Genomic DNA, 84,494 nt, shown 5'->3' with positions numbered 1-84,494 from the left:
GGTGATCGACCTGAAGAAAAAGTCGATCACCATGGGTAAAGGATGTTAAAAAGTGTTCACCATGTCCCCGAACACCTGTCAACCATGTCCCCGGACTGTACACCCCATGGGGAGATGGGATCGTACGGAGCTGTCTTTACCCTCTCCTCCGTGGGAAGAGGGCAGGGTGAGGGGGAATTATCCACTCAGAACGCAACTACCACCTTCCCGCGCATATGCCCGTCCAGCACTTTGCGGTGCGCCTCGGTAATGCTTTCCACGCTCAGCCCGTGCAGCGTTTCGCTGAGCGAGCTCTCCACCACGCCGTTATCTACCAGCTTCGCCACCTCGTTTAAGATCTCACCCTGACGCGCCATATCGGCAGTCTGGTACATGCTGCGGGTATACATGAATTCCCAGTGCAGGGCGGCGGATTTGGATTTCAGCTTGTCCTGGTTCAGCGGGTGCGCATTTTCGACGATGGAGCAGATGTGTCCCTGCGGCGCAATCAGTTCGCTGACCGCATCCCAGTGGCCATCGGTATCATTGAGGATGAAAATATAATCCACAAAGGTGATGCCCTGTTTGGCCAGTTCACCTTGCAGATCGCGATAATTCACCACCAGATCCGCGCCGCGATCGCGACACCATTGGGCTGAGTCTTCCCGCGACGCGGTGGCGATGACCCTGACCTTGCTGTTGTGCTTCGCAAACGGGATCGCAAGGGAGCCTACGCCGCCGGCACCGCCGATGATCAGCAGCGTTTTGTCCGACCCGGCATCCTGAATATTCAGGCGTTCAAACAGCCCTTCACTGGCGGTGAGCGCGGTCAGCGGCAATGCGGCAGCGGCATCCCAGCCAAGGCTTGTCGGTTTGTGTCCGACAATGCGCGCATCAATCAGCTGGTGCGAGGCATTACTGCCCGGACGGGTAATGTCGCCCGCATACCATACTTCGTCGCCCGGTTTGAAGCCGGTGACGCTTGTTCCCACCGCTTTGACGACACCGCTGGCATCCCAGCCGAGAATACGTGGCGCCTGCAGGCCGTTTTTAACAAGACTCGCATGCACTTTGGTATCGACCGGGTTGATGGAACAGGCTTTTACTTCCACCAGCAGATCGTGTTCACCGGGCTGTGGCATCGGTTGGGTGATCTCAATAAAAGCTGCGGGATTTTCAGGATTAACGGCAATGGCTTTAACAGACATGATTAACTCCTCAATGGAATGCGTTTTGTTGAGGCTAGTCTATTAAGTGGTCATGCGCATGATAAGATGGACAATCAAGAACGGAGTGTTCGTATGGGGTGAACAATCATGTTTAAACAGCTTCAGGATATGGCGCTGTTTGCGCTGGTGGCGGAGATGGGGAGTTTTACCGCCGCAGCGCAGAAAGCAGACCTGCCGAAATCCAGCGTTAGCCAGCGGATTAGCCAGCTTGAGCAGCAGGTGGGGATCCGCCTGCTAAACCGCACCACGCGCAGGCTGAATCTGACCTTTGCGGGGGAGCACTATCTGGTGCATTGTCGCGAGATGCTGGCGGCCAGCGAAAGGGCGGAGTATGCCATTCAGCGGCTGCGTGAAAACCCCAGCGGGCGGCTTCGTATCACCTGCCCGGCGGGCATTGGCGCGACGTTACTGGCACACCTGAATGCCGAGTTTCAGCTCCGCTATCCTGACGTTTCACTGGATGTCTCTATTTCTGACGATGTGCTCGATCTGGTGGAGTCTGGTTTTGACGTGGCGCTGCGTACCGGTAAACCGCAGGACTCCTCGCTGATTGGCCGCATGATTGGTCACTGCCCGCGCTATATGCTGGCCTCACCGGAATATCTGGCACGCCGGGAGCCGCTGCACCATCCCCGCCAGCTGGTGGATCACCGCTGTATTACCCACAAGGCCTGGTCTGAATGGCTCCTGCAAAGCGAGAGTGAGGATTACCGCTATCTGCCGGACAATGCGCATATGACGGATAATCTTGTTTATGCTCGTGAGTGCGCGGTAGCTGGTGCGGGGATCACACTCTTACCCGCTTTTTTGCTGGAAGATAAAATTGAAAAAGGGGCGCTGGTGCAGGTGCTACCGGAGTGGAACGTTGAAGGAAACGATCTCTGGCTCGCCTATCCGAGCCGTAAGCTCAATTCGCCTGCGCTGATGAGCTATATCGACTTTGCGATGCAGTGTGATGAGGTGAAGCGGTTTTATGTGGGTGGGTGATTATGTGTGGCCTGATGCCCTCACCCTGACCCTCTCCCACGGGGAGAGGGCACAAACATAAAAAACGGCAACCGAAGTTGCCGTTGTGCTTTTATTTCGCGATACGCTTGTACTTAATACGCTTCGGCTCCAGCGCGTCTGCGCCCAGCGTGCGTTTCTTGTACTCTTCGTATTCGGTGAAGTTACCTTCGAAGAACTCCACTTTCCCTTCATCCTGGTAGTCCAGAATGTGGGTGGCGATACGGTCAAGGAACCAACGGTCGTGCGAGATAACCATGGCACAGCCCGGGAACTCCAGAAGGGCGTTTTCCAGCGCGCGCAGGGTTTCGATGTCGAGGTCGTTGGTTGGTTCATCGAGCAGCAGTACGTTACCGCCAACCTGCAGCAGCTTCGCCAGATGCAGACGACCACGCTCACCACCGGACAACTCGCCGACGCGTTTACCCTGATCGGTACCTTTGAAGTTAAAGCGGCCAACGTAGGCACGGCTTGGCATCTCGGTGTTGCCGATACGCATGATATCCAGCCCGCCGGACACTTCTTCCCACACGGTTTTGCTGTTATCCATTGCGTCACGGAACTGGTCAACGGACGCCAGTTTCACCGTTTCACCCAGGGTGATAGAACCGCTGTCTGGCTGCTCCTGACCGGACATCATACGGAACAGGGTGGATTTACCCGCGCCGTTCGGACCGATGATACCGACGATGGCACCCTTCGGTACGGAGAAGGAGAGATCGTCGATCAGCACGCGGTCACCGTAAGATTTACGCAGGTTGCTGACTTCGACCACTTTATCCCCCAGACGCGCGCCAGGTGGAATAAACAGTTCGTTGGTTTCGTTACGTTTCTGGTATTCGGTGTTGTTCAGCTCTTCGAAGCGTGCCAGACGGGCTTTGCCCTTAGACTGACGGCCCTTCGTGCCCTGACGTACCCACTCCAGCTCTTTCTCAATAGACTTACGGCGTGCTGCTTCAGCAGACGCTTCCTGCGCCAGACGCTGATCTTTCTGCTCCAGCCATGAAGAGTAGTTGCCTTCCCATGGGATACCCTCGCCGCGGTCCAGCTCCAGGATCCAGCCCGCCACGTTGTCGAGGAAGTAACGGTCGTGGGTGATCGCCACCACGGTGCCTTCGAAGTCGTGCAGGAAGCGTTCCAGCCACGCCACGGATTCCGCATCCAGGTGGTTAGTGGGTTCGTCGAGCAGCAGCATGTCTGGTTTTTCCAGCAGCAGACGGCACAGCGCCACGCGGCGACGCTCACCACCGGAGAGGTTGGCGATTTTCGCATCCCAGTCCGGCAGACGCAGGGCGTCAGCGGCGCGCTCCAGCTGCACGTTCAGGTTGTGACCGTCGTGCGCCTGGATAATCTCTTCAAATTTGCCTTGCTGAGCGGCCAGTTTATCGAAGTCCGCATCTGGCTCGGCGTATTTGGCATACACTTCATCCAGACCTTTCAGCGCGTTAACCACTTCGGATACCGCTTCTTCAACCGATTCACGAACGGTGTGTTCAGGGTTCAGCTGAGGTTCCTGCGGCAGGTAGCCAATTTTGATGCCTGGCTGCGGACGGGCTTCACCTTCGATGTCTGTATCGATGCCGGCCATGATGCGCAGCAGGGTGGACTTACCGGCACCGTTGAGGCCCAGAACACCGATTTTTGCGCCCGGGAAGAAGCTCAGCGAGATATTTTTAAGAATATGACGTTTCGGCGGTACCACTTTGCCGACACGATGCATGGTATAAACGAATTGAGCCACGTTGGACTTCGCCTCTTTTATCGTGATGAAAAGGAATTTCAGCCTCGAAGTGTAGCCTTTTTCCCGCCCTAATCCCAGCCAGGAACGTCGGGAGTGTTAAAACGCGCAGGAAAGGTAAAAAAGTGTCCGTAACGTGGCGCGTTCCGGGATGCCTGGTTAGCATAAGTTAATTAGACTTTGACGTGGCAAGACGCTGCAATTGACGAAAAAACAATGAGGAAGAGCTTGTGGAAAAAGCCAAACGGGTGGTCTGGCGTCTGCTGGCGGCCAGCGTATGCGTAATGGCGGTAAGCCAGGCGGTGCATGCCGATTCACTGGATGAACAACGTAACCGCTACGCCCAGATTAAACAGGCGTGGGACAACAAACAGATGGATACTGTGCAGGCGTTGATGCCGACGCTGAAAGACTATCCTCTCTATCCCTATCTGGAGTATCGCCAGATTACTGACGATCTCATGAATCAACCCACGGTCACCGTGAATAACTTCATTCAGGCGAACCCGACCCTGCCGCCCGCCCGGAACCTGCAGTCTCGTTTTGTAAACGAGCTGGCGCGTCGTGAAGACTGGCGCGGACTGCTGGCGTTCAGCCCGGAAAAACCGAACACCACGGAAGCCCAGTGTAACTATTACTATGCAAAATGGGCCACCGGTCAGCAGGAGGAAGCCTGGGCCGGGGCAAAAGAGCTGTGGCTGACCGGGAAAAGCCAGCCGAACGCCTGTGATTCGCTCTTTGGTGCCTGGCGTGCTTCCGGTAAACAGGATCCGCTGGCTTACCTTGAACGTATCCGTCTGGCGATGAAAGCCGGAAACACGCGTCTGGTGATGGCTCTGGCGGGTCAAATGCCGTCGGATTACCAGACCATTTCCACGGCCGTGATGTCGCTGGCAAACGACCCCAACAGCGTTCTGACCTTTGCCCGCAGCACGGGAGCGACCGATTTTACCCGACAGATGGCGGCGGTGGCCTTTGCCAGCGTGGCGCGTGACGATGTCGAAAACGCGCGGCTGATGATCCCGCAGCTGGTGCAGGCACAGCAGCTCAATGAAGAGCAAACCCAGGAACTGCGCGATATCGTGGCGTGGAGACTGATGGGCTCGGACGTAACCGACGAACAGGCCCGCTGGCGGGACGATGCCATTATGCGCTCCAACTCCACGTCGCTGGTGGAACGTCGCGTGCGCATGGCGCTGGGGACGGGCGATCGTAAAGGCCTCAATACCTGGCTTGCGCGTCTGCCGATGGAAGCCAAAGAGAAAGACGAATGGCGCTACTGGCAGGCGGATCTGCTGATGGAGCGGGGACGCGATGACGAAGCTAAAGAGATCCTCCACGCGCTGATGCAGCAGAGGGGCTTCTACCCGATGGTGGCCGCGCAGCGTCTGGGTGAGGAGTACACCTTCCGCATTGATAAAGCGCCGGGTAACGCCAGCCCGGCGTTGACCCAGGGGCCGGAAATGGCGCGCGTGCGCGAGCTGATGTACTGGAATATGGACAACACCGCCCGTAGCGAGTGGGCGAATCTGGTCACCAGCCGCACTACGGATGAGAAAGCCCAGCTTGCCCGTTACGCCTTTGATAACCACTGGTGGGATCTGAGCGTTCAGGCGACGATCGCCGGTAAGCTGTGGGATCATCTTGAAGAACGTTTCCCGCTGGCCTACAAAGATCTGTTCGATCGCTACACCAGCGGTAAAGATATTCCGCAAAGCTACGCCATGGCGATTGCCCGTCAGGAGAGCGCCTGGAACCCGAAAGTCCGTTCCCCGGTAGGGGCCAGCGGCCTGATGCAGATTATGCCGGGCACGGCGACGCATACGGTGAAGATGTTTAATATCCCGGGATACAGCAGTCCATCACAGCTGCTGGATCCGGATACCAACATCAACATTGGTACCAGCTATCTGCAGTACGTCTATCAGCAGTTTGGTAACAACCGCATTTTCGCCTCTGCGGCGTATAACGCGGGCCCAGGGCGTGTGCGTACCTGGCTGGGTAACAGCGCCGGACGCATCGACGCCGTGGCGTTTGTCGAGAGCATTCCGTTCTCAGAAACGCGCGGCTACGTGAAGAACGTGCTGGCGTATGATGCCTATTACCGTTACTTCATGGGGCAAAAAGATACCCTGATGAGCGATGCGGAGTGGCAGAGACGTTACTGATTGGGATGGGTTGTGTTATGCTGTACTCGTTAATGAGTACAACAGGCGGCATAACATGACCCAGCATTCCCCGTATTCCTCGGCACTGGCCGAACAACGTCATCAGGAGTGGCTTCGTTTTGTGGAGTTGCTCCGCCAGTCTTACGACCAGGATCTGCATTTACCCCTGCTGCAACTGATGCTGACGCCGGACGAGCGTGAGGCGTTGGGCACGCGCGTGCGGATCATCGAAGAGTTACTGCGCGGTGAGATGAGCCAGCGTGAGCTCAAAAACGAGCTGGGCGCGGGGATCGCGACGATCACCCGCGGTTCAAACAGCCTGAAGTCTGCGCCGGTTGAGCTGCGTCAGTGGCTGGAAGCGGTATTGCTGAAAAACGCCGGATGACGGCTGCGCCTTATCCGGCCTACACGTTCAACGATAAATGGCGTTATGGAACGGGCTTAACGCCAGGATCACTGCCTGATGGTAAACGCTTGAGCGCGTAAGCGCGCCAGCAGTAAAGACGCCAATCGCCCCTTCTTTACGGCCTATTTCATCAATGCCGGTGTATTGCGACATCACTGGCCCGAGCGCTTCGCCTGCGCGCACTTTTTCCAGAATAATGTCCGGCAGCGGCAGGGTGGCCGAGCGTGCTTCACCGCGCTGTTCACGGCTTTCGATAACCACCCAGCTAAACGTCGCGCCCTCGTCAATTCCCGCTTCAATGGCGACCCAGAAGTCGGCATCGGGTGCGGCCGCTTTCGCATTTAACACGCGATTTCGTGCGCCAGCGCGCGTTTCTTCGCTGCCAAACGGCTGTTCAGGAACGCCACTCTCGACGCCGACGGCATCAATATGGCAGGATCCTTCGCCGAAAATCTCTTCAAATGCCCTTAGAATTGCCTGAATTTTGGCAGGATTGGTGGTAGCAGAGACAACATGGTGCATAATTAAGCTCGATTCAAAAAAACTCATCGCAGTATAACGGAAAAAAAGCATGTTACAGGTATACCTTGTTCGCCACGGTGAAACGCAGTGGAACGCCGAGCGACGTATTCAAGGCCAGTCCGACAGTCCTCTCACTGAAAAGGGTGTGCAGCAAGCGTGGCAGGTGGCAGAACGTGCCAGAACGCTGGGCATTACCCATGTCATCACCAGCGATTTAGGTCGCACGCAGCAGACGGCGCGCATTATTGCTGATGCCTGTGGTTGTGATGTGCTGCTTGAACCGCGCCTGCGCGAGCTGGATATGGGGGTGCTCGAAAAACGCCATATCGATACGCTGACGGAAACGGAAGAGGGCTGGCGCCGCACGCTGGTTAACGGTACCGAAGATGGCCGTATCCCTGAGGGCGAATCCATGCAGGAGCTGAGCGTGCGTATGCATGCTGCGCTGGCGGAATGCCTGAAGCTGCCAGCCGGAAGCCGTCCACTGCTGGTGAGTCACGGGATTGCGCTGGGATGTCTGGTCAGCACCATTCTGGGGTTACCGGCCTATGCGGAGCGCCGTTTGCGTCTGCGCAACTGCTCTATTTCCCGTATTGATTATCAGGAAAGCGCGTGGCTGGCGTCGGGATGGGTCGTTGAGATGGCAGGGGACATTTCGCATCTTGATGCCCCTGCACTGGATGAACTGCAGCGTTAACGACGGATCGGGATTAAGAATTCCATCCGCAGATTAATGGGGCCTTCTTCCGGTTTCGCATCGCTTGCCGGGTAGTAGCGCTCAATATCCTGACCTTTACGGCGATTCAGGTTCAGCATAGGCATGCATGTTCCGTAAACGGTCAGGATGAATTCCTGTACGCCCGTTCCCAGCCCTTCGTAGGAGAACATCACATACTCTCCGCCTTCCAGCACGACCGGTTTAGAACCCTGAATATAGCCATTGGCCATCTCCGGCGTTAACGCGGTGGTGTAGAACACCTCCTGCTCGTCGTCTTTTTCCTGGCTTGGATGCGTTTCGTTGAGACCATACAGGATAGGCGGGATCGCCGGGGCATGGCTCAGGAAGTCGCGCCAGAACTGAACGCGCATTTGATGGCGGAACTCAGAAATCTGCTCCAGAGAACAGGTGTAGCTCTGTGTCGTACCGATCAAATGGGTTTCCGGCAGGGTAATGATTTCGTACTTCGGCATGGCGAACTCGCCCAGACGCAGCGGCGGGCGCATACCGTATGAGCTCCAGTCAGGTGAACGGCGATAGAGTGCCGGCGTCAACGAGAACTGTTTTTTAAAGGCTCGGGTGAACGTTTGTTGCGAGTCGAAACGATACTGCAGGGCAATATCAAGAATGGGCCGCGCGGTCAGGCGTAAGGCCACCGCAGATTTAGATAAACGACGTGCGCGAATATAGGCACCGATAGCATGACCGGTGACATCCTTGAACATCCTTTGCAGATGCCACTTGGAATAGCCTGCTTTAGCCGCCACATTATCCAGTGACAAAGGCTGGTCAAGATGACCTTCCAGCCAGGTTAGCAGGTCGCGAATAATTCCAGCCTGATCCATATACTATCCTCATCCTTAAAACAGCAGGTGCCTGATAACAGGTTAGCGGATAATAGCATTTTTTGATGTTTTAGCATTCAGTGTTTTTTTTGCTCATTAATGCTTTTTGTCCTGCGTTTTGGGTGAATATATTCTAATCCTGTGATCTTGCTACATTTTTGTCTAACGTGTTGAATAATCGCTCAACGTAATATTAAGAAATGGTAACAATATGAAATATAAGACATTGCTCTTAACAGCCTTACTGCTGATAGCGGGCCGCGCGGCGCAGGCGGAACAGATTGGTTCTGTCGATACCGTGTTTAAAATGTTTGGGCCGGACCACAAAATTGTGGTGGAGGCGTTTGACGATCCGGATGTGAAAAACGTCACCTGCTACGTTAGCCGGGCAAAAACTGGGGGGATTAAAGGCGGTCTGGGGCTGGCCGAGGATACATCCGATGCGGCCATCTCCTGCCAGCAGGTCGGGCCGGTTGAACTGAGCGAGAAAATCAAAAACGGCAAAGCGCAGGGGGATGTGGTGTTCCAGAAACGGACGTCGCTGGTCTTCAAAAAGCTGCAGGTGGTGCGTTTTTACGATGCTAAACGTAACACCCTGGCCTACCTTGCTTACTCCGACAAAGTAGTGGAAGGCTCACCGAAAAACGCGATTAGCGCGGTGCCGATTATGCCGTGGCGGGAATAAAAAAAAACGGCGCTTTCGCGCCGTTTTTTATGGTGCTGACTGCGGGATCACTCCTGCAGGTCACCGCAGAAACGATAGCCTTCGCCGTGAATTGTGGCGATGATTTCCGGCGTATCTGGCGTAGATTCGAAATGTTTACGAATACGACGGATGGTCACGTCTACAGTACGGTCGTGTGGCTTCAGCTCACGGCCGGTCATTTTCTTCAGCAGTTCTGCACGGGACTGAATTTTGCCCGGGTTTTCACAGAAGTGCAGCATCGCGCGGAATTCACTGCGCGGCAGTTTATACTGCTCACCGTTCGGGCTGATCAGTGAACGGCTATTGATATCGAGTTCCCAGCCGTTGAATTTGTAGCTGTCTACGCTACGACGCTCTTCGCTGACGGTGCCCAGGTTCATGGTGCGGGACAGCAGGTTGCGTGCACGAATGGTTAACTCGCGTGGGTTAAACGGTTTGGTGATGTAGTCATCCGCACCGATTTCCAGGCCAAGGATCTTATCAACTTCGTTATCACGGCCTGTCAGGAACATTAATGCGACGTTCGCCTGTTCACGCAGTTCGCGCGCCAGCAGAAGGCCGTTTTTACCTGGCAGATTGATATCCATAATGACCAGGTTGATATCATTTTCAGAAAGGATCTGATGCATCTCTGCGCCATCGGTCGCTTCAAAGACATCGTAGCCTTCTGCTTCGAAAATGCTCTTCAACGTGTTGCGTGTTACCAACTCGTCTTCAACGATAAGAATGTGCGGGGTCTGCATGTTTGCTACCTAAATTGCCAACTAAATCGAAACAGGAAGTACAAAAGTCCCTGACCTGCCTGATGCATGTCGCAAATTAACATGACCGGGCTAACGTGACTAAAGTACGTAATTGCGTTCTTGATGCACTTTCCATCAACGTCAACAACATCATTAGCTTGGTCGTGGGTACTTTCCCTTTGGACCCGACAGTGTCAAAAACGGCTGTCATCCTAACCATTTTAACAGCAACATAACAGGCTAAGTGACACCTGACACCCAATAAAACTACGCTTCGTTGACATATATCAAGTTCAATTGTAGCACGTTAACAGTTTGATGAAATCATCATAGCTAAATGCTAGCCTTTGTCACAATTTTTCAATAAACCAACTAGTTGCGGATCTTGATTGATAAACGTTACGAATCCAACTTAAATCGCGTATTCACCCTGTCATTATCATTATAAAACATAAGGATAATCAGGTTCTGTTAACATTCTAAATGATTGTTCAGCTACAAAATAGTTTAGCGCTTTTAATTTGTTATGAAACGCTATTTCGGTGATTTGTGTTGCAAAATTGTAAATTCGCGACGCGTAATATGTTGACGCGCATCACATTAATCCCCGCTAACTGATTAAAAAGAGAGTATAAATGCATCTGTCGATTGTACTGGTCGCGCCAGCCAGAGCTGAAAATATAGGCGCTGCGGCGCGTGCCATGAAGACCATGGGGTTCACCGATTTGCGTATTGTGGACAGCGCTGCTCACCTGGAGCCCGCGGCGCGTTGGGTGGCGCACGGGTCGGGCGATATTCTCGATAATATAACCACTTACGACACGCTCGCCGACGCGCTGCACGATATTTCGTTTACCGTTGCGACCACGGCGCGCAGTCGGGCGAAGTTCCACTATTACGCCACGCCAGCGGAACTGGTACCGATGCTGAGCGAGAAAAGCCAGTGGCTGGAAAAAGCGGCGCTGGTGTTTGGGCGGGAAGATTCAGGATTAACAAACGACGAACTGGCGCTCGCGGATGTGCTGACGGGGGCTCCAATGGTCGCGGATTATCCGTCCCTGAATTTAGGCCAGGCGGTGATGGTCTATTGCTATCAATTAGCGTCCTTAATACAAATTCCCCAACCGCCAGCGGTGGGTACCGACGAAAACCAACTGGCCGCGCTGCGTACGCGCGTTGACAACCTGCTGATGCAACTTGGTGTGGCGGATGACCAAAAAATGGCTGACTGGCTGCAGCAGCGTCTTGGGCGCCTCGAGCAGCGCGATACGGCAATGCTGCACCGTTTGCTGCACGATATCGAAAAAAAATTAGCCGTGTAAAATGCTGCCATAAGTTTTTACTATGGCGTAAGCGTCTGACGTTAAGGGTTGCCTCTGGCGGAATCGGATGAAAATAAATCTGCACGCAGCGGGACGTAAGAATCCGCTGAATTGTGATCAAATTAAAAATTCATTGACTTAAGGTGCCCGATCCTTTAACCCTAAAAGAATACAGCACAGACAGATAATAATGACAGAGTACACAACATCCATGAAACGCATCAGCATCACCACCATTACCACAACCATCATCATTACCACAGGTAACGATGCGGGCTGACGCGTACAGGAAAAACAGAAAAAAGCCCGCACCTGAACAGTGCGGGCTTTTTTTTCGGCTAAAGGAAACGAGGTAGAACCATGCGAGTGTTGAAGTTCGGCGGTACATCAGTGGCAAATGCAGAACGCTTTCTGCGTGTTGCCGATATCCTGGAGAGCAACGCCAGGCAGGGACAGGTCGCGACCGTTCTCTCTGCGCCGGCAAAAATCACTAACCACCTGGTGGCGATGATTGAAAAGACCATTGGCGGTCAGGATGCACTTCCGAACATTTGCGATGCCGAGCGTATCTTCGCCGAGCTGCTTCAGGGGCTGGCGGAGGCACAGCCAGGTTTCCCGCTCGTACAGCTGAAAGCCTTCGTAGAACAAGAATTTGCCCAGATTAAACATGTGCTGCACGGTATCAGCCTGCTGGGTCAGTGCCCGGACAGCATCAACGCGGCGTTAATTTGCCGCGGTGAGAAACTCTCTATCGCCATCATGGCGGGCCTGCTGGAGGCGCGCGGGCATCACGTCACGGTGATTGATCCGGTTGAAAAACTGCTGGCGGTGGGCCACTACCTCGAATCCACCGTTGATATTGCTGAATCAACCCGCCGCATCGCTGCGAGCAAAATTCCTTCTGACCATATGATCCTGATGGCGGGCTTCACCGCCGGCAATGAAAAGGGTGAACTGGTGGTGCTGGGCCGTAACGGCTCTGATTACTCTGCTGCTGTGCTGGCCGCCTGTTTACGCGCGGACTGTTGCGAGATCTGGACTGACGTTGACGGCGTATACACCTGCGACCCGCGCCAGGTACCGGACGCCAGGCTGCTGAAGTCGATGTCTTACCAGGAGGCGATGGAGCTTTCCTACTTCGGCGCGAAAGTGCTTCACCCTCGTACCATCTCCCCCATTGCCCAGTTCCAGATCCCTTGCCTGATTAAAAATACCGGTAACCCGCAAGCGCCTGGCACGCTGATTGGCGCCAGCACAGACGAAGATGGCCTGCCGGTGAAAGGCATCTCCAACCTCAACAACATGGCAATGTTCAGCGTCTCCGGGCCTGGTATGAAAGGGATGGTTGGCATGGCGGCGCGCGTGTTTGCCGCAATGTCACGCAATGGGATCTCTGTGGTGCTGATCACCCAGTCCTCATCGGAATACAGCATTAGCTTCTGCGTGCCGCAGGGTGACTGTCTGCGCGCCCGTCGTGCGCTGGAAGAAGAGTTCTATCTGGAGCTGAAAGAAGAGCTGCTGGAGCCATTATCCATTCAGGAACGTCTTGCGGTTATCTCCGTGGTTGGCGACGGTATGCGCACGCTGCGCGGTATCTCCGCCAAGTTCTTTGCCGCGCTGGCGCGCGCCAATATTAATATCGTGGCCATTGCCCAGGGCTCATCCGAGCGTTCTATTTCGGTGGTGGTTGATAACGATGACGCGACTACCGGCGTACGCGTGGTTCATCAGATGCTGTTCAACACCGATCAGGTGATTGAGCTGTTCCTGATTGGCGTGGGCGGCGTTGGCGGTGCGCTGCTGGAGCAGGTGAAGCGTCAGCAGGAGTGGTTGAAGAAGAAGCATATCGATCTGCGCGTCTGCGGGATCGCCAACTCAAAAGCGCTGCTGACCAACGTTCACGGGCTGAACCTGGAAAACTGGCAGGCCGAGTTGAACGAGGCAAAAGAGCCGTTCAACCTTGGGCGTCTGATCCGTCTGGTGAAAGAGTATCACCTGCTGAACCCGGTGATTGTCGATTGTACGTCGAACCAGGCGGTTGCCGATCAGTACGCGGACTTCCTGCGTGAAGGCTTCCATGTGGTCACGCCGAACAAAAAGGCCAACACCTCGTCGATGGATTACTATCACCAGCTGCGTCTGGCGGCGAGCAAATCGCGTCGCAAGTTCCTGTACGACACTAACGTGGGGGCGGGCCTGCCGGTTATCGAAAACCTGCAGAACCTGCTGAACGCGGGCGATGAACTGCAACGTTTCTCCGGCATTCTCTCCGGCTCGCTGTCCTTTATTTTCGGTAAGCTGGATGAAGGGATGAGCCTCTCAGAAGCAACCCGCGCCGCGCGTGAACTGGGCTACACCGAGCCGGATCCGCGTGACGATCTCTCCGGTATGGACGTGGCGCGCAAACTGCTTATTCTGGCGCGCGAAACGGGCCGTGAACTGGAGCTTTCCGATATCGTGATAGAACCCGTGCTGCCGGCTGAATTTGACAGCAGCGGTGACGTCAGCGCCTTTATGGATAATTTACCGCAGCTGGATGACGCTTTTGCCGCACGCGTGGCGAAAGCCCGTGATGAAGGTAAGGTATTGCGCTATGTTGGCAACATTGAAGAAGATGGCGTGTGCCGGGTGAAGATTGCCGAAGTCGATGGCAACGATCCGCTGTACAAAGTCAAAAACGGCGAAAACGCCCTGGCGTTTTACAGCCACTATTATCAGCCATTGCCGCTGGTGCTTCGCGGCTATGGCGCAGGGAACGATGTTACGGCGGCGGGTGTGTTTGCCGATCTGCTGCGTACCCTGTCATGGAAGTTAGGAGTTTAACATGGTCAAAGTTTATGCCCCGGCTTCCAGCGCCAATATGAGCGTCGGGTTTGATGTGCTGGGTGCGGCGGTGACGCCGGTGGACGGTTCACTATTGGGCGATACGGTCACGGTGGAAGCGGCAGAAAGTTTCAGCCTGAATAACGTGGGACGTTTTGCCAGCAAGCTGCCGTCCGAACCGCGCGAGAATATCGTCTATCAGTGCTGGGAGCGTTTCTGTCAGGAGATCGGGAAAAACGTGCCGGTCGCCATGACGCTGGAAAAAAGTATGCCGATTGGCTCTGGCCTGGGATCAAGTGCCTGCTCTGTTGTGGCCGCGCTGGTGGCGATGAATGAGCACTGCGGCAAACCCCTGAACAATAGCCGTCTGTTGGGGTTAATGGGTGAGCTGGAAGGCCGCATCTCTGGCAGTATCCACTACGATAACGTCGCGCCGTGTTTCCTCGGCGGTATGCAGTTGATGATCGAAGAAAATGGCATCATCAGCCAGCAGGTGCCAGGGTTTGATGAGTGGCTGTGGGTGCTGGCCTACCCGGGTATCAAAGTGTCTACCGCGGAAGCGCGGGCGATCCTGCCTGCGCAGTATCGCCGTCAGGACTGCATCGCCCACGGGCGTCATCTGGCAGGCTTTATTCACGCCTGTTATACCCGTCAGCCACAGCTGGCGGCGAAATTGATGAAAGATGTGATTGCCGAACCGTATCGTACGAAGTTGCTGCCTGGCTTTAATGAGGCGCGACAGGCATCGCTTGATATTGGCGCGCAGGCGTGCGGCATCTCCGGCTCCGGCCCGACGCTGTTCGCCCTGTGCGATAAGCCAGACACCGCGCAGCGCGTGGCGGACTGGCTCTCTAAACACTACCTGCAAAATCAGGAAGGCTTTGTTCATATTTGCCGTCTGGACACGGCTGGCGCACGAGTACTGGGATAACGAATGAAACTCTACAATCTGAAAGATCATAACGAGCAGGTCAGCTTCGCGCAGGCGGTGACTCAGGGACTGGGCAAAAATCAGGGGCTGTTCTTCCCTCACGATCTCCCTGAATTCCAGCTGACCGACATTGATGAGCTGCTGAAGCAGGACTTTGTCACTCGCAGCACAAAAATTTTGTCTGCGTTTATCGGCGACGAAATCCCGCAGGAGTTGCTGGAAGAGCGCGTACGTGCGGCGTTCGCCTTCCCGGCACCGGTTCAGCAGGTTGAGCCGGATGTGGGCTGTCTGGAGCTGTTCCACGGCCCAACGCTGGCGTTTAAAGACTTCGGCGGCCGCTTTATGGCGCAGATGCTTACCCACATCAGCGGCGACAAGCCGGTCACCATTCTGACCGCCACCTCCGGGGATACCGGTGCCGCCGTGGCGCATGCTTTTTACGGTCTGAAGAACGTCCGCGTGGTGATCCTCTATCCGAAAGGCAAGATCAGCCCGCTCCAGGAAAAACTGTTCTGCACCCTCGGCGGTAACATTGAAACCGTGGCGGTAGATGGCGACTTCGATGCCTGTCAGGCACTGGTGAAACAGGCCTTCGATGATGAAGAGCTGAAAGCCGCGCTGGGGCTCAACTCTGCTAACTCCATTAACATCAGCCGCCTGCTGGCGCAGATTTGCTACTACTTCGAAGCGGTTGCCCAACTGCCGCAAGAGGCGCGTAATCAGCTGGTGGTTTCGGTACCGAGCGGAAACTTTGGCGACCTGACCGCAGGCCTGCTGGCGAAATCCCTCGGGCTGCCGGTGAAACGCTTTATCGCGGCGACCAACGCCAACGACACCGTGCCACGCTTCCTGAAAGACGGTAAATGGGCGCCGAACGCGACCCAGGCGACGCTCTCTAACGCGATGGATGTGTCACAGCCAAACAACTGGCCGCGCGTGGAAGAGCTGTTCCGCCGTAAAGTGTGGCGTCTGGGCGATCTGGGCTATGCGGCGGTCACCGATGAAACCACCAAAAGCACTATGCGTGAGCTGAAAGCGGTGGGGTATACCTCTGAACCGCATGCGGCGATTGCTTACCGTGCGCTGCGCGACCAGCTGAATCATGGCGAGTATGGCCTGTTCCTGGGGACGGCGCATCCGGCAAAATTCAAAGAGAGCGTGGAAGAGATTCTGGGTGAAACGCTGCCGCTGCCGAAAGAGCTGGCGGATCGCGCTGACCTGCCGCTGCTCTCTCATGAGCTGCCAGCGGATTTTGCCGCGCTGCGTAAGCTGATGATGACCCGAGCGTGATTTTTTGCCCGGTGGCGCTGCGCTTACCGGGCCTGCAACAATCTCAATCGTAGGCCGGGTAAGCGAAGCATCACCCGGCTTTTTTGTGAAGAAAATAAGGAGAAAAATAGCAGGGAAAAAGCAGAAATTCCCAATAAATGCGGTCACTTAGCGTTTAGGATTGCAGAGAATAACATCTCCGGTTCCCCTCACGTAATCTCCTTACATCGGCCCACGTCGGGCAAGAATCATAAGGAGTCACCGATGTCTAAACTGAAACCTGCGCTGATTGCACTTTCACTGATGCTGGTCGCTCCCATGGCGGTACAGGCATCCGAAATCACCCTGGTTCCGGCGGTCAAACTGCAGATTGGCGATCGGGATAATAACGGCCATTACTGGGACGGCGGCCGCTGGCGCGACCATGACTGGTGGAAGGCGCATTATGAATGGCGCGATAACCACTGGCGTCCACATGATGAGCATCGCGATCGTGACGATCGTCATGACCACCGCCACGACGATCACCGACCAGGCCCGGACTGGAAGCATCACTAATACAAACCCCGCCAGCAGGCGGGGTTGTTTTTTTTTACTGTTCGTGGCGCTTAAACACCAGTTCCCCTTTCCCTGACGCTTCCTCGTCAAAGAAATACCCCTCGCTGTTGAATCCGGTGAGCTGCTCTGGCTTCGTCAGGCGGTTTTGTATGATGTAGCGGCTCATCAGGCCACGCGCTTTTTTGGCATAGAAGCTGATGACTTTAAACTTGCCGTTTTTCTCATCAAGGAAGACCGGTTTAATAATTTCCGCATTGAGCTTCTTCGGCTTCACCGATTTGAAGTATTCATCGGAGGCGAGGTTAATCACCACGTTATCCCCCTGCGCGTGCAGGGCTGCGTTCAGCTTATCGGTGATAATGTCGCCCCAGAAATGGTACAGATCTTTGCCTTTGGTGTTTTCCAGGCGGATGCCCATTTCCAGACGATAGGGCTGCATCAGATCCAGCGGGCGCAGCACGCCGTACAGGCCTGAAAGCATACGCAGATGCTGCTGGGCAAAATCGACATCGGCTTCGCTGAACTCTTCTGCCTGCAGGCCGGTATAGACATCGCCCTTGAAGGCCAGAAGCGCCTGGCGCGCATTCGCAGGAGTAAAGTCAGGATGCCACTCATGGAAGCGGGTCGCGTTGAGATCGGCGAGCTTATCACTGATGCTCATCAGCGAGGCGATTTGCGGCGCGGAGAGCTTACGCGCCTCATGAATCAGCTGTTGCGAGTAGTCCAGCAGTTCGGGCTGGGTATAACGCTTGGTCGCGAGCGGGCTCTGGTAGTCGAGCGTTTTTGCAGGTGAAATCAGAATCAGCATATCCAGTCCTTGCAGGAAATTTAAGGCGACTTTAGCAAAAAATCGCCCTGAATTGATCGATAGCTGTTATTGCCGCGGCAAATCATCCCACGTGCCGGGCGCAATCTGCGATTTGATTTCGGGATAGCGCGAGGCGTCAAACACCGGCGGAACCCCCAGCTTGCGCTGGCGAAGGTAGTCCCGGGCGATGAGGGTGACTACGGGCGAGAGCAGCAAAATCGCCGTCAGGTTGGTGATCGCCATCAGCGCCATAATCACGTCCGCCAGTTGCCAGACCACCGGCATGCTGAGCAGAGAACCCACGATGACCATCAGCAACATGCCCAGGCGCAACAGGTTGAGCATGGGGCGAGAGTTGAGCTTCAGGAAAATGAGGTTGTTCTCGGCGTAAAGGTAATTGACGACCATTGAGCTGAAGGCGAACAACAGCAGAATGAGCGAAACAAATCCCGCTCCCCAGCCACCGGTAAGGTTCACCAGCGCCTGCTGAAGAAGCTGTATCCCGGCGGCTTCCGTTGAGTGAGAGATTGGGCCTGCCAGCAGTAAGATCATGGCGCTGGAGGAGCAGATAATAATCGTGTCCGTGAAGACCCCAATCATCTGCACAATGCCTTGCGCGGCCGGGTGAGGGGGCCAGGAAGCGGCCGCCGCCGCGGCATTGGGGGTAGACCCCATTCCGGCTTCGTTAGAGAACATACCGCGTTGAAAACCCGCCATCAGCGCCTGGCTAAAGGTATAGCCCAGCGCACCCGAAGCCGCTTCACGCCAGCCAAAGGCGCTGCTGAAAATGGTCGCAATCACATCCGGCACCTGGTCGATATGCAACGCAGCGACAAGCAGACTGGCCGCAACCCAGAGCAAGGCCATAATGGGAACCAGCCACTGCATCAGGCGGGCTGTACCCTTAAGACCGGTAGAGATGGTCAGTAGTATGCAGAGGGCTAACCCCGCGCCGGTGAGCCATTCCGGACAGGCGAAGGCATAGCGCAGGGCATGGGCGACAGAATTTGCCTGGACGGTGTTGAAAATCAGGCCATAGGCGACGAGTAAGAAAAGCGAGAACAGCACGCCCATCCAGCGCATCCCTAAGCCGCGCGCCATGTACCAGGCAGGGCCACCGCGAAACTGGCCATGATGATCTTTTTCTTTGTAGAGCTGGGCGAGAGAGCATTCGGCAAAGGACGTTGCCATGCCGATAATTGCCGTCACCCACATCCAGAAAACCGCCCCCGGCCCACCGGCGCTGATAGCCAGCGCGACCCCCGCCAGGTTACCGCTGCCAAGCCGTGCCGCAAGGCTGGTGCACAGCGCCTGGAACGAGGTTAATCCACCGGGTTGTGGCGTGACGCTGTTTTTCAGACTTCTGCCAAATTTGCGGATATAACGAAACTGGATAAAACCGCTGCGTAACGTAAACCATATACCTGCTGCCAGAAGCAGGTATATCATTATCGAACCCCAGAGCACTTCGTTAATAAAGAAAAAGAAATCAGGCATTAACGTCCCTCATGTTGATGCCAGGATAAGGATGTAAGCGCTACCACATATTGGGCGTACTGTTATGTAGCTGCCTCTTAATATTCCGAGTTTATCATACATTGCCTAAGCGCACTGTCTGCGGTTGCGCTACCCCTCTGTCGTGTTATCATCAGGGCAGACCGGTTACATCCCCCTAACAAGTAAACCTGTCATTTTTCCGCTGCAGGCATGCTGTCGGTAGCGTGAATTATCCAGGGCACGTTAAAAGAGAAACACTATCATGACGGATAAATTGACCTCCCTTCGTCAGTTCACCACTGTCGTAGCTGACACCGGAGATATCGCGGCAATGAAGCTGTACCAGCCGCAGGATGCCACAACTAACCCTTCTCTGATCCTTAACGCCGCGCAGATCCCTGAGTATCGCAAACTGATTGACGACGCTGTGACCTGGGCGAAAGCACAGAGCAACGACCGCGCGCAGCAGGTTGTGGATGCCACTGATAAACTGGCAGTGAACATCGGTCTGGAGATCCTTAAACTGGTTCCTGGCCGCATCTCTACCGAAGTGGATGCGCGTCTCTCCTACGACACCGAAGCGTCTATCGCGAAAGCCAAACGTCTGATCAAAATGTATAACGATGCGGGTATCAGCAATGACCGTATCCTGATCAAACTGGCTTCTACCTGGCAGGGTATCCGCGCTGCTGAACAGCTGGAAAAAGACGGTATCAACTGTAACCTGACGCTGCTGTTCTCCTTCGCGCAGGCGCGTGCATGTGCGGAAGCGGGCGTATACCTGATTTCTCCGTTCGTGGGTCGTATTCTGGACTGGTACAAAGCCAATACCGACAAGAAAGAGTACGCCGCGTCTGAAGATCCAGGCGTGATTTCAGTGACTGAAATCTACGAATACTACAAACAGCACGGTTATGAGACCGTTGTTATGGGCGCAAGCTTCCGTAACGTCGGCGAAATCATCGAACTGGCTGGCTGTGACCGCCTGACCATCGCACCAGCGCTGCTGAAAGAGCTGGCTGAAAGCGAAGGTACCATCGAGCGTAAACTGTCTTACACCGGTGAAGTGAAAGCGCGTCCAGAGCGTATCACTGAATCCGAGTTCCTGTGGCAGCACAACCAGGATCCAATGGCGGTAGACAAACTGGCTGACGGTATCCGTAAGTTTGCTATTGACCAGGAAAAACTGGAAAAAATGATCGGCGATCTGCTGTAATCATTCTGCGTGACCGGGCTCCCGGTCACGCGACTTCTTTCGTACTCTGTCTGAAATTCCCCTCTGCGTGTATCATTCCCTTTAATCAGTACTTTTTGAATGGAATGGATATGAATACCTTACGCATCGGCTTAGTGTCGATTTCTGACCGCGCCTCAAGCGGTGTTTATCAGGATAAAGGCATCCCTGCTCTTGAAGAGTGGCTGGGTAGCGCGCTGACCACCCCGTTTGAAATCCAGACCCGCCTGATCCCGGACGAACAGCCGATCATCGAGCAGACGTTGTGTGAGCTGGTGGATGAGATGAGCTGCCACCTGGTGCTGACCACCGGCGGAACCGGTCCTGCACGTCGTGATGTGACACCAGATGCTACGCTTGCTATAGCTGACCGTGAAATGCCGGGCTTCGGTGAACAGATGCGCCAGATTAGCCTGCACTTTGTTCCAACGGCGATCCTCTCCCGTCAGGTGGGGGTGATTCGCAAGCAGGCGCTGATCCTGAATCTGCCGGGCCAGCCTAAGTCGATCAAAGAGACGCTGGAAGGGTTAAAAGCGGATGACGGCAGCGTGATCGTCCATGGGATCTTTGCAAGTGTACCGTATTGTATACAGCTGCTGGACGGGCCGTATGTCGAAACCGACGACAAAGTAGTAGCAGCATTTCGTCCTAAAAGCGCACGCCGCGAAACAATCTCCTGAAAATAATCATTATGTGACATTAGCTGAAGCTGCTGTGGTGTGCTAAAAGTTTTACGGTATAGTAATTTTTTCTTTACGATAGCTGTAATAATAATTCCACAACACACGCTAAATGGTTCGCTATGTCACATAACACCCGACCTCTGAATCGACAGGACTACAAAACTCTTACGCTCGCGGCCCTGGGCGGCGCGCTGGAGTTTTACGATTTCATCATCTTTGTTTTCTTTGCCGCTGTGGTGGGGGAGTTGTTCTTCCCGGCAGATATCCCGGAATGGCTGCGTCAGGTGCAAACCTTCGGTATTTTTGCTGCCGGGTATCTGGCGCGTCCTCTTGGTGGGATTGTGATGGCGCACTTTGGCGATCTTGTCGGGCGCAAAAAGATGTTTACCCTCAGTATCCTGCTGATGGCCGTGCCGACGTTGGCCATTGGTCTGCTGCCAACCTACGCCTCGATGGGCATTCTCGCCCCGTTATTGTTGCTGCTGATGCGTATTCTTCAGGGGGCGGCCATCGGCGGTGAAGTGCCGGGGGCGTGGGTGTTTGTCGCGGAGCATGTTCCGGCGCGCCGCATTGGTATCGCCTGCGGAACCTTAACCGCGGGGCTAACGGTGGGGATTTTGCTCGGTTCCGTGGTCGCGACAATTGTGAATACCAGCATGACGCAACAGGCCGTACACGACTGGGGCTGGCGTCTGCCGTTCCTGCTGGGCGGGGCGTTTGGCCTGGTGGCGATGTACCTGCGCCGTTGGCTCCAGGAGACACCGATTTTCCTCGAAATGCAGCAGCGCAAAGCGCTGGCACAAGAGTTGCCCGTTAAAGCCGTCGTGGTGCGTCATAAAAAAGCGGTGGTGGTGTCGATGCTGCTTACCTGGTTGCTCTCGGCAGGCATTGTGGTGGTGATTTTGATGTCGCCGGTCTGGCTGCAAAAGCAGTACGGCTTTGCCCCGGCGGTGACCTTACAGGCGAACAGTATCGCCACGGTTATGCTCTGCTTCGGCTGCCTGGTCGCCGGGCAGGCTGCGGATCGTTTCGGTGCCAGCGTAACCTTTATCGTTGGCAGCCTGTTACTGGCGGGCTCAAGCTGGGCGTTTTACCATCTGGCCGGGAGTCATCCTGAACAGCTGTTCCTTTTATACGGCGTGGTAGGGCTGTGCGTTGGCGTGGTGGGGGCGGTGCCTTATGTGATGGTTCGGGCCTTCCCGCCAGAAGTCCGCTTCACCGGGATCTCATTCTCATACAATGTTTCATATGCCATCTTCGGTGGACTGACGCCGATTGCGGTTACGGTATTGATGGGCGTGTCACCGCTGGCACCTGCCTGGTATGTGCTGGCGTTGTCGCTGATGGGGCTGGTGTTGGGGATTTGGCTTCGCCAGATGGGAGAATGTCGTGCCCGCGAGGCGGACACGACAGAGGGATCAGTGTTTTTCACCAATCGGTAAAATGGTGCGGTCAAACTGCTCGTTCAGCACTTCACCCATTGCCAGGTAGATAGCGCTTGTGCCGCAAACCAGACCAATCCAGCCTGCAACGTGAACGATGCCTTCGTTGTCCACCAGATGACCAATCGCCAGCAGGGCGAACAGCACGGTCAGGCTCAGGAAGACAAACTGCAGTGCGCGGTTACCCTTGAGGGTGCCAAAGAACATGAACAGGGTGAAGACACCCCACAGGCCCAGGTAAACGCCCAGGAAATGGGCGTTTGCCGCCTCTGCCAGGCCCATTTTAGGCATCAGCAGAATGGCGACCAGGGTCAGCCAGAAGGAACCGTAAGAGGTAAAGGCGGTTAAGCCGAAGGTATTGCCTTTCTTATATTCCAGCAGGCCCGCGAAGATTTGCGCGATACCGCCGTAAAAAATGCCCATCGCCAGGATAATGCCGTCCATCGGGAACATCCCGATGTTGTGCAGGTTCAGCAGAATAGTGGTCATGCCAAAACCCATCAGGCCCAGCGGAGCCGGATTAGCCAACTTAGTGTTGCCCATAAGTCCTCAAAAAAATCATCATTAATATGGTGAAATGGTTAAACCCGCGACAGTACTCCCTGAAGGGGCGCGGCATCATAATGGGCGCAAACGATGCCGTCTATGATCTCGTCAGGGTGAAATTAAAATTTTTTTTATCCTTCCCCCCTTGATGGATGACGTTGCGACCCCATCTTGTAAGCAACCGCAGTGTGTGGACCTGAAAAAAATCAAATCTGGGCAGTTGAAAAAGCACGTTCTGCCCTTATTACAGGTACACAACCACATGTTGACTGAATTTTTAGTGGAGACGTTTAGATGGGTAAAATTATTGGTATCGACCTGGGTACTACCAACTCTTGTGTAGCGATTATGGATGGCACTACTGCACGTGTGCTGGAGAACGCCGAGGGCGATCGCACCACGCCTTCTATCATTGCCTATACCCAGGATGGTGAAACTCTGGTTGGTCAGCCGGCTAAACGTCAGGCAGTGACGAACCCGCAAAACACCCTGTTTGCGATTAAACGCCTGATCGGCCGCCGCTTCCAGGACGAAGAAGTTCAGCGTGACGTTTCTATCATGCCTTACAAAATCATCGCAGCAGATAACGGCGATGCATGGCTTGATGTGAAAGGCACCAAAACAGCACCACCTCAGATCTCTGCTGAAGTGCTGAAAAAAATGAAGAAAACCGCAGAAGATTACCTGGGTGAGCCGGTAACTGAAGCAGTTATCACCGTTCCTGCGTACTTCAACGATGCTCAGCGTCAGGCAACCAAAGATGCTGGCCGTATCGCAGGTCTGGAAGTAAAACGTATCATCAACGAACCAACCGCTGCTGCTCTGGCTTACGGTCTGGATAAAGAAGTTGGCAACCGTACTATCGCGGTTTACGACCTGGGTGGTGGTACCTTCGATATCTCTATTATCGAAATTGACGAAGTAGACGGCGAAAAAACCTTCGAAGTTCTGGCAACCAACGGTGATACGCACCTGGGTGGTGAAGACTTCGATACCCGTCTGATCAACTATCTCGTTGACGAATTTAAGAAAGATCAGGGTATTGACCTGCGTAACGACCCGCTGGCTATGCAGCGCCTGAAAGAAGCCGCTGAGAAAGCGAAGATCGAACTCTCTTCCGCTCAGCAGACCGACGTGAACCTGCCGTACATTACTGCAGACGCGACTGGTCCTAAGCACATGAACATCAAAGTGACCCGTGCGAAACTGGAAAGCCTGGTAGAAGACCTGGTGAACCGTTCTATCGAGCCACTGAAAGTTGCACTGCAGGATGCTGGCCTGTCCGTGTCTGATATCAACGACGTTATCCTCGTTGGTGGCCAGACCCGTATGCCAATGGTTCAGAAGAAAGTGGCTGAATTCTTTGGTAAAGAACCACGTAAAGACGTTAACCCGGATGAAGCAGTGGCAATTGGTGCTGCGGTTCAGGGCGGCGTGTTGACCGGTGATGTTAAAGACGTTCTGCTGCTGGACGTTACCCCACTGTCTCTGGGTATCGAGACCATGGGTGGCGTAATGACGGCGCTGATCAGCAAAAACACCACCATCCCAACCAAGCACAGCCAGGTGTTCTCTACCGCTGAAGATAACCAGTCTGCGGTAACCATCCATGTGCTGCAGGGTGAGCGTAAGCGTGCGTCTGATAACAAATCTCTGGGTCAGTTCAACCTGGATGGTATTAACCCGGCACCACGCGGCATGCCGCAGATCGAAGTGACTTTCGATATCGATGCTGACGGTATTCTGCACGTTTCCGCGAAAGACAAAAACAGCGGTAAAGAGCAGAAGATCACCATTAAGGCCTCTTCCGGTCTGAACGAGGAAGAGATCCAGAAAATGGTTCGTGAAGCGGAAGCCAACGCGGAATCTGACCGTAAGTTCGAAGAACTGGTTCAGACCCGTAACCAGGGTGACCATCTGCTGCACAGCACCCGTAAGCAGGTTGAAGAAGCAGGCGATAAACTGCCAGCGGAAGACAAAACTGCTATCGAAGCTGCACTGAGCGCGCTGGAAACGTCTCTGAAAGGCGAAGACAAAGCGGATATCGAAGCGAAGATGCAGGAGCTGGCACAGGCTTCTCAGAAGCTGATGGAAATCGCTCAGCAGCAGCATGCCCAGCAGCAGGCAGGCGCTGACGCTTCAGCGAACAACGCGAAAGACGACGACGTTGTCGACGCTGAGTTCGAAGAAGTTAAAGACAAAAAATAATCGCCCTGATGCAGGGTAATTAATCGGCACGGGCGTAGGAGAACTCTCCACGCCCGTGCTCGCATGTTAAGGGGCTTAAAAAAACCAATGGCAAAGCAAGACTATTACGAGATTTTAGGCGTTCCGAAAACTGCGGAAGAGCGTGAAATCAAAAAGGCGTATAAGCGCCTGGCCATGAAATTCCACCCGGATCGCAACCAGGGTGACAAAGAGGCTGAAGCTAAATTTAAAGAGATCAAAGAAGCCTACGAAGTCCTGACCGATGCACAAAAACGTGCGGCCTATGACCAGTACGGTCACGCAGCCTTTGAACAGGGCGGCATGGGTGGCGGTGGATTCGGTGGCGGCGGCTTTGGCGGCGGCGCTGATTTCAGCGATATCTTTGGCGACGTTTTCGGCGATATCTTCGGTGGTGGCCGCGGTCGTCAACGCGCAGCGCGTGGTGCGGATCTGCGCTACAACATGGAGCTGACGCTGGAAGAGGTCGTTCGCGGTGTCACCAAAGAGATCCGTATCCCGACGCTGGAAGAGTGTGACGTTTGCCATGGCAGCGGTGCGAAAGCGGGTACGCAGCCACAAACCTGTCCAACCTGTCACGGTTCCGGTCAGGTGCAGATGCGTCAGGGCTTCTTCGCCGTCCAGCAGGCGTGTCCGCACTGTCATGGTCGTGGGACGCTGATTAAAGATCCATGCACCAAATGCCACGGCCACGGTCGCGTTGAGAAAACCAAAACCCTGTCCGTTAAAATCCCGGCTGGCGTAGATACGGGTGACCGCATCCGTCTGGCAGGTGAAGGCGAAGCAGGTGAGCACGGCGCACCAGCAGGCGATCTGTACGTTCAGGTGCAGGTGAAACAGCACGCTATCTTTGAGCGTGAAGGCAACAACCTCTACTGTGAAGTCCCGATCAACTTTGCTATGGCAGCGCTCGGTGGCGAAATTGAAGTGCCTACACTGGATGGGCGCGTGAACCTGAAAATCCCAGGCGAAACGCAGACCGGTAAGCTGTTCCGCATGCGCGGTAAAGGCGTGAAATCCGTTCGCGGTGGTGCGCAGGGCGACCTGCTGTGCCGCGTGGTGGTTGAAACCCCGGTTGGCCTGAACGACAAGCAGAAACAGCTGTTAAAAGAGCTGCAGGAAAGCTTTGGCGGCCCGACGGGTGAGAAAAACAGCCCACGCTCCAAAAGCTTCTTCGATGGCGTCAAAAAATTCTTCGATGATTTGACCCGCTAAATCGTTAGCTGGTAACTATCCTTTAAAAACCCGGAAGCGATTCCGGGTTTTTTATTTCTTGTTCGAAAGCTCGGTTAAACTGAGTATATATTCAATATTAATCTGTTTTTACCGATTTGTTTGCGCTGATATTATGGTTTTATCGAGGTATTGTTGTAAAAGAGAGAATTAACGTGAAATTACTACACCGTTTTTTTAGCAGTGAAGCATCCGGCGGCGTGATCCTGATTATTGCTGCTGCGGCCGCGATGCTGCTCGCCAACATGGGCATGACGCGCGATCTCTATCATGCATTTCTGGAAACGCCCGTCGAGCTTAAGGTCGGCGCGCTGGAAATTAACAAGAACATGCTGCTGTGGATCAACGATGCGCTGATGGCGGTGTTCTTCCTGCTGGTGGGGCTTGAGGTGAAACGTGAACTGGTGATGGGCTCGTTGGCCAGCCGCCAGCGCGCAGCGTTTCCGGTGATCGCCGCCATTGGCGGGATGGTTGTTCCGGCGCTGCTCTTCCTCGCGTTTGCCTGGCAGGATCCTGTCGCGCGTGACGGGTGGGCGATCCCGGCGGCAACGGATATCGCGTTTGCGCTTGGCGTTTTAGCGTTGCTCGGGAGCCGGGTTCCGGTTGCACTGAAAATCTTCCTGATGGCGCTGGCGATCATTGATGACCTGGGGGCTATCGTCATTATCGCGCTGTTCTACACCAGCGATCTGTCGATTCTGTCGCTGAGCGTGGCAGCAGGGGCGATTGCAGTCCTGGCGCTGTTGAACATTTTCAATGTCCGTCGCATTGGAATTTACATCCTTGTGGGGATGGTGTTGTGGACGGCGGTGCTGAAATCGGGTGTCCATGCCACGCTGGCCGGGGTGATCGTCGGCTTCTTTGTACCGCTTAAGCCGCAGGAGGGTAAATCACCGGCCAAACAACTGGAGCATGTGCTGCACCCGTGGGTCGCCTTTATGATCCTGCCACTGTTTGCGTTTGCCAACGCGGGCGTTTCTCTGGGAGGGGTTACGCTGGAGGGGCTCACTTCCGTGCTGCCGCTGGGTATTATTACCGGGCTGTTTATTGGTAAACCGCTGGGGATCAGCCTGTTCTGCTGGCTGGCGCTGAAGCTTAAGCTGGCATCGTTGCCGAACGGCACAACATTTGGTCAGATTATGGCGGTCGGCGTGCTGTGCGGTATCGGATTTACCATGTCGATCTTTATCTCGACGCTGGCGTTTGGTGCAAACGCGCCTGAGCTGATTATCTGGGCAAAACTCGCCATTCTAATCGGTTCATTACTGGCCGCAGTTATTGGTTATACCTTATTGAAGGTGAAGTTGTCCGGGCAGGTCGTCCAGGCATAACGGAAAACCGGGAGGAGGTCATTCTTCTCCCGATACACTCAGGGAGAGAAGACGCGATGTCTCATTTGAATTACAACCATCTTTATTATTTCTGGCATGTTTACAAACAAGGCTCGGTGGTAGGGGCGGCAGAAGCTCTTTTTCTGACGCCACAAACTATCACCGGGCAAATCAAGGCGCTGGAAGAACGCCTGCAAGGCAAGCTGTTCAAGCGTAAAGGACGTGGCATAGAGCCAAGCGAGTTGGGTGAACTGGTTTTTCGCTATGCGGACAAGATGTTTACCCTGAGCCAGGAGATGCTGGATATCGTCAACTACCGCAAAGAGTCTAATTTGCTGTTTGACGTGGGCGTGGCGGATGCCCTCTCGAAACGGCTGGTGAGCGGCGTGCTGGATGCGGCGGTGGTTGAAGACGAGCAGATCCATTTGCGCTGTTTTGAATCCACACACGAAATGCTGCTGGAGCAGTTGAGCCAGCATAAGCTGGATATGATTATCTCGGATTGCCCCATCGACTCCACGCAGCAGGAGGGGCTGTTCTCGGTCAAGATTGGTGAATGCGGGGTAAGCTTCTGGTGCATCAACCCGCCTCCGGAAAAACCGTTCCCTGCCTGTCTGGAAGAACGCCGCTTACTGGTGCCGGGAAGGCGCTCCATGCTGGGGCGTAAACTGCAGAACTGGTTTAACTCTCAGGGGCTGAACGTGGAGATCCTGGGTGAGTTCGATGATGCAGCACTGATGAAAGCGTTTGGTGAGACGCACAACGCAATCTTTGTTGCGCCGACGCTGTACATGCACGATCTCTATTCAGATAACAAGATTACCGAGATTGGCAGAGTCGATAACGTCATGGAGGAGTACCACGCCATCTTCGCCGAAAGGATGATTCAACACCCGGCGGTGCAGCGTATCTGTAACCGCGACTACTCGGCGCTGTTTACCCCGCCAGCAAACTGAAGGTATAAAAAAACCCGCGTTAAGCGGGTTCTTTAAACAAGCAACAACAAGCGGCGATTAAGCCAGTTTGTTGATCTGCGCGGTCAGGTTTGCTTTATGACGCGCTGCTTTGTTTTTGTGGATCAGACCTTTAGCAGCCTGACGATCCACGATTGGTTGCATTTCGTTAAATGCGTTCTGCGCTGCAGCTTTGTCGCCAGCTTCGATTGCTGCGTATACTTTCTTGATGAAAGTACGCATCATAGAGCGACGGCTTGCGTTGTGCTTACGAGCCTTTTCAGACTGAACGGCACGTTTCTTAGCTGATTTGATATTAGCCAAGTCCAACTCCCAAATATGATCTATGTGGACAATTCAAAGGCCGAGGAATATGCCCTCTTTGCCTTCTTTTGTCAATGGATTTGTGCAAATAAGCGCCGTTAATTAGCGACGCTACGTTACGTAGTGATGGCGCAGGATTCTACCAGCTTGTCTTTCGTGAATACAGCTTTTCGGCATAAAAATCGCAGTTCCGGGACAGATTTTTTTGCTGTGAAAGGTCAGCATGATGAAATCATTACGGCTTTCTGTTTTGTGCAGACAATCGTCGGTTAACCTTAATCGCTGTACAAGGTATACTTTGGCGATTTTCACTGTTTTGAGCCAGACATGAAGCTGATACGCGGCATACATAATCTCAGCAAAGCCCCCCACGGGTGCGTGCTGACCATTGGTAATTTCGACGGCGTGCATCGTGGGCATCAGGCGCTGTTGCAGGGATTGCGTAAAGAAGGGGAGGCACGTGGCCTGCCCGTGGTAGTGATGATTTTCGAGCCGCAGCCGCTGGAACTGTTCGCGGGCGATAAATCGCCTGCCCGACTTACTCGCCTGCGCGAGAAGTTGCGCTATCTGGCACAGTCCGGTGTGGACTACGTATTGTGTGTCCGTTTTGATCGTCGTTTTGCCGCGCTGACAGCACAAAATTTCGTCAGCGACCTGTTGGTCAAGCGCCTTGGCGTGCAGTTTCTCGCCGTGGGTGATGATTTCCGCTTTGGCGCTGGTCGTCAGGGCGATTTCTTGCTATTACAGAAGGCTGGCCTGGAATATGGTTTTGACGTCACCAGCGCGATGACCTTTTGCGAAGGTGGCGTGCGCGTCAGCAGTACGGCGGTTCGTCAGGCGCTGGCCAATGATGAACTGGAGACCGCAGAGAATTTGCTGGGGCATCCGTTTACCATTTCTGGTCGTGTGGTTCATGGCGATGCGCTGGGCCGTACGATAGGTTTCCCGACGGCGAATATACCGCTGCGTCGTCAGGTCTCCCCGGTTAAAGGGGTATATGCGGTGGAAGTGGCTGGACTGGGCGAGAAACCTTTTTACGGTGTCGCCAATATTGGCACACGTCCTACGGTCGCCGGTGTGCGACAGCAGCTGGAAGTGCATCTGCTGGACGTTGTAATGGACCTCTACGGTCGCCATATAGATGTCATACTGCGTAAAAAAATACGCAATGAGCAGCGATTTGCCTCGCTGGATGAACTAAAAGCGCAAATCGCGCGAGATGAATTAACGGCCCGCGAGTTTTTTGGGCTTTGAACCCGGCTTAAATGCCTACGTGATAAATACGGAACCGAGAATCTGATGAGTGACTATAAATCAACCCTGAATTTGCCGGAAACAGGGTTCCCGATGCGCGGCGATCTCGCCAAGCGCGAACCGGGAATGCTGGCGCGTTGGACCGATGATGACCTGTACGGCATCATCCGTGCAGCCAAGAAAGGCAAAAAAACCTTCATTCTGCATGATGGCCCTCCATATGCGAATGGCAGCATTCATATTGGTCACTCTGTAAACAAGATTCTGAAAGACATTATCGTGAAGTCCAAAGGACTCGCGGGATATGACTCGCCTTACGTTCCGGGTTGGGACTGCCACGGTCTGCCGATTGAACTGAAAGTTGAGCAGGAGTTTGGTAAGCCGGGTGAGAAATTCACCGCGGCGGAATTCCGTGCGAAATGCCGTGAATACGCGGCCACTCAGGTTGACGGCCAGCGTGCAGACTTTATTCGTCTGGGCGTGCTGGGCGACTGGTCGCATCCGTACCTGACCATGGACTTCAAAACCGAAGCCAACATCATCCGTGCGCTGGGTAAAATCATCGGCAATGGCCACCTGCACAAAGGCGCGAAGCCGGTGCACTGGTGCGTGGACTGCCGTTCTGCGCTGGCAGAAGCAGAAGTTGAGTATTACGACAAAACCTCGCCTTCAATCGACGTGGCCTTCGAAGCGGTCGATCAGGATGCGATCAAAGGTAAATTCGGCCTGCCGGGCGTAAGCGGCCCGATCTCGCTGGTTATCTGGACCACCACCCCATGGACGCTGCCAGCTAACCGTGCGATCTCCCTCTCCGGTGAGTTCGAATATGCACTGGTTCAGATTGACGGTCAGGCGCTGATCCTAGCGAAAGATCTGGTGGAAAGCGTGCTGAAACGCGCGAACATCACCGACTACACCGTGCTGGGCACCGTGAAGGGCGACGCGCTGGAACTGATGCGCTTCAAACACCCGTTCCTGGACTTCGACGTTCCGGCGATCCTGGGCGACCACGTGACGCTGGAAGCCGGTACCGGTGCAGTACATACCGCCGGTGGTCACGGTCCTGACGACTACAACATCAGCCTGAAATATGGTCTGGAAATCGCGAACCCGGTTGGTCCGGACGGATCATACCTGCCTGGTACGTATCCATCGCTGGACGGTATCAACGTCTTCAAAGCGAACGACATCATTGTGGAGATGCTGCGTGAGCGCGGCGCGCTGTTGCACGTTGAGAAAATGCAGCACAGCTACCCGTGCTGCTGGCGTCACAAGACGCCGATCATCTTCCGTGCGACCCCACAGTGGTTCGTCAGCATGGATCAGAAAGGCCTGCGCGAGCAGTCTCTGAAAGAGATCAAAGGCGTGCAGTGGATCCCGGACTGGGGCCAGGCGCGTATTGAATCCATGGTTGCTAACCGTCCTGACTGGTGTATCTCCCGTCAGCGCACCTGGGGCGTGCCGATGTCGCTGTTCGTGCATAAAGAGACGCACGAACTGCACCCGAACACGCTGGAACTGATGGAAGAAGTGGCGAAGCGTGTTGAAGTTGATGGCATTCAGGCGTGGTGGGATCTCGATGCCCGCGATATCCTGGGCGCTGACGCGGACAACTACGAAAAAGTGCCAGATACCCTGGACGTGTGGTTCGACTCCGGGTCTACTCACGCCTCCGTGGTTGACGTGCGTCCTGAGTTTGCCGGTCATGCGGCTGATATGTATCTGGAAGGTTCTGACCAACACCGTGGCTGGTTCATGTCATCTCTGATGATCTCCACCGCCATGAAAGGTAAAGCACCTTACCGTCAGGTACTGACCCACGGTTTCACCGTCGATGGTCAGGGCCGCAAGATGTCCAAATCTATCGGTAATACCGTTTCTCCGCAGGACGTGATGAACAAACTGGGCGCAGACATTCTGCGTCTGTGGGTGGCATCTACTGACTATACCGGCGAAATGGCGGTATCAGATGAGATCCTGAAACGTGCTGCCGACAGCTATCGTCGTATCCGTAACACCGCGCGCTTCCTGCTGGCGAACCTGAATGGTTTCGATCCGGCAAAAGACATGGTGAAACCGGAAGAGATGGTGGTGCTGGATCGCTGGGCGGTAGGCTGTGCGAAAGCGGCGCAGGAAGATATCGTTAAGGCATACGAGTCTTACGATTTCCATGAAGTGGTGCAGCGCCTGATGCGCTTCTGCTCCATCGAGATGGGCTCGTTCTATCTCGACATCATTAAAGACCGCCAGTACACCGCGAAAGCGGACAGCGTGGCGCGTCGTAGCTGCCAGACTGCGCTGTATCACATCGCAGAAGCACTGGTGCGCTGGATGGCGCCAATTATGTCCTTCACCGCGGATGAAATCTGGGGCTACCTGCCAGGTGAGCGTGAGAAGTATGTCTTCACCGGCGAGTGGTATGAAGGTCTGTTCGATCTCTCCAGTACCGAAGCGATGAACGATGCCTTCTGGGACGAGCTGCTGAAAGTGCGTGGCGAAGTGAACAAGGTCATCGAACAGGCGCGTGCTGACAAGAAAGTCGGTGGTTCTCTGGAAGCGGCAGTGACCCTGTACGCAGAACCTGAGCTGGCGGCCAAACTGACGGCGCTGGGCGATGAATTACGATTTGTCCTGTTGACCTCCGGTGCGAAAGTTGCGGATTATGCCGACGCTTCTGCTGATGCTCAGCAGAGCGAACTGCTTAAAGGACTGAAAGTCGCACTGAGCAAAGCCGAAGGTGAGAAGTGCCCGCGCTGCTGGCACTACACCACCGATGTCGGCCAGGTGGCGGAACACGCAGACATCTGCGGACGCTGTGTAAGCAACGTCGCCGGTGACGGCGAAAAACGTAAGTTTGCCTGATGAGTAAAACTCTCTGTTCAACAGGACTGCGCTGGCTGTGGCTGGTTGTGGTGGTGCTGATTATTGATCTGGGCAGCAAGTTCCTGATCCTCCAGAACTTTGCTCTGGGGGATACGGTTCCGCTGTTCCCGTCGCTTAACCTGCACTATGCGCGTAACTATGGCGCAGCGTTTAGCTTCCTTGCTGACAGCGGTGGCTGGCAGCGCTGGTTCTTTGCGGGTATTGCTATCGGTATCTGTGTGGTGCTGGCGGTGCTGATGTACCGTTCGAAAGCGACGCAAAAGCTGAATAACATCGCCTATGCGCTGATCATTGGCGGCGCGTTAGGTAACCTGTTTGATCGTCTGTGGCATGGCTTTGTGGTCGATATGATCGACTTCTACGTCGGCGACTGGCACTTTGCGACCTTTAACCTCGCCGATAGCGCAATTTGTATCGGTGCGGCGTTAATCGTGCTGGAAGGTTTCTTGCCGAAACCCGCCGCGAAAGAGCAGGCTTAATTGTAAATGCCGGGTGGCGCTGCGCTTACCCGGCCTACAGAATTTGTGGCCTCCCGTAGGCCCGGTAAGCGCAGCGCCACCGGGCAACAGGTGACCCAAAACAAGCGAGCAATTTGCATGTCTAAATCCGTACAAAGCAATAGCGCGGTTCTCGTTCACTTCACGCTGAAACTGGATGACGGCTCAACGGCCGAATCCACCCGCAATAACGGCAAACCAGCCCTGTTTCGTCTTGGCGATACGTCGTTATCTGAAGGTCTGGAGCAGCAGCTTCTGGGTCTGAAAGAGGGGGAGAAGAAGGCGTTTTCGCTGGAGCCGGATGCGGCGTTTGGCGTGCCAAGCCCGGATCTTATCCAGTACTTCTCTCGTCGTGAGTTTATGGATGCGGGCGAACCGGAAATCGGGGCGATTATGCTCTTTACCGCTATGGATGGCAGCGAAATGCCTGGCGTGATCCGCGAAATCAACGGCGACTCCATCACCGTAGATTTCAACCATCCGCTTGCCGGGCGCACCGTCCATTTTGATATTGAAGTGCTGGAGATCGATCCGGTACTGGAGGCCTGAAATGCAGATCCTGTTGGCTAACCCGCGCGGCTTCTGCGCCGGTGTAGACCGCGCTATCAGCATTGTTGAAAACGCGCTGGAGATTTACGGCGCGCCGATTTACGTGCGTCACGAAGTTGTACATAACCGTTACGTGGTCGACAGCCTGCGTGAACGCGGTGCAATCTTCATTGAGCAGATCAGCGAAGTGCCGGACGGCGCGATCCTGATTTTCTCCGCACACGGTGTCTCCCAGGCGGTACGTAACGAAGCGAAAAGCCGTGATTTGACGGTGTTCGACGCCACCTGTCCGTTGGTAACCAAAGTGCATATGGAAGTGGCGCGCGCCAGCCGTCGCGGTGAAGAGTCGATCCTGATTGGTCATGCGGGTCATCCGGAAGTCGAAGGCACTATGGGCCAGTACAGCAACCCGGAAGGGGGGATGTATCTGGTGGAGTCGCCGGAAGATGTTCTGACGCTGAACGTGAAAAACGAAGCCCGTCTGTCGTTCATGACGCAGACCACGCTTTCAGTTGATGATACGTCGGATGTGATTGACGCATTGCGCCAGCGTTTCCCGAAAATCGTCGGGCCGCGTAAAGATGATATCTGCTACGCAACCACTAACCGCCAGGAAGCGGTGCGAGCGCTGGCTGAACAGGCGGACGTGGTGCTGGTGGTCGGCTCGAAAAACTCCTCTAACTCCAACCGTCTGGCCGAACTGGCGCAGCGCATGGGCAAGGCGGCGTTTCTGATTGACGACGCGACGGACATTCAGGAAGCGTGGGTGAAAAACGCGGCCTGTGTCGGTGTCACCGCAGGGGCTTCCGCGCCGGATATCCTGGTGCAGAACGTGATCGCCCGTCTGCAGGAGCTGGGTGGTGGTGAAGCCGTTCCGCTGGAAGGCCGCGAAGAAAACATCGTCTTTGAAGTCCCGAAAGAGCTGCGTATTGATGCACGCGAAGTGGAATAATCCTTCTTCTGATGAAAGGCCAGCACCTCCTGTGCTGGCCTTTTTTTTATCTGCTACTTTATCGTGACGACAAAATCATGTCTTTTACTGATATTTGAGTCCGTTTCACGTTAAATTCTAATTATCGGTGTTTTCAGTTGGCAGGCCTGACAAAGGCTGGTTAATCTGAAAACGGTTTACATCATTTTAACGTAAGAGAATAACTATGCATGATGCACAGATCCGTGTCGCCATTGCGGGCGCGGGTGGACGTATGGGTCGCCAGCTCATTCAGGCGGCACTTCAGATGGATGGCGTAGCGCTGGGCGCAGCACTGGAGCGTGAAGGTTCATCGCTTGTTGGGGCCGATGCCGGTGAACTGGCAGGCGCGGGCAAGACGGGCGTTACCGTTCAGAGTAGCCTTGATGCGGTGAAAGATGATTTTGATGTGTTTATCGATTTTACCCGGCCAGAAGGCACGCTGACCCATCTGGCATTTTGCCGTCAGCACGGCAAAGGCATGGTGATTGGTACCACCGGGTTTGATGAAGCCGGTAAACAAGCCATTCAGGATGCGTCACATGAGATTGCTATTGTCTTCGCTGCTAACTTTAGCGTGGGCGTCAACGTTATGCTTAAGCTGCTGGAGAAGGCCGCAAAAGTGATGGGCGATTATACCGACATTGAGATTGTCGAAGCTCACCACCGTTACAAAGTCGATGCTCCCTCCGGCACGGCGCTGGCAATGGGCGAAGCGATTGCTCATGCACTGGATAAAGATTTAAAAGACTGCGCGGTATATAGCCGCGAAGGCCATACGGGCGAACGCGTCCCGGGAACGATTGGTTTCGCAACCGTGCGTGCGGGTGACATCGTTGGGGAACATACTGCGATGTTCGCCGATATTGGAGAACGTGTAGAGATCACGCATAAAGCATCCAGCCGCATGACATTTGCGAATGGTGCCGTTCGCTCCGCTTTGTGGCTGAAAGACAAAGAAAATGGTCTTTTTGATATGCGTGATGTGCTCGATCTCAACAATTTGTAAGAGATATTACCCATCGTGATGTGGTTATTGCAGTCGTAACTTTTTGATTGCATAGGGCAATAATTTATTGCCCTTTTATTTTATCCATTCCATGTTTATTTTTTTCTTTTTTGGCTAAAAGTAGATGTTATCCCGCCATTTTGTGTTGCTGTTATGTAAATTTTGACCGTTTGGTCCACTTTTTATTATCTGCGTACCAGAAATTCCAATAAACTTGCCACGCAAGCGTTTTCTGTCGTGATTTACCTGATCTTTTTGCTGCTTAACATCTTTTCAGGCCGCCAGGCTTGCAAAAGGATAATTAAAATATCCGTTTTGAGTTGACTTTTACCTGGCAAATCTCCAGAATGCCGCCGTTTGCCAAAAATCCGCTGGCAACACATTTGCATTGATTTATGACATGGTTGTGAATTAATATGCAAATAAAGTGAGTGAATATTCTCTGGAGGGTGTTTTGATTAAGTCAGCGCTATTGGTTCTGGAAGACGGAACCCAGTTTATCGGTCGGGCCATAGGGGCAACGGGTTCGGCGGTTGGGGAAGTCGTTTTCAATACTTCAATGACCGGTTATCAAGAAATCCTCACTGATCCTTCCTATTCTCGCCAAATCGTTACTCTTACTTATCCTCATATCGGCAATGTCGGCACCAATGCTGCTGACGAAGAATCTTCTCAGGTACATGCGCAAGGCCTGGTCATTCGCGACCTGCCGCTGATTGCCAGCAACTTCCGCAATACCGAAGACCTCTCTTCCTATCTGAAGCGCCATAACATTGTGGCGATTGCCGATATCGATACCCGTAAGTTAACGCGTCTGCTGCGCGAGAAGGGTGCACAGAACGGCTGCATCATCGCAGGGGACAACCTCGATGCGGCGCTGGCGCTGGAAAAAGCGAAAGCCTTCCCGGGCCTGAATGGCATGGACCTGGCGAAAGAAGTGACGACCACTGAAGCATACAGCTGGACGCAAGGTAGCTGGACGCTGTCAGATGACCTGCCGGAAGCGAAAAAAGAGAGCGAGCTGCCGTTCCACGTGGTCGCCTACGATTTCGGCGCCAAGCGCAATATCCTGCGCATGCTGGTTGATCGCGGCTGCCGTCTGACGGTGGTGCCGGCGAAAACCTCTGCCGAAGACGTACTGAAGATGAACCCGGATGGCATCTTCCTCTCTAACGGACCTGGCGACCCGGCACCGTGCGATTACGCTATCGATGCCATCAAGTCCTTCCTCGAAACCGATATTCCGGTATTCGGCATCTGCCTCGGCCATCAGCTGCTGGCGCTGGCGAGCGGGGCGAACACCATTAAGATGAAGTTCGGTCACCACGGTGGTAACCACCCGGTGAAAGACATCGACAACAACACGGTGATGATTACGGCACAGAACCACGGCTTCGCAGTAGATGAAGCGTCAATGCCGGCTAATCTGCGCGTGACGCACAAATCCCTGTTCGATGGCACCCTGCAGGGGATCCATCGTACCGATAAGCCAGCGTTCAGCTTCCAGGGACACCCGGAAGCCAGCCCGGGGCCGCACGATGCCGCACCGCTGTTCGATCACTTCATCGAACTTATCGAGCAATACCGTAAGACCGCTAAATAATCAGGAGCCGAGAAGACCATGCCAAAACGTACAGACATAAAAAGCATCCTGATCCTTGGCGCTGGCCCGATTGTTATCGGTCAGGCCTGTGAATTTGACTACTCCGGTGCACAGGCGTGTAAAGCCCTGCGCGAAGAGGGTTACCGCGTTATCCTGGTGAACTCTAACCCGGCGACCATCATGACCGACCCGGAAATGGCGGATGCAACCTACATCGAGCCGATTCACTGGGAAGTGGTACGTAAAATCATCGAGAAAGAGCGTCCGGATGCAGTTCTGCCGACCATGGGTGGCCAGACTGCACTGAACTGCGCGCTGGAGCTGGAGCGTCAGGGCGTGCTGGAAGAGTTCGGCGTGACCATGATTGGTGCGACCGCCGACGCGATTGATAAAGCAGAAGACCGTCGTCGCTTCGACGTGGCGATGAAAAAAATCGGCCTCGACACCGCACGTTCCGGTATCGCTCACAACATGGAAGAGGCGCTGGCCGTTGCGGCTGAAGTGGGTTATCCGTGCATCATCCGTCCTTCCTTCACCATGGGCGGCACCGGCGGCGGTATCGCCTACAACCGCGAAGAGTTTGAAGAGATTTGCGAGCGCGGCCTGGATCTCTCCCCAACCAAAGAGCTGCTGATTGATGAATCGCTGATTGGCTGGAAAGAGTACGAGATGGAAGTGGTGCGTGATAAAAACGACAACTGCATCATCGTCTGCTCCATCGAAAACTTCGATGCGATGGGTATCCACACCGGCGACTCCATTACCGTTGCGCCAGCGCAAACGCTGACCGACAAAGAGTACCAAATCATGCGTAACGCCTCGATGGCAGTACTGCGTGAAATCGGCGTCGAAACCGGTGGTTCTAACGTGCAGTTCTCGGTGAACCCGAAAACCGGCCGTCTGATTGTTATCGAAATGAACCCGCGCGTGTCCCGCTCCTCCGCGCTGGCCTCTAAAGCGACCGGCTTCCCGATTGCGAAGGTGGCGGCGAAACTGGCGGTCGGTTACACCCTTGACGAGCTGATGAACGACATCACCGGGGGCCGCACGCCTGCGTCCTTCGAACCGTCTATCGACTACGTTGTAACCAAAATTCCACGCTTCAACTTCGAGAAATTCGCTGGCGCGAACGACCGTCTGACCACCCAGATGAAATCTGTGGGTGAAGTGATGGCGATTGGCCGCACGCAGCAGGAATCCCTGCAGAAAGCGCTGCGCGGCCTCGAAGTGGGCGCGACCGGCTTCGATCCGAAAGTGAGCCTGGACGACCCGGAAGCACTGACCAAAATCCGCCGCGAGCTGAAAGACGCGGGCGCAGAGCGTATCTGGTATATCGCCGACGCCTTCCGCGCAGGCTTGTCCGTGGACGGCGTGTTCAACCTGACCAACATCGACCGCTGGTTCCTGGTGCAAATTGAAGAGCTGGTGCGTCTGGAAGAGAAAGTGGCGGAGCTGGGCATCAATGGCCTGGACGCTGACTTCCTGCGCATGCTGAAACGCAAAGGCTTTGCCGACGCGCGTCTGGCAAAACTGGCCGGCGTGCGTGAAGCGGAAATCCGCAAGCTGCGCGACCAGTATGACCTGCACCCGGTCTACAAGCGTGTTGATACCTGTGCGGCAGAGTTCGCGACCGATACGGCTTACATGTACTCCACGTATGAAGACGAGTGTGAAGCGAATCCGTCCGTTGACCGCGACAAAATCATGGTACTGGGCGGTGGCCCAAACCGTATCGGCCAGGGCATCGAGTTTGACTACTGCTGCGTACACGCCTCTCTGGCGCTGCGCGAAGACGGTTACGAGACCATCATGGTCAACTGTAACCCGGAAACGGTCTCTACCGACTATGACACCTCTGACCGTCTCTACTTCGAACCGGTAACTCTGGAAGACGTGCTGGAAATCGTGCGCATTGAGAAGCCAAAAGGCGTGATCGTGCAGTACGGCGGCCAGACGCCGCTGAAACTGGCGCGCGCGCTGGAAGCCGCAGGTGTGCCGGTTATCGGTACCAGCCCGGATGCCATTGACCGTGCAGAAGACCGCGAGCGTTTCCAGCAGGCGGTTGACCGTCTGAAGCTGAAACAGCCGGCAAACGCCACCGTGACTGCGATTGAACAAGCGGTTGAGAAGGCGAAAGAGATTGGCTACCCGCTGGTGGTGCGTCCTTCTTACGTGCTGGGCGGCCGCGCGATGGAAATCGTCTACGACGAAGCTGACCTGCGTCGTTACTTCCAGACGGCAGTCAGCGTTTCCAACGATGCGCCGGTGCTGCTGGATCGCTTCCTCGACGATGCGGTTGAAGTGGATGTGGATGCTATCTGCGACGGTGAAATGGTGCTGATTGGCGGCATCATGGAGCACATCGAGCAGGCGGGCGTGCACTCAGGCGACTCCGCCTGTTCTCTGCCAGCGTACACCCTGAGCCAGGAAATTCAGGACGTGATGCGTCAGCAGGTGCAGAAACTGGCCTTCGAACTGCAGGTTCGCGGCCTGATGAACGTCCAGTTCGCCGTGAAAGACAACGAAGTCTACCTGATTGAAGTGAACCCGCGTGCGGCACGAACCGTACCGTTCGTCTCTAAAGCGACCGGTATTCCGCTGGCAAAAGTGGCGGCGCGCGTGATGGCCGGCCAGACGCTGGCTCAGCAGGGCGTCACAAAAGAGATTATCCCGCCGTACTACTCTGTAAAAGAGGTGGTGCTGCCGTTCAACAAATTCCCGGGCGTTGACCCGCTCTTAGGGCCAGAGATGCGCTCTACCGGGGAAGTGATGGGCGTGGGCCGCACCTTTGCAGAAGCGTTTGCTAAAGCGCAACTGGGCAGCAACTCCACCATGAAGAAATCTGGCCGTGCGCTGCTCTCTGTTCGCGAAGGTGATAAAGAGCGCGTGGTTGACCTTGCTGCCAAGCTACTGAAACAGGGCTTCGAGCTGGATGCAACCCACGGTACGGCGATTGTGCTGGGTGAAGCGGGAATCAACCCGCGCCTAGTGAACAAGGTGCATGAAGGTCGTCCGCACATTCAGGATCGCATTAAGAATGGCGAATACACCTATATCATCAACACCACTGCGGGCCGCCAGGCGATTGAAGACTCCAAGCTGATTCGCCGCAGCGCGCTGCAGTACAAAGTGCATTACGACACCACCCTGAACGGCGGTTTCGCAACAGCCATGGCGCTGAACGCGGATGCCACCGAGAAGGTGATTTCGGTCCAGGAAATGCACGCCCAGATTAACAAGTAAGACAAATTGCCCGGTACCGTTCGGTTACCGGGCATTCTTCCCCTCTTCAGAACCTTCTGGTTTTCCATCCGCATTCAGTCAGTTAGCCTAAAATGGTTAGGTCGATAATGAAATTCAACTGAGAGCAGGGGAAAACACCATGCAAAATAAACTACTGATCGCTTCCGTTCTGGCTGCCACTGCAATGTTCACCGTAGCGGGATGTTCATCTAATCAGGCGGTGAAAACCACCGATGGCCGCACCATCATTACGGACGGCAAACCGCAGGTGGATGACGATACCGGTCTGGTGTCGTATAAAAACGCGGAAACGGGTCAAACCGAGCAGATTAACCGTGACCAGGTTAAATCCATGGGTGAACTGGATAATTAAAAAAAGCAGTGGCATCCGCCACTGCTTTTTTGCTTGATGCGGATGGATTACCAGCGGTGGTTTAACAAAATATGACCGCCGTAAGCGGCATAGTTGTTTTCACCCCATTCGCCGCTGGCGCGAAGTGAAATCGTCGTGGTCTCGTTAAGATTGCCGGTAATACCCAGCTCTACCTGACCACGATCCTCCGGCGTATCATTACTTACGGTTTCGTCGTTGAAGGCCAGATCGTTTTGACCTGCACCCTTCAGCCAGTTCACCGCAACGTATGGCTGCCAGGCCGTGACGTCCTTTTGCTGGAAATAGCTGGATTTCACACCCAGACGACCGAAGACGCTGTCGTTATCCAGAGTCGTCACCCGGACGCCATCGCGGTCCGTATGATTTTCCTGATCAAGATAGCTGTAGATCACCTGCGCCTGAGGCTCGATCTTCCAGGTACGCTCGTTTTCAGATGGGATAACCCACGCATGCCCGACTTCAACAGACGCGGCAAAACCTTCGCTGTTGTAATCTTCATCGTTGCGGTTGCTGGTCACTTTGTTGTTGTACCAGCTGTAAGCGGCCCAGGTATCAATGTAGCTGCCCAGGCGTAATTTCTGATCTTCCTGCCAGGTGGCGTAGAGTCCAACGTTGAAGCCATCGACTTTACCCTGTGCGTCACGCACGTTGTGTTTCGCATCTGAGTGGGTCTTCGCCTGGCCTGCACCGAACATGCCACCGGCACGCAGGATACCGCTGTCCATTGGCTTGCTGAGGAAATCGCTGCCGACTTGCAGAACGGTGGTCGTGGTGTCGTAGCTGACTTTATCGCCGCCTGCATCATTTTCATGGTAACGACCTTTAACATACATCCAGGTATTCAGATCGTCTTCGTTACGGAAAGTGAGCTGATCGCGATCGTCACGTTTGTGCAGGAACATACTCTGAGCAGCCAGATAGTTGCCTAAATACGCGCCCACTTCAGGTGCCATCACTTCTGGTGCTGGGGTATTGCCGCCGCCGTTATCGGTATTATTACCACCGTCGCCGTTATCATTGCCGCCGCTGTTGCCGCCATCGTCGGTATTGCTGCCATTGTCACTGTTACCGCCATTATCAGTGTTACCGCCATCGTCGGTATTGCCACCGTTGTCGGTATTATCTCCGTCATCGGTATCATCTGTTGGATCGACAGGTGGCGTGGCCTTCGATTCCAGGTACCAGTTCCCGTCACTATGCTGGTAAAGAGAGTATTCGTATGCGCCTGCCACAACCGGTTTGGCCAGCGTCAGCTGTGCTTCAGAGCTGCCGGCGACGCTGACAATCTCCATGCCGTTCACGGTCTGTGCGCCAAGTCCACCCATGTTGCTGACGGTCACACCGGACTGGCCAAAACTGCTGCCGGTTATTGTGAGATGATCGGTAGGTGCCGTGTCAGTACCCAGCTCGCTGTTTAACACAATCTGGCTACCTTCTGCGCCGGTATAGTCACCAGTGATGGTAAAGTCATTACCAACGCTGTGGTCGGCTGCACTGAGCAAAAGCGTGCCGCTGTTGGTCACGTTGCCGTTAATGGTATCAATGCCGGCGTCTCTGAGGGTTGCATTACCCTCAATTGCATTCCACGCTGCCAGCGTACCGCCGCTGAGAATAGTGATGTTGTTGTAGACGGTTCCTGCGGTGGCAAACTTTGCCCCGTTCTGCACGGTGAGAGTGGCATTGCTGTTTTCAACACCTAACGTTGCGCCTGCCGCTACCAGCGTTGTGCCGTTTCGCAGGGTCGTATCGCCGGTATAGCTGTTGTTGCCGGTAAGCGTCAGCGTATTCGCATCAACTTTCTCTACGTTTCCGCTGCCGATCATGTCGGTAGAAAACGTAAAATTGCCTCCCTGGTTAAAAATAACCGTACCATTGTTGGTTAGGCCACCGCTGAGACTTGCCATACCTTCGCCATTGCCCAGCTGGAGCGTGGCTTCATTCGCCACCAGCGTATTGCCAGCATTGGAAACGGTACCCGCCAGGGTCAGGTTGCCGCTATTCACCTGCAGTGAATCACCTGCACCAATAATGTCGACGTTACCCGTCAGCGTCCAGTCTTCACCGTTCATTTTGACGGAGGCGAAACCATCGCCTTCGTTCAGTCCGATAAAATTGCTGTCTTCTGTACCGGTGCCTACCAGGGTCAGGGTGTTACCTTTCGAGACTGTCGAAATAACGTCACCTGATAATGATGAGCCAGTATTAAGCACCAGGGTGTTATTTTTATCGCTGGCAAAAAATACTGCCGCATTTCCACCCCCGAGCGAACCGCTATTCGTAATATCAACTTTAGCGTTACCTGAGACATAAATACCGTTCTGCGTGCCTTCAATAACACCACTATTTAAGACTTTTGTATTGCCACTACTTAAAGCAATACCATCACCGTCAATACCCGTGATTTTGCCATCATTGTTGATGCCTAACCCTGTCTCGGCGCTCAAACCCGTTTTGCCTTTAATCAATCCTGATTCGGTATTAGTGATATTGATAGCAGATGATGACTCACTAATGAAAATACCTTTTTCAGCACCCGTTATATTTCCACTATTATTGAAGTCACCCAGTAAAGACTCCACATTTACTGCGTTTGCGCTGGTAGAAGAAATTGTTGCACCGACTTCATTTTCAACAACAACACGCTGGGCGCCGGTGTTAATATCAAGACCGTTGGCCGCTCCAGATATATTACCTTTATTTGTTACTGATGTGACATCAATACCTGATACGGATACGGCTGCTTTATTGCTTGAGGAAGAAATCGTTACATCTTTATTGATAACATATTCGGTATCAGCGGAAAAATCTTGTGGGACGGAAGTAGACTGTTCAATAATTCCTGCTGAGGTTATTGCTGGTGTGAATGCCAATATGGCGGGGAACAGTCTTCCGAGCATTCTGGTTGTTCTGTTAAGTTCAATGCGTATATTACTCATGCACACATCCATTTGAATGAAAAGTTCGTGAAATGTTCAGGTTAATAATTGCGTATACATTTCTGAAGAGCGGTTATCGCAAAACCATCTAAAATTATTATTTTTTCAATAGGTTATGTATACTTTGTTTTATTAAAAAGTCGTTTTAAGAATGCTTAATATTTCAGTGTGGTAAATGTAAAATTGGTTAGATATTTCTGGCGACTATGGATTCCTGTTTGTTCAAAGACGCACATATATGAACAACATTGATGGTTAAAGAAGCAGTTACGCTACTTGCGATTTGCCGACACCAGGCAATGGGAGACTTTCAGTGAGCGAGTTAAATGTCTACACTCACTGCTACCAGAGAGAACGGAACCGTAAAGACAGGCTAACTGATGATTCTGATAATTTATGCGCATCCCTATCCGCATCACTCCCATGCGAATAAGCGCATGCTTGAACAGGTAAGGACACTCGACAACGTAGAGATACGTTCCCTCTATCAACTTTATCCTGATTTTAACATCGACATCGCCGCCGAACAGGAGGCGCTCACTCGCGCCGATCTGATTATCTGGCAACACCCGATGCAGTGGTACAGCACACCTCCGCTCCTCAAATTGTGGATCGACAAAGTCTTTTCCCACGGCTGGGCGTATGGTCACAACGGGCATGCGCTGAAGGGAAAAAGCCTGATGTGGGCTGTGACCACCGGTGGAGGAGAAAGCCACTTCGATATTGGCTCTTTCCCGGGTTTTGAGGTGCTGGCACAACCGCTTCAGGCGACAGCACTCTACTGTGGTCTTACCTGGCTTCCTCCTTTTGCTATGCACTGCACATTTGTTTGTGACGATGAGACGTTGCAGGCGCAGGCTCGTCATTATAAACAACGCTTACTTGAGTGGCAGGAGACGCACAATGGATAGCCATACGCTGATACAGGCGCTGATTTACCTTGGCGCGGCGGCGCTGATTGTGCCCGTGGCGGTTCGCCTGGGGTTGGGCTCTGTGCTGGGCTACCTGATCGCCGGGTGTGTTATCGGACCCTGGGGATTCCGCCTGGTCACCGACGCGGAGGCGATCCTGCATTTCGCCGAAATTGGTGTCGTGCTGATGCTGTTTGTCATTGGTCTGGAACTTGACCCGCAGCGGTTGTGGAAGCTGCGCGTTTCAGTATTTGGCGGCGGGGCGCTACAAATGGCAGCCTGTGGTCTGCTGTTGGGCGGCTTCTGTATTCTGCTGGGAATGGACTGGAAAGTGGCAGAGCTTATTGGCATGACGCTGGCACTCTCTTCGACGGCGATTGCCATGCAGGCAATGAACGAGCGAAACCTGACCGTTTCACAGATGGGACGCAGTGCGTTTTCGGTGCTGCTGTTTCAGGATATCGCGGCGATTCCTCTGGTGGCGATGATCCCGCTGCTGGCCGCAAGTGGGGCCTCCACCACGCTCGGCGCTTTTGCCCTCTCTGCGTTGAAAGTGGTCGGTGCGCTGGCACTGGTTGTCCTGCTTGGCCGGTATGTAACACGTCCGCTGCTTCGATTCGTCGCCCGCTCCGGGCTGCGGGAAGTGTTCAGTGCCGTGGCGCTGTTCCTGGTGTTTGGTTTTGGTCTGCTGCTGGAGGAAGCCGGGCTGTCGATGGCGATGGGAGCCTTCCTCGCGGGCGTTCTGCTGGCCAGCTCAGAGTACCGACACGCGCTTGAAAGTGATATCGAGCCATTTAAAGGACTGCTGCTGGGGCTGTTTTTCATCGGGGTCGGGATGTCTATCGACTTTGGCACGCTGGTCACGCATCCACTGCGGATCCTCATCCTGCTGGTCGGTTTCCTGGTCATCAAAATGGTGATGCTGTGGCTGATCGCCCGTCCGCTGAACGTGCCTGGCAGACAGCGTCTTTGGTTCGCCGTGCTGCTCGGACAGGGAAGCGAATTCGCGTTTGTGGTTTTCGGCGCGGCGCAAATGGCCAATGTGCTCGATCCCGAGTGGGCGAAAGCGCTGACGCTGGCGGTTGCGCTGTCGATGGCTGCAACGCCGATCCTGCTGGTGCTGCTGACGCGTCTGGAAAAAACCGGCAGCGAACAGGAACGTGAGGCCGATGAGATCGATGAGGAACAGCCGCGGGTCATCATCGCCGGATTCGGTCGCTTTGGGCAGATCACCGGTCGTTTACTGCTCTCAAGCGGGGTAAAAATGGTCATCCTCGATCACGATCCGGACCATGTGGATACCCTGCGTAAGTTCGATATGAAAGTCTTCTACGGCGATGCAACGCGTGTCGATCTGCTGGAATCAGCCGGGGCAGCGAAAGCGGAAGTCCTCATCAACGCGATTGACGATCCCCAGACCAGTATGCAGCTGGTTGAACTGGTGAAGGAGCATTTCCCGAACCTGACCATTATCTCCCGCGCGCGCGATGTGGATCACTATATCCAGCTGCGACAGGCGGGGGTGGACGCACCCGAGCGTGAAACCTTCGAAGGGGCGCTTAAGTCTGGCCGCATGGCGCTGGAAAGTCTGGGCCTGGGCGCGTATGAAGCGCGCGAGCGTGCGGACCTGTTCCGCCGCTTCAATACCGATATGGTGGAAGAGATGGTGGCGATGGCGGGCAGTACGGCCACAGAGCGTGCGGCGGTGTTTAAACGCACCAGTGCGATGCTGACAGAGATCATTAACGAGGATCGTAATCATCTGTCGCTGGTGCAGCGTCATGGCTGGCAGGGAACGGAGGAGGGCAAGCATACCGGCGATCCGGCGGACGAACCGAAGAGTAAACCTTCCGCGTGAAGTGGAGTTGCCAGCAATATTAAAAAATTTCTCTCTCTTTACCATGCCGCCAGTCGACGAAAGATTAAGCTTTCCGTATAGTGGCGGCAATTTTTTGCATCCGGGAAATTTTCAATGATCAGTCTGATTGCAGCGCTGGCGGTGGACCGTGTTATCGGTATGGAAAATGCCATGCCGTGGAACCTGCCTGCCGATCTCGCATGGTTTAAACGTACGACGTTAAACAAGCCGGTAGTGATGGGCCGCCTGACCTGGGAGTCGATTGGTCGCCCATTGCCGGGCCGTAAGAATATCGTGATCAGTAGCCAGCCAGGCACTGACGATCGCGTCGAATGGGTGAAATCCGTGGACGAGGCGATTGCCGCGTGCGGTAACGCCGAAGAGATCATGGTGATTGGTGGTGGGCGTGTATATGAGCAGTTCCTGCCAAAAGCGCAAAAGCTCTATCTGACGCATATTGATGCGGAAGTGGAAGGCGATACCCATTTCCCGGACTACGATCCGGACGAGTGGGAATCGGTATTCAGCGAATTTCACGACGCGGATGCGCAGAACTCACACAGCTACTGCTTCGAGATTCTGGAACGTCGCTAGTTGATAGACCCTCTCCCGGCCGGGAGAGGGAATTCACTCTCAGGAGGCGACCGCCTCGCCTTCCCCCAGGTCCAGCTGTCGGTTGGACGGCTGCACGAAGTATGTTTTATCTTCCCAGCGTAAGCAGGTTAAATCCCCGCCCCAGCAACAACCGGTATCAAGACCGTAGATCCCTTCCGGCGTGCCTTTCCCTTCTAGCGCGGCCCAATGACCAAACACCACGCTGTACTCACTGGTGACCGGCCCGGGAATCGCAAACCACGGTTTAAGCGGTGCAGGTGCGCTCTCCGGCGTCTCTTTTGAGTACATATCCAGTTGCCCGTTCGGGAAGCAGAAACGCATCCGTGTGAACGCGTTCGTGATAAAACGCAGGCGCGCCAGACCGCTCAGATCTTCACTCCAGTGATTTGGCATGTCGCCGTACATGGCATCAAGGAAGAAGGGATAGGAATCGCTCGCCAGCACGGCTTCTACGTCACGCGCGCAGGTTTTTGCCGTCTCAAGATCCCACTGTGGGGTGATCCCGGCGTGTGCCATGACCAGTTTTTTCTCTTCATCGATCTGCAACAGGGGCTGACGACGCAGCCAGTTGATCAGTTCGTCGGCGTCTGGCGCCTCCAGCAGCGGGGTGAGGCGATCTTTCGGCTTATTGCGGCTGATGCCGGCAAAGACGGCGAGCAGATGCAAATCATGGTTGCCCAGCACCATGCGAACGCTGTCGCCCAGCGATTTTACGAAGCGTAAAACCTCCAGGGAGCCTGGCCCACGCGCCACTAAATCGCCCGTCAGCCAGAGAATATCCCGTCCTGGCGTAAAGTCGACCTGTTTTAATAATGCGATCAGTTCATCGTAGCAACCGTGAACGTCGCCAATCAGATATGTAGACATTAGATTAATGAATGAGTGTTGTAACGGCGAGACGGAACACAGGAATAGCAACGCGGAACACATTGCCATCGACGTCGACCATTTCATAATGGCCTTGCATGGTACCCAGCGGTGTTTCAATTACTGCACCGCTGGTGTACTGATACTCTTCGCCAGGGGCGATGTGGGGCTGTTCACCAACCACACCTTCACCCTGAACTTCGATTTCACGGCCATTGCCGTTAGTGATAAGCCAGTAACGCCCGAGCAGTTGCACAGGCATCCGCCCCAGGTTGCGAATGGTCACGGTGTAGGCGAAAACAAAACGTTCTTCATCGGGTGAGGACTGCGACTCAACGTAAACGCTTTGTACCTGGACACAGACGCGGGGCGAATCAATCATGGCTTAACTCTCCTTCGGCGGCGCATTTTCGCTAATGTAATTAGCCAGTTTACAGTACTGCTCAACAGAGATGTTTTCTGCTCGCATTGCCGGGTCAATGCCCAGCTCGGCCAGCACGTCAACGGTGAACAGATTGCCGAGGCTATTACGGATCGTTTTACGGCGCTGGTTAAAGGCTTCTGTGGTGATGCGGCTCAGTACGCGCAGGTCTTTGACCGGGTATGGCATCGTTTTATGCGGCACAAGGCGCACAACCGCAGAGTCGACTTTTGGCGGCGGCGTGAAGGCAGACGGCGGCACTTCGAGTACCGGGATCACATTGCAGAAATATTGTGCCATCACGCTTAAACGACCATACGCTTTACTGTTCGGCCCTGCAACCAGACGGTTTACCACCTCTTTTTGCAACATGAAGTGCATGTCGGCAATGGCATCAGTATAGCTAAAGAGGTGGAACATCAGCGGCGTGGAGATGTTATAGGGCAGGTTACCGAATACGCGCAGCGGCTGACCCATTTTTTCCGACAGCTCGCCAAAATTCATGGTCATGGCATCTTGCTGATAAATCGTCAGCTTCGGCCCAAGGAACGGGTGCGTTTGCAGACGAGCAGCGAGATCGCGGTCGAGTTCGATAACGGTCAGTTCGTCCAGACGTTCGCCGACGGGTTCAGTCAGTGCTGCCAGACCGGGGCCGATTTCAACCATCGCCTGGCCTTTTTGCGGATTAATGGCCGAGACAATACTGTCGATCACGAACTGATCGTTGAGGAAGTTTTGCCCGAAGCGTTTACGGGCTAAGTGGCCCTGATGGACTCGATTAGTCATTGAGTATTAACAATCATTTTGATGGCGAGATTAAGCGCCGTAATAAAACTGCCGACATCCGCTTTTCCCTGGCCTGCCAGATCGAGCGCAGTACCGTGGTCAACGGACGTTCGAATAAAAGGTAAACCGAGGGTGATATTCACACCGCGGCCAAAGCCCTGGTATTTTAGCACGGGCAGGCCCTGATCGTGGTACATCGCGAGCACGGCATCGGCATTATCCAGGTATTTGGGCTGGAAAAGGGTATCGGCAGGCAATGGACCGCTCAGGTTCATCCCTTTCGCCCGCATTTCATTCAGCACCGGAATGATGGTGTCGATCTCTTCAGTCCCCATATGCCCGCCTTCACCGGCGTGTGGGTTCAGGCCACAGACCAGAACGTGCGGCTGTTTAATACCGAATTTGGTCTGCAGATCGTGATGCAGTATCCCGATGATCTCCCGCAGCAGTTCAGGGGTGATGGCGTCAGGAATGGCCTTAATCGGCAGATGGGTTGTTACCAGAGCCACCCGCATCGCTTCCGTCGCCAGCATCATCACCACTTTCGGGGTGTGCGATCGCTCTTCAAAAAACTCGGTATGTCCGGTGAACGGAATACCGGCTTCGTTAATCACCCCTTTGTGCACGGGGCCCGTAATCAGGGCAGCAAATTCACTCTTTATGCAACCATCGCAGGCGCGCGCCAGGGTTTCGACAACATAGTGGCCGTTTTCAGTGCTGAGCTGACCCGGAATAACAGGAGTACGAAGAGGGACGGGAAGAAGCGTGAGCGTTCCGGCTTGCTGCGGTGCAGGCTGCTGGCCTTCAACGTAGGGGATAAGCGTTAAAGGCAGACCGAGCAGTGAAGCCCGGTCTTGTAACAGTGTTGCATCAGCACAGACGACCAGTTCCACCGGCCAGCTACGTTGGGCAAGCTGGACCACGAGGTCAGGCCCAATCCCGGCGGGTTCGCCGGGGGTGATCACAACACGATGCTGTTTCATTAGTTGCTCAGAACTTTCACGTAAGCGCTGGCGCGTTGTTCCTGCATCCAGGTTGCCGCTTCTTCAGAGAACTTACGGTTGAACAGCATACGATAGGCTCTGTCTTTCTGCGCTGCGTCGGTTTTATCAACGTTGCGGGTATCCAGCAGTTCGATCAGATGCCAGCCAAAGGAGGAGTGTACCGGCGCACTCATCTGGCCCTTGTTCAGCTTCATCAGCGCATCGCGGAATGCCGGATCGTAGATATCCGCCGCCGCCCAGCCCAGGTCGCCGCCCTGGTTAGCAGAGCCAGGATCCTGAGAGAACTCTTTTGCGGCATTCGCAAACGACGTTTTTCCGCTCTTAATGTCCGCAGCAATCTGTTGCAGCTTCGCACGCGCCTGATCGTCTGTCATGATCGGTGACGGTTTCAGCAGAATGTGGCGAGCATGAACTTCGGTGACGGAGATGTTCTGGCTCTGACCACGCAGGTCGTTGACTTTCAGGATGTGGAAGCCAACACCTGAACGGATTGGACCCACGATGTCGCCTTTTTTCGCCGTGCTCAGCGCCTGGGCAAAGATGGATGGCAGTTCCTGAATACGTCCCCAGCCCATCTGGCCGCCTTTCAGCGCCTGTTGGTCTGCAGAGTAGGTAATGGCCAGCTTGCCAAAGTCACTGCCGTTACGTGCCTGCTCAACGATAGCGCGCGCCTGGCTTTCCGCTTCTGCGGCCTGGTCAGACGTTGGGTTCTCTGGCAGCGGGATCAGAATGTGGCTCAGGTTCAGCTCGGTGCTGGCATCGTTCTGGTTGCCCACCTGTTTTGCCAGCGCGTCGACTTCCTGCGGCAGGATGGTGACGCGGCGACGAACTTCATTGTTACGCACTTCTGAGATCAGCATCTCTTTACGGATCTGATTACGGTAGGTTGAATAGCTGATGCCATCATAGGCCAGACGACTACGCATCTGATCCAGGGTCATATTGTTCTGCTTAGCGATGTTAGCGATCGCCTGATCAAGCTGCTCGTCAGTGATCTTCACGCCCATTTTCTGACCCATTTGCAGGACAATCTGATCCATGATCAGACGTTCCAGGATCTGATGGCGCAGCGTTGCGTCATCCGGAAGTTGCTGACCCGCCTGGCCCGAATTGAGCTTCACAGATTTCATCAAACCGTCAACGTCACTTTCGAGCACGACACCGTTGTTAACCACAGCGGCGACCTTATCAACAACCTGGGGGGCCGCGAAGCTGGTATTCGCAACCATAGCGACACCGAGCAGCAGCGTTTTCCAGTTCTTCATACTTTTTCCATTTCAATTAACCGCAAAGCGGATTACGTTGCAAAACAAGCACATTACAAGGAACTGCGGTACGGCAGAATGTTCGAGCGCAGCATCTGCTGCGTGCCCAGGCCGTAGTTGGAGCTCAGGCCGCGCAATTCGACATTAAAGCCAATCACGTTATCGTATTTGCTCTGATTGTTTTGAGTATCCCAGCCGTTAAGTTTGCGTTCGTAGCCGACACGCAGCGCGTAACAGCAGGAGTTATATTGCAGACCAACCATCTGGTCAGCAGGCTTGTTGGCGTTAGTGTCAAAGTAGTATGCGCCCACAATTGACCAGCGGTCAGCGATTGGCCAACTGGCTGCACCACCCACCTGCGAAATCCCGTCTTTATACTGTTCACTGGTGGCATAGTTCGGCAATGTTGCCTGAATATATTCCGGGCTGGCGTAACGATAGGTCAATTGCACCATACGATCTTCATCGCGACGGTACTCGACGGCTGCACTGCTGGTCGCAATATTGTCGAGACGCGTGTCGTACTGCAGACCCCCGCGTAAGCCCCAGCGATCGGTCATGCGCCAGTAGGTATCGCCCGCCCACACCAGCGAACCTGTTTTGTTGTCTTTCTCCCAGTTGATATTGTCATCACCGGTACGAGACTCGGTGAAATAGTAGATTTGACCAACAGAAACGTTAAAACGTTCAACGGCAGATTCATCATAAACGCGTGTTGTGACGCCGGTCGTTAACTGGTTCGCGGAAGCAATACGGTCGAGACCGCCGTAGGTACGGTCACGGAACAGGCCACTGTAGTCAGACTGCAGGAAAGCGGAGTCATAGTTCTGGATTTTGCTCTGATCGCGATAAGGCACGTACAAATACTGCATACGTGGCTCAAGCGTCTGCGTATACCCATCCGCCAGCAGACCCATATCGCGCTCGAAGATCAGCTTACCGTCCATTTTGAATTGTGGAAGTACGCGGTTCACGGATTCGTCAAGGTCGGTGCCATAACGGTTGTTATACCAGTCCACATTTTTCTGCTGGTAATGGGTCGCCATCAGCTTGGCTTCGGTATTCAGACTCGACCAGTTGTTCGACAGCGGTAAATTGATCGTTGGTTCTAAATGAACACGCGTGGCTTCCGGCATGTCCGAGTTGGTATTGACGAAATGCACTGCCTGAGCGTAGACGCGGGTATCGAATGGACCAACATCGTTCTGATACCAGTTCACATCCAGCTGCGGTTCTGCACCGTAAGTGCTGGTATTTTGACTGTCGAAGACCTGGAACTGCTTCGTTGACACCGTGGCGTCGAAGTTCTGAACGGCGTAACCAGCACTGAAAATCTGTGTAGCATAGCCATCGGTACTCGAACCGTATTTGGAATCGAAGTCGTTAAAATAGTAAGGATCGCTGACTTTGGTGTAGTCGACATTAAAACGCCAGACCTGGTCCATCACTCCGGCATGTTGCCAGTAATACATCCAACGGTGTTTATCACCTTCTGTTGGGTGCTCATCCTGGAAGACCTTATCTGATGGCAGATAATCCAGTTCCATCAAACCGGTACCCGCCTGGGTCAGATAGCGGAACTCGTTTTCCCACATGACGTTGCCGCGCTTATGGATATAGTGCGGCGTGATCGTGGCGTCCATGTTGGGCGCGATGTTCCAGTAATACGGCAGATAGAACTCAAAATAGTTCGAGGTGCTGTATTTGGCATTTGGGATCAGGAAGCCTGAACGACGTTTGTCGCCCACGGGAAGTTGCAGGTACGGGCTATAGAAAACCGGCACCGGGCCGAGTTTAAACCGGGCGTTCCAGATTTCTGCGACCTGTTCTTCACGGTCGTGAATTACCTCACTTCCGACCACGCTCCAGGTATTCGAACCCGGCAGACAGGAGGTGAAGGAACCGTTTTCCAGAATCGTATAGCGGTTTTCACCGCGCTGTTTCATCAGATCTGCTTTACCACGCCCCTGACGACCCACCATCTGGTAATCACCTTCCCAGACGTTAGTATCTTTGGTGTTCAGGTTTGACCATGCTTTCGGACCTTTCAGGATGACTTGATTGTCGTCATAGTGCACATTACCCAGCGCATCCACCGTTCGTACCGGTTCGGCCGCACCTTCCGGCTGCTTCTGGTGCAACTGCACTTCATCTGCCTGCAGGCGGCTATTGCCCTGATTAATATCCACACTGCCCGTAAACGTGGCATTGTCAGGATAGGTTCCTTTAGAACTGTCGGCAGTAATGGTTACCGGCAAGCTATTTGTATCGCCACTCACCAGTGGGCGATTATAACTTGGGACGCCAAGCATACATTGCGAGGCAAGATCGGCCGCCAGCCCCTGTTGACTGTACAGGGCGGTGCCAATCATTGTGGCCAGGAGGGTGGGGATACGTTTTTTCATACGTTATATTTTAGTGTTCCGTCATCAGTGGCTACGGCTTACAAACGCTCAGAGACTATCTTACTCATCAGCGCAGTACCAGCGTTAATCCTGCCCGTTTGCGTGCCAGAGTGTTAGGCTCGCTATCGAATGACGAGTATGATAATGCAAATTATAGGCGATGTCCCTCAATTGACCGTGGCTCGACCACTGTAATGATGGCGTTGCGTCGACAAGGGACATGACTATCCGGGGAGTATATGCAGTATTGGGGTAAAATCATCGGCGTTGCGTTCGCCATCATCATGGGTGCCGGGTTTTGGGGCATCGTGCTTGGCCTGATTATTGGCCATATGTTCGATAAGGCACGCAGCCGCAAAATGGCGTGGTTCGCCAACCAGCGCGAGCGTCAGTCCCTCTTTTTCTCTACCACCTTTGAGGTGATGGGGCACTTAACCAAATCAAAAGGGCGGGTAACGGAAGCCGATATCCAGATTGCCAGCGTATTTATGGACCGCATGAATCTGCACGGGGAATCTCGTGTGGCGGCGCAAAATGCGTTTCGCATCGGTAAATCGGATAACTATCCGCTGCGCGAAAAAATGCGTCAGTTCCGCAGTATCTGTTTCGGCCGTTTTGATTTAATTCGGATGTTTCTGGAGATCCAGATTCAGGCGGCGTTTGCCGACGGGTCTCTTCATCCTAATGAACGCGATGTGTTATACGTGATTGCCGAAGAGCTGGGGATCTCCCGCATGCAGTTCGACCAGTTCCTGCGCATGATGCAGGGCGGCGCACACTTTGGTGGCGGCTATCAACAGCATCAATCCTCTGGCGGCGGCTGGCAGCAGGCGCAGCGAGGCCCGACGCTGGAAGACGCCTGTAACGTGCTTGGCGTGAAACCTTCGGATGATGCGACAACCATCAAGCGCGCCTATCGTAAGCTGATGAGTGAACATCACCCGGATAAACTGGTCGCGAAGGGCTTACCGCCAGAGATGATGGAGATGGCGAAGCAAAAAGCGCAGGAAATCCAGAAAGCGTACGAGCTAATAAAAGAGCAGAAAAATTTCAAATAAAAAATGGCCCGACACAGTCGGGCCATTTTTTTAGAAGTCCACCGGGGCTTTAAACGTCATTGCGTTGCCAAACGCCGGGTGGGTGATGGTGAGCGTCTGGGCATGAAGCTGCAAACGCGGCGCTGAAGCCAGCGCCTCCGGGGGGGCGTAAAAACGGTCTCCCAGAATCGGGTGCCCCAGCGCGAGCATATGCACACGCAACTGATGTGAACGCCCGGTAATGGGCTTAAGCAGCACGCGCGCGGTGTTATCCGGCGCGTACTCCAGCACTTCATACTCGGTTTGCGCGGCCTTGCCCGTCTCATAGCACACCTTCTGCTTTGGCCGGTTTGGCCAGTCGCAAATCAGCGGCAGATCCACCAGCCCTTCCGCCTGCGCGGGATGGCCCCAGACGCGTGCGACATATTGCTTTTTCGGCTCACGCTCGCGGAACTGGCGTTTGAGTTCACGTTCAGCCGCTTTGTTCAGCGCCACCACAATCACGCCGCTGGTTGCCATGTCCAGGCGATGAACGGACTCCGCCTGGGGATAATCACGCTGAATACGTGTCATCACGCTGTCTTTGTGCTCATCCAGACGCCCCGGCACGGACAACAGGCCGCTTGGCTTGTTGACCACCATAATGTGCTCATCCTGATAAAGGATAACCAGCCACGGGTCTTGCGGCGGATTGTAAGGCTCCATCACCATCTTGTGCTCCGGTTACTGATGCGTCACAACGATAAGACGCAGGGCATCCAGACGCCAGCTTGCCTGATTCAGGCTTTCCAGCACCTGCTGACGGTTGCTCTCAATCGCGGTCAGTTCGTCATCACGGATGTTTGGGTTCACCGCTTTTAACGCTTCCAGACGAGACAGCTCTGCTGACAGTTTCTCATCGGCTTCCTCGCGTGCGGCATCAATCAGCGTCCTGGCCGCTTTTTCGATCTGCGTTTCACCCAACTGCAGAATGGCGTGCACGTCCTGTTGTACGGCGTTGACCAGTTTGCTGCCCGTGTGGCGGTTTACTGCGCTCAGCTGGCGGTTGAAACTCTCGAATTCAACCTGTGCAGCCAGGTTGGTGCCGTTTTTATCCAGCAGCAGACGCACTGGCGTTGGCGGCAGGAAGCGGGTGAGCTGCAGCTGTTTCGGCGCTTGCGCTTCCACAACATAGATCAGCTCCACTAGCAGCGTACCAACGGGTAATGCTTTGTTTTTCAACAGGGAAATCGTGCTGCTACCCGTGTCGCCGGAAAGGATCAGGTCGAGGCCGTTGCGGATCAACGGGTGTTCCCAGGTGATGAACTGCGCGTCTTCGCGAGACAGCGCCACGTCACGCTCAAAGGTGATGGTGCAACCATCCTCCGGCAGGCCCGGGAAATCCGGAACCAGCATATGATCGGATGGGGTCAGCACGATCATGTTCTCGCCGCGATCGTCCTGGTTAATCCCGACGATGTCGAACAGGTTCATGGCGAAGCTGATCAGGCTGGTGTCGTCATCCTGCTCTTCAATGCTTTCGGCAAGCGCCTGCGCTTTCTCGCCACCGTTGGAGTGGATTTCCAGCAGGCGGTCACGTCCCTGCTCCAGCTGCGCTTTCAGGGCCTCATGCTTTTCGCGACAGGATTTGATCAGCTCATCAAAACCGTCCGTATTTTCCGGCGCTGCCAGGTAACCGATCAGATCCGTATGCACCTGATCGTAAATGGTGCGTCCCGTCGGACAGGTATGTTCGAACGCGTCCAGACCTTCGTGGAACCAGCGTACCAGCACCGACTGAGCGGTTTTTTCCAGGTAAGGGACGTGGATCTGAATATCATGCGCCTGACCGATACGGTCCAGACGGCCGATACGCTGTTCCAGCAGGTCGGGGTTGAACGGCAGATCGAACATCACCAGGTTGCTGGCGAACTGGAAGTTACGCCCTTCAGAACCGATTTCAGAGCACAACAGAACCTGTGCGCCGCTGTCTTCTTCACTGAACCAGGCCGCGGCGCGGTCACGCTCGACAATGGACATGCCCTCATGGAACACGGCGGCTCGAATACCTTCGCGCTCGCGCAGAACCTGCTCCAGCTGCAGCGCGGTGGCCGCCTTGGCGCAGATCACCAGCACTTTCTGTGAACGATGAGCCGTTAAGTAACCCATCAGCCATTCAACACGCGGGTCGAAGTTCCACCAGGTTCCGGTATCGCCTTCAAATTCCTGATAAATCTGCTCCGGGTAGAGCATGTCGCGCGCACGTTCTTCCTGGCTTTTGCGCGCCCCCATAATGCCGGAGACTTTTATTGCCGTCTGATACTGCGTCGGCAGCGGCAGCTTGATGGTGTGCAGTTCGCGTTTCGGGAAGCCCTTCACGCCGTTACGGGTGTTACGGAACAGCACGCGGCTGGTGCCGTGGCGGTCCATCAGCATATCGATCAGCTCTTTACGCGCGGAACCCGCGTTGTCGCTGTCACTGTTGGCTGCCTGCAGCAGCGGCTCAATATCCTGTTCGCCAATCAGATCGCTCAGGGTGTTGAGTTCGTCATTCGAGAGGCGTTTGCCCGCCAGCAGCATGGCGACAGCATCGGCAACCGGGCGGTAATTATTCTGTTCTTCGACAAACTGCTCAAAGTCATGGAAGCGGTTTGGATCGAGCAGGCGCAGACGGGCGAAGTGGCTCTCCAGCCCCAGCTGTTCCGGCGTTGCGGTCAGCAGCAGGACGCCCGGCACGCGCTCGGCAAGCTGTTCAATCGCCATGTATTCACGGCTCGGTGCCTCTTCGCTCCAGACCAGGTGGTGCGCTTCGTCGACCACCAGCAGATCCCACTCTGCGTCGCACAGATGCTCAAGACGCTGCTTGCTGCGGCGCACGAAGTCCAGGGAGCAGATGACCAGCTGTTCGGTTTCAAACGGGTTGTCTGCGTCATGCTGGGCTTCGGCGTAGCGCTCGTCGTCAAACAGCGAGAAACGAAGGTTAAAGCGGCGCAGCATCTCAACCAGCCACTGATGTTGCAGCGTTTCCGGTACCACGATCAGCACGCGCTCGGCGGCGCCAGAAAGTAGCTGTTGATGCAGGATCATACCGGCTTCAATGGTTTTACCGAGGCCCACTTCGTCTGCCAGCAGTACGCGAGGCGCATGACGACGACCAACGTCATGGGCGATATTCAGCTGATGAGGGATCAGGCTGGTGCGTTGACCACGCAGGCCGCTCCACGGCATGCGGTACTGTTCACTCTGGAATTTACGTGCGCGATAGCGCAGGGAGAAGCGATCCATACGGTCGATTTGCCCGGCAAACAGGCGATCCTGCGGCTTGCTGAAAACCAGTTTGCTGTCGAGCAGCACTTCACGCAGGATGACATTGCTCTCGTCAGTGTCGAGGCGAGTCCCAATGTAGGCGAGCAGACCATTCTCTTCTTTTACGTCTTCAACCTTTAGCTGCCAGCCGTCGTGGCTGGTCACGGTGTCACCTGGATTGAACATCACGCGGGTAACAGGGGAGTCATTGCGAGCGTACAGGCGGTTTTCACCGGTAGCAGGGAAAAGGAGGGTGACCATGCGTGCATCGACTGCAACCACGGTTCCCAATCCAAGTTCGCTTTCTGTATCGCTGATCCAGCGTTGACCAAGTGTAAAAGGCATATATGTTCGGCTCTAATCTTTAATTGCAGGCAATAGTTCAACCACCGTCAAAAAAGACGGTCATCGAAAAATGGGTCCGGGAGTGGAAAGGGCGCTATGGTACTGGATGGCAGCGATTTCGTCACGTGTCAAAATAGGCCAAGTTGCCCTGTCACTAGTGTAGCAAAATCGTCGTCAATGAACGGCAAAATTCCATCCGCGACGGGCTGAAGCTGGCGCGTCAGGTAGTGGTCGTAGTCCAGCGCAGAGTGTTGATAATCCACGGGCTCTGGCCCGTTTGTCGTCCAGACATACTTAATGGTGCCCCGGTTCTGATACTGCGGGGCGCGCCCCCGACGGACGTTCTCTTCATCCGCCAGACGCGCGGCGCGGACGTGCGGCGGAACGTTACGCTGATACTCGGCCAGCGGGCGGCGCAGGCGTTTGCGATACACCAGCTGGTTGTCGAGCTCGCCGGCCATCAGGCTGGCTATCGTCTCGCGGACGTAGTCCTGATAAGGCTCATTACGAAAGATCCGCAAATAGAGCGTTTGCTGGAACTGCTGAGCCAGCGGAGTCCAGTCTGTGCGCACCGTCTCCAGCCCTTTAAACACCATGCGTTGCTTTTCACCTTCCTGAATCAGTCCGGCGTAGCGTTTCTTGCTGCCCTGATCGGTTCCGCGGATAGTGGGCATTAAAAAGCGGCTGAAATGCGTTTCATACTCCAGCTCTAACGCACTGGTTAACCGCTCTTTTTGCAAATGCGCTTGCCACCAGTCGTTCACGAAGGCGACCAGCTGTTTGCCAATTCGCGCGGCTTCCTCTTCGGCGTGCGCGCCCTTCAACCAGACGAAGGTGGAGTCGGTATCGCCATAGATCACTTCATAGCCCTGGGATTCGATCAGCGCCTTTGTCTGGCGCATGATCTCATGCCCGCGCATGGTGATAGACGAGGCGAGACGCGGGTCGAAGAAGCGACAGGCGCTGGTGCCCAGCACACCGTAAAAGGCATTCATGATAATTTTCAGCGCCTGAGAAAGCGGCTTGTTGCCGTGGCGCTTGGCCTCGTCGCGCCCGTGCCAGATCTGTCCCACGATCTCCGGCAGGCAGTGTTTCTCCCGTGAGAAACGCGCCCCCAGAAACCCGTCGGTGCTGTGCATATCGTCCGGCTGCGCCATCCCCTCTACCAGCCCCACCGGATCAATCAGAAAGGTGCGGATAATCGAGGGGTAGAGGCTTTTGTAGTCCAGTACCAGCACGGAGTCATACAGTCCCGGCCGGGAATCCATCACGTAGCCGCCAGGGCTTGCCTGCGGCGGCACGTCCCCCAGGTTCGGTGCGACGTAGCCTGCCCGGTGCATGCGGGGAAAGTACAGATGGCTGAATGCCGCCAAGGAACCGCCGTGCCGATCAGCGGCAAGACCGTTCACTGTGGCGCGTTCCAGCAGAAAAGGCATGATCTCGGTTTTGTGGAAAATCTGCGTAACCAGCTCACAATCTTTCAGGTTATAGGTGGCAAGTGCCGGTTTGTCTTCGTTGAAGCGGCGGTCGATCTCATCCATTCGGTCCCACGGGTTATCAATGGATTTCCCTTCCCCCAGCAGCTCCTGCGCCACTGCCTCCAGCGAGAAGGAAGAGAAATTCCAGAATGCGGATTTCAGCGCCTCGATGCCGTCGATAATCAGGCGACCGTTGGCCTGTGCGAAGAAGACGCCGTTTTTGAAACCGTGCTCGCGCCATTCCAGTTCGCTATGACCCCGCCCAAGCATGAGCGGGATGCGGTAACGCTCGGCGTGTTTTTGCAGTACCCGCAGGTCGAACTGCACCACGTTCCAGCCGATCAGGACATCGGGATCGCGATCGGCAAACCACTGGTTCAGTTTTTCCAGCAGCTGTGGCCGACTGTTGACGTACTCCAGCCGGAAGTCCAGCTCGGAGGCATCGCCATTCGGTGGCCCGAGCATATAGACAACCCGGTCGCCGCAGCCTTCAAGACCAATACAGTACAGTTCACCGTGACGGGTGGTTTCGATGTCCAGTGAGACCCATTTCAGCGGCGGACGGTAGTGCGGGTTGGGTTTCAGGCGGGCGTTAATCAGCCCGCCGTTGTGCGCTGTGCCATCAACCCAGACAGGGGCGGTAATAAACCGCTCCATCAGAAAACGTTCCGGGGGACGAATATCGGCCTCGTACAGGGTGACGCCCGCCTCGCGCAGCAGTTTTTCATAGCGCATCAGCTGGCGATGGGCGCGACAATAGAGACCGTAAACCGGCTGGCGATGGAAATCTTTCAGCTCAAGTGGCGTGATGCGCCAGTTGTTTTCACCGCGCAGTAGCTGCTTTACTTTGTCGACGTGGGCTTCAGGAATAAATGCCACGGATTCCTGTGGAGGCAGGGTAACGCGCAGCGGGCCGTTGTCCGTCGCCAGCCAGAACTCCACCTCTGTTCCCTGAGGCGTATCCCGCCAGTGTCGGGTCAGTAAAAAACCTTCTTGCGCCTGCGTCACGCCGTTATCCCATAAAACAAAACCAGGCCTGATTATAGCCTGGTTAGCGGTTTTATGCTGGGTTTATATACAGTTTATTGCCCGTAATAGGCTTTTGCACCGTGCTTGCGCAGGTAGTGTTTGTCCAGCAGCGTCTGTTGCATATCCGGCAACTGTGGTGCCAGTTGACGACAGAAGATGCCCATATAGGCCACCTCTTCCAGCACAATCGCGTTATGCACTGCATCTTCCGCATTTTTGCCCCACGCAAACGGGCCGTGAGAATGCACCAGCACCCCGGGCATCTGTGCTGCGTCGATTCCCTGTTTTTCAAAGGTTTCGACAATCACATTGCCGGTTTCCCACTCGTACTCGCCGTTGATTTCCGCATCGGTCATCAGGCGGGTGCAGGGGATGGTGCCGTAAAAGTAGTCTGCGTGCGTGGTACCGGTAGCCGGGATGGACTGGCCTGCCTGCGCCCAGATAGTCGCATGACGCGAGTGGGTATGCACAATGCCGCCGATGGTCGGAAATGCCTGATACAGCAGGCGATGGGTGGGGGTATCGGAGGAGGGTTTTTTCTTCCCTTCCACCACTTCACCGGTTGCAATGCTGACCACAACCATATCATCAGCGGTCATCACCGTATAATCCACGCCGGAAGGCTTGATGACGAACACCCCTTTTTCGCGGTCAACGGCGCTGACGTTGCCCCAGGTCAGGGTCACCAGATTATGTTTAGGCAGCGCCAGGTTGGCTTCGAGTACCTGGCGTTTGAGATCTTCTAGCATTGTTGTCTCCCGCCGGATGGCGCTTCGCTTATCCGGCCTACACAATCGTAGGCCCGGTAAACGCAGTGCCACCGGGCACGTCGTACTTAACGTTTCGAACCGTAATAGACTTCATTCCAGCGCAGCGCGTCTTTAAACGCGGGCAGGCGGGTATCGTTATCGATCACGGTCAGTTCGATGTCGTGCAGTTCAGCGAACTGACGCATATCGTTGAGATCCAGCGCGTGACTGAAGACGGTATGGTGCGCGCCACCGGCGACGATCCAGGCTTCGGAGGCGGTTGGCAGATCGGGCTGCGCTTTCCACAGGGCGTTGGCGACCGGCAGTTTTGGCAGCGCGTGTGGCGTTTCAACCGCATCCACACAGTTCACCAGCAGGCGGAAACGATCGCCCAGGTCAATCAGGCTGGCGTTGATGGCCGGGCCGGTACGGGTGTTGAAGATCAAACGTGCCGGATCCGCTTTGCCGCCAATGCCGAGGTGCTGCACGTCGAGGATCGGTTTCTCTTCGACGGCAATGGATGGGCACACTTCCAGCATGTGTGAACCGAGTACCAGGTCGTTGCCATTTTCGAAGTGGTAGGTGTAGTCCTCCATAAAGGAGGTGCCGCCCTGCAGACCGGTTGACATCACTTTCATGATGCGAAGCAGAGCGGCAGTTTTCCAGTCGCCTTCGCCCGCGAAGCCGTAGCCCTGCTGCATCAGACGTTGTACTGCCAGACCCGGCAGTTGTTTCAGACCATGGAGATCTTCAAATGTCGTGGTAAAGGCGTGGAAGCCACCCTGTTCCAGGAAGCGTTTCATCCCCAGTTCAATGCGCGCCGCGTCCAGCACGTTCTGGCGTTTGTCACCCTTCACCTGCGCCGCTGCGGTGAGGCGGTAGCTGCTTTCGTATTCGTCAACCAGCGCGCTCACGTCGCCATCGCCGATCTCATTGACGACCTGCACCAGGTCACCCACGGCCCAGGTGTTCACGGAAAAACCGAACTTGATCTGCGCGGCAACTTTATCACCGTCGGTGACTGCCACTTCACGCATGTTGTCGCCAAATCGCACCACTTTCAGATGGCGGGTATCTTGTTTGGAAACGGCCTGACGCATCCAGGAGCCGATGCGTTTCTGCGCATGTTGATCCTGCCAGTGTCCGGTCACTACGGCGTGCTGCTGACGCATACGGGCGCCGATGAAGCCGAACTCACGGCCGCCGTGCGCGGTCTGGTTCAGGTTCATAAAGTCCATATCAATGCTGTCCCATGGCAGGGAGGCGTTGAACTGGGTATGGAATTGCAGCAGCGGTTTGTTGAGGATTGACAGACCGTTGATCCACATTTTGGCGGGTGAGAAGGTGTGCAGCCACACTACCAGACCCGCGCATTTATCGTCGTAGTTTGCGTCACGGCAGATATGGGTGATCTCATCCGGCGTCGTGCCCAGCGGCTTCAGCACCAGTTTACATGGCAGTTTGGCTTCCGCGTTCAGCGCGTTCACGACGTGTTCCGCATGTTTCGTCACCTGTTGCAACGCTTGCGGTCCGTACAAATGCTGGCTGCCAATCACAAACCACACTTCATAATTATCAAAAATGGTCATCGTCGTGTCCTTAATGGGTCAGGGTTGCCGTCGTATCCGCGGTGTGTTTTGACGGGGCGGCGACAGGGAGATAGTGAAGTTCGGCGCTTTTTGCCCATTGCTGGTAGCGCTGATAAAGCTGTTCAAAGCGTTGCGCCTGTTGAGCACGCGGCTGAAGGGTATTTTCGACCGCGCTTGCCATATGCTGCTGTGCAGTCGGGATATCGGCGTGTACGCCCGCGGCAACGGCGGCGAAAATAGCCGCACCCAGCGCGCAGCATTGATCGGACGCGACAATCTGCAGCGGACGGTTCAGCACGTCGCAGCAGGCCTGCATGATCACCGGGTTTTTACGGGCGATACCGCCCAGCGCCATGACGTTATTGACGTCGATGCCCTGTTCGGTGAAGCACTCCATAATCGCGCGGGCACCAAAGGCGGTGGCTGCAATCAGGCCGCCAAACAGGGCCGGGGCATCGGTCGCCAGATTGAGATCGGTGATAACGCCTTTAAGACGCTGGTTGGCAAATGGCGTACGGCGGCCGTTGAACCAGTCGAGCACCACCGGCAGGTGTTCAAGAGACGGATTATTCGCCCACGCGGCGGTGAGCTGGGGCAGCAGCTGTTTCTTACTCTCGGCAATCTGGGTTTTCAGTTCCGGGTGCGCGGTCGCCAGCTGGTCCAGCGGCCAGCCCAGTACCCGACCAAACCAGGCGTAAATATCGCCAAACGCAGACTGCCCGGCTTCCAGACCGATAAAGTCCGGCACCACGCTGCCGTCGACTTGTCCGCAGATACCTTTCACTGCGCGGTCACCGACGCTGGCCTTATCCGCCGTCAGGATGTCGCAGGTGGAGGTGCCGATCACTTTCACCAGCGTATTGGGTTGGGCGCCAGCGCCCACCGCGCCCATATGGCAGTCAAACGCACCGCCGGAGATTGCCACGTTTTGCGGCAGGCCCAGGCGTGTTGCCCACTCTTCGCAGAGCGTGCCCACCGGAATATCCGCGGTAAAGGTGTCGGTAAAGAGCGGGTACTTCAGGCTCTTGTTGATAATCGGATCGAGTTCATCGAAGAAGGCTGCCGGTGGCAGACCGCCCCAGCTTTCATGCCATAGGGATTTATGCCCGGCGCTGCAGCGGCCGCGGCGAATATCCTGCGGGCGGGTGGTACCTGCGAGCAGGGCAGGAACCCAGTCACACAGTTCAATCCACGATGTGGCTGCCTGTGCAACCGCTGCGTCAGCGCGGGTGACATGCAGGATCTTGGCCCAGAACCATTCACTGGAATAAATTCCGCCGATGTAGCGCGAATAGTCGGTTTTGCCCGGCTGGTGGCACAACCGGGTGATGGCTTCGGCCTCTTCGACGGCGGTATGGTCTTTCCACAGCACAAACATGGCGTTCGGGTTGTCGGCGAACTCAGGACGCAGCGCCAGCACCCGGCCTTCCGCATCCACTGGCGCGGGGGTAGAACCGGTGCTGTCTACGCCAATCCCAACCACCTCTGCACGCTGGGCGTCAGTCAGTTCTGCCAGCACGGTTTTGATTGCCGCTTCCATCGACTCGATGTAGTCGCGTGGATGGTGACGGAACTGGTTGTTTGGCGCATCGCAGTAGCGCCCCTCTTGCCAGCGTGGGTACCACTCAACGCTGGTTGCTATCTCCTGGCCGGACGTACAGTCCACTGCCAGGGCGCGAACCGAGTCGCTGCCAAAATCGAGGCCAATCGCAATTGCCATGGTGTTGCTCCATCAGAAAACAGGTATGAGAGAACATTAGAGACTGGGGGCGAAAATCGTCAGGCAGGATCCGCTAATCTTATGGACTAAATTGCTGTTGAGATGGAAAGTGTGACGCCGTGCAAATATTCAATGTGGACATTTCTGCCGCACTTATAGACACTTTTGTTACTGCTTATCTGCCCACTCTGGCGGAGAAATCAGGGGGAAAGGCTGAAACATGGCGGACGTAAAAGAGACGTGATGCTTTTTGGATCTCGTCGCAGGCCATTTTTATACGGCTTTTAACGATATGGACAATTGGTTTCCTTCAGTACCGTTGGGAGAACTGAATCTATGGCCGAAACGCAAAACGATCCCTTACTGCCGGGTTATTCGTTTAACGCCCACCTGGTGGCGGGGCTGACCCCTATCGAGGCTGAGGGATATCTCGATTTTTACGTTGACCGTCCGCTCGGGATGAAAGGGTACATTCTGAACCTGACCGTACGTGGGGAAGGGATAATCAAAAACAACGATCAGCAGTTCGTCTGTCGTCCCGGCGATATGCTGCTGTTTCCACCTGGTGAGATCCACCATTACGGGCGTCATCCGGATGCCAAAGAGTGGTATCACCAGTGGGTCTACTTCCGCCCCCGCGCCTACTGGCAGGAGTGGCTTTCGTGGCCAGCCATTTTCGCGCACACCGGTTTTTACCGCCCGGACGACGCTCATCTGGCCCAGTTCCGCGAACTGTTTGCCCAGATCATAGAGGCAGGGCAGGCGGGTGGGCGCTACGCTGAGTTGCTGGCGATTAATTTGCTTGAACAGGTGTTACTGCGCCGGATGGAGGCGATTAACGCGTCGCTTAATCCGCCGCTGGATAACCGTGTGCGTGATGCCTGCCAGTACATCAGCGACCACCTGGCCGACAGCCAGTTTGATATCGCCAGCGTGGCCCAGCATGTCTGCCTGTCGCCGTCGCGGCTATCGCATCTGTTCCGGCAGCAGTTGGGTGTCAGCGTGCTGAGCTGGCGCGAAGATCAGCGCATCAGCCAGGCGAAACTGCTGCTCAGCACCACCCGGATGCCCATTGCCACCGTAGGGCGCAATGTGGGCTTTGAAGATCAGCTCTATTTTTCCCGCGTATTTAAAAAATGCACTGGCGCCAGCCCCAGTGAATTCCGGGCGGGATGTGAATAAACGGTAAAAAAAGATAAACAAGCAGGTGAACAACGGAAGCAACCTGTAAACTATTCAGACAATTGTTGTCTTGACGCGGTGCAGGGCGCTAAGCAGAATCCCTGATTCGTTTTCTGACCGGAATAGTTATGCAGGCATTGCTGGAACATTTTATTACCCAGTCCGTTATGTATTCGCTTATCGCCGTTGCGCTGGTGGCGTTTCTGGAATCGCTGGCGCTGGTTGGGCTGATCCTGCCTGGTACGGTGATGATGGCGGCGTTGGGCGCGTTGATTGGCAGCGGTGAGGTCAATTTCTGGCAGGCATGGCTGGCCGGTATGATCGGCTGCTTACTGGGCGACTGGATCTCCTTCTGGCTGGGCTGGCGTTTCAATAAGCCGCTGCACCGCTGGTCTTTTATGAAGAAGAACAAAGCGTTGCTGGATAAAACCGAGCATGCGTTGCATCAGCACAGCATGTTTACGATCCTCGTCGGACGCTTTGTCGGGCCAACGCGTCCGCTGGTGCCGATGGTCGCCGGGATGCTGGATCTGCCCGTCGCAAAATTCGTTTTGCCGAACATTATCGGCTGCGTCTTCTGGCCGCCGTTCTACTTCCTGCCGGGGATCCTGGCGGGGGCGGCAATTGATATTCCTGACGATGTGCAGAGCGGTGGCTTTAAATGGTTATTGCTGGCAACAGCGCTGCTGCTATGGCTCGCTGCATGGTTGTGCTGGCGGCTATGGCGCAGCGCGAAAGCAAATGTCGATCGTCTGACGCGCTATCTGCCTCGTTCGCGCTTGCTGTGGCTGGCGCCGCTGACGCTGGGCGTTGCCGTCGTGGCGCTGATCGCGCTGATTCGCCATCCGCTGATGCCGGTGTACGGTGAGATCCTGTTGAAGGTGGTCAGCCGTTAAGGATCCCCAGCAGGTGCGACGCGCTTGCTTTGCCACTCATCAACTCTTCGGTTTCACCCTCCCACACGATCCGACCCTCCGCGATCACCACCGATCGCGGGGCGATGCGTGCGGCATCTTCAATACTGTGTGACACCATCAGCATCGTCAGTTGCTGACGCTGGCAGACCTCCTGTACCAGGGCGAGCATCTCCTGACGCAGCGCGGGATCGAGTGCTGAGAAGGGCTCATCCAGCAGCAGTATCGGCTGCTCGCGAACCAGACAGCGGGCCAGCGCCACGCGCTGACGTTGTCCGCCAGAGAGCTCTCCGGGGAGTCGGTCAATAAACGTGGTGATGCCCATCTGCCCGGCAATCTTTTCCAGCTTCTGGCGCTGTGTGTCGTTCAGTTTCAGCCCCGGATCCATACCCAGCGCGATGTTTTGCCGCACCGTCAGATGGGTGAACAGGTTATTTTCCTGGAACAGCATCGAGACCGGACGCCTGGCGGGCGGGGTGTGGGTATGGTCGTTGTTTTCAATCATTATCGACCCGCTTGCCGGTTGCAGAAAACCGGCAATCAGATTGAGTAAGGTACTTTTCCCTGCCCCGCTTGGGCCAAGCACGGCAATCATCTCACCCGGGCTTACCGACAGGCTGAAACGCATAGGCAAGTGTTGGTAGAGCCAGGTGACATCAGTCAGTTTTAACATTGCGCCCCGGAAGTTTTTCGATAACGGTAAATAAGGCAAAGCACAGCAACAGCAGCAACAGCGCCGTGACGGCCCCCTCCTGGCTGCGATAGGAGCCGATCTGCTGATACAACCAGTATGGCAGCGTGCGGAAATCTTCATTGCCGAAGAGCGCCACCACACCAAAATCTCCAATGGAGAGCACACAAGCGAAGGCCAGCGCCTGAGCAAGCGGACGTTTCAGCGCACGCAGTTCAACCACCTTTAACCGGCGCCAGCCCTGTATACCAAGCGACTGACACAGCAAAGCGTAACGGCTGTTGACGTCGCGCATGGGGTTTTCCAGCACCTTCAGCGCATAGGGAATGGCCATCAGGGCGTTGGTAAAAATCACGATTCCGTCGGCGCTTTCCGGCAGACCAACCGTACTGTTGAACAATAAAAAGAAGCCGGTTGCCAGGACGATGCCCGGCATTGCGAGGATTAACATCCCCGTCAGCTCCAGCGCTTGTCCGGCTTTGCGCGCCTGGCGCGCATAAAGTTCGCGACTGCTCCACAGCAGCATCATGGTCAGCATGACGCACAATAGCCCGGCAGCCAGTGCGATGCGCAAGGATGTCCAGGTCGCCTGCCAGAGGACGGGCTGTTGCAACACGGAGACGAGGTTAAGGTTAACGCCATCGACGATGACGGCCATCAGCGGTGGCAGAAGCAGCAGCAGGGCCAGTACGATCAACATCACATCCGCGATTCGGCTGTGCAGGCTGTCCTGTGGATCGCGCCAGCCTGTAATCTGATGACTGCCCGGTGGAATGGCTTTGCTCAGACGTTGACTCAGCAGGACCAGCATAAGACAGCACAGCATCTGTACCAGGGCCAGAAGCGCAGCGCGGCCGGGGTCGTAGTCGTAACTCAGCGCCTGGTAAATCGCCAGTTCGATGGTGGTCGCCTGTGGTCCACCACCAAGAGAAAGCACGGTGGCGAAACTGGCAAAACAGAGCATGAAGATCAGCGCCGCAACCGGAGGGATTTGACGGCGCAGCCACGGCCATTCGACAAAGCGGAAGAATGACCAGCCGCGCATATCCAGCTGTGCCGCAAGCTGACGCTGCTCGCCGGGGATAGCCTCCAGCGCCTGTAAAAAAAGCCGCGTCGCCATGGGCATGTTGAAAAAGATGTGCGCCAGCAGAATACCTTTGAGTCCGTAAGGGGAGAAGGTCCACTCCAGACCAAGCAGGTTAAAGAGGGCGGCCAGCCAGCCCTGACGACCATACACGCTCAGGATCCCAAATACCGCCACCAGGACGGGCAGGATCAGCGTCATGGCGCACAGTCTCAACAGCGCCTCCCTGCCGGGGAAGCGTCTGCGGTAGAGCGCCCGCGCGAGAAAAATGGCCGGGATTACCGACAGCAGGGCAGAGAGAAACGCCTGCCAGAAAGAGAACCGGATGACGTGCCAGAGATAGCTGTCGTGCCAGAGAGAGAGCAGATCACTCTCCGGCGCGTTAAACCACAATGCCAGAAAAGCACCCAGACTGACCGCCACCATCACTACGGCGGCGAGCAGTCCGGGAAATAACCAGCCGGGAATTAGCGGCTGACGGCGCGTTGCCATTCACTTACCCATGCTGCTCGCTGCGCGGCGACCTGCTGCGGCGTAAACTCCAGCGAGGTTTGCGGTTTGGTCAGTTGCTCAAAGCCCGCAGGTAGCGTCACGTTGGTCACCGGATACATCCAGTTACCCGTTGGGATCGCATTCTGGAACGCCGGGGAGACCATGAATTTCAGGAACTTCTCGGCCAGTTCCGGCTGCTTGCTGGCGGCAGTGCGGGCAGCCACTTCCACCTGCAGATAATGACCTTCAGCGAAATCAGCGGCGGCGTAGTTGTCTTTCTTCTCGGCGATAATGTGATAAGCCGGGGAGGTGGTGTAGCTCAGCACCAGGTCGCTCTCCCCTTTCAGGAACAGGCCATAGGCTTCGCTCCAGCCTTTGGTGACGGTCACGGTTTTGGCGGCCAGCTTCTGCCACGCCTCCGGCGTTTTATCACCGTATACCTTCTGCATCCACAGCAGCAGGCCCAGACCTGGCGTGCTGGTGCGCGGATCTTCATAAATCACGCGCCATTTCTGGTCGCTTTCCACCAGCTCCTTCAGGCTTTTCGGCGGGTTCTTCAGCTTGTTTTTGTCATAAACAAACGCAAAATATCCGTAATCGAACGGCACAAAGGTGTCGTTTTTCCAGCCGCCCGGCATGTTAACCGCATCTGCCGCTACGCCGCTTTTGGCGAACAGTTTCGTTTGCGAGGCCGCATCCAGCAGGTTGTTATCCAGGCCGAGTACCACGTCGGCCTTGCTGTTTTTACCTTCCATACGCAGACGGTTAAGCAGCGAGACGCCATCTTCCAGCGCCACGAATTTCAGTTCGCAGTTGCAGTCGGCTTCAAAGGCTTTTTTGACGACCGGGCCTGGGCCCCAGTCGGCTGAAAAGGAGTCGTAGGTGTAGACCGTCAGGACGGGTTTTGCGAAAGCAGGTAGCGCAAACAGCGCCAGCAGGGGAAGCACTTTTTTTAACACTTTGCACCTCAAGGTTGAGTGGCAAAGGATTTTGAGCGACAGCCTCAAATCCCTTCGCCGGCGTTATCCGGATCAGGTTCGACGGGTATTATCTCAGCGCACATCAGTGATGCAGCACCCCGTTGAGAACGGCGCTATTGTAATGATTTGGCGAATATTACGAAAGTGTTATGGCTCTGGTGGCGCAAACCAGGCGGATTTAAAATCAAACCAGCCCAGCGTATTCATCCGTAGTCCCCGCATACTGCGCTGACCCTGGATCATCAGCCAGTGGTGGATCAGCGGCACGATCGCCTGTTCGGCCAGCAGCGCCTGACACCAGGTGGCCAGGTTCATCTCACCCGCGCGCCACTGCGCTGCATCCTGCTGCCAGTCCCGATCGATACAGTGCTGGATCAGCGGGACTTCATACAGGTGTGAGAAGAGCGAGAAATCGAGCGGCAGGGTGAAGTTGGCGCTGTTCAGCCAGATATCGCTGGTCAGTTCCCCCTGGTGCCATTCGTCATAGTCCACTTCCCTGATGTCCAGCCGGACGCCTTCTGCGGCCAGCAGTCTGGTCATGATCCTGGCGATAAAACGGTGTTCCACGTGCTCGCGGTAGTAGGTCAGGGTAACAGACTCCAGCCCTGCCGGTTTGTCACAGTGGGCAGGCCGGGCATGATGCCAGCGAGGAAGCAATCCGTACGCCGGGAACCAGTACGTCTGATACTGTTCTTCCGCATGGTAAATCAGATTGGAGGGAGATAAGACGTGGCTGATCCATTTGCGTACCGCCTGATTGGCCCCGCGGTGAGTGCGGCTGTCAAACAGCAGGTAGTAGCAGCCCTCCTCAAGGCGGCTTTCCACCGCCTTTTCGCCCGTTGTGGGGCCTTCAAGCGTCAGCCCGGCGCTGAGCTCTTCATTGAGATCCGGTAATACCCAGACGTTCACTTCGTCGATCAGCGCCCGGTAGCCAAAATAGTCATCAAACGCGCGAATTTTCAGCTGGTTATTGGTGTTACGCGACACGGCATAGGGCCCGGTGCCAATGGGCTGGCTGGCAAAATTGTGCAGCGATTCCCACTCTCCTGGCAAAATCATTGATGGGACATACCCCAGCAGCCAGGGGAGCCATTTATCCGGCTGAGACAGTTCAATATCCAGCGTCCAGGCGGTGGGGGAGTGAACGCGCGAAATATGCGAATAAAGCGGAAGCTTGCGGGCACGTTCCAGTGAGGCGATGACTTCGCGCATTTCCAGCTCGCGGCCGTGGTGAAAGTGGATGCCGGGACGTAAGAAAAAGCGCCAGTGACGTGGGGAGAGTTGCTGCCAGTGGTGCGCAATATCAGCTTCCAGTTCCCCGTTTTCCTCATTTATTCGCGTCAGGCCGCTGAATATTTGTCGCGCCATATGGGTTTCTGAGCGGCGCAAGGCCGTGCCGGGGAGCAGATTCTTCATCGGGCGATAGTAGAGCACCCGCAGAATGTGGCGGCCCTGACGAAAACTCCGCCCAAGATGGGAGACCAGCATCTGACGTACCGCGGCTTTATCGCCTACCAGTTGCACCAGTTGATCGATTCTGTCCTGTTCCAGCAGATCTTCCGCTCGCTGTTGCTGCAAGGCCAGCCCGGTATAGAGAAAGGTCAGGCGTGAGCGTTTGCCGCGTCCCGCTTCGGCTTCCCAGTTTAACCAGCCCTGTTGCTGCATGGTGTTAAGCAGCGTGCGCATATGACGTCGGGAGCAGTTAAGGAGTTCAGCCAGTTCGTTAAGCGTGGTCTCCTGCGATTGCCCTTCGCAGCACTGCCAGAGGCGGATGAATTGTTGTTGCAGACGACCAGAAGGCATAAAAGGGGAACTCCTGACAAAAAATCAGCAATTTATTAATCCCTATATTAAGCCAATAATGATTCCCGATGAAGTGAGGAGGTACATTATGAAGAGGTCTACCGCACGTCAGTTTTATCAGCAGTATTTTTCAGCGACAAAAGGAACGTCCTGGCTGGCCCGTCAGTGTGCTGAGCAACGGCTGAAAATGTTAGAAGAACTGATGCAGTGGGACGTTACGAAACCGACCTCTTCTCGCTAACTCGCCTCGATCATGTGTGACTGAGTATTGGTGCTTATCACCCGCCAGCAAAATGTTTTTTGCTGGCTTTTTTCGTTTATTCTTTCACCCAATTTCGATTCGCTTTCACAAGGACTTGCAGATGCTCTGGTTAATGACGATGGGGCGACGCCTGAACGGCGTGTATGCCGCTTTTATGCTGGTGGCCTTTATGATGGGCGTGGCGGGGGCGCTGCAGGCACCGACGCTGAGTCTTTTTCTCAGCCGGGAGGTGGGGGCGCAGCCGTTTTGGGTCGGCCTGTTTTATACCGTGAACGCCATCGCCGGGATCCTGGTCAGCCTGGGGCTGGCGAAACGATCCGACAGCCAGGGCGATCGCCGCAAGTTGATCCTATTTTGTTGCGCCATGGCTGTGGGTAACGCGCTGCTGTTTGCCTTTAATCGTCACTACCTGACGCTGATCACCTGCGGCGTGCTGTTGGCCTCACTGGCGAACACCGCCATGCCGCAGCTGTTCGCGCTTGCCCGGGAATATGCCGACAACTCGGCGCGGGAAGTGGTGATGTTTAGCTCGGTGATGCGTGCGCAGCTCTCTCTTGCATGGGTCATTGGTCCGCCGCTGGCCTTTATGCTGGCGTTGAATTACGGATTTACCGCCATGTTTTCCATCGCTGCGGGGATTTTTGCCATTAGTCTGGCACTAATTGCCTTCGTGTTGCCGTCAGTGGCGCGTGTCGAACAGACAGCGGATAAACCGATTACTCAGGTGAGCGGCTGGCAGGATAAAAACGTCCGTATGCTGTTTATCGCCTCCACGCTGATGTGGACCTGCAACACCATGTATATCATCGATATGCCGCTGTGGATCAGCAGCGATCTGGGTCTGCCGGATAAGCTCGCGGGGATCTTAATGGGGACGGCCGCCGGGCTGGAAATTCCGGCGATGATTCTGGCGGGATACTACGTCAAACATCTCGGGAAACGCCGGATGATGCTGATAGCCGTAGCGGCCGGAGTGCTTTTCTACCTGGGGCTGATTTTCTTCCATTCACGAGAGGCGTTGCTGGCGCTGCAGCTGTTTAATGCTGTGTTTATCGGGATCGTGGCCGGGATAGGGATGCTCTGGTTCCAGGATCTAATGCCCGGACGGGCGGGTTCGGCGACCACACTCTTTACCAACAGTATCTCTACGGGGGTAATTCTGGCGGGGGTGATTCAGGGGGCGTTGTCGCAAAGCTATGGACATGGGTCGGTGTACTGGATGATTGCACTAACGTCGATTGTCACGCTGATGCTGACCTGGCGCGTAAAAGACGTCTGATTCTGGAAGGCGCCTTCACGAAATGAAACGATTTTCTGACAGAGTTTAAGAAGACAAATAGAGTGCGTGGCGGGTGCTTGAGGCTGTTTGCCTCAGGCTTTCGCAAGAGGCAAACAGTGGAGAGTCCCACATCAAAAAACTGATGGGGAGACCAACTTCACAACCAACATTGCGAGGTTAGTCTCTTCATTGCCGAAAAGCAATAAGGAGGCTGGAATGCCAAAACGTACTCTGCTGTTAGGTTTGTTTCTGATCTGTACAACGCTGTTGATCTTTACCTGGATGGTGCGTGATTCACTGTGTGAACTGCATTTCAGACAGGAGAAAACAGAGCTGGCAGCAGTGTTGGCTTACGAAGCAAAACGTTAGCGGTATGGGCGGGGAAAGTACCCCGCCTCTCCAGAGTGGTTGAGCCTCAACGCACCCTTATCAATGGCCCGCATCGTGCGGGCCATTGCCTTTAGCCCATAAACACAGGCTGTTTTTTCTCGTACGCGGAGATGGCGTCTTCATGCTGAAGCGTCAGGCCAATGCTGTCCAGGCCATTCAGCATGCAGTGGCGACGGAAGGCATCGATGCTGAAGCTGTAGGTTTTATCTCCGGCTTTCACCACTTCCGCTTCCAGATCCACTTCAAACGACATGCCCGGATTTGCCTTAACCAGCGCGAACATTTCATCCACTTGCTCGTCACTCAGCGTCACCGGCAGCAGCTGGTTGTTGAAGCTGTTGCCGTAGAAGATATCCGCAAAGCTCGGGGCGATCACCACTTTAAAGCCGTAGTCGGTCAGCGCCCATGGTGCGTGCTCACGTGAGGAGCCGCAGCCAAAGTTTTCCCGTGCCAGCAGAATGGAGGCGCCTTTATATTCCGGGAAATTCAGCACAAATTCCGGGTCAGGTACCTGGCCTTTATCATCCAGAAAACGCCAGTCGTTAAACAGATGAGCACCAAATCCGGTGCGGGTGACCTTCTGCAAAAATTGCTTCGGGATGATCGCATCGGTATCGACGTTAGCGGCGTCCAGAGGGACAACCCGGCCTGTATGTTGGGTAAATTTCTCTGCCATGATTGTCTCCTTATTTCAGGCTGCGAATATCGGCGAAATGGCCGGTAACTGCCGCAGCGGCGGCCATCGCCGGGCTGACCAGGTGGGTGCGTCCACCGCGGCCCTGACGACCTTCAAAGTTACGGTTACTGGTGGAGGCACAACGTTCGCCCGGATTCAGGCGGTCATTGTTCATGGCCAGACACATGGAGCAGCCAGGCAAGCGCCACTCGAAGCCTGCTTCGATAAAGATCTTATCCAGGCCTTCGGCTTCCGCCTGCGCTTTTACCGGACCAGAGCCTGGCACAACCAGCGCCTGTACGCCGGGTGCCACTTTACGGCCTTTGGCGATCTCCGCCGCAGCGCGTAAATCTTCGATACGCGAGTTGGTGCAGGAGCCAATAAAGACTTTGTCGATGGTCACATCGGTCAACGGCACACCGGGTTTGAGACCCATATACGCCAGCGCTTTTTCGGCACTGGCGCGTTCGACCGGATCGGTAAATGAGGCCGGATCGGGAATAGTGTCATTCACGGAAATGACCTGACCCGGATTGGTTCCCCAGGTCACCTGCGGGGCAATCTCCTCCGCCTGCAGGGTAACAACGGTGTCAAAAACCGCGTCATCATCGGTTTTCAGGGTTTTCCAGTACGCGACGGCGTCAGCGTAATCCTGACCTTTTGGCGCGTGCAGACGCCCTTTTACATAGTTGAAGGTGGTTTCATCCGGCGCCACCAGGCCTGCTTTGGCCCCCATCTCGATGGCCATATTGCACAGAGTCATACGACCTTCCATGCTCAGCGCCTGAATAGCGTCACCGCAGAACTCAACAACGTGCCCGGTGCCGCCGGCACTGCCCGTTTTACCGATGATCGCCAGCACGATGTCTTTCGCGGTGATCCCCGGCGCGGCTTTGCCTTTCACTTCAATCTTCATGGTTTTGGCTCGGCCCTGTTTCAGAGTCTGCGTAGCCAGAACATGCTCAACTTCAGAGGTGCCAATACCGAAGGCCAGTGCACCAAACGCGCCGTGCGTTGCGGTATGGGAGTCGCCGCAGACGATGGTCATGCCGGGCAGGGTGATCCCCTGCTCAGGCCCCATCACGTGAACGATACCCTGATACGGATGGTTCAGATCGTAGAGCTCGACGCCAAACTCGTTACAGTTCTTGATCAACTCCTGCATCTGGATACGCGCCATTTCGCCCGACGCATTGATATCTTTGGTCTGGGTGGAAACGTTGTGATCCATTGTCGCGAAGGTTTTACCCGGCTGACGTACCGGGCGTTTGTGCGCACGCAGCCCATCAAATGCCTGTGGGGAGGTCACTTCGTGTACCAGATGCCTGTCGATATAGAGCAGCGGGGTTTCGTTTGGTGCCTCATAGACAACGTGTGCATCAAACAATTTTTCATATAACGTCTTCGCCATGATTACACCCCTTCAGCGACATAGCGGGCAATGATGTCGCCCATTTCATCGGTACTGACTGCCGCCGTGCCGCGTGCTAAATCACCGGTACGGACGCCTTCTTCTAACGCGCGATTAATGGCGTTTTCAATTGCGGTTGCCGCATCGCCTGCATCCAGGCTGTAGCGCAGCAGCAGAGCCAGGGAGAGGATCTGCGCAATCGGGTTAGCAATGTTTTTACCTGCGATATCCGGCGCGGAGCCGCCAGCAGGCTCGTACAGGCCAAAGCCTTCTTCATTCAGGCTCGCTGACGGCAGCATGCCCATGGAGCCGGTGATCATCGCGCACTCATCCGAGAGGATATCGCCGAACAGGTTGGAGCACAGCAGCACGTCAAACTGGGACGGATCTTTAATCAGCTGCATTGTCGCGTTATCGATGTACATATGCGACAGCTCAACGTCAGGATAATGCTTAGCAACTTCGCTGACGATCTCACGCCATAAGATGGAAGACTGCAGCACATTCGCTTTGTCGATAGAGGTCACTTTATGGCGGCGTTTGCGTGCTGACTCAAAAGCGATATGGGCGATACGTTCAATTTCGAAACGGTGATAGACCTCGGTGTCGAACGCTTTTTCATGCTGGCCGCTGCCTTCACGGCCTTTTGGCTGGCCGAAATAGATCCCGCCGGTCAGTTCACGCACGCACAGAATGTCGAAGCCGTTAGCGGCGATATCCGCGCGCAGCGGGCAGAACTCTTCCAGACCCTGATACAGCTTTGCCGGACGCAGGTTACTGAACAGCTTGAAATGTTTACGCAGCGGCAGCAACGCGCCGCGCTCTGGCTGCTCTGCGGGTGGCAGGTGTTCCCATTTCGGGCCACCCACGGAACCAAACAGGACGGCATCGGCGTTCTCGCAACCCTCTACCGTTGCTTTTGGCAGCGGCGTACCGTGATTATCGATAGCAATACCGCCCACGTCGTAGTGGCTGGTGGTAATTTTCATCGCAAAACGCGAGCGAACGGCTTCCAGTACTTTCAGCGCCTGTGCCATCACTTCCGGGCCAATACCGTCACCCGGCAACACAGCAATATGGTAATTCTTCGACATTACACGGTTTCCTTGTTGTTCTCTTTATTCTGAGCTTTGCGTTGCAACTCTTTTTCGACTTCAGCGGCGCGCCAGATATTGTTCAGGACATGCACCATCGCTTTCGCAGAGGATTCGACGATATCGGTCGCCAGACCCACGCCGTGGAAGCGACGGCCGTTATAATTGACCACGATATCCACCTGACCGAGTGCATCTTTGCCATGGCCTTTGGCCGTCAGGTCATATTTGACCAGCTCCACGTCGTATTCGGTGACGCGGTTAATCGCCTGGTAGATAGCATCGACAGGACCATTGCCGTTTGCCGCTTCCGCTTTTATCTCATCCCCGCAGGCCAGCTTGATGGATGCCGTGGCGATATCGCTGGAGCCGGACTGCACGCTGAAGTAATCCAGACGGAAATGCTCTGGCTCTTCCTGCTGTTTATTAATGAAGGCCAGTGCTTCCAGGTCGTAGTCGAACACCTGACCTTTTTTGTCGGCCAGCTTCAGGAACGCGTCGTACAACTGATCCATGTTGTAATCGCTGTCCTTGTAACCCATCTCTTCCATACGATGTTTCACTGCCGCACGGCCGGAGCGGGAGGTCAGATTCAACTGAACCTGGTTCAGACCGATCGATTCCGGGGTCATGATTTCGTAGTTTTCGCGGTTTTTCAGTACGCCATCCTGGTGGATACCGGAAGAGTGCGCGAATGCGCCGGTACCGACAATCGCCTTGTTAGCGGGGATCGGCATGTTGCAAATCTGGCTGACGGTCTGGCTGGTACGCCAGATTTCATTGTGATTGATGCGGGTGTGCACGTTCATGATGTCTTTGCGCACTTTGATCGCCATGATCACTTCTTCCAGAGAACAGTTGCCTGCGCGTTCCCCGATACCGTTCATCGCACCTTCTACCTGACGGGCACCGGCGTGAACAGCGGCGATGGCGTTCCCGACGGCCAGGCCTAAATCGTCGTGGGTATGAACAGAGATAATTGCCTTATCAATGTTTGGCACACGATCATACAAGCCAGTAATGATGTTGGAGAACTCAAACGGCATGGTGTAGCCGACGGTGTCCGGGATGTTGATGGTTTTGGCCCCGGCATTAATGGCGGCTTCCACCACGCGTGCCAGATCCTCAATTGGCGTGCGGCCTGCGTCTTCACATGAGAATTCAACATCATCCGTATAGTTGCGCGCGCGTTTGACCATGTAGACCGCGCGCTCAATCACCTCGTCGAGGGTGCTGCGCAACTTGGTGGCAATATGCATGGGGGAGGTGGCAATAAAAGTATGAATACGGAATGCTTCAGCCACTTTCAGTGACTCGGCGGCAACGTCGATATCTTTCTCAACGCAGCGTGCCAGACCACAGACGCGGCTGTTTTTGATGGTACGGGCGATGGTCTGTACCGATTCGAAATCACCCGGAGAAGAGACCGGGAAACCCACCTCCATCACGTCGACACCCATACGTTCGAGAGCCAGCGCAATCTGCAGCTTCTCTTTCACACTCAGGCTCGCCTGTAATGCCTGTTCACCGTCACGTAAAGTGGTATCAAAAATAATGACTTGCTGGCTCATGGGTTAGGTCCTTGTCAGTCTTAGGGCGCCTTGCTACGAGCATAAAAAAACCCGCGCAGTGGCGCGGGTTTTTAGTCTTACTGGTGACGATTCAACGCTGAATTTCGCCCGCCAGTCTACCGCGCACAGAGGATGCGTTTAGTAGTAGTAGACCGGTGAAACGAATGGTGCGAATCATGAATCGTGCTCCGTTAAATTCAATATGCTTTTAGTGGTACTGGATATGGGGGTTGATGTCAACCCCTGACAACAAAAACGTCCCCGTTCGCACGGCGCTCCAGAGAATTTGATTTAGCTAATTGTGCTGGTTTTTAACTTTCATGCCTTTTGAAAAGTCTATTTTTGGACTGGAGATTCATCTCCGGAACGATTTAAATATAATTAGTATCAATTCAACATACGTCTGTAATGAATGAGTCCTGAGAAGAATTGTTTTTAATTTCATTGATTTATTAGTGCTGCAAATAAAATTGCAGTAAATAAAGCGTGAGCAATGATGCGAGTTTGTTAATTGTTTGGCATGGCTCACGTGAATAGTTTAATAATACTTAAGTTATCATTAACCGAAGGGCGATTGTGTATTTGTCTTGATTATGGTTTCATGCAAACCATAATGTCATTGATATCATTTATGCCGAATTTCATCTCACCATCAATGACCTGGGCGAAGTCACCCTTTTGATGATGCGCTCTTTATATTTTCCGAATTTTAAACAATTCTCTTTCGCTGGTTGTATCTGCATGGTAAATCATATTTTTCGAAATTATTACTGTAATTTGGCAAAGGGAGTTTAGCGTGACAGTGGAGCCAGGAGTGCCAGAAAATAATATTAATCAACCTCAGGGTTATAATGGGGTTAAACCTCAGTTACGCACCGTGGATCTCAATCTGTTGACCGTGTTTGACGCGGTGATGCAGGAACAGAATATCACGCGGGCAGCGCAGTCTCTGGGGATGTCGCAGCCTGCCGTCAGCAATGCGGTATCCCGGCTTAAAGTGATGTTTAATGACGAATTGTTTGTTCGTTATGGCAGGGGGATTCAACCCACGGCGCGTGCATTTCAGCTGTTTGGCTCTATCCGCCAGGCGTTACAGTTGGTGCAAAATGAGCTGCCGGGATCGGGTTTTGAGCCCTTAAGCAGTGAGCGTGTTTTCCATCTTTGTGTATGTAGCCCGTTAGATAATTATTTGACGTCCGTGATCTACAATAAAGTGGAAGAAATTGCGCCCAATATTCAGCTGGTATTTAAATCTTCTCTTAATCAGAACACAGAACATCAGCTTCGATATCAGGAAACAGAATTCGTTCTGGGATACGAAGAGTTCCGTCGTCCGGAATTTTCCTGTGTGCCGCTGTTTAAAGATGAAATGGTACTGGTCGCCAGCAAAAAACATCCACGAATGAATATGCCGCTGCGCGAAAGTGATGTTTATAACGAGCAGCACGCTGTTGTTGCCCTCGACCGATACGCCTCATTTAGTCTGCCGTGGTATGACACTGCGGATAAACAGGCGAGCGTGGCTTATCAGGGAATGGCCATGGTCAGCGTCTTAAATGTGGTTTCCCAGACCCATCTGGTCGCTATTGCCCCGCGTTGGCTGGCAGAGGAGTTTTCGGAACCCTTAAATCTGCAAATTCTGCCGTTGCCGCTCAAGCTCAATAGCCGTACCTGTTATCTTTCCTGGCATGAAGCCGCAGGCCGGGATAAAGGTCATCAGTGGATGGAAGAATTGCTTATTAGCATTTGCCGCCGATAAGCGCGTCAGGATAAATCACATCGGCGTGTGTGGTTTATCCTGTGTATTTTTTCATTTGCGGTATTTTGTGCTGTTGTTATTTTTTCTGGCTGCTGCCAGCCTCGCAAAAATAGATGATTTCCTGAAAGGTTGCGCTTTTCAGCGATGATTTATCACCTCACGAACGAATTACAGTGGAATTAACCATATCCTCCCTGTAACGCTGCTTTTTGTGCTTCTGACCCCGTTTGCCGCGTCCTGTTTGCTAATTGCCTGCCTCAAAACGAGCGGTTAAGGTAACGATCACTCTGCAATATATAAGATTGGTTCATCACGATCGTAAGACGGTGTGGAAATGAATTCTGCAGTCCGTCTATAACAAAATGCCTGGAGGCAAAGCATGGAGATGTTGTCTGGCGCGGAAATGGTCGTCCGATCGTTAATCGATCAGGGCGTGAAGCAGGTGTTCGGCTACCCTGGAGGCGCAGTTCTGGATATTTATGATGCGCTTCATACGGTAGGCGGCATTGACCATGTTTTGGTGCGCCACGAGCAGGCGGCAGTGCACATGGCTGACGGGTTGGCGCGTGCGACGGGTGAAGTGGGCGTGGTATTGGTCACCTCCGGCCCCGGCGCGACGAATGCAATTACCGGCATTGCGACAGCCTATATGGACTCCATCCCGCTGGTCATTCTATCCGGGCAGGTCGCAACGTCACTGATTGGCTACGATGCATTTCAGGAGTGCGACATGGTGGGGATTTCACGCCCCGTTGTGAAGCACAGTTTCCTGGTGAAGCAAACCGAAGACATTCCCGGCGTACTGAAAAAAGCCTTCTGGCTGGCAGCCAGTGGGCGTCCTGGTCCTGTGGTGGTCGACCTGCCTAAAGATATTCTTAACCCGGCAAACAAGCTGCCGTATGTCTGGCCGGAAACGGTAAGCATGCGCTCCTACAACCCAACGACACAGGGCCACAAAGGCCAGATCAAACGTGCGTTACACACGCTTCTGGCTGCGAAAAAGCCGGTGGTCTATGTCGGCGGCGGCGCGGTTAACTCAGCCTGTGAAGCGCAACTGCGTGAGCTGATCGAAAAATTGAATCTTCCTGTCGCCTCGTCACTGATGGGACTGGGCGCCTTCCCGGCAACGCACCGCCAGGCTCTGGGTATGTTGGGCATGCACGGTACCTATGAAGCCAACATGACGATGCATCATTCGGATGTGATCTTTGCCGTTGGCGTGCGCTTTGACGATCGCACGACCAACAATCTGGCGAAGTACTGCCCGAACGCCACCGTGCTGCATATTGATATCGATCCTACGTCTATTTCGAAAACGGTACCGGCGGATGTGCCGATCGTTGGGGATGCGCGACAGGTTCTGGAGCAAATGCTGGATCTGCTATCGCAGGAAACCCCTTCACAACCGTTGGATGAGATCCGCGACTGGTGGCAACAGATCGAGCAGTGGCGAGCACGTCAGTGTCTGAAATACGATACCCAAAGCGAAAACATTAAGCCGCAGGCGGTGATCGAAACCCTCTGGCGTCTGACGAAAGGTGAAGCCTATGTCACCTCAGATGTAGGTCAGCATCAGATGTTTGCCGCGCTTTATTATCCGTTTGATAAACCACGTCACTGGATCAACTCTGGTGGTCTGGGGACAATGGGCTTTGGGTTACCTGCCGCACTGGGGGTGAAGCTTGCGCTGCCGAATGAAACCGTCGTTTGCGTGACAGGAGACGGCAGCATTCAGATGAATATCCAGGAACTCTCCACCGCGTTGCAATATGAACTGCCGGTTCTGGTTCTGAACCTGAATAACGGTTATCTCGGTATGGTGAAGCAGTGGCAGGATATGATCTACTCTGGCCGCCATTCTCACTCCTACATGAAATCGCTGCCGGATTTTGTTCGTCTGGCCGAAGCCTATGGTCATGTCGGGATGCGGGTGACCGAGCCGGCAGAGCTGGAAGCGAAACTTGCTGAAGCGCTTGAACACGTCAAAAATAACCGCCTTGTTTTCATGGATGTCATTGTTGATGGCACAGAGCACGTTTATCCGATGCATATTCGCGGTGGTGGTATGGACGAAATGTGGTTAAGTAAAACGGAGAGAACCTGATATGCGCCGGATATTATCTGTATTACTGGAAAACGAGTCTGGCGCACTGTCACGCGTTATTGGACTCTTTGCACAACGCGGCTACAACATTGAGAGCCTGACCGTTGCCCCTACCGAGGATCCTACGCTGTCGCGCATGACGATTCAGACCGTCGGCGACGCCAAGGTGCTTGAGCAGATCGAGAAACAGTTACACAAACTTGTCGATGTTCTGCGCGTGAGCGAACTGGGGCAGGGGGCCTATGTAGAACGTGAGGTCATGCTGGTGAAAATTCAGGCCAGTGGTTACGGCCGTGAAGAGGTTAAACGCAACGCGGATATCTTCCGTGGGCAGATTATTGACGTTACCCCTTCTTTATATACGGTTCAGCTGGTGGGAACGAGTGACAAGCTGGACGCATTCCTGGCGTCCGTAAGGGATGTGGCAAAAATTGTTGAAGTTGCGCGGTCGGGCGTTGTCGGTCTTTCGCGCGGCGAGAAAATCATGCGTTAGCAGGCAATAAGGTTCGCCTCTTTCAGCCCGGTCACCAAAGCCGGGCTTTTTTTTGCGTAATACGCCGATAACACAGATAAAAGCGGTTGCCGCGAAAGCTATTCTGCGTTTAGATGTTAAAAGATTTAACCATAACCTTGACAGGGCCATGGACTCTTTTCTTTTTTTAAGGGGCAATTGTGAAACTGGATGAAATCGCCCGGCTAGCCGGCGTGTCACGAACTACGGCCAGCTATGTGATTAACGGTAAAGCAAAGCAGTACCGTGTCAGCGACAAAACCGTTGAGAAAGTCATGGCGGTGGTTCGTGAGCACAACTACCACCCGAATGCTGTCGCAGCGGGATTACGTGCCGGGCGCACCCGATCG

At 54.7% G+C, this 84,494-nt stretch carries 73 protein-coding genes, 1 pseudogene, 1 riboswitch and 1 other annotated feature (1 of these 76 only partly in view); of the genes and pseudogenes, 43 read left to right on the top strand and 31 right to left on the bottom strand.

The genetic code is table 11. From position 1 onward, the window contains the following. Positions 1–185 precede the first annotated feature (185 nt). Positions 186–1,187 (bottom strand): zinc-binding alcohol dehydrogenase family protein, encoded by a 1,002-nt coding sequence (locus ACOTX3_RS11855; protein ID WP_058678740.1) that lies wholly within the window; start codon positions 1,185–1,187, stop codon positions 186–188. A 108-nt stretch (positions 1,188–1,295) separates the two neighbouring features. Here ACOTX3_RS11855 and ACOTX3_RS11850 point away from each other — a divergent pair, with 108 nt between their 5' ends. Further along, positions 1,296–2,195 carry a LysR family transcriptional regulator gene (locus ACOTX3_RS11850; RefSeq protein WP_013095499.1) on the top strand — a complete coding sequence of 300 codons (900 nt, stop codon included), beginning with the start codon at positions 1,296–1,298 and terminating at the stop codon, positions 2,193–2,195. A gap of 91 nt (positions 2,196–2,286) precedes the next feature. Here ACOTX3_RS11850 and ettA read toward each other — a convergent pair whose 3' ends face one another. Beyond that, positions 2,287–3,954: an energy-dependent translational throttle protein EttA gene (ettA, locus tag ACOTX3_RS11845; RefSeq protein WP_013095500.1), complete on the bottom strand. Its 1,668-nt coding sequence runs from the start codon at positions 3,952–3,954 to the stop codon at positions 2,287–2,289. Between the two features lie 227 nt (positions 3,955–4,181). Between ettA and sltY the strand changes: the two genes are divergently transcribed. Continuing rightward, a complete protein-coding gene (gene sltY, locus ACOTX3_RS11840; protein WP_013095501.1) occupies positions 4,182–6,119 on the top strand; it encodes a murein transglycosylase in 1,938 nt (645 codons plus the stop codon). A gap of 55 nt (positions 6,120–6,174) precedes the next feature. Further along, a complete protein-coding gene (gene trpR, locus ACOTX3_RS11835; RefSeq protein ID WP_013095502.1) occupies positions 6,175–6,504 on the top strand; it encodes a trp operon repressor in 330 nt (109 codons plus the stop codon). A gap of 27 nt (positions 6,505–6,531) precedes the next feature. On the opposite strand, the gene yjjX is transcribed toward trpR, so the two are convergent. Then, positions 6,532–7,047 carry an inosine/xanthosine triphosphatase gene (gene yjjX / locus ACOTX3_RS11830; protein ID WP_029882672.1) on the bottom strand — a complete coding sequence of 172 codons (516 nt, stop codon included), beginning with the start codon at positions 7,045–7,047 and terminating at the stop codon, positions 6,532–6,534. A gap of 49 nt (positions 7,048–7,096) precedes the next feature. On the opposite strand from yjjX, the gene gpmB reads away from it, so the two are divergent. After that, complete coding sequence (gpmB, locus tag ACOTX3_RS11825) at positions 7,097–7,744, top strand: 2,3-diphosphoglycerate-dependent phosphoglycerate mutase GpmB (RefSeq protein WP_013095504.1); 648 nt, start codon at positions 7,097–7,099, stop codon at positions 7,742–7,744. Here gpmB and robA read toward each other — a convergent pair. Next, on the bottom strand, positions 7,741–8,610 hold the full coding sequence (gene robA, locus ACOTX3_RS11820) for an MDR efflux pump AcrAB transcriptional activator RobA (RefSeq protein ID WP_013095505.1): 870 nt from the start codon (positions 8,608–8,610) through the stop codon (positions 7,741–7,743). The genes gpmB and robA overlap by 4 nt on opposite strands. 211 nt (positions 8,611–8,821) lie before the next feature. Between robA and creA the strand changes: the two genes are divergently transcribed. Beyond that, on the top strand, positions 8,822–9,295 hold the full coding sequence (gene creA, locus ACOTX3_RS11815; RefSeq protein WP_013095506.1) for a protein CreA: 474 nt from the start codon (positions 8,822–8,824) through the stop codon (positions 9,293–9,295). A 47-nt stretch (positions 9,296–9,342) separates the two neighbouring features. Here creA and arcA read toward each other — a convergent pair whose 3' ends face one another. Further along, positions 9,343–10,059, bottom strand: coding sequence for a two-component system response regulator ArcA (gene arcA, locus ACOTX3_RS11810; protein WP_003856501.1), 717 nt, complete (start codon positions 10,057–10,059; stop codon positions 9,343–9,345). 95 nt (positions 10,060–10,154) lie between these two features. On the opposite strand from arcA, the gene yjjY reads away from it, so the two are divergent. The 7 genes from yjjY (at position 10,155) to ACOTX3_RS11775 (ending at position 16,962) form a co-directional block, all read left to right on the top strand. Continuing rightward, positions 10,155–10,295 carry a protein YjjY gene (gene yjjY / locus ACOTX3_RS11805; RefSeq protein WP_001541509.1) on the top strand — a complete coding sequence of 47 codons (141 nt, stop codon included), beginning with the start codon at positions 10,155–10,157 and terminating at the stop codon, positions 10,293–10,295. 399 nt (positions 10,296–10,694) lie between these two features. Then, positions 10,695–11,381 carry a tRNA/rRNA methyltransferase gene (locus tag ACOTX3_RS11800; RefSeq protein WP_058678741.1) on the top strand — a complete coding sequence of 229 codons (687 nt, stop codon included), beginning with the start codon at positions 10,695–10,697 and terminating at the stop codon, positions 11,379–11,381. Between the two features lie 211 nt (positions 11,382–11,592). Beyond that, positions 11,593–11,661, top strand: a complete 69-nt coding sequence (gene thrL, locus ACOTX3_RS11795; protein WP_015572623.1) for a thr operon leader peptide — start codon at positions 11,593–11,595, stop codon at positions 11,659–11,661. Continuing rightward, positions 11,600–11,717, top strand: a sequence feature (Thr leader region). (Overlaps the previous gene by 62 nt.) A gap of 24 nt (positions 11,718–11,741) precedes the next feature. Continuing rightward, on the top strand, positions 11,742–14,204 hold the full coding sequence (thrA, locus tag ACOTX3_RS11790; protein WP_058678742.1) for a bifunctional aspartate kinase/homoserine dehydrogenase I: 2,463 nt from the start codon (positions 11,742–11,744) through the stop codon (positions 14,202–14,204). A 1-nt stretch (position 14,205) separates the two neighbouring features. Next, on the top strand, positions 14,206–15,135 hold the full coding sequence (gene thrB, locus ACOTX3_RS11785; protein WP_013095510.1) for a homoserine kinase: 930 nt from the start codon (positions 14,206–14,208) through the stop codon (positions 15,133–15,135). 3 nt (positions 15,136–15,138) lie between these two features. Next, entirely contained in the window at positions 15,139–16,425 is a 1,287-nt protein-coding gene (gene thrC / locus ACOTX3_RS11780; protein WP_058678743.1) for a threonine synthase, read from the top strand. Between the two features lie 243 nt (positions 16,426–16,668). Next, positions 16,669–16,962 (top strand): DUF2502 domain-containing protein, encoded by a 294-nt coding sequence (locus ACOTX3_RS11775; protein ID WP_013095512.1) that lies wholly within the window; start codon positions 16,669–16,671, stop codon positions 16,960–16,962. A 34-nt stretch (positions 16,963–16,996) separates the two neighbouring features. Here ACOTX3_RS11775 and yaaA read toward each other — a convergent pair whose 3' ends face one another. Further along, complete coding sequence (gene yaaA, locus ACOTX3_RS11770) at positions 16,997–17,770, bottom strand: peroxide stress protein YaaA (protein WP_127869024.1); 774 nt, start codon at positions 17,768–17,770, stop codon at positions 16,997–16,999. 66 nt (positions 17,771–17,836) lie between these two features. After that, on the bottom strand, positions 17,837–19,267 hold the full coding sequence (locus ACOTX3_RS11765) for an alanine/glycine:cation symporter family protein (protein ID WP_058678745.1): 1,431 nt from the start codon (positions 19,265–19,267) through the stop codon (positions 17,837–17,839). Between the two features lie 262 nt (positions 19,268–19,529). On the opposite strand from ACOTX3_RS11765, the gene tal reads away from it, so the two are divergent. The 3 genes from tal to ACOTX3_RS11750 all read left to right on the top strand — a co-directional run bounded on the left by tal (position 19,530) and on the right by ACOTX3_RS11750 (position 22,626). Next, positions 19,530–20,483, top strand: a complete 954-nt coding sequence (gene tal / locus ACOTX3_RS11760; protein WP_013095515.1) for a transaldolase — start codon at positions 19,530–19,532, stop codon at positions 20,481–20,483. A gap of 110 nt (positions 20,484–20,593) precedes the next feature. After that, positions 20,594–21,181, top strand: coding sequence for a molybdopterin adenylyltransferase (mog, locus tag ACOTX3_RS11755; RefSeq protein ID WP_013095516.1), 588 nt, complete (start codon positions 20,594–20,596; stop codon positions 21,179–21,181). Positions 21,182–21,303: 122 nt separating this feature from the next. Beyond that, positions 21,304–22,626, top strand: coding sequence for an MFS transporter (locus ACOTX3_RS11750; protein WP_058678746.1), 1,323 nt, complete (start codon positions 21,304–21,306; stop codon positions 22,624–22,626). On the opposite strand, the gene satP is transcribed toward ACOTX3_RS11750, so the two are convergent. Next, positions 22,603–23,169 carry an acetate uptake transporter gene (gene satP / locus ACOTX3_RS11745; RefSeq protein ID WP_058678747.1) on the bottom strand — a complete coding sequence of 189 codons (567 nt, stop codon included), beginning with the start codon at positions 23,167–23,169 and terminating at the stop codon, positions 22,603–22,605. The genes ACOTX3_RS11750 and satP overlap by 24 nt on opposite strands. Positions 23,170–23,466: 297 nt before the next feature. Between satP and dnaK the strand changes: the two genes are divergently transcribed. The 4 genes from dnaK to nhaR all read left to right on the top strand — a co-directional run bounded on the left by dnaK (position 23,467) and on the right by nhaR (position 28,918). Continuing rightward, complete coding sequence (gene dnaK, locus ACOTX3_RS11740) at positions 23,467–25,380, top strand: molecular chaperone DnaK (RefSeq protein WP_013095521.1); 1,914 nt, start codon at positions 23,467–23,469, stop codon at positions 25,378–25,380. Between the two features lie 87 nt (positions 25,381–25,467). Continuing rightward, complete coding sequence (gene dnaJ, locus ACOTX3_RS11735) at positions 25,468–26,613, top strand: molecular chaperone DnaJ (protein WP_058678748.1); 1,146 nt, start codon at positions 25,468–25,470, stop codon at positions 26,611–26,613. 173 nt (positions 26,614–26,786) lie between these two features. Further along, positions 26,787–27,962 carry a Na+/H+ antiporter NhaA gene (gene nhaA, locus ACOTX3_RS11730; RefSeq protein WP_058678749.1) on the top strand — a complete coding sequence of 392 codons (1,176 nt, stop codon included), beginning with the start codon at positions 26,787–26,789 and terminating at the stop codon, positions 27,960–27,962. Positions 27,963–28,018: 56 nt separating this feature from the next. After that, positions 28,019–28,918: a transcriptional activator NhaR gene (gene nhaR, locus ACOTX3_RS11725; RefSeq protein ID WP_058678750.1), complete on the top strand. Its 900-nt coding sequence runs from the start codon at positions 28,019–28,021 to the stop codon at positions 28,916–28,918. A gap of 57 nt (positions 28,919–28,975) precedes the next feature. On the opposite strand, the gene rpsT is transcribed toward nhaR, so the two are convergent. After that, positions 28,976–29,239 carry a 30S ribosomal protein S20 gene (gene rpsT, locus ACOTX3_RS11720; RefSeq protein ID WP_003856458.1) on the bottom strand — a complete coding sequence of 88 codons (264 nt, stop codon included), beginning with the start codon at positions 29,237–29,239 and terminating at the stop codon, positions 28,976–28,978. Between the two features lie 101 nt (positions 29,240–29,340). On the opposite strand from rpsT, the pseudogene ACOTX3_RS11715 reads away from it, so the two are divergent. The 10 genes and pseudogenes from ACOTX3_RS11715 (at position 29,341) to ACOTX3_RS11670 (ending at position 41,620) form a co-directional block, all read left to right on the top strand. After that, positions 29,341–29,559: pseudogene (locus ACOTX3_RS11715) on the top strand (DUF2575 domain-containing protein). Between the two features lie 7 nt (positions 29,560–29,566). Next, positions 29,567–30,493 carry a bifunctional riboflavin kinase/FAD synthetase gene (gene ribF, locus ACOTX3_RS11710; RefSeq protein ID WP_020688470.1) on the top strand — a complete coding sequence of 309 codons (927 nt, stop codon included), beginning with the start codon at positions 29,567–29,569 and terminating at the stop codon, positions 30,491–30,493. A 45-nt stretch (positions 30,494–30,538) separates the two neighbouring features. Next, positions 30,539–33,355, top strand: coding sequence for an isoleucine--tRNA ligase (ileS, locus tag ACOTX3_RS11705; RefSeq protein WP_029882680.1), 2,817 nt, complete (start codon positions 30,539–30,541; stop codon positions 33,353–33,355). Continuing rightward, on the top strand, positions 33,355–33,855 hold the full coding sequence (lspA, locus tag ACOTX3_RS11700; RefSeq protein ID WP_013095527.1) for a signal peptidase II: 501 nt from the start codon (positions 33,355–33,357) through the stop codon (positions 33,853–33,855). Before ileS ends, lspA begins: the two co-directional genes overlap by 1 nt. A gap of 117 nt (positions 33,856–33,972) precedes the next feature. Beyond that, positions 33,973–34,422 carry an FKBP-type peptidyl-prolyl cis-trans isomerase gene (gene fkpB, locus ACOTX3_RS11695; RefSeq protein WP_013095528.1) on the top strand — a complete coding sequence of 150 codons (450 nt, stop codon included), beginning with the start codon at positions 33,973–33,975 and terminating at the stop codon, positions 34,420–34,422. Between the two features lies 1 nt (position 34,423). Then, positions 34,424–35,374, top strand: a complete 951-nt coding sequence (ispH, locus tag ACOTX3_RS11690; RefSeq protein ID WP_028015471.1) for a 4-hydroxy-3-methylbut-2-enyl diphosphate reductase — start codon at positions 34,424–34,426, stop codon at positions 35,372–35,374. A gap of 205 nt (positions 35,375–35,579) precedes the next feature. Continuing rightward, complete coding sequence (gene dapB, locus ACOTX3_RS11685; protein WP_058678751.1) at positions 35,580–36,401, top strand: 4-hydroxy-tetrahydrodipicolinate reductase; 822 nt, start codon at positions 35,580–35,582, stop codon at positions 36,399–36,401. A 454-nt stretch (positions 36,402–36,855) separates the two neighbouring features. Next, positions 36,856–38,004, top strand: a complete 1,149-nt coding sequence (gene carA, locus ACOTX3_RS11680) for a glutamine-hydrolyzing carbamoyl-phosphate synthase small subunit (protein ID WP_023620045.1) — start codon at positions 36,856–36,858, stop codon at positions 38,002–38,004. 18 nt (positions 38,005–38,022) lie between these two features. After that, complete coding sequence (carB, locus tag ACOTX3_RS11675; protein WP_013095532.1) at positions 38,023–41,247, top strand: carbamoyl-phosphate synthase large subunit; 3,225 nt, start codon at positions 38,023–38,025, stop codon at positions 41,245–41,247. 139 nt (positions 41,248–41,386) lie between these two features. Continuing rightward, positions 41,387–41,620: a YgdI/YgdR family lipoprotein gene (locus ACOTX3_RS11670; RefSeq protein WP_013095533.1), complete on the top strand. Its 234-nt coding sequence runs from the start codon at positions 41,387–41,389 to the stop codon at positions 41,618–41,620. A 47-nt stretch (positions 41,621–41,667) separates the two neighbouring features. On the opposite strand, the gene ACOTX3_RS11665 is transcribed toward ACOTX3_RS11670, so the two are convergent. Then, positions 41,668–44,085: an autotransporter outer membrane beta-barrel domain-containing protein gene (locus tag ACOTX3_RS11665; protein WP_234355676.1), complete on the bottom strand. Its 2,418-nt coding sequence runs from the start codon at positions 44,083–44,085 to the stop codon at positions 41,668–41,670. Between the two features lie 67 nt (positions 44,086–44,152). On the opposite strand from ACOTX3_RS11665, the gene ACOTX3_RS11660 reads away from it, so the two are divergent. From ACOTX3_RS11660 to folA, 4 genes are all read left to right on the top strand, one after another. Next, complete coding sequence (locus ACOTX3_RS11660) at positions 44,153–44,593, top strand: hypothetical protein (protein ID WP_162185059.1); 441 nt, start codon at positions 44,153–44,155, stop codon at positions 44,591–44,593. A gap of 364 nt (positions 44,594–44,957) precedes the next feature. Further along, positions 44,958–45,488, top strand: coding sequence for a glutathione-regulated potassium-efflux system oxidoreductase KefF (gene kefF / locus ACOTX3_RS11655; RefSeq protein ID WP_023620041.1), 531 nt, complete (start codon positions 44,958–44,960; stop codon positions 45,486–45,488). Continuing rightward, positions 45,481–47,346 carry a glutathione-regulated potassium-efflux system protein KefC gene (kefC, locus tag ACOTX3_RS11650; protein ID WP_058678753.1) on the top strand — a complete coding sequence of 622 codons (1,866 nt, stop codon included), beginning with the start codon at positions 45,481–45,483 and terminating at the stop codon, positions 47,344–47,346. Before kefF ends, kefC begins: the two co-directional genes overlap by 8 nt. Before the next feature lie 114 nt (positions 47,347–47,460). Next, positions 47,461–47,940, top strand: coding sequence for a type 3 dihydrofolate reductase (gene folA / locus ACOTX3_RS11645; RefSeq protein ID WP_008502023.1), 480 nt, complete (start codon positions 47,461–47,463; stop codon positions 47,938–47,940). Positions 47,941–47,979: 39 nt separating this feature from the next. Here folA and apaH read toward each other — a convergent pair whose 3' ends face one another. Genes apaH through lptD form a run of 6 tightly spaced genes read right to left on the bottom strand, consistent with a single transcriptional unit; the run spans position 47,980 to position 54,709 of the window. After that, positions 47,980–48,828, bottom strand: a complete 849-nt coding sequence (gene apaH, locus ACOTX3_RS11640) for a bis(5'-nucleosyl)-tetraphosphatase (symmetrical) ApaH (protein WP_013095538.1) — start codon at positions 48,826–48,828, stop codon at positions 47,980–47,982. A 4-nt stretch (positions 48,829–48,832) separates the two neighbouring features. Next, positions 48,833–49,210: a Co2+/Mg2+ efflux protein ApaG gene (gene apaG / locus ACOTX3_RS11635; protein WP_013095539.1), complete on the bottom strand. Its 378-nt coding sequence runs from the start codon at positions 49,208–49,210 to the stop codon at positions 48,833–48,835. Positions 49,211–49,213: 3 nt separating this feature from the next. Next, the gene (rsmA, locus tag ACOTX3_RS11630; RefSeq protein WP_013095540.1) at positions 49,214–50,035 is read right to left on the bottom strand and encodes a 16S rRNA (adenine(1518)-N(6)/adenine(1519)-N(6))-dimethyltransferase RsmA; all 822 of its coding nucleotides are present in this window, start codon (positions 50,033–50,035) and stop codon (positions 49,214–49,216) included. Then, positions 50,032–51,018, bottom strand: a complete 987-nt coding sequence (gene pdxA / locus ACOTX3_RS11625) for a 4-hydroxythreonine-4-phosphate dehydrogenase PdxA (protein WP_057071063.1) — start codon at positions 51,016–51,018, stop codon at positions 50,032–50,034. Before pdxA ends, rsmA begins: the two co-directional genes overlap by 4 nt. Further along, a complete protein-coding gene (gene surA / locus ACOTX3_RS11620; protein ID WP_013095542.1) occupies positions 51,018–52,304 on the bottom strand; it encodes a peptidylprolyl isomerase SurA in 1,287 nt (428 codons plus the stop codon). Before surA ends, pdxA begins: the two co-directional genes overlap by 1 nt. A 53-nt stretch (positions 52,305–52,357) precedes the next feature. Beyond that, on the bottom strand, positions 52,358–54,709 hold the full coding sequence (gene lptD, locus ACOTX3_RS11615) for an LPS assembly protein LptD (protein WP_058678754.1): 2,352 nt from the start codon (positions 54,707–54,709) through the stop codon (positions 52,358–52,360). 239 nt (positions 54,710–54,948) lie between these two features. On the opposite strand from lptD, the gene djlA reads away from it, so the two are divergent. Further along, complete coding sequence (gene djlA / locus ACOTX3_RS11610) at positions 54,949–55,767, top strand: co-chaperone DjlA (protein ID WP_013095544.1); 819 nt, start codon at positions 54,949–54,951, stop codon at positions 55,765–55,767. Positions 55,768–55,797: 30 nt separating this feature from the next. On the opposite strand, the gene rluA is transcribed toward djlA, so the two are convergent. The 6 genes from rluA to araB all read right to left on the bottom strand — a co-directional run bounded on the left by rluA (position 55,798) and on the right by araB (position 65,941). Beyond that, complete coding sequence (gene rluA, locus ACOTX3_RS11605; RefSeq protein ID WP_020688480.1) at positions 55,798–56,457, bottom strand: bifunctional tRNA pseudouridine(32) synthase/23S rRNA pseudouridine(746) synthase RluA; 660 nt, start codon at positions 56,455–56,457, stop codon at positions 55,798–55,800. Positions 56,458–56,469: 12 nt separating this feature from the next. Beyond that, positions 56,470–59,376, bottom strand: coding sequence for an RNA polymerase-associated protein RapA (rapA, locus tag ACOTX3_RS11600; RefSeq protein WP_045292756.1), 2,907 nt, complete (start codon positions 59,374–59,376; stop codon positions 56,470–56,472). 128 nt (positions 59,377–59,504) lie between these two features. Then, positions 59,505–61,862 (bottom strand): DNA polymerase II, encoded by a 2,358-nt coding sequence (gene polB / locus ACOTX3_RS11595; protein WP_058678755.1) that lies wholly within the window; start codon positions 61,860–61,862, stop codon positions 59,505–59,507. Positions 61,863–61,936: 74 nt separating this feature from the next. After that, a complete protein-coding gene (gene araD / locus ACOTX3_RS11590) occupies positions 61,937–62,632 on the bottom strand; it encodes an L-ribulose-5-phosphate 4-epimerase (RefSeq protein ID WP_013095548.1) in 696 nt (231 codons plus the stop codon). Positions 62,633–62,718: 86 nt separating this feature from the next. Then, complete coding sequence (gene araA, locus ACOTX3_RS11585) at positions 62,719–64,221, bottom strand: L-arabinose isomerase (protein WP_020688483.1); 1,503 nt, start codon at positions 64,219–64,221, stop codon at positions 62,719–62,721. 10 nt (positions 64,222–64,231) lie between these two features. After that, the gene (gene araB, locus ACOTX3_RS11580; protein ID WP_058678756.1) at positions 64,232–65,941 is read right to left on the bottom strand and encodes a ribulokinase; all 1,710 of its coding nucleotides are present in this window, start codon (positions 65,939–65,941) and stop codon (positions 64,232–64,234) included. 336 nt (positions 65,942–66,277) lie between these two features. Here araB and araC point away from each other — a divergent pair, with 336 nt between their 5' ends. Both araC and ACOTX3_RS11570 read left to right on the top strand, forming a co-directional pair. Next, on the top strand, positions 66,278–67,123 hold the full coding sequence (araC, locus tag ACOTX3_RS11575; RefSeq protein WP_013095551.1) for an arabinose operon transcriptional regulator AraC: 846 nt from the start codon (positions 66,278–66,280) through the stop codon (positions 67,121–67,123). Between the two features lie 128 nt (positions 67,124–67,251). Beyond that, on the top strand, positions 67,252–68,019 hold the full coding sequence (locus tag ACOTX3_RS11570) for a DedA family protein (RefSeq protein WP_058678757.1): 768 nt from the start codon (positions 67,252–67,254) through the stop codon (positions 68,017–68,019). Here the strand turns inward: ACOTX3_RS11570 and thiQ are convergent. From thiQ to sgrR, 4 genes are all read right to left on the bottom strand, one after another. After that, positions 68,009–68,710: a thiamine ABC transporter ATP-binding protein ThiQ gene (gene thiQ / locus ACOTX3_RS11565; RefSeq protein ID WP_058678758.1), complete on the bottom strand. Its 702-nt coding sequence runs from the start codon at positions 68,708–68,710 to the stop codon at positions 68,009–68,011. The genes ACOTX3_RS11570 and thiQ overlap by 11 nt on opposite strands. Further along, on the bottom strand, positions 68,694–70,304 hold the full coding sequence (thiP, locus tag ACOTX3_RS11560) for a thiamine/thiamine pyrophosphate ABC transporter permease ThiP (protein ID WP_058678759.1): 1,611 nt from the start codon (positions 70,302–70,304) through the stop codon (positions 68,694–68,696). The genes thiQ and thiP overlap by 17 nt, the downstream gene beginning before the upstream one ends. Further along, a complete protein-coding gene (gene thiB, locus ACOTX3_RS11555; protein ID WP_058678760.1) occupies positions 70,280–71,263 on the bottom strand; it encodes a thiamine ABC transporter substrate binding subunit in 984 nt (327 codons plus the stop codon). The genes thiP and thiB overlap by 25 nt, the downstream gene beginning before the upstream one ends. A 31-nt stretch (positions 71,264–71,294) precedes the next feature. After that, positions 71,295–71,395, bottom strand: a riboswitch (TPP riboswitch). 36 nt (positions 71,396–71,431) lie between these two features. Continuing rightward, positions 71,432–73,087 carry an HTH-type transcriptional regulator SgrR gene (gene sgrR / locus ACOTX3_RS11550; protein WP_058678761.1) on the bottom strand — a complete coding sequence of 552 codons (1,656 nt, stop codon included), beginning with the start codon at positions 73,085–73,087 and terminating at the stop codon, positions 71,432–71,434. Between the two features lie 88 nt (positions 73,088–73,175). Between sgrR and sgrT the strand changes: the two genes are divergently transcribed. The 3 genes from sgrT to ACOTX3_RS11535 all read left to right on the top strand — a co-directional run bounded on the left by sgrT (position 73,176) and on the right by ACOTX3_RS11535 (position 74,997). Next, a complete protein-coding gene (gene sgrT / locus ACOTX3_RS11545) occupies positions 73,176–73,328 on the top strand; it encodes a glucose uptake inhibitor SgrT (protein ID WP_013095557.1) in 153 nt (50 codons plus the stop codon). Between the two features lie 121 nt (positions 73,329–73,449). After that, positions 73,450–74,628, top strand: a complete 1,179-nt coding sequence (locus ACOTX3_RS11540) for a sugar efflux transporter (RefSeq protein WP_013095558.1) — start codon at positions 73,450–73,452, stop codon at positions 74,626–74,628. Positions 74,629–74,844: 216 nt separating this feature from the next. Then, positions 74,845–74,997, top strand: coding sequence for a Hok/Gef family protein (locus tag ACOTX3_RS11535; RefSeq protein ID WP_010427008.1), 153 nt, complete (start codon positions 74,845–74,847; stop codon positions 74,995–74,997). 91 nt (positions 74,998–75,088) lie between these two features. On the opposite strand, the gene leuD is transcribed toward ACOTX3_RS11535, so the two are convergent. The 5 genes from leuD to leuL form a co-directional block, all read right to left on the bottom strand. Further along, positions 75,089–75,694, bottom strand: coding sequence for a 3-isopropylmalate dehydratase small subunit (gene leuD, locus ACOTX3_RS11530; RefSeq protein ID WP_045292746.1), 606 nt, complete (start codon positions 75,692–75,694; stop codon positions 75,089–75,091). A 10-nt stretch (positions 75,695–75,704) separates the two neighbouring features. Then, positions 75,705–77,105, bottom strand: coding sequence for a 3-isopropylmalate dehydratase large subunit (leuC, locus tag ACOTX3_RS11525; RefSeq protein ID WP_013095560.1), 1,401 nt, complete (start codon positions 77,103–77,105; stop codon positions 75,705–75,707). 2 nt (positions 77,106–77,107) lie between these two features. After that, complete coding sequence (gene leuB, locus ACOTX3_RS11520; RefSeq protein ID WP_013095561.1) at positions 77,108–78,199, bottom strand: 3-isopropylmalate dehydrogenase; 1,092 nt, start codon at positions 78,197–78,199, stop codon at positions 77,108–77,110. Further along, the gene (gene leuA, locus ACOTX3_RS11515; protein WP_013095562.1) at positions 78,199–79,770 is read right to left on the bottom strand and encodes a 2-isopropylmalate synthase; all 1,572 of its coding nucleotides are present in this window, start codon (positions 79,768–79,770) and stop codon (positions 78,199–78,201) included. The genes leuB and leuA overlap by 1 nt, the downstream gene beginning before the upstream one ends. A 91-nt stretch (positions 79,771–79,861) precedes the next feature. Further along, a complete protein-coding gene (gene leuL / locus ACOTX3_RS11510; RefSeq protein ID WP_071830037.1) occupies positions 79,862–79,948 on the bottom strand; it encodes a leu operon leader peptide in 87 nt (28 codons plus the stop codon). A gap of 636 nt (positions 79,949–80,584) precedes the next feature. On the opposite strand from leuL, the gene leuO reads away from it, so the two are divergent. The 4 genes from leuO to cra all read left to right on the top strand — a co-directional run. After that, positions 80,585–81,529: a transcriptional regulator LeuO gene (leuO, locus tag ACOTX3_RS11505; protein ID WP_013095563.1), complete on the top strand. Its 945-nt coding sequence runs from the start codon at positions 80,585–80,587 to the stop codon at positions 81,527–81,529. Positions 81,530–81,908: 379 nt separating this feature from the next. Continuing rightward, positions 81,909–83,633: an acetolactate synthase 3 large subunit gene (gene ilvI / locus ACOTX3_RS11500; protein WP_013095564.1), complete on the top strand. Its 1,725-nt coding sequence runs from the start codon at positions 81,909–81,911 to the stop codon at positions 83,631–83,633. A gap of 1 nt (position 83,634) precedes the next feature. Next, entirely contained in the window at positions 83,635–84,126 is a 492-nt protein-coding gene (gene ilvN / locus ACOTX3_RS11495) for an acetolactate synthase small subunit (RefSeq protein ID WP_008501994.1), read from the top strand. Between the two features lie 179 nt (positions 84,127–84,305). Further along, positions 84,306–84,494 carry the start of a catabolite repressor/activator gene (gene cra, locus ACOTX3_RS11490; RefSeq protein WP_013095565.1) on the top strand. The gene runs 816 nt beyond the window's last position, so only the first 189 of its 1,005 coding nucleotides appear in the window; it begins with the start codon at positions 84,306–84,308; the stop codon falls past the right edge of the window.

This window comes from Enterobacter cloacae complex sp. IR5384 (assembly GCF_049237265.1).
In the GTDB taxonomy this organism is placed as follows: domain Bacteria; phylum Pseudomonadota; class Gammaproteobacteria; order Enterobacterales; family Enterobacteriaceae; genus Enterobacter; species Enterobacter cloacae.
This window is presented reverse-complemented; position numbering and strand designations above follow the sequence as displayed.

Coding starts and splice junctions, on each gene's coding strand:
- surA (WP_013095542.1), bottom strand. CDS start 52,304: ATGAAGAACTGGAAAACGCTGCTGCTCGGTGTCGCTATGGTTGCGAAT.
- satP (WP_058678747.1), bottom strand. CDS start 23,169: ATGGGCAACACTAAGTTGGCTAATCCGGCTCCGCTGGGCCTGATGGGT.
- trpR (WP_013095502.1), top strand. CDS start 6,175: ATGACCCAGCATTCCCCGTATTCCTCGGCACTGGCCGAACAACGTCAT.
- ispH (WP_028015471.1), top strand. CDS start 34,424: ATGCAGATCCTGTTGGCTAACCCGCGCGGCTTCTGCGCCGGTGTAGAC.
- dnaK (WP_013095521.1), top strand. CDS start 23,467: ATGGGTAAAATTATTGGTATCGACCTGGGTACTACCAACTCTTGTGTA.
- apaH (WP_013095538.1), bottom strand. CDS start 48,828: ATGTCTACATATCTGATTGGCGACGTTCACGGTTGCTACGATGAACTG.
- ACOTX3_RS11800 (WP_058678741.1), top strand. CDS start 10,695: ATGCATCTGTCGATTGTACTGGTCGCGCCAGCCAGAGCTGAAAATATA.
- fkpB (WP_013095528.1), top strand. CDS start 33,973: ATGTCTAAATCCGTACAAAGCAATAGCGCGGTTCTCGTTCACTTCACG.
- leuD (WP_045292746.1), bottom strand. CDS start 75,694: ATGGCAGAGAAATTTACCCAACATACAGGCCGGGTTGTCCCTCTGGAC.
- ilvI (WP_013095564.1), top strand. CDS start 81,909: ATGGAGATGTTGTCTGGCGCGGAAATGGTCGTCCGATCGTTAATCGAT.
- yjjX (WP_029882672.1), bottom strand. CDS start 7,047: ATGCACCATGTTGTCTCTGCTACCACCAATCCTGCCAAAATTCAGGCA.
- ACOTX3_RS11855 (WP_058678740.1), bottom strand. CDS start 1,187: ATGTCTGTTAAAGCCATTGCCGTTAATCCTGAAAATCCCGCAGCTTTT.
- araA (WP_020688483.1), bottom strand. CDS start 64,221: ATGACCATTTTTGATAATTATGAAGTGTGGTTTGTGATTGGCAGCCAG.
- pdxA (WP_057071063.1), bottom strand. CDS start 51,018: ATGAAACAGCATCGTGTTGTGATCACCCCCGGCGAACCCGCCGGGATT.
- lspA (WP_013095527.1), top strand. CDS start 33,355: ATGAGTAAAACTCTCTGTTCAACAGGACTGCGCTGGCTGTGGCTGGTT.
- thiQ (WP_058678758.1), bottom strand. CDS start 68,710: ATGTTAAAACTGACTGATGTCACCTGGCTCTACCAACACTTGCCTATG.
- ACOTX3_RS11750 (WP_058678746.1), top strand. CDS start 21,304: ATGTCACATAACACCCGACCTCTGAATCGACAGGACTACAAAACTCTT.
- dapB (WP_058678751.1), top strand. CDS start 35,580: ATGCATGATGCACAGATCCGTGTCGCCATTGCGGGCGCGGGTGGACGT.
- nhaR (WP_058678750.1), top strand. CDS start 28,019: ATGTCTCATTTGAATTACAACCATCTTTATTATTTCTGGCATGTTTAC.
- kefF (WP_023620041.1), top strand. CDS start 44,958: ATGATTCTGATAATTTATGCGCATCCCTATCCGCATCACTCCCATGCG.
- leuC (WP_013095560.1), bottom strand. CDS start 77,105: ATGGCGAAGACGTTATATGAAAAATTGTTTGATGCACACGTTGTCTAT.
- kefC (WP_058678753.1), top strand. CDS start 45,481: ATGGATAGCCATACGCTGATACAGGCGCTGATTTACCTTGGCGCGGCG.
- leuB (WP_013095561.1), bottom strand. CDS start 78,199: ATGTCGAAGAATTACCATATTGCTGTGTTGCCGGGTGACGGTATTGGC.
- thrC (WP_058678743.1), top strand. CDS start 15,139: ATGAAACTCTACAATCTGAAAGATCATAACGAGCAGGTCAGCTTCGCG.
- ACOTX3_RS11765 (WP_058678745.1), bottom strand. CDS start 19,267: ATGCCTGATTTCTTTTTCTTTATTAACGAAGTGCTCTGGGGTTCGATA.
- ileS (WP_029882680.1), top strand. CDS start 30,539: ATGAGTGACTATAAATCAACCCTGAATTTGCCGGAAACAGGGTTCCCG.
- leuA (WP_013095562.1), bottom strand. CDS start 79,770: ATGAGCCAGCAAGTCATTATTTTTGATACCACTTTACGTGACGGTGAA.
- ribF (WP_020688470.1), top strand. CDS start 29,567: ATGAAGCTGATACGCGGCATACATAATCTCAGCAAAGCCCCCCACGGG.
- ACOTX3_RS11570 (WP_058678757.1), top strand. CDS start 67,252: ATGCAGGCATTGCTGGAACATTTTATTACCCAGTCCGTTATGTATTCG.
- rsmA (WP_013095540.1), bottom strand. CDS start 50,035: ATGACTAATCGAGTCCATCAGGGCCACTTAGCCCGTAAACGCTTCGGG.
- creA (WP_013095506.1), top strand. CDS start 8,822: ATGAAATATAAGACATTGCTCTTAACAGCCTTACTGCTGATAGCGGGC.
- djlA (WP_013095544.1), top strand. CDS start 54,949: ATGCAGTATTGGGGTAAAATCATCGGCGTTGCGTTCGCCATCATCATG.
- rluA (WP_020688480.1), bottom strand. CDS start 56,457: ATGGTGATGGAGCCTTACAATCCGCCGCAAGACCCGTGGCTGGTTATC.
- thiP (WP_058678759.1), bottom strand. CDS start 70,304: ATGGCAACGCGCCGTCAGCCGCTAATTCCCGGCTGGTTATTTCCCGGA.
- sgrR (WP_058678761.1), bottom strand. CDS start 73,087: ATGCCTTCTGGTCGTCTGCAACAACAATTCATCCGCCTCTGGCAGTGC.
- mog (WP_013095516.1), top strand. CDS start 20,594: ATGAATACCTTACGCATCGGCTTAGTGTCGATTTCTGACCGCGCCTCA.
- ACOTX3_RS11660 (WP_162185059.1), top strand. CDS start 44,153: ATGAAAATACCTTTTTCAGCACCCGTTATATTTCCACTATTATTGAAG.
- folA (WP_008502023.1), top strand. CDS start 47,461: ATGATCAGTCTGATTGCAGCGCTGGCGGTGGACCGTGTTATCGGTATG.
- lptD (WP_058678754.1), bottom strand. CDS start 54,709: ATGAAAAAACGTATCCCCACCCTCCTGGCCACAATGATTGGCACCGCC.
- araD (WP_013095548.1), bottom strand. CDS start 62,632: ATGCTAGAAGATCTCAAACGCCAGGTACTCGAAGCCAACCTGGCGCTG.
- tal (WP_013095515.1), top strand. CDS start 19,530: ATGACGGATAAATTGACCTCCCTTCGTCAGTTCACCACTGTCGTAGCT.
- thrA (WP_058678742.1), top strand. CDS start 11,742: ATGCGAGTGTTGAAGTTCGGCGGTACATCAGTGGCAAATGCAGAACGC.
- gpmB (WP_013095504.1), top strand. CDS start 7,097: ATGTTACAGGTATACCTTGTTCGCCACGGTGAAACGCAGTGGAACGCC.
- thrB (WP_013095510.1), top strand. CDS start 14,206: ATGGTCAAAGTTTATGCCCCGGCTTCCAGCGCCAATATGAGCGTCGGG.
- rapA (WP_045292756.1), bottom strand. CDS start 59,376: ATGCCTTTTACACTTGGTCAACGCTGGATCAGCGATACAGAAAGCGAA.
- ACOTX3_RS11535 (WP_010427008.1), top strand. CDS start 74,845: ATGCCAAAACGTACTCTGCTGTTAGGTTTGTTTCTGATCTGTACAACG.
- ACOTX3_RS11670 (WP_013095533.1), top strand. CDS start 41,387: ATGCAAAATAAACTACTGATCGCTTCCGTTCTGGCTGCCACTGCAATG.
- yaaA (WP_127869024.1), bottom strand. CDS start 17,770: ATGCTGATTCTGATTTCACCTGCAAAAACGCTCGACTACCAGAGCCCG.
- leuL (WP_071830037.1), bottom strand. CDS start 79,948: ATGATTCGCACCATTCGTTTCACCGGTCTACTACTACTAAACGCATCC.
- araC (WP_013095551.1), top strand. CDS start 66,278: ATGGCCGAAACGCAAAACGATCCCTTACTGCCGGGTTATTCGTTTAAC.
- robA (WP_013095505.1), bottom strand. CDS start 8,610: ATGGATCAGGCTGGAATTATTCGCGACCTGCTAACCTGGCTGGAAGGT.
- araB (WP_058678756.1), bottom strand. CDS start 65,941: ATGGCAATTGCGATTGGCCTCGATTTTGGCAGCGACTCGGTTCGCGCC.
- dnaJ (WP_058678748.1), top strand. CDS start 25,468: ATGGCAAAGCAAGACTATTACGAGATTTTAGGCGTTCCGAAAACTGCG.
- carB (WP_013095532.1), top strand. CDS start 38,023: ATGCCAAAACGTACAGACATAAAAAGCATCCTGATCCTTGGCGCTGGC.
- apaG (WP_013095539.1), bottom strand. CDS start 49,210: ATGATTGATTCGCCCCGCGTCTGTGTCCAGGTACAAAGCGTTTACGTT.
- arcA (WP_003856501.1), bottom strand. CDS start 10,059: ATGCAGACCCCGCACATTCTTATCGTTGAAGACGAGTTGGTAACACGC.
- ACOTX3_RS11540 (WP_013095558.1), top strand. CDS start 73,450: ATGCTCTGGTTAATGACGATGGGGCGACGCCTGAACGGCGTGTATGCC.
- ACOTX3_RS11850 (WP_013095499.1), top strand. CDS start 1,296: ATGTTTAAACAGCTTCAGGATATGGCGCTGTTTGCGCTGGTGGCGGAG.
- ACOTX3_RS11775 (WP_013095512.1), top strand. CDS start 16,669: ATGTCTAAACTGAAACCTGCGCTGATTGCACTTTCACTGATGCTGGTC.
- ilvN (WP_008501994.1), top strand. CDS start 83,635: ATGCGCCGGATATTATCTGTATTACTGGAAAACGAGTCTGGCGCACTG.
- sgrT (WP_013095557.1), top strand. CDS start 73,176: ATGAAGAGGTCTACCGCACGTCAGTTTTATCAGCAGTATTTTTCAGCG.